General features: G+C 35.2%; 115 protein-coding genes and 1 pseudogene (2 of these 116 only partly in view). 29 read left to right on the top strand and 87 right to left on the bottom strand.

The features are described from left to right. A protein-coding gene (locus RBQ61_RS08190; RefSeq protein ID WP_308139996.1) for a peptidoglycan-binding protein crosses the window boundary here: on the top strand, positions 1-274 show its 3' portion. Its footprint begins 254 nt before the window's first position; 274 of the gene's 528 nt are visible here — the last part of the coding sequence; its start codon lies off the left edge, out of view; its stop codon occupies positions 272-274. 55 nt (positions 275-329) lie between these two features. Here the strand turns inward: RBQ61_RS08190 and RBQ61_RS08185 are convergent, their stop codons facing one another. The 7 genes from RBQ61_RS08185 to RBQ61_RS08155 all read right to left on the bottom strand — a co-directional run bounded on the left by RBQ61_RS08185 (position 330) and on the right by RBQ61_RS08155 (position 6,048). Beyond that, positions 330-458, bottom strand: coding sequence for a hypothetical protein (locus RBQ61_RS08185; protein ID WP_308139995.1), 129 nt, complete (start codon positions 456-458; stop codon positions 330-332). Between the two features lie 100 nt (positions 459-558). Next, a complete protein-coding gene (locus RBQ61_RS08180; RefSeq protein WP_308139994.1) occupies positions 559-1,134 on the bottom strand; it encodes a xanthine phosphoribosyltransferase in 576 nt (191 codons plus the stop codon). Between the two features lie 131 nt (positions 1,135-1,265). Beyond that, positions 1,266-2,129, bottom strand: a complete 864-nt coding sequence (locus tag RBQ61_RS08175; protein WP_308139993.1) for a DegV family protein — start codon at positions 2,127-2,129, stop codon at positions 1,266-1,268. Between the two features lie 421 nt (positions 2,130-2,550). Then, positions 2,551-4,413, bottom strand: coding sequence for an HD domain-containing phosphohydrolase (locus RBQ61_RS08170; RefSeq protein WP_308139992.1), 1,863 nt, complete (start codon positions 4,411-4,413; stop codon positions 2,551-2,553). A gap of 120 nt (positions 4,414-4,533) precedes the next feature. Then, positions 4,534-5,016: a flavodoxin gene (locus RBQ61_RS08165; RefSeq protein ID WP_308139991.1), complete on the bottom strand. Its 483-nt coding sequence runs from the start codon at positions 5,014-5,016 to the stop codon at positions 4,534-4,536. 141 nt (positions 5,017-5,157) lie between these two features. Next, positions 5,158-5,643, bottom strand: a complete 486-nt coding sequence (locus RBQ61_RS08160) for a universal stress protein (protein WP_308139990.1) — start codon at positions 5,641-5,643, stop codon at positions 5,158-5,160. Between the two features lie 75 nt (positions 5,644-5,718). Further along, positions 5,719-6,048 (bottom strand): tRNA-binding protein, encoded by a 330-nt coding sequence (locus RBQ61_RS08155; RefSeq protein ID WP_308139989.1) that lies wholly within the window; start codon positions 6,046-6,048, stop codon positions 5,719-5,721. 218 nt (positions 6,049-6,266) lie between these two features. On the opposite strand from RBQ61_RS08155, the gene RBQ61_RS08150 reads away from it, so the two are divergent. Next, positions 6,267-6,773 carry a hypothetical protein gene (locus RBQ61_RS08150; protein ID WP_308139988.1) on the top strand — a complete coding sequence of 169 codons (507 nt, stop codon included), beginning with the start codon at positions 6,267-6,269 and terminating at the stop codon, positions 6,771-6,773. A 93-nt stretch (positions 6,774-6,866) separates the two neighbouring features. Here RBQ61_RS08150 and RBQ61_RS08145 read toward each other — a convergent pair whose 3' ends face one another. After that, the gene (locus tag RBQ61_RS08145) at positions 6,867-7,412 is read right to left on the bottom strand and encodes a prolyl-tRNA synthetase associated domain-containing protein (RefSeq protein ID WP_308139987.1); all 546 of its coding nucleotides are present in this window, start codon (positions 7,410-7,412) and stop codon (positions 6,867-6,869) included. Positions 7,413-7,809: 397 nt separating this feature from the next. Between RBQ61_RS08145 and pruA the strand changes: the two genes are divergently transcribed. Beyond that, positions 7,810-9,399 carry an L-glutamate gamma-semialdehyde dehydrogenase gene (gene pruA, locus RBQ61_RS08140; RefSeq protein WP_308139986.1) on the top strand — a complete coding sequence of 530 codons (1,590 nt, stop codon included), beginning with the start codon at positions 7,810-7,812 and terminating at the stop codon, positions 9,397-9,399. A 68-nt stretch (positions 9,400-9,467) separates the two neighbouring features. On the opposite strand, the gene RBQ61_RS17635 is transcribed toward pruA, so the two are convergent. The 7 genes from RBQ61_RS17635 to RBQ61_RS08110 form a co-directional block, all read right to left on the bottom strand. Beyond that, entirely contained in the window at positions 9,468-9,590 is a 123-nt protein-coding gene (locus RBQ61_RS17635) for an IS3 family transposase (protein WP_374049903.1), read from the bottom strand. After that, a complete protein-coding gene (locus RBQ61_RS08135; RefSeq protein ID WP_308139985.1) occupies positions 9,563-9,808 on the bottom strand; it encodes a hypothetical protein in 246 nt (81 codons plus the stop codon). Before RBQ61_RS08135 ends, RBQ61_RS17635 begins: the two co-directional genes overlap by 28 nt. Next, the gene (locus RBQ61_RS08130; protein ID WP_308139984.1) at positions 9,769-10,065 is read right to left on the bottom strand and encodes a transposase; all 297 of its coding nucleotides are present in this window, start codon (positions 10,063-10,065) and stop codon (positions 9,769-9,771) included. Before RBQ61_RS08130 ends, RBQ61_RS08135 begins: the two co-directional genes overlap by 40 nt. Before the next feature lie 96 nt (positions 10,066-10,161). Then, positions 10,162-10,812 (bottom strand): SdpI family protein, encoded by a 651-nt coding sequence (locus tag RBQ61_RS08125; RefSeq protein ID WP_308139983.1) that lies wholly within the window; start codon positions 10,810-10,812, stop codon positions 10,162-10,164. Next, complete coding sequence (locus tag RBQ61_RS08120) at positions 10,805-11,080, bottom strand: autorepressor SdpR family transcription factor (RefSeq protein WP_213924265.1); 276 nt, start codon at positions 11,078-11,080, stop codon at positions 10,805-10,807. Before RBQ61_RS08120 ends, RBQ61_RS08125 begins: the two co-directional genes overlap by 8 nt. 129 nt (positions 11,081-11,209) lie before the next feature. Continuing rightward, positions 11,210-12,793 (bottom strand): HAMP domain-containing sensor histidine kinase, encoded by a 1,584-nt coding sequence (locus RBQ61_RS08115; protein WP_308139982.1) that lies wholly within the window; start codon positions 12,791-12,793, stop codon positions 11,210-11,212. A 109-nt stretch (positions 12,794-12,902) separates the two neighbouring features. Further along, a complete protein-coding gene (locus tag RBQ61_RS08110) occupies positions 12,903-13,964 on the bottom strand; it encodes a 4Fe-4S dicluster domain-containing protein (RefSeq protein WP_308139981.1) in 1,062 nt (353 codons plus the stop codon). Positions 13,965-14,211: 247 nt separating this feature from the next. Here RBQ61_RS08110 and RBQ61_RS08105 point away from each other — a divergent pair, with 247 nt between their 5' ends. After that, a complete protein-coding gene (locus RBQ61_RS08105) occupies positions 14,212-15,846 on the top strand; it encodes an amidohydrolase (RefSeq protein ID WP_308139980.1) in 1,635 nt (544 codons plus the stop codon). 156 nt (positions 15,847-16,002) lie between these two features. Here RBQ61_RS08105 and RBQ61_RS08100 read toward each other — a convergent pair whose 3' ends face one another. The 3 genes from RBQ61_RS08100 to RBQ61_RS08090 all read right to left on the bottom strand — a co-directional run bounded on the left by RBQ61_RS08100 (position 16,003) and on the right by RBQ61_RS08090 (position 20,181). Continuing rightward, entirely contained in the window at positions 16,003-16,458 is a 456-nt protein-coding gene (locus RBQ61_RS08100) for a hypothetical protein (protein WP_213924269.1), read from the bottom strand. A gap of 124 nt (positions 16,459-16,582) precedes the next feature. Then, on the bottom strand, positions 16,583-18,460 hold the full coding sequence (locus RBQ61_RS08095) for an ABC transporter ATP-binding protein (RefSeq protein ID WP_308139979.1): 1,878 nt from the start codon (positions 18,458-18,460) through the stop codon (positions 16,583-16,585). Then, entirely contained in the window at positions 18,457-20,181 is a 1,725-nt protein-coding gene (locus RBQ61_RS08090) for an ABC transporter ATP-binding protein (RefSeq protein ID WP_308139978.1), read from the bottom strand. Before RBQ61_RS08090 ends, RBQ61_RS08095 begins: the two co-directional genes overlap by 4 nt. Before the next feature lie 273 nt (positions 20,182-20,454). Between RBQ61_RS08090 and RBQ61_RS08085 the strand changes: the two genes are divergently transcribed. Beyond that, positions 20,455-20,802, top strand: a complete 348-nt coding sequence (locus RBQ61_RS08085) for a hypothetical protein (protein ID WP_308139977.1) — start codon at positions 20,455-20,457, stop codon at positions 20,800-20,802. A gap of 78 nt (positions 20,803-20,880) precedes the next feature. Here the strand turns inward: RBQ61_RS08085 and RBQ61_RS08080 are convergent, their stop codons facing one another. From RBQ61_RS08080 to RBQ61_RS08065, 4 genes are all read right to left on the bottom strand, one after another. After that, positions 20,881-21,369 (bottom strand): ferritin family protein, encoded by a 489-nt coding sequence (locus RBQ61_RS08080; protein WP_308139976.1) that lies wholly within the window; start codon positions 21,367-21,369, stop codon positions 20,881-20,883. A 64-nt stretch (positions 21,370-21,433) separates the two neighbouring features. Next, positions 21,434-22,702, bottom strand: coding sequence for an O-acetylhomoserine aminocarboxypropyltransferase/cysteine synthase family protein (locus tag RBQ61_RS08075; RefSeq protein WP_308139975.1), 1,269 nt, complete (start codon positions 22,700-22,702; stop codon positions 21,434-21,436). 50 nt (positions 22,703-22,752) lie between these two features. Next, positions 22,753-23,955, bottom strand: coding sequence for an FprA family A-type flavoprotein (locus tag RBQ61_RS08070; protein WP_308139974.1), 1,203 nt, complete (start codon positions 23,953-23,955; stop codon positions 22,753-22,755). Between the two features lie 345 nt (positions 23,956-24,300). Beyond that, the gene (locus tag RBQ61_RS08065; RefSeq protein ID WP_308139973.1) at positions 24,301-24,591 is read right to left on the bottom strand and encodes a hypothetical protein; all 291 of its coding nucleotides are present in this window, start codon (positions 24,589-24,591) and stop codon (positions 24,301-24,303) included. Positions 24,592-24,730: 139 nt separating this feature from the next. On the opposite strand from RBQ61_RS08065, the gene RBQ61_RS08060 reads away from it, so the two are divergent. Beyond that, complete coding sequence (locus RBQ61_RS08060) at positions 24,731-24,874, top strand: hypothetical protein (protein WP_308139972.1); 144 nt, start codon at positions 24,731-24,733, stop codon at positions 24,872-24,874. Between the two features lie 298 nt (positions 24,875-25,172). Here RBQ61_RS08060 and RBQ61_RS08055 read toward each other — a convergent pair whose 3' ends face one another. Further along, positions 25,173-26,033 (bottom strand): GGDEF domain-containing protein, encoded by an 861-nt coding sequence (locus tag RBQ61_RS08055; protein WP_308139971.1) that lies wholly within the window; start codon positions 26,031-26,033, stop codon positions 25,173-25,175. Positions 26,034-26,380: 347 nt separating this feature from the next. Between RBQ61_RS08055 and RBQ61_RS08050 the strand changes: the two genes are divergently transcribed. The 7 genes from RBQ61_RS08050 (at position 26,381) to RBQ61_RS08020 (ending at position 33,966) form a co-directional block, all read left to right on the top strand. Then, positions 26,381-26,797 (top strand): Fur family transcriptional regulator, encoded by a 417-nt coding sequence (locus RBQ61_RS08050; protein ID WP_308139970.1) that lies wholly within the window; start codon positions 26,381-26,383, stop codon positions 26,795-26,797. Positions 26,798-26,826: 29 nt separating this feature from the next. After that, a complete protein-coding gene (locus tag RBQ61_RS08045; RefSeq protein WP_308139969.1) occupies positions 26,827-27,318 on the top strand; it encodes a rubrerythrin family protein in 492 nt (163 codons plus the stop codon). A gap of 211 nt (positions 27,319-27,529) precedes the next feature. After that, positions 27,530-28,324, top strand: a complete 795-nt coding sequence (locus tag RBQ61_RS08040) for a xanthine dehydrogenase family protein subunit M (RefSeq protein WP_308139968.1) — start codon at positions 27,530-27,532, stop codon at positions 28,322-28,324. Further along, positions 28,314-28,793: a (2Fe-2S)-binding protein gene (locus tag RBQ61_RS08035; protein ID WP_308139967.1), complete on the top strand. Its 480-nt coding sequence runs from the start codon at positions 28,314-28,316 to the stop codon at positions 28,791-28,793. Before RBQ61_RS08040 ends, RBQ61_RS08035 begins: the two co-directional genes overlap by 11 nt. Then, positions 28,780-31,071, top strand: a complete 2,292-nt coding sequence (locus RBQ61_RS08030) for a xanthine dehydrogenase family protein molybdopterin-binding subunit (protein ID WP_308139966.1) — start codon at positions 28,780-28,782, stop codon at positions 31,069-31,071. Before RBQ61_RS08035 ends, RBQ61_RS08030 begins: the two co-directional genes overlap by 14 nt. A gap of 317 nt (positions 31,072-31,388) precedes the next feature. Next, complete coding sequence (locus RBQ61_RS08025) at positions 31,389-32,528, top strand: tetratricopeptide repeat protein (protein WP_308139965.1); 1,140 nt, start codon at positions 31,389-31,391, stop codon at positions 32,526-32,528. Further along, complete coding sequence (locus RBQ61_RS08020; RefSeq protein ID WP_308139964.1) at positions 32,455-33,966, top strand: DUF2971 domain-containing protein; 1,512 nt, start codon at positions 32,455-32,457, stop codon at positions 33,964-33,966. Before RBQ61_RS08025 ends, RBQ61_RS08020 begins: the two co-directional genes overlap by 74 nt. A gap of 216 nt (positions 33,967-34,182) precedes the next feature. Here the strand turns inward: RBQ61_RS08020 and RBQ61_RS08015 are convergent, their stop codons facing one another. Next, positions 34,183-34,323 carry a hypothetical protein gene (locus RBQ61_RS08015; RefSeq protein WP_308139963.1) on the bottom strand — a complete coding sequence of 47 codons (141 nt, stop codon included), beginning with the start codon at positions 34,321-34,323 and terminating at the stop codon, positions 34,183-34,185. A gap of 20 nt (positions 34,324-34,343) precedes the next feature. On the opposite strand from RBQ61_RS08015, the gene RBQ61_RS08010 reads away from it, so the two are divergent. Beyond that, positions 34,344-34,643, top strand: a complete 300-nt coding sequence (locus RBQ61_RS08010) for a DUF6550 family protein (protein WP_308140099.1) — start codon at positions 34,344-34,346, stop codon at positions 34,641-34,643. Positions 34,644-34,757: 114 nt separating this feature from the next. Here RBQ61_RS08010 and RBQ61_RS08005 read toward each other — a convergent pair whose 3' ends face one another. Further along, a complete protein-coding gene (locus tag RBQ61_RS08005) occupies positions 34,758-35,690 on the bottom strand; it encodes a hypothetical protein (RefSeq protein WP_308139962.1) in 933 nt (310 codons plus the stop codon). Between the two features lie 127 nt (positions 35,691-35,817). Beyond that, positions 35,818-36,507: a hypothetical protein gene (locus RBQ61_RS08000; RefSeq protein ID WP_308139961.1), complete on the bottom strand. Its 690-nt coding sequence runs from the start codon at positions 36,505-36,507 to the stop codon at positions 35,818-35,820. 554 nt (positions 36,508-37,061) lie between these two features. On the opposite strand from RBQ61_RS08000, the gene RBQ61_RS07995 reads away from it, so the two are divergent. Further along, the gene (locus RBQ61_RS07995) at positions 37,062-37,496 is read left to right on the top strand and encodes a recombinase family protein (RefSeq protein ID WP_308139960.1); all 435 of its coding nucleotides are present in this window, start codon (positions 37,062-37,064) and stop codon (positions 37,494-37,496) included. Positions 37,497-37,610: 114 nt separating this feature from the next. Here RBQ61_RS07995 and RBQ61_RS07990 read toward each other — a convergent pair whose 3' ends face one another. Both RBQ61_RS07990 and RBQ61_RS07985 read right to left on the bottom strand, forming a co-directional pair. After that, positions 37,611-38,348 (bottom strand): PrsW family intramembrane metalloprotease, encoded by a 738-nt coding sequence (locus RBQ61_RS07990; RefSeq protein WP_374049902.1) that lies wholly within the window; start codon positions 38,346-38,348, stop codon positions 37,611-37,613. A gap of 15 nt (positions 38,349-38,363) precedes the next feature. After that, complete coding sequence (locus RBQ61_RS07985) at positions 38,364-39,104, bottom strand: hypothetical protein (protein WP_308139959.1); 741 nt, start codon at positions 39,102-39,104, stop codon at positions 38,364-38,366. A 149-nt stretch (positions 39,105-39,253) separates the two neighbouring features. On the opposite strand from RBQ61_RS07985, the gene RBQ61_RS07980 reads away from it, so the two are divergent. Then, entirely contained in the window at positions 39,254-39,724 is a 471-nt protein-coding gene (locus RBQ61_RS07980) for a hypothetical protein (protein WP_308139958.1), read from the top strand. 67 nt (positions 39,725-39,791) lie between these two features. On the opposite strand, the gene RBQ61_RS07975 is transcribed toward RBQ61_RS07980, so the two are convergent. The 6 genes from RBQ61_RS07975 to RBQ61_RS07950 form a co-directional block, all read right to left on the bottom strand. Next, on the bottom strand, positions 39,792-40,700 hold the full coding sequence (locus RBQ61_RS07975) for a DarT ssDNA thymidine ADP-ribosyltransferase family protein (RefSeq protein WP_308139957.1): 909 nt from the start codon (positions 40,698-40,700) through the stop codon (positions 39,792-39,794). 176 nt (positions 40,701-40,876) lie between these two features. Beyond that, the gene (locus tag RBQ61_RS07970; RefSeq protein WP_308139956.1) at positions 40,877-41,782 is read right to left on the bottom strand and encodes a bifunctional enoyl-CoA hydratase/phosphate acetyltransferase; all 906 of its coding nucleotides are present in this window, start codon (positions 41,780-41,782) and stop codon (positions 40,877-40,879) included. A 190-nt stretch (positions 41,783-41,972) separates the two neighbouring features. Continuing rightward, complete coding sequence (locus RBQ61_RS07965; RefSeq protein WP_308139955.1) at positions 41,973-43,814, bottom strand: heavy metal translocating P-type ATPase; 1,842 nt, start codon at positions 43,812-43,814, stop codon at positions 41,973-41,975. Positions 43,815-43,823: 9 nt separating this feature from the next. Continuing rightward, a complete protein-coding gene (locus RBQ61_RS07960; RefSeq protein ID WP_308139954.1) occupies positions 43,824-44,045 on the bottom strand; it encodes a cation transporter in 222 nt (73 codons plus the stop codon). Between the two features lie 20 nt (positions 44,046-44,065). Further along, a complete protein-coding gene (locus tag RBQ61_RS07955) occupies positions 44,066-44,434 on the bottom strand; it encodes a helix-turn-helix transcriptional regulator (protein ID WP_308139953.1) in 369 nt (122 codons plus the stop codon). A gap of 192 nt (positions 44,435-44,626) precedes the next feature. Next, a complete protein-coding gene (locus RBQ61_RS07950) occupies positions 44,627-44,923 on the bottom strand; it encodes a hypothetical protein (RefSeq protein WP_308139952.1) in 297 nt (98 codons plus the stop codon). Between the two features lie 316 nt (positions 44,924-45,239). Between RBQ61_RS07950 and trxA the strand changes: the two genes are divergently transcribed. Further along, the gene (trxA, locus tag RBQ61_RS07945; protein ID WP_308139951.1) at positions 45,240-45,548 is read left to right on the top strand and encodes a thioredoxin; all 309 of its coding nucleotides are present in this window, start codon (positions 45,240-45,242) and stop codon (positions 45,546-45,548) included. 105 nt (positions 45,549-45,653) lie between these two features. On the opposite strand, the gene RBQ61_RS07940 is transcribed toward trxA, so the two are convergent. Next, positions 45,654-46,202, bottom strand: a complete 549-nt coding sequence (locus tag RBQ61_RS07940; RefSeq protein WP_308139950.1) for a gamma carbonic anhydrase family protein — start codon at positions 46,200-46,202, stop codon at positions 45,654-45,656. Between the two features lie 153 nt (positions 46,203-46,355). On the opposite strand from RBQ61_RS07940, the gene RBQ61_RS07935 reads away from it, so the two are divergent. Beyond that, positions 46,356-47,012: a TraX family protein gene (locus RBQ61_RS07935; RefSeq protein ID WP_308139949.1), complete on the top strand. Its 657-nt coding sequence runs from the start codon at positions 46,356-46,358 to the stop codon at positions 47,010-47,012. Between the two features lie 33 nt (positions 47,013-47,045). Here the strand turns inward: RBQ61_RS07935 and RBQ61_RS07930 are convergent, their stop codons facing one another. The 4 genes from RBQ61_RS07930 to RBQ61_RS07915 all read right to left on the bottom strand — a co-directional run bounded on the left by RBQ61_RS07930 (position 47,046) and on the right by RBQ61_RS07915 (position 50,680). Continuing rightward, positions 47,046-47,855: an RMD1 family protein gene (locus RBQ61_RS07930; protein ID WP_308139948.1), complete on the bottom strand. Its 810-nt coding sequence runs from the start codon at positions 47,853-47,855 to the stop codon at positions 47,046-47,048. Between the two features lie 10 nt (positions 47,856-47,865). Further along, complete coding sequence (locus RBQ61_RS07925) at positions 47,866-48,690, bottom strand: RMD1 family protein (RefSeq protein ID WP_308139947.1); 825 nt, start codon at positions 48,688-48,690, stop codon at positions 47,866-47,868. Positions 48,691-48,796: 106 nt separating this feature from the next. Beyond that, the gene (locus RBQ61_RS07920) at positions 48,797-49,057 is read right to left on the bottom strand and encodes a cysteine-rich small domain-containing protein (RefSeq protein WP_308139946.1); all 261 of its coding nucleotides are present in this window, start codon (positions 49,055-49,057) and stop codon (positions 48,797-48,799) included. Between the two features lie 78 nt (positions 49,058-49,135). Then, on the bottom strand, positions 49,136-50,680 hold the full coding sequence (locus RBQ61_RS07915) for a bifunctional diguanylate cyclase/phosphodiesterase (protein WP_308139945.1): 1,545 nt from the start codon (positions 50,678-50,680) through the stop codon (positions 49,136-49,138). 311 nt (positions 50,681-50,991) lie between these two features. Between RBQ61_RS07915 and rsgA the strand changes: the two genes are divergently transcribed. Continuing rightward, on the top strand, positions 50,992-52,059 hold the full coding sequence (gene rsgA, locus RBQ61_RS07910; RefSeq protein WP_308139944.1) for a ribosome small subunit-dependent GTPase A: 1,068 nt from the start codon (positions 50,992-50,994) through the stop codon (positions 52,057-52,059). A gap of 41 nt (positions 52,060-52,100) precedes the next feature. Here rsgA and RBQ61_RS07905 read toward each other — a convergent pair whose 3' ends face one another. From RBQ61_RS07905 to RBQ61_RS07875, 7 genes are all read right to left on the bottom strand, one after another. After that, positions 52,101-53,174, bottom strand: a complete 1,074-nt coding sequence (locus tag RBQ61_RS07905; RefSeq protein ID WP_308139943.1) for a stalk domain-containing protein — start codon at positions 53,172-53,174, stop codon at positions 52,101-52,103. A gap of 153 nt (positions 53,175-53,327) precedes the next feature. Continuing rightward, positions 53,328-55,331, bottom strand: a complete 2,004-nt coding sequence (locus tag RBQ61_RS07900; RefSeq protein ID WP_308139942.1) for a sigma-54-dependent Fis family transcriptional regulator — start codon at positions 55,329-55,331, stop codon at positions 53,328-53,330. A gap of 186 nt (positions 55,332-55,517) precedes the next feature. Continuing rightward, positions 55,518-56,417 (bottom strand): hydroxymethylglutaryl-CoA lyase, encoded by a 900-nt coding sequence (locus tag RBQ61_RS07895; protein ID WP_308139941.1) that lies wholly within the window; start codon positions 56,415-56,417, stop codon positions 55,518-55,520. A 17-nt stretch (positions 56,418-56,434) separates the two neighbouring features. Next, entirely contained in the window at positions 56,435-57,628 is a 1,194-nt protein-coding gene (locus tag RBQ61_RS07890) for a CaiB/BaiF CoA-transferase family protein (protein WP_308139940.1), read from the bottom strand. Positions 57,629-57,757: 129 nt separating this feature from the next. Beyond that, entirely contained in the window at positions 57,758-59,200 is a 1,443-nt protein-coding gene (locus tag RBQ61_RS07885; protein WP_308139939.1) for a DASS family sodium-coupled anion symporter, read from the bottom strand. A gap of 402 nt (positions 59,201-59,602) precedes the next feature. After that, positions 59,603-60,331: a TIGR03915 family putative DNA repair protein gene (locus RBQ61_RS07880; protein WP_308139938.1), complete on the bottom strand. Its 729-nt coding sequence runs from the start codon at positions 60,329-60,331 to the stop codon at positions 59,603-59,605. 7 nt (positions 60,332-60,338) lie between these two features. Beyond that, positions 60,339-61,586, bottom strand: coding sequence for a putative DNA modification/repair radical SAM protein (locus RBQ61_RS07875; RefSeq protein WP_308139937.1), 1,248 nt, complete (start codon positions 61,584-61,586; stop codon positions 60,339-60,341). 436 nt (positions 61,587-62,022) lie between these two features. Here RBQ61_RS07875 and RBQ61_RS07870 point away from each other — a divergent pair, with 436 nt between their 5' ends. Beyond that, positions 62,023-62,640, top strand: a complete 618-nt coding sequence (locus tag RBQ61_RS07870) for a CAP domain-containing protein (RefSeq protein WP_308139936.1) — start codon at positions 62,023-62,025, stop codon at positions 62,638-62,640. Between the two features lie 47 nt (positions 62,641-62,687). On the opposite strand, the gene RBQ61_RS07865 is transcribed toward RBQ61_RS07870, so the two are convergent. The 3 genes from RBQ61_RS07865 to RBQ61_RS07855 are packed head-to-tail and all read right to left on the bottom strand — an operon-like array spanning position 62,688 to position 66,037. Next, positions 62,688-63,863, bottom strand: coding sequence for an aldo/keto reductase (locus RBQ61_RS07865; protein WP_308139935.1), 1,176 nt, complete (start codon positions 63,861-63,863; stop codon positions 62,688-62,690). A gap of 15 nt (positions 63,864-63,878) precedes the next feature. Then, on the bottom strand, positions 63,879-65,354 hold the full coding sequence (locus tag RBQ61_RS07860; protein ID WP_308139934.1) for an ATP-binding protein: 1,476 nt from the start codon (positions 65,352-65,354) through the stop codon (positions 63,879-63,881). Next, the gene (locus RBQ61_RS07855; protein ID WP_308139933.1) at positions 65,354-66,037 is read right to left on the bottom strand and encodes a response regulator transcription factor; all 684 of its coding nucleotides are present in this window, start codon (positions 66,035-66,037) and stop codon (positions 65,354-65,356) included. The genes RBQ61_RS07860 and RBQ61_RS07855 overlap by 1 nt, the downstream gene beginning before the upstream one ends. Positions 66,038-66,211: 174 nt before the next feature. On the opposite strand from RBQ61_RS07855, the gene RBQ61_RS07850 reads away from it, so the two are divergent. Beyond that, the gene (locus RBQ61_RS07850) at positions 66,212-66,631 is read left to right on the top strand and encodes a hypothetical protein (protein ID WP_308139932.1); all 420 of its coding nucleotides are present in this window, start codon (positions 66,212-66,214) and stop codon (positions 66,629-66,631) included. Between the two features lie 120 nt (positions 66,632-66,751). Here the strand turns inward: RBQ61_RS07850 and RBQ61_RS07845 are convergent, their stop codons facing one another. The 29 genes from RBQ61_RS07845 to RBQ61_RS07705 all read right to left on the bottom strand — a co-directional run bounded on the left by RBQ61_RS07845 (position 66,752) and on the right by RBQ61_RS07705 (position 95,590). Next, the gene (locus RBQ61_RS07845) at positions 66,752-67,429 is read right to left on the bottom strand and encodes a Crp/Fnr family transcriptional regulator (protein ID WP_308139931.1); all 678 of its coding nucleotides are present in this window, start codon (positions 67,427-67,429) and stop codon (positions 66,752-66,754) included. Between the two features lie 175 nt (positions 67,430-67,604). Next, positions 67,605-68,549: an alpha/beta fold hydrolase gene (locus tag RBQ61_RS07840; RefSeq protein ID WP_308139930.1), complete on the bottom strand. Its 945-nt coding sequence runs from the start codon at positions 68,547-68,549 to the stop codon at positions 67,605-67,607. A gap of 211 nt (positions 68,550-68,760) precedes the next feature. After that, positions 68,761-69,786, bottom strand: coding sequence for an XdhC/CoxI family protein (locus RBQ61_RS07835; protein WP_308139929.1), 1,026 nt, complete (start codon positions 69,784-69,786; stop codon positions 68,761-68,763). A 190-nt stretch (positions 69,787-69,976) separates the two neighbouring features. Continuing rightward, positions 69,977-70,141 carry a CPC_1213 family protein gene (locus tag RBQ61_RS07830; protein ID WP_308139928.1) on the bottom strand — a complete coding sequence of 55 codons (165 nt, stop codon included), beginning with the start codon at positions 70,139-70,141 and terminating at the stop codon, positions 69,977-69,979. Between the two features lie 245 nt (positions 70,142-70,386). Further along, complete coding sequence (locus RBQ61_RS07825; protein ID WP_308139927.1) at positions 70,387-70,881, bottom strand: hypothetical protein; 495 nt, start codon at positions 70,879-70,881, stop codon at positions 70,387-70,389. Continuing rightward, entirely contained in the window at positions 70,869-71,207 is a 339-nt protein-coding gene (locus tag RBQ61_RS07820; RefSeq protein ID WP_213927048.1) for a YtrH family sporulation protein, read from the bottom strand. Before RBQ61_RS07820 ends, RBQ61_RS07825 begins: the two co-directional genes overlap by 13 nt. Positions 71,208-71,311: 104 nt before the next feature. Then, complete coding sequence (locus RBQ61_RS07815; protein WP_308139926.1) at positions 71,312-73,309, bottom strand: fructose-1,6-bisphosphatase; 1,998 nt, start codon at positions 73,307-73,309, stop codon at positions 71,312-71,314. 163 nt (positions 73,310-73,472) lie between these two features. Then, positions 73,473-74,861, bottom strand: coding sequence for a dihydrolipoyl dehydrogenase (gene lpdA, locus RBQ61_RS07810; protein ID WP_308139925.1), 1,389 nt, complete (start codon positions 74,859-74,861; stop codon positions 73,473-73,475). Positions 74,862-74,872: 11 nt separating this feature from the next. Beyond that, positions 74,873-76,186, bottom strand: coding sequence for a dihydrolipoamide acetyltransferase family protein (locus RBQ61_RS07805; RefSeq protein ID WP_308139924.1), 1,314 nt, complete (start codon positions 76,184-76,186; stop codon positions 74,873-74,875). Between the two features lie 44 nt (positions 76,187-76,230). Further along, a complete protein-coding gene (locus RBQ61_RS07800; protein WP_308139923.1) occupies positions 76,231-77,226 on the bottom strand; it encodes an ATP-NAD kinase family protein in 996 nt (331 codons plus the stop codon). 99 nt (positions 77,227-77,325) lie between these two features. Continuing rightward, a complete protein-coding gene (locus RBQ61_RS07795) occupies positions 77,326-78,297 on the bottom strand; it encodes an alpha-ketoacid dehydrogenase subunit beta (protein ID WP_308139922.1) in 972 nt (323 codons plus the stop codon). Beyond that, complete coding sequence (locus RBQ61_RS07790) at positions 78,294-79,295, bottom strand: thiamine pyrophosphate-dependent dehydrogenase E1 component subunit alpha (RefSeq protein ID WP_308139921.1); 1,002 nt, start codon at positions 79,293-79,295, stop codon at positions 78,294-78,296. The genes RBQ61_RS07795 and RBQ61_RS07790 overlap by 4 nt, the downstream gene beginning before the upstream one ends. Beyond that, positions 79,295-79,669: a Lin0512 family protein gene (locus tag RBQ61_RS07785; protein WP_308139920.1), complete on the bottom strand. Its 375-nt coding sequence runs from the start codon at positions 79,667-79,669 to the stop codon at positions 79,295-79,297. The genes RBQ61_RS07790 and RBQ61_RS07785 overlap by 1 nt, the downstream gene beginning before the upstream one ends. Positions 79,670-79,898: 229 nt before the next feature. Further along, entirely contained in the window at positions 79,899-81,836 is a 1,938-nt protein-coding gene (locus RBQ61_RS07780; protein ID WP_308139919.1) for a sigma-54-dependent Fis family transcriptional regulator, read from the bottom strand. A gap of 230 nt (positions 81,837-82,066) precedes the next feature. Continuing rightward, the gene (locus RBQ61_RS07775) at positions 82,067-82,474 is read right to left on the bottom strand and encodes a hypothetical protein (protein WP_308139918.1); all 408 of its coding nucleotides are present in this window, start codon (positions 82,472-82,474) and stop codon (positions 82,067-82,069) included. After that, positions 82,471-82,674, bottom strand: a complete 204-nt coding sequence (locus RBQ61_RS07770; RefSeq protein WP_213927058.1) for a helix-turn-helix transcriptional regulator — start codon at positions 82,672-82,674, stop codon at positions 82,471-82,473. Before RBQ61_RS07770 ends, RBQ61_RS07775 begins: the two co-directional genes overlap by 4 nt. A gap of 183 nt (positions 82,675-82,857) precedes the next feature. Next, the gene (locus tag RBQ61_RS07765; RefSeq protein ID WP_308139917.1) at positions 82,858-83,364 is read right to left on the bottom strand and encodes a GNAT family N-acetyltransferase; all 507 of its coding nucleotides are present in this window, start codon (positions 83,362-83,364) and stop codon (positions 82,858-82,860) included. A 185-nt stretch (positions 83,365-83,549) separates the two neighbouring features. Continuing rightward, the gene (locus RBQ61_RS07760; protein ID WP_308139916.1) at positions 83,550-84,317 is read right to left on the bottom strand and encodes a glucose 1-dehydrogenase; all 768 of its coding nucleotides are present in this window, start codon (positions 84,315-84,317) and stop codon (positions 83,550-83,552) included. A 119-nt stretch (positions 84,318-84,436) separates the two neighbouring features. Beyond that, positions 84,437-85,408: a DMT family transporter gene (locus RBQ61_RS07755; protein WP_308139915.1), complete on the bottom strand. Its 972-nt coding sequence runs from the start codon at positions 85,406-85,408 to the stop codon at positions 84,437-84,439. Positions 85,409-85,609: 201 nt separating this feature from the next. Continuing rightward, the gene (arsB, locus tag RBQ61_RS07750) at positions 85,610-86,659 is read right to left on the bottom strand and encodes an ACR3 family arsenite efflux transporter (protein WP_308139914.1); all 1,050 of its coding nucleotides are present in this window, start codon (positions 86,657-86,659) and stop codon (positions 85,610-85,612) included. A 13-nt stretch (positions 86,660-86,672) separates the two neighbouring features. Further along, positions 86,673-87,008 carry a helix-turn-helix transcriptional regulator gene (locus RBQ61_RS07745; RefSeq protein ID WP_308139913.1) on the bottom strand — a complete coding sequence of 112 codons (336 nt, stop codon included), beginning with the start codon at positions 87,006-87,008 and terminating at the stop codon, positions 86,673-86,675. Between the two features lie 63 nt (positions 87,009-87,071). Beyond that, on the bottom strand, positions 87,072-87,485 hold the full coding sequence (locus tag RBQ61_RS07740) for an arsenate reductase ArsC (RefSeq protein ID WP_308139912.1): 414 nt from the start codon (positions 87,483-87,485) through the stop codon (positions 87,072-87,074). A 222-nt stretch (positions 87,486-87,707) separates the two neighbouring features. Then, positions 87,708-89,078: a sodium:alanine symporter family protein gene (locus tag RBQ61_RS07735; protein ID WP_308139911.1), complete on the bottom strand. Its 1,371-nt coding sequence runs from the start codon at positions 89,076-89,078 to the stop codon at positions 87,708-87,710. 171 nt (positions 89,079-89,249) lie between these two features. Continuing rightward, positions 89,250-90,605: a sigma-54 dependent transcriptional regulator gene (locus tag RBQ61_RS07730; protein WP_308139910.1), complete on the bottom strand. Its 1,356-nt coding sequence runs from the start codon at positions 90,603-90,605 to the stop codon at positions 89,250-89,252. Then, on the bottom strand, positions 90,598-92,598 hold the full coding sequence (locus RBQ61_RS07725) for an ATP-binding protein (RefSeq protein ID WP_308139909.1): 2,001 nt from the start codon (positions 92,596-92,598) through the stop codon (positions 90,598-90,600). Before RBQ61_RS07725 ends, RBQ61_RS07730 begins: the two co-directional genes overlap by 8 nt. Before the next feature lie 172 nt (positions 92,599-92,770). Then, positions 92,771-93,418, bottom strand: a complete 648-nt coding sequence (locus RBQ61_RS07720) for a cyclase family protein (RefSeq protein ID WP_308139908.1) — start codon at positions 93,416-93,418, stop codon at positions 92,771-92,773. Between the two features lie 477 nt (positions 93,419-93,895). Next, complete coding sequence (locus tag RBQ61_RS07715; protein ID WP_308139907.1) at positions 93,896-94,474, bottom strand: DJ-1/PfpI family protein; 579 nt, start codon at positions 94,472-94,474, stop codon at positions 93,896-93,898. Between the two features lie 383 nt (positions 94,475-94,857). Beyond that, positions 94,858-95,133 (bottom strand): hypothetical protein, encoded by a 276-nt coding sequence (locus tag RBQ61_RS07710; protein ID WP_308139906.1) that lies wholly within the window; start codon positions 95,131-95,133, stop codon positions 94,858-94,860. A 223-nt stretch (positions 95,134-95,356) separates the two neighbouring features. Next, on the bottom strand, positions 95,357-95,590 hold the full coding sequence (locus RBQ61_RS07705) for an alpha/beta-type small acid-soluble spore protein (RefSeq protein ID WP_308139905.1): 234 nt from the start codon (positions 95,588-95,590) through the stop codon (positions 95,357-95,359). Between the two features lie 614 nt (positions 95,591-96,204). Here RBQ61_RS07705 and RBQ61_RS07700 point away from each other — a divergent pair. The 5 genes and pseudogenes from RBQ61_RS07700 (at position 96,205) to RBQ61_RS07680 (ending at position 100,969) form a co-directional block, all read left to right on the top strand. Further along, the gene (locus RBQ61_RS07700) at positions 96,205-97,113 is read left to right on the top strand and encodes a YIEGIA domain-containing protein (RefSeq protein ID WP_308139904.1); all 909 of its coding nucleotides are present in this window, start codon (positions 96,205-96,207) and stop codon (positions 97,111-97,113) included. 25 nt (positions 97,114-97,138) lie between these two features. Continuing rightward, complete coding sequence (locus RBQ61_RS07695; RefSeq protein WP_308139903.1) at positions 97,139-97,327, top strand: hypothetical protein; 189 nt, start codon at positions 97,139-97,141, stop codon at positions 97,325-97,327. 11 nt (positions 97,328-97,338) lie between these two features. After that, the gene (locus RBQ61_RS07690) at positions 97,339-99,675 is read left to right on the top strand and encodes a xanthine dehydrogenase family protein molybdopterin-binding subunit (protein WP_308139902.1); all 2,337 of its coding nucleotides are present in this window, start codon (positions 97,339-97,341) and stop codon (positions 99,673-99,675) included. Beyond that, positions 99,662-100,495 carry a xanthine dehydrogenase family protein subunit M gene (locus RBQ61_RS07685; RefSeq protein WP_308139901.1) on the top strand — a complete coding sequence of 278 codons (834 nt, stop codon included), beginning with the start codon at positions 99,662-99,664 and terminating at the stop codon, positions 100,493-100,495. Before RBQ61_RS07690 ends, RBQ61_RS07685 begins: the two co-directional genes overlap by 14 nt. A 1-nt stretch (position 100,496) precedes the next feature. Continuing rightward, positions 100,497-100,969 (top strand): annotated as a pseudogene (locus tag RBQ61_RS07680) ((2Fe-2S)-binding protein). Between the two features lie 117 nt (positions 100,970-101,086). On the opposite strand, the gene RBQ61_RS07675 reads toward RBQ61_RS07680, so the two are convergent. The 4 genes from RBQ61_RS07675 to RBQ61_RS07660 form a co-directional block, all read right to left on the bottom strand. Continuing rightward, positions 101,087-102,526 (bottom strand): S41 family peptidase, encoded by a 1,440-nt coding sequence (locus RBQ61_RS07675; protein WP_308139900.1) that lies wholly within the window; start codon positions 102,524-102,526, stop codon positions 101,087-101,089. A 580-nt stretch (positions 102,527-103,106) separates the two neighbouring features. Then, entirely contained in the window at positions 103,107-103,232 is a 126-nt protein-coding gene (locus RBQ61_RS07670; protein ID WP_308139899.1) for a hypothetical protein, read from the bottom strand. A gap of 488 nt (positions 103,233-103,720) precedes the next feature. Then, a complete protein-coding gene (gene glmS / locus RBQ61_RS07665; RefSeq protein WP_308139898.1) occupies positions 103,721-105,511 on the bottom strand; it encodes a glutamine--fructose-6-phosphate transaminase (isomerizing) in 1,791 nt (596 codons plus the stop codon). A 344-nt stretch (positions 105,512-105,855) separates the two neighbouring features. After that, the gene (locus RBQ61_RS07660; protein WP_308139897.1) at positions 105,856-106,056 is read right to left on the bottom strand and encodes a hypothetical protein; all 201 of its coding nucleotides are present in this window, start codon (positions 106,054-106,056) and stop codon (positions 105,856-105,858) included. Positions 106,057-106,378: 322 nt separating this feature from the next. On the opposite strand from RBQ61_RS07660, the gene RBQ61_RS07655 reads away from it, so the two are divergent. After that, positions 106,379-106,618, top strand: a complete 240-nt coding sequence (locus RBQ61_RS07655; RefSeq protein WP_213925301.1) for an alpha/beta-type small acid-soluble spore protein — start codon at positions 106,379-106,381, stop codon at positions 106,616-106,618. Positions 106,619-106,669: 51 nt separating this feature from the next. Here RBQ61_RS07655 and RBQ61_RS07650 read toward each other — a convergent pair whose 3' ends face one another. The 4 genes from RBQ61_RS07650 to RBQ61_RS07635 all read right to left on the bottom strand — a co-directional run bounded on the left by RBQ61_RS07650 (position 106,670) and on the right by RBQ61_RS07635 (position 110,627). Then, positions 106,670-107,701 (bottom strand): electron transfer flavoprotein subunit alpha/FixB family protein, encoded by a 1,032-nt coding sequence (locus tag RBQ61_RS07650; protein ID WP_308139896.1) that lies wholly within the window; start codon positions 107,699-107,701, stop codon positions 106,670-106,672. Positions 107,702-107,716: 15 nt separating this feature from the next. Continuing rightward, complete coding sequence (locus RBQ61_RS07645; RefSeq protein ID WP_308139895.1) at positions 107,717-108,499, bottom strand: electron transfer flavoprotein subunit beta/FixA family protein; 783 nt, start codon at positions 108,497-108,499, stop codon at positions 107,717-107,719. Positions 108,500-108,511: 12 nt separating this feature from the next. Beyond that, positions 108,512-109,651: an acyl-CoA dehydrogenase gene (locus RBQ61_RS07640; RefSeq protein WP_308139894.1), complete on the bottom strand. Its 1,140-nt coding sequence runs from the start codon at positions 109,649-109,651 to the stop codon at positions 108,512-108,514. Positions 109,652-109,853: 202 nt separating this feature from the next. Beyond that, positions 109,854-110,627, bottom strand: coding sequence for an enoyl-CoA hydratase-related protein (locus RBQ61_RS07635; RefSeq protein ID WP_308139893.1), 774 nt, complete (start codon positions 110,625-110,627; stop codon positions 109,854-109,856). 271 nt (positions 110,628-110,898) lie between these two features. Here RBQ61_RS07635 and RBQ61_RS07630 point away from each other — a divergent pair, with 271 nt between their 5' ends. After that, positions 110,899-111,204 (top strand): hypothetical protein, encoded by a 306-nt coding sequence (locus tag RBQ61_RS07630; protein ID WP_308139892.1) that lies wholly within the window; start codon positions 110,899-110,901, stop codon positions 111,202-111,204. Positions 111,205-112,506: 1,302 nt separating this feature from the next. Here RBQ61_RS07630 and RBQ61_RS07625 read toward each other — a convergent pair. After that, entirely contained in the window at positions 112,507-112,677 is a 171-nt protein-coding gene (locus RBQ61_RS07625; RefSeq protein ID WP_308139891.1) for a hypothetical protein, read from the bottom strand. Here RBQ61_RS07625 and RBQ61_RS07620 point away from each other — a divergent pair. Next, positions 112,676-115,343 carry the 5' portion of an S-layer homology domain-containing protein gene (locus RBQ61_RS07620; protein WP_308139890.1) on the top strand. Its footprint extends 833 nt past the window's final position, so the window shows 2,668 of its 3,501 coding nt (coding positions 1-2,668); it begins with the start codon at positions 112,676-112,678; its stop codon lies off the right edge, out of view. The two genes, RBQ61_RS07625 and RBQ61_RS07620, sit on opposite strands and share 2 nt — an antisense overlap.

The following is a 115,343-nucleotide window of genomic DNA, read 5'->3' as shown; positions in this document are numbered from 1 at the left end:
AAGCCCAGTATGTTGCTTTCCAAAAAATGTTGAGTCATACAAACGAGTCGACAGTTGCAATTTAATTTATATATTACAAATAATACTAAAAAACTATCATAAAAAATATAAAAATTATCCAGATATTGATTTGAACGGAGTATTTGATGAACGAACAGAAGAAGCTGTTAAAATGTTCCAAAGGTCAAGCTACTTGCTCGAAACCGGAAAATTAGACAGACAAACGTGGAATTTACTTAATAAAATACATGAAATATGCAATCTGTATGAATAGTATTAATGAATCATCGATAAATAAGACCGCTTACACGGTCTTATTTATTTACAACTTACTTATTTTTCTCCCAGGCAATTAAAACAATATCTCTGCCTAATTCCATTTTCATTTGTTCTTCCATGCGTTTGAAATATTCGCAGTCATTTTCCTTCATATTAGCTATGCAGTAATTTTTATCCATAGTTAAACCATTACCTCCATTGTAAGTAAGAGACTGATTATCAGTCTTTTTTTAGTTTAATCAATATGATATAAAATATTCAGCACAATGTTCATTTGGATTAATCTTCCCTGAAAACAATTTTTCCGTTCTTCATATCTTCTACAATTGCAAGACTTTTTAAATTAAAGCCTTCATTTCTTAAATAGCTCCCGCCTTTTTGAAATCCTTTTTCTATGGCAATGCCGATACCTTCAACAGACGCACCGCTTTCATTCACCAGTTTAATCAAGCTTTTCATAGCATTTCCTTCTGCAAGAAAGTCATCTATTATAAGCAATTTATCTTCGCTATTTAAGTATTTTTTGCTTATCATGATATTATATTCCTTATTCTTTGTGTAAGAAAAAACTTTTCCATTATATATATCCTTATCTAAATTAAGGCTTTCAGTTTTTTTTGCAAAAACAACCGGAACGTTAAAGCACAATGCAGCCATCGAAGCTATTGCAATACCACTTACTTCAATTGTCAATATTTTCGTTATATCCCTGTCTTTAAAAAGCCTGTGCAGCTCTTCTCCCATTTCGTATAAGAAGCCTATATCAAGCTGATGATTCAAGAAGCTGTCAACCTTCAGAACATTGCCTTCCCTTATTTCACCGCGGTCTATTATCATTTTCTTTAATTTATCCATAGCCATCCTCAAATTAAATTATGTATTACAAGCTGTTATAAATAGTTATATTATCAAAACTATGCACATAAATCAAGGCAAACCAAAAAATATAAATCATTTTCTTCCTTGTTTTGCGCAATTTACGAATTTTACCTTTTTTCTCCCATAAATACGAGGCATATCATCCCTGGCCCGGTGTGCGATCCAATTATAGGTCCTATATTATTAATAACCACATCTTTTACCTTAACCCTTTTCATAACCAATTCTTTCAGATGCTCCGCGTCTTCAGCACAATCGGCATGATTTATAAAAACCACTTGCTCTTCTGGGGTTTCAATCAATTGAAGTTTATCAAGCAATTCTTTCAGTGCTTTTTTTCTTCCTCTTATTTTTTTGATAATATTTAATTTTCCTTCGTCATCTACATTAAGCATAGGCTTGACATCAAGCATGCTTCCTACTGCAGCAGCGGCAGCAGATATCCTACCGCCCCTTTTTAAATGATCCAGACTGTCAATAATAAACCAATGGTTGGATCTAAGTTTATTGTTTTCAACCCACTCAATAATTTCGCCATATGATTTTCCATTCTTTAAAAGATTATTGGCATAAAAAATTATTGCGCCCAGGCCTATGGAAGCACTTTTCGAATCAATTACCGCAATATTCGCATCAGGAATTTCATCAAGTATATTGTTTCTGGCAAGTATGGAATTATTGAATGTTTGGCTCAGAGCCGAGGAAAACCCTATATAAATAACTGCTTTTCCTTCATCTATATATCTTCTAAATACTTTTTCAAAATTATACACAGATATTTGTGAAGTAGAAGGCATTGCTCCATGCCTCAGCTCGTCATAAAATCTATCGTAGCTGAGAGATTTTCCAAAATCATCAACATATCCCTTTTCTCCTATAGTATATGGGAAAGGTATAGCTTCCAAACCATTCTCATCTAAATATTCTCGCGACAAATCACAGCTTGAGTCTGTTAAAATAATAGTCTTCATCAATAATTTCCCCTTCTAGTCCTATCTTCATTTATGTAAATTTACTTTAGTAATATCTCTATTATAAAGTAAATTTCATAATTTGAAAACTATTTATTATTTTATATGAATTCCTGACATAAAAAAACAGCATAGTCTGTAGAATCAGATATACTGTATTAAGTCAAAACTGAAATTATTTTTATTTTTTATATTTAAGTATCTCATCCAGCAAATTTTCATTTTGCGCTATAACCAGCGTATTTGATAAAGGAACACATATGAAATTTTACGTTGCATAAGTAAACTAAAAACCCTTACGGAGTAAAACATATGTAAATATTGCAAACAAAAAAGAGCAAAATGCTCTTTTGTATAAAAAATTTACCATTTGTAAAACGAATGCCACTTATCACCGCATGCTAAACAAACCCAACATTCATCAGCATTTGGATGTCTGTGCTTCTTTAATCATACTAATAAATATTTCTGTAATATCAGCATCAAATTGCGTGCCCGAGCACCTTTTTAATTCCTTCAGTGCTTCCTCTGAACTCATACCCCTTCTGTAGGGCCTGTCACTTGTCATAGCATCATATGCATCTGCAATCGCTATAATTCTCGACTGTATAGATATTTCCTCTCCCTTAAAGCCTCCAGGATAGCCATTCCCATCCCATCTTTCATGATGCTTCAAAACGTATTCGGCAATTTCGGAAAAGTCATTTGACGAACTTAAGATTCTGTATCCGATTTCAGGATGCCTTTTTATCTCCCTCTGTTCATCATCGCTTAGCCTTAGAGTTTTATTAAGAATTTTTTCGTCTATGCCCATTTTGCCTATATCATGCATTAACCCTGCTATTTTTATCTGATTTATCTTATCCCTGTCAAATTTCATTTTTTCGGCCAAAGCTTCACATATTTCACTCACTCTTTTGGAATGCTGCATTTCTCTGCTGCTTTTTTCATACAATGTGCTCATTATTAGGTCAATTGTTTTGTTTCTTATGCTTGAGCTTTCGTACAGCTTATGTCTGTACATGTAATCCTCGGCATTTTTAAACACATCCTGAATATTTTCGTTTGCACTGTTTTTTGTCTCGTATCCAAATGAAATAGAGATATCTATAGCGCCGACCTTTTCTTTTGAAGCAATAGAATTAATTCGTTTAATTATTCTTTCAGCCTGCATTGAACATGCATTGGTTAATATAACCACAAACTCATCCCCTCCAAGCCTTGCTACAATATCTGTCTTTCTGCACCCCTTTTTTATAATATCAGAAGCTTTTTTGAGCAATTCATCCCCAAGGTTATGTCCAAAGGAATCATTTACAAGCTTCAGTCCGTTCACATCAGCCATAATCAGTGTAATAGGTAAATTTTTTGGCAAATCCATTTCGATAAGTTTGCTTTCAAAAAACCTTCTGTTGTATAAGCCTGTCAACTGGTCACAGTAGCTTAAATAAAGTATCTGCTCCTGCTCTTCTCTTTTTGATGTTATATCTGTATGTGTTCCGCTTATAATGTAAGGCTTTCCATCCTCAGTCCACGATATAACTTTTCCCTTATCTTGTATCCATACGATTCTTCCGTTTTTATGTATCATTCGATATTCTTCATCGTAATAATCTATTTCTTTATTGTACATTTTTTCATCTATCATAAATTGCTTTTTTAAATCGTCCGGGTGCACCAGTCTCTGCCATGTAGACTTGCTTATAGGAGACAATTCCTCCAAAGTATACCCCAAAATTTCAGCCCATCTATCATTGTAGAAATACTCGCCTGTAAGCATATTCTTTTCCCATGTCCCAACATTAGTAGCCTCAATAATGTTTTTCATTCTTCTCCTGCTTTGTTCAAGTTCTTCTAACTGCTTTTTTTCATTTGTTATTCCTGTGAAATACATTGCCAGATAACTTTCCCTGGGAGAATACATACTTACTCTGTACCATTTATTCACAATGCCGAAATAAAATTCAAACTCCTGCTTTCCTTCATACAGGGTCTTTTTCGCATAAAAATTTACTCTGTCAAGTTCACTTTTGTTCATGTGTTTAAAAACTTCAGAGAGCATTTCTCCAATGATATCTTTTCTGTTAAACCCTGTTCTTTTTTCAAAAATTGCATTGACTTCTATAAATTCATAGTCTGTTGGAATGCCTGTCTCATCAAAAAGTATTTTTAAAAATGCATAACCAATAGGCAGCTCTTCAAACAAATGTTTATAAAAGCCGTCTTCCTTCAAGCACATACTATGAGCAGAATACGTTTGCTCGTTAACCTCTTTGTCCATCATGATTTCCTCACTCGCTGGAACAGTTATAGTAGTGATATTATATTATATTAGAACAAATATTTCAATATATTAATGATATTATAAACCTCTGCAGCTCATTCTTCTATTAACCGCACTATCCTATTTTAACCGCAGTTTATTTATCCATTCTGTTGCAGCCTCCATTGCTTGTTGTGATGAAATCAGACTCTTCATGTTAGTTTGAACAAAAAACATGTCAGCCACATTACCTCCTTTATCAGCTACCCTCTTAGAAATAGATTCATATACTTTAACAGGTGTTTTAGAGTCAGCCTGCGTGATAAAAATAAATACGTTTTTGTTTGTAAAATCAAAATTATTTAAAAATGTATTCATCGGAGTCGCACTTTTTCCGGCCCAAACCGGACAGCCAATAAATATATTGTCATATTTCTTAGGATCGATATTTAAATGCTTTATCCTTGCTTTACACCCAATCAGTGACGTAAATGCCGCACGCACAGATCCTATATCGTTCAAAAATTCTATTTTCTCTAGTTCACATTCGATAATTTTTGATATCTCTTCTGCAACAATTTTTGTGTTTCCGCTTCTGGAGTAATACACTACTAAATTTTTCATAAAATCCTCCTTGTAAGTATTCCTTAGTAAATCAACTATATTTAAATTATATCAAATACATATTTGTTCAACAACAAACTTTCAAACAAAAAACTATCATTAAAGTATAATTATAATGATAGTTTTTATAGACATAAACCATTATGGCTCAAAGCTGCTTCTGATTACAAGTACCGGACATGGAGACTCAGAAATAACTTTTTGCGTTACAGATCCAACAAAGAAACGTTTAATTTTGGAAAAACCTCTGTTTCCCATTACAATAAGGTCGTAATATCCTTTTTGTGCAGTTTCAATAATTTTTTCAAAGGGATCTCCGGTCAGCACTTCTGTTTCAACCTTGGTTCCTCTGAAATCTAGTTTAGTTACTATCTGCTTCAAAAGCGTTTCAGAATTTTCGATATATTTGCTCTCCAGCTTATCTTCCAATTCAGCACTGTTTACTATTGCAGAGCCGTCAACTGCGCTCCACAAGTTCTCATTTTTGGCTGTTCCCCTATGCTCAGATGCTTTAACCACAGATAATAGTTTTATTTCTGAATTATATTGTCTTCCTAATTCAATAGCTTTTTTGACTGCGCTTATGGATGCATTTGAACCGTCAACCGGAACAAGTATCTTTTTCATAACATCCCCTCCTATTACTACTTATATCCGTTTTAAAAGCAGCTAAACAAGAAAATTAATCATAATAATGAATAATTACCCCAGTTTGTCACCTTTTTCAACAATTCTGTCAGGCTGTATCAAGACGACGCCATCCTTTGAATATGTTCCGAGAACAAGGACTTCAGACATAAAATCTGCAATCTGCCTCGGCGGGAAATTGACAACTGCAAGCACCTGTTTCCCTACAAGGTCATTAACTTCATATAAATCAGTTATTTGTGCGCTTGATTTTTTTACTCCTATTTCATTTCCAAAGTCAATAACCATTTTATATGCCGGTCTCCTTGCTTTTTCAAAAAACTCCGCCTTAATTATTTCACCTGCTCTTATATCTATTTTTGCAAAGTCGTCAAATGTAACCATAACTACCTCCATATATTTGATTTCTAGTATTTTAATTGCTAGATAATTTTGTACGGTGCCGACTACTTTTCATGTATATTTTACCATATTAAGGCAACTTTTAAAACTTATATTTTATATACGTTAAAAACTAAATCAAAGGAAGGTATCTTATTAGTTGTGCGTACATATAATAAACATAGTATTGTGATGTCTAATACGATAGAAGGAGGATAGTTTTGAATAGGAATCCAAAGCCTTACAGATGCAGAAACATAATTGCCAAAAAAAACAATGTACCTCCTGGCTCTGATAGTAAAGAAAATGCGAGCAGCCAAAAAGGAGAAACCGGTTATTTAGAAATAAGCGTTTATAATAACGTAGAAACTAATCCTGTTGAAAATGCAATGATACATGTTTACTTGCTGACTATAACCGGCCAATACCATGAAAAAGGCGAAGGCCAGTTAATGGCAACCGTAGGAACAGGAATTAACGGGCATTCTCCGATAATAGAACTGCCGACTTTAAATAAATTACAGCATCCTAATGATCCAAATTATATTAAAATGTACATGTTTTCGGTTCAAGCCGAAGGATACTTTGGAGCGTTTGTTTTTGATATCCAAATTTATCCAAATATAACTACTTCTTATCAAATTAACCTTCGCCATATAGAAAGAGAAGAAAGTCCCCTCTCACATTATGAGTTTTTTTACGAACCAACCGATAGCATACCTTTTTAAAATAGTAAAAATATAAGCTGATACACATGTTATCAGCTTTACATATATTTTGCACTTTGATGTACTTCATATGTTTTTACTTGTAGGCAGCAGCTATAATTCCACAAAGGATGCTTCATGCTTTACATATGGAAGAAATTTATCCAGCAAATCTGAGGTCTTTATCTTAAGCGTTGACGTATTAATGCAAGGATGACATCCAAAATATTCATCTTTCAACACATCCTTGTCAATTATAAGATTCACCTTATTTTCTTTGTCATACATAAGGCCAAAAATACTTAATGAGCCAGGAGTAATATTTAAATATTCCTCCATGTATTCCCCGCTTGCAAATGAAAGTCTGGGGCTATTTATCTGGCTTGAAAGTTTTTTAGTTAAAAATTTCTTATCTCCCGGCATTATCAACAGGTGAAATTTTGTTTTGGACGAATTGCAGAGAAATAAATTTTTGCTAACTTTTACATCAAGAAGTTCTTCTGCCGATTGAATACCCTCCATTGTCATTGCAGCTTCATGATCTGTTCCGGAAAATTCAATACCTAGTTTATCCAGCATTTCATATGTATCCAGTTCCTTTTGAAGTCTATTATCATCCGGCTTTGAATTAAATAAATTGTTACTTCTGATTTTTTCCATAGTTTTCCCCTTCTTAATAAGATTATAAAACATTTGTCGTTTATATTTTACTACAACCACAGCACCTTATGCAATAACCTTCGGTATATTATTTGACTTTCAGATATTTAATTGTCAAATTATCCGCCACACCAGCACAAAGCTATAATTTGCTATATTTTAAATAAATAAACAAATGCAATAAATATTTAAATTATTGCATTTTACATTATTGCCTCATTATTAATTCTTAAACATTCAAATTCAAAGTTTTTTACGTTTCGAAACGTTTTTAAATTTTGAAAAAAATTAATATTTTCGTTTTTTTATTGATGTTTTATGTTTATTAATGTACAATTATTATATATATTTAATATAAAAATATTTTTGTTTAAAAAATACCAATAAAGGAGTCTCTATGAACAGCATTCTAAAAGAAATAAAATTTAAAAATGAACCCATATTAAAATATCTTGCTGGCAGCAATGAACGTGCGGAGCTAGAAGCTGAGATAACTAAAATGAAAAATTCATCTTTAGATATACCTATAATTATCGGCGGTAAAGAAATCAGAACGTCTGATAAAGGGCAATGCAGACTTCCTCATGACCACAACAAAATAATCGGCGAATACTGCAAAGCCGGAAAAGAAGAGACCAAGCTGGCAATTAAAGAAGCTTTAGACGCTAAAAGCAAGTGGGAAAGCATCCCTTGGGAAAGCAGAGTTTCAATATTCCTTAAAGCGGCAGAATTAGCATCAGGCCCGTGGAGAGCAAAACTAAATGCAGCAACTATGCTTACTCAAAGTAAGACATATAAGCAAGCTGAAATAGACTCTGCCTGCGAATTAATTGACTTTTTAAATTTTAATGCGCATGCTTTACAGCAAATATACAGCGATCAGCCAATATCATCGAAAGGAGTTTGGAACAGAACAGAATACCGACCTTTGGAAGGCTTTGTATTCGCGGTGTCTCCATTTAACTTTACCTCGATTGCCGCAAATCTTCCGAGTGCTCCTGCTATGGCAGGGAATACAGTATTATGGAAGCCTGCATCAAACTCTGTGTACTCAGCTTATACCGTTTATAAATTGCTGCAGGAAGCAGGATTGCCAGAAGGCGTGATTAACTTCATTCCAGGAAATGCAGGGGTAATCAGCAGCACAGTATTGTCTAGCGAATATTTAAGCGGTATTCACTTCACAGGCTCAACACAAGTATTCTGCGATTTATGGGCAAGTGTCGGCAACAATCTTGCAAATTACAGGACATTCCCAAGACTTGTCGGTGAAACAGGTGGAAAGAACTTTGTTATAGCGCATCCGTCTACCAACAGAAAGAGCCTGATTAAAGGTCTTATTGACGGAGCATTTGAATATCAAGGACAAAAATGCTCTGCTGCTTCACGTGCCTACATTTCAAAGAGCGTGTGGGATGATATAAAGGACGATCTAATAAAAAAAGCTAATGATATAAAAGTCGGTAATATTGAAGAAATAGATACTTTTATGGGTGCGGTTATAGATAAAAAAGCTTTCAATACTATAGTTGAGTACATCGAATATGCAAGAGAATCTGCGGAAGCTGAAATTCTGGCCGGCGGTAAGTACGATGACAGCCAAGGATATTTTATTAAACCTACAATAATTCTTACTAATAACCCAAAATTTAAAACAATGGAAGAAGAAATATTTGGTCCTGTGCTGACAATTTATTTATATGAAGATGAAAAATATAGTGAAACCTTAAGGTTATGTGACAGCACTTCAAAATACGGGCTTACAGGTTCAATATTTTCTACCGACAGATATGCCATAGAAGAAGCGCAAAAGGTACTCACTCATTCAGCAGGCAACTTTTATATCAATGTAAGGCCTACCGGAGCAGTTGTGGGACAACAGCCATTTGGAGGTTCAAGGCTCTCAGGTACCAATGACAAAGCAGGCTCAAAGTTAAACATGATGCGCTGGATTAGCCCAAGAGTCATAAAAGAAAACTTATTATAACAATAATTTTAAAAGCAGACAACTTGAACTGACCTTCGTCAAGTAGACAGGTAATTTAATTAAAAATTTTATGCACATTTGGATGCATGGTTTCGATATTCTAAAGGAGCCATGCATCTTAGTCTTTTTTGAAATCTTTTTTCATTGTAACGATTAACTTTCTTTATTCTAATTCTAGCTGTAATACCCAAAACATTCGAGAGCGAAGTTGTCGTTCGATTTCCTCTTTTTTTTTAAGAACTTCAAGCTCAAATTCTCTTCTTTTTCTTAATGCTTTCTCTTTTTCTAGCTCTAATTTTAGTTTGTCTATTTCTGTTAAATTACTTTCATAAACTTCAGATTTTGCCTTTGGTCCACGCTTTTGATATCTTAGTGCTTCAAGTCCCTGTCTATATACGCCCTTGTCCATTTGTATACTAGTGCATAAGTACCTGAAGTATATTCTTCTACTACTGACAGCTTAAATTCCTTACTATATGGTTGGTTTCTACTTGATGAATCAAGAGCATTAGGCCCGTGTTCTTTATATCTTAGATACCATTGACGCACAACTTCTCTTGTAGTTCCAATTTCATCTGCAATTCCTTGAAGACTGGTATGACCTTTCTCATAATCTTTGCAAGCTTTAATTTTTACTTCTTTGCTATACTTCACTTTTCTTCCCATAAAAAATACCTCCAAGTAGATGATCTAATTTTAATTAATTGGACTGTCTACTTTGGAAGTATCATATCACTACTGTCTGTTTCAAATTTCCGTATTTTACTTAAATTTATTTTTGTATGCAATATATGAATATATAATTGGAATCAGTGTTATGATAATTACTATTCCCAGAAAAACCTTCATTTTCAAGTAAGACGGAAGTATTGCCGACACCATCATCGCTATCCCGCCCGCAAACCATATTTTACCTCCAAGCCTATGTGTTTTAAACCACACCTCTTCATCTGAAAGAGTCCAGCTTGTTCGTATACCTGCGTAGAAATTTTGCTTGAACTTAGGCATGTAGTTTCCGATTATAGCAAATAATAATCCTACAGCAAAAGGCATCAGTATACTTATGTTCATGATTTTAATATTTAAACTGAAAGCTATTGTATACAGCTGAATTATCATCATTAACAATGATACCAATAAGAAAATCATGTAATACTGCTTATTAAATTTATTATAAGCTTCTCTTTTTGGATCAACATTTTTGAATAATTCGGCAAATATATTCATTATAAGAATTACAAACGGGGCAAGAAAAATATATATTCTTCCCGCATATCGATCAACATTACCAGCTATATCAAAATGAACAGGTATCTGTTCTGGAAGATAACTATACGAGATCAAGGCTATCAAAAATGTTACCAAAAATAAAATCCACTGCTTATAATTTTCTTTCTTAAATATTTTATTCATGCTTCTTTTCCTCCTTTAATGAAGCAAGCCATGTCATTACTTCTTCAACCACCGATAAGTTTAGTTCATAATAAATATATTTCCCATGTTTTTCGTCTATAATCAAACCTGCATTTTTTAATATCGACAAGTGGTGCGAGATAGAAGCTCCTGTCATTTCAAAATGCTCAACTATTTCACCTGCTGTCATCTTGTTATTTTTTAATAATTCTATTATGCGGCGCCTGGTCGGGTCTGATAATGCCTTAAAACTTTCTTGAAATCCCATTTATAGCAAATCCTTTCATTTAGACATTTAGATAATTATCTAAATATATTTTATTATTAATTTTTAGATTTGTCAATATAATTTAAAAACTTACTAGTATTTGGATTTCCATATTATAGCTGTAAAATCCTAAATATCGTAAATATCAGAAAATTCGATCTTTATCATTTCAATTTTGTTATTTTCATTTTTTATAAGCTTCATATCTTTGCTGTCATCAATTTTTTTGTCAGGAAGTTCTACTATAAATGTACTTCCCACATCAACTTTGCTTATGGCATATATAGTTCCTCCATGTAATTCCACAAGCAGCTTTGTAAGTGACAGTCCTATACCGCTTCCTTCAGCATTTCTGTTTAAAGATTTATCTACCTGGTAATATCTTTGAAAAATATGCTTTAAATGTTCCGGCTCAATCCCTGTTCCCTGATCCTTAACCGATATTACTACCTTATTATCTTTACATTCTATGTTTACAAATATTTCACTGTTTATGTCAGAAAATTTTAGTGCATTTGATATAAGATTAAGCATAATTCTTTCAATCTGCATGGAATCGCACGCAATAATTTTTTCATTAATATCTGAGCTGAACACTATTCTTAATTGGCGTAATTTAACATATTCGGTTACAGAGCGAACAATATTTTCAACTATTGCAATTATGTTTTCATTTCTTATATTTAAACTAAAATTATTAGAATTTTTTTTAGCTATATCTACGATGCTGTTAATTAATTTTGTAAGCCTGTAGCAATTTTGTTTTATTATGTTATTGTATTCTATTAATTTACTGTTATTTTTAATATTGCTGCTCTTAATATACATATCCATCATCTGATTTGCTGAAAATATAACACTTAACGGAGTTTTAAGCTCGTGAGATACATTTGCATAAATCTCATCTTGAATCTTAAGAGCCTTTTTCATTTTTATCTGTGATTTAGTGTCTTTTGTTACATCAAGACCAATGGAAATAACCTCATTAATTGTTTTATTAATCCCATACAGCGGCTGGTATAGAAATTTATAATATACTTCCTGCCCCGAAATAACAAACTTATAGATATCCTGATAGCTTTCTTTTTCATCAAATGATTTTTCTATTAATTTAACTAAATCTTTTGAAGAAGTAAAGTTGTATATACTTAGTTTATCTAACGACAGATAATCTGACATATTGCCGTTTATTTGATACAGCAAGTTTAATGCTTTATTGTTAAGCTCTACAACTTCGTAGCCGGGGTATGCGAACCTTACAAAGCACAAATCAAGGTTTTCCACTATTTTGTTTAATGTTTCATCTTCCGATTTTTTTGATAACATTTCTTCAAATATTATTTTTTTTGATGTATCCCTATAAATTACCACTCCTGCTGTTACTTTACCATCAATTCCATATATCGGAATGCCGCTTACCTCTTTTCTCAAATAACCATCTTTGCTTTTTATCCCGTAGGTTTCATTAATTACTCGTTCTCCTTTTAATACCCTGTTGAATATTTTATTTTCATTTGATATTATCTTTCCATTTTTATCATAAATCTCAATCTCTTCAATAAGTGTGTAAACGTTATCATAATTATCGATTTTATTTGTCCTTATCTTTTCATTGAATTTAATTAAGGCTCCATTTTTTTCAAAAATAATTAACTCATCCGAAATATTATTCAAAACAGCATTATATAATTGTTTCTTTTCTTCTAAATCCACGCTAATCCCCCAATTTTTTCTAATAATATATATTTTACATTATACTTCAATTTTTACAATTAGCAAATAAAAATAAATATCAACATCCCCGCTTTAATTTTTTAATTACTTATTTCAGCCAATCAGCCTCTTCTCTGATTATTGGTCTTATTCCGTATTTTTTATCAAAATTCTCTAAAATAGTTTTTCTTGCCTTATTTGAAGTTTTAATATTAGAAACTAATTCATCAGATATCCCATACGTAAACGGACAATTTGCAATGCATATTGCACAATCTGTGCCTAAACTTCTCCATCTTCTGTAGCACTCTTCGGAATTTATTTTCCACCTTAGTATCCCGTCCTTTTCCTCCATATCTGTTTTTGAAATTGCCTTCCCCGGGCACGTTCTTGCACATCTTCCGCAATCTCTGCATAGTTCTCTAACTCCAAAACTCTTTCTTTCGTCAGGTATAAGCGGCATGTCTGTGGACACAACACCAAGTCTGATGCATGGCCCGTACTCTTTGGTTATAATGAGCCCATTTCTTCCGAACTCTCCCAAACCTGCATCCATTGCAACCAACGGTGCAATTATCAGGTAATTTCCATCCATGTGATTTCTAGCATCATATCCAAGCTCTCTTATATAGTAAGACAAAATCATTCCGATAGTTGCAGCTTCCACATAGCCCTTTACAACTCCAATAGCTTCAGATAGCTTTGGGGCTCTCATAATCATTTCCAAGTCCATTGGCACTGCAAATACAATTCCAAACCTATGCTTTTTTTCAATTTTATCCCCGTAGTTTTCTTCATGCCTTCCTCTATGAGAATAATAATGGTAATCCTTTAATTCCGTTATACCAACCAATTTTGCATTGTAAAGCTCGGCCAATCCCTTGATCTTTTTTGTTATTAAAGCCGGATTTACTTCTGATTTGTTTTCAGACACTTTTCCTTCACTAAATTTTCTTATATCACTTAAGTATTTAAAAGCAGCATCAACCATAGGCGAATTTATACTGTTGTACATTGCGGAGCCTTCGGTTCCCATATCAGGAAGGCTTCTCAATAAATCATCCTTTTCTTTCATAGAAGGATTCTTATTATAATAGTATTTATAGCATTCACTACCCTCTTTAAGATTCATCCTTGAAAACATAGTATCTCTTTCATCATATTTATTCATAATTCCTCTCCTCTGTTTCAACTTCTTAGTTATATGCTTCTCTCATTGCTGCGCAATAAACTTCAAAATTATAATTATAATTATATCAAAACCTAAGCAAATAAATAAGCTTATTTAGAAAATTTAATATAATAATTTATTTAAAATTATAATCGAAAATTTGTTAAATAAGAATAATAAACTTTTTTGCCGAAATATGGTATTATAATTATTGATAAATTAAACGGATCATAAACGGAGGTAAAACATGGTATCAATGTTTAAAAACGGAAACATCCACACAGTTGAAAGTTTAAATTCCAAAGCAGATTCATTTGTAGTTGACGGTAATAGATTCGAATATGTCGGAACCGAGAAAGGTGCCAGGGAATATTTAAACAAAAGAAACTGCAGCTATTCGGAATTTGATTTGTGCGGTCACTTAGTTCTTCCAGGATTCAATGATTCCCACATGCACTTTGTGCATTTTGCCAAAAGTTTGAGCAGTGTCAGCTTGGTTGGCACAAAAAGCCTGCAGGATGTCAGAAGCCGACTGAAAAAAAGGCTTGAGGAAAGAACGCCCGAAGATAATTTCTGGCTGGTAGGCGAAGGTTGGAATCATGATTATTTCACAGAAAAAAGATTTCCTACAAAATTTGATCTGGATGATATAACAGGTGAAGTTCCTACGCTGATACTCCGTACATGTTTTCACATAGGTGTTCTTAACTCTGCTGCAATGAAAATAATAAACCTTGATAAGTCCACTGCTCCTCAATACGGCAGCCTTGTTGAATTAATGCCTGACGGTGAACCAAACGGAGTAATAAAGGAAAATTTACTTGAACAAGTTAAGGCCAATACTTCTGTACTAGACTTAATTTCCTTAAAAAAAATAATATGCGAGGCTCAGGATAAAGCCTTGGCTCAGGGACTTACATCTGTTCAAACAGACGATTTCGGGTATGTACAAGGCAATAATTATGATCTGCTGTTTAGAGCATATAACGAGCTGGAGCAGGAAACTAAACTAAATATAAGAATAGGAGAGCAGTGCCTGCTGCAAACTACAGATGAGATTCAAAACTTTTTTGATAAGGGATACAGATTTGGATACGGCAGCGAAAAATACCGTGTAAACTGCATAAAACTTTTAAGTGATGGTTCATTGGGAGCTAGGACTGCAGCAATGAGAACCCCCTACAACGATGATCCTTCGACAAATGGTATAGAATTGTTCAGCCAGGACGAATTAAACAGCGCAGTTCTTCTTGCCCATGAAAATGATTGTCCCGTAGCAATACACGGAATAGGAGACAGAGCTATCGAAATGTCTCTTAATGCAATAGAGTATGCTAAAATAAAAGCCCCTGAACATAATCCAAGGCACGGCATCGTACATTGTCAGATAACAGATAATGCACTCCTGGACAGATTTAAAAAACTTGACGTAACTGCCTTTGTACAACCAATATTTATTGATTATGACATGGATATAGTTCGAAACAGAGTAGGAAATAAAATTGCCGAAACATCCTATGCATGGAAAACAATGATTGATAAAGGTATCCATACCCCGTTCGGAACCGATTGCCCTGTTGAAGCTCTCAACACGATGCCGAATATATACTCTGCTGTTACAAGAAAAAACATTACAGAAAACGAGAAAAAAACTTATCTTCCAAATGAAAAAATGAGTATGTACGAAGCAATAAAATCTTATACGCTTGAAGGAGCCTATGCATCTGGAGAAGAAAAAATAAAGGGATCAATATCGAAGGGCAAGCTTGCAGATTTTATCATTTTGGATAAAGATCTGTTCAATTTAAACGACGATGAAGAAATACTTGAAACACATATTATCAAAACATATGTAGACGGAAAAATGGTATACAGTGCATAGAATTCCAGTAGGACAAAAACGACATTAATTTTAGTAAATTACTGTGCTAAAATTACTTGATTAATACGAGAGCATGGGCAACCTTGCCATTTTACAGCTTGGTTGCCCTCTTTTACGAGTATTTAATATTTGATACTAGATATGATATATTAATCCTTACTCTGATACAGGCCTGAAATGTGAAAATACAATTTTAACAATGTTGTAAATTGCCATTGTAATTATAATCCACTCAACCACAAATATCCATGCAGCCCCCAAATCCGCCATATACAGCTTTACAGCAGTATAAATTGACCCTAATGAGGTAAACGCAATAACAGATTCATTGTTAAAATGTTTTTTTCTGGCAGCAAGAATGTACAGCAGTGCCAAAACAAACCATAATACATAATCCCTTATTAATAACAGCGTATTTTTTATTTCAGCAAAATTTATTGAGTCGCTTAACAGTCCAAATACCATGTCTATGAGCCAAAATGTTGTTATTATTATAAAAACAAATAATCCTATAGTCAGAATATTGTTTTTAAGCTCTTCTCTGTTTATGTCAATTGGTTTTGAAAATTTTGTTGATAACTTATTTGACAACTTGCTTTTAAACCTTCTCATAGCTCCTCCTCTAATATATAATACTCCCTATAAACAATATATATTTATCCATATGTATATATGACTACTTTTAATAATTTATTAATATAAAAAAAAGAAGGCAGTTATATGCCTTCCTTATTTGCTATTCCAGTTCTGTAACTCCCATGTTAAGTTCGTAGTATCGCCCTTTTTGTTTCATTAAGTCTTCATGATCTCCACGTTCAATAATTTTACCATTTTCAAGAACCATTATTGCATTTGAATCACGAACCGTTGACAACCTATGAGCTATAACAAAAGTAGTTCTTCCATTCATAAGCTTATCCATACCCTCAGATATCAGCTTTTCCGTTCTTGTATCAACTGAAGATGTGGCTTCATCCAGTATGAGGATTGCAGGATCTGCTATAGCAGCTCTTGCTATTGAAAGAAGCTGTCTCTCTCCCTGTGAAAGGTTTTGGCCGTCCGCTGTCAGTAGAGTTTCATACCCATTAGGCAAATGCTTTATAAAGTAATGTGCATTTGCCAGCTTAGCTGCTGCAATTACATCTTCATCGGAAGCATCAAGTCTTCCGTATCTTATATTCTCCGCAACAGTTCCTTCAAATAAATGTACGTCCTGCAACACTATGCTCATGGTACTCCTGAGATCAAATTTATTAATTCGTTTAATATCGATTCCGTCAAATAAAATTTTACCATTATCTATTTCATAAAATCGGTTTATGAGATTTGTTATGGTAGTCTTGCCTGCTCCGGTTGAACCTACAAATGCTATTTTCTGACCCGGTTTAGCATAAAGATTAATTTTATTCAAGACCTGTTTTTCAGGCACATACCCAAAGTCCACATCTTTAAAGGTTACATTTCCTTTCAGTGAAACCAGTTCATATTCTCCGTTTTTCGCTGGCACTTTCCAGCACAAATCTTTTTTTCCATCACATTTTTCAACTAATTTTACATCGCCGTCATTTAATTCTATTTCTTCATCCAGCACATTAAATATTCTTTCAGCACCTGCCAATGCAGCAAATAATGTATTCAGCTGATTTGAAACTTGGGTTATAGGACGTGATATAGTCCTCGTATACTGCAAGAAAGAAGCCATATTGCCTATACTGAATCTGCTGACCATTACCAAGTATGCACCAAGTATTGATACAACCGCATACATAGCATAAGACAGGTTGCCCATTATAGGCATTATCATTACACCGAACGTTGATGCACGAGTGCTTGCGGTTCTTAAATTCTCGTTTCTTTCATTGAAATCATTTATTGCTCTTTCTTCATAGTTAAATACCTTAACAACTTTTTGTCCCGACATCATTTCTTCGATATACCCGTTCATCTCTGCCAAAGCAGCCTGCTGACTGCGAAAGTTCTTTGAAGATATTTTCCCTATATTTTTTATAACGACCAGCATTATCCCAAGAATAATTACTACTGTCAACGCCATAACAGGGCTCAAAACCATCATCATAATAAATGTTCCTATAACTGTTATAATTGAAATCAAAACTTGAGATGCACTTTGTTCCAGAGATTGGTTCAGCATGTCAACATCATTTGTAAATGTAGACATCATTTCTCCGTGTGTGTGGCCGTCAAAATATGATATAGGAAGCTTTTCCATATGCTCAAACATGTTCTCACGAATTTTATGCACTGTTTTCTGCGCCAAGCGTGCCATAAACAAATTCCCAACATATTGTGAAAAAGCAACAACTAAAACCATTACAATCATTATTGCAATATATGTTATGAACTTTTCTCTGTTGAAATCTCCCACCAGTGTATCAATTACAGGGCTAAGCATTCCGTTAATTCCTATCTCCGCAATTGATCCCAGCACTATAAAAAATATCCCGCTGAAAAACAACAGTTTGTTGAATTTGAAATAGCTGAACAGTCTTATTAGTGTCTTTTTTGGATCTCTTGGACGAAGCTGTCTCGGAGCTTTCATACCCGCACTTTTTCCATTAGGATAATTTTGATCCTCATTCTTCACTTTTTTCATTGTCCAACCACCCCTTTCTGCTGAGATTCATAAATTTCTTTGTATATAGGAGAGTTTTTCATCAATTCTTCATGGCTTCCCACAGACTCTAATTTCCCTTCATTCATTACGAGTATTCTATCGGCACGCTGTATTGAAGAAATCCTCTGTGCTATAATTATTGTTGTAACATTGCTGAGATTTTCCTTAAATGCCTTTTGAATCTTTGCATCTGTTGTCATATCAACTGCACTTGTTGAATCATCAAGTATTATGATTTTCGGGGACTTAATCAGTGCCCTGGCAATTGTAAGCCTTTGCTTCTGTCCACCCGAAAAATTGTCGCCTCCCTGCTCGACCTTGTGGTCTAACACATCTTCATAATTTGATACAAATTCCCATGCATGAGAGTGCTTCAATGCAGTGATAATCTGCTCATCATCAGCATTTTCATTTCCCCATTGCATGTTTTCTCGTATAGTTCCGGTAAACAGAACATTTTTTTGAAGCACAAATGCAACCTTATCTCTCAGTGTATTAAGGCTGTAATTCTTTACATTAACCCCACTTACCTTTACAACTCCTTCGGTTGCATCATACAGCCTTGGAATCAACTGAACAAGTGTTGATTTTGCCGAACCAGTTGAGCCTATTATTCCTATAATTTCTCCGGAGTTAATCTCAAGGTTTATATTCTTTAATGCTTTGTCTGAACTTAATGGATATGCAAAGCTTAAATTTTCAAAGCTTATGGAACCATCTTTAACTTCCGTAACAGGATCAGGTTCTTCTTTTATTTCTGATTCCGTCTCTAGAACCTCAACAATTCTGGAAGCAGAAGCCGCGCCTCGCAAGAACTGCATAAAAAAGAACGAAAGCATCATCAAAGACATTAATATTTGAGTGATGTACGTAATAAAAGAAACCAATTCTCCGCTTCCCATGGTTCCTGCAACCACTTGCTTGCCGCCAAACCACAAAACTGCTATAATTGTTGCATATGTTACAACTGTCAACACAGGCATAAGGAAAATAACGATGGATATTGCTTTTAATGCGGTATCTCTGAGCAAATCATTCCTTTCCTCAAACCTTTGTTCTTCATGCTTTTGCCTGTTAAATGATTTAACTACCCTTATACCTATTAAATTTTCCTGAATTATTGCATTAACCTTGTCAACACGTGACTGCATTTTTATAAACAGCGGTCTTGCCTTAGTCATAATTATACCCAGCAAAATAACCGTCAGCGGTATGGAAACCATAAATACACTTGCCAGCCGCGCATTGATTCTAAAAGCCATAATAAGTGCAAATATCATCAAAAACGGCGCTCTTACGGCCATTCGAAGACTCATCATAGCTACCTGCCCAAGTGTATTGCAGTCATTTGTCAATCTTGTAATCAAGGACGAAACAGAAAAGTTGTCAAGATTAGTAAACGAAAAGTCCTGAACTTTTTTAAATACAGCTTTTCTTATCTCGGCAGCAAACCCGTATCCGGCTGTCGCCCCGAAATATGAACTTATAACTCCCAATATCATCCCAATCAAAGCAGCCAAAATCATAATGCCGCCTATTTTTACCACATAGCCTACATCCCGGTTGGCAATTCCCACATCAACTATCAGTGACATTAGATACGGTATTAAAATATCAGCAACTACTTCTGTTATCATCAAAATAGGGCATAACACTGCATAACTCGTATATTTTTTCATAAAAGGAACTAATTTTTTCAAAATATCACTCCCGTCATTTATCATATTGTTAGGTTTAAGAAACCAATTACCGTAAAATATATGCGCAACGTACTATGTTACCATAAACTACCTTAATCTAACCTTAATTTTTATAAAATATATAAAAAATATCTAGTGAAGTTTTCATATTATCATAACACTTTAAATAATCATTATCAATTTAGTTTTACTGCAAAATAATTATTTGCATTTTTACAATTTTTAATAGTATAATTAGCCAATAAACAAAACTTTAAGGAGACTTTTAAATAAATGAAAGAAATAAGCGGTTCAGAAAAGCAAAAGAAATTAGTAAGAATTGTTCTTGAAGAAAAGGAAGTTCCATTACTTATTAAAGATATTGAAGACTTGGATTTCAGCGATACAAAATATAAAAATGCCGAAAAATTTGAATATGATAAAAGGATGCTTCTGGAAACACCATGGCATATAAGCACTGTTCTTCAGAATAAGAACAGCGAAATAAGTAAAATCGCAGAATTAAATTTAGTTGCAAACAAAATTACAGATGCAGATTGTAAGAAAATTTTCTCTGCGTTAAGGGCAAAATATAAATATTCCAATATGCCGTATAAAAATGACCTTGCAGAAAAAATATAATACAAATAAATAAGTTAACAACCAGAAAGCACCTTAAAAGATGCTTTCTGATTAATTGCATATTCATACTTTAACTTGCTACATTCCTCTGCCAAACATAGGCTGGCTTTCCTTTTTTCTTTCTAAAACTTTTTTCAGATGCTTTCTTTCTTCATTTAAAATTATTGCTACTTCATCTGAAGCCATATCAGGATACAGCCTCTGCAACTCACTTACAAATAAAACGGCATCTCTTTCAGCCTTTTCGGCAATATCGAATATCTGACTCTTAGTATATATTTTTCTCGCATTTTCAATAAGTTCTTCATCAAACAAGGAATTGCTTTCAATAAGCATATCAACATACTCTGCATCACTTTGTTCAATCTCGATTTCAATATTTTCCTGAAATTTATTTAATAATGCATTATATATTTTTTCATGTCTTTCTTCATCACTTGCTAATTGCTCGAAAAATTTCTCCCCAATCCTTGCTTCATTAGCTATAGCTCTATATAGATTTGCAGCTGATTTTTCATTCTCAGCGATAGTTTTTAATAAATTAGTTCCATTCCATTTAACAGTCATTGTGACCCTCCATATAATAATTTCATATAAATTATTACCCAGGAAAAACTAGTCTAAACATTTTTTAATCTACCTGCCCAAGAGCTTGCTCAATATCTTCAATGATATCATCAATATTTTCTATACCTACAGAAAGCCTTACAAGACCCGGCGTTATTCCTGCCGCCTTAAGCTGAGCATCTGTAAGCTGTCTGTGTGTAGAGCTTGCAGGGTGAAGTACGCATGTTCGTATGTCTGCAACGTGAACTTCATTTGAAGCAAGCTTCAATGAATCAATAAATTTTACAGCATTTTCTCTCGTTCCTTTTATTGATAATGAAATTACTCCTGAACTTCCTTTTGGAACATATTTTTGTGCTAGATGATAATATTTGTCGTTTTTCAAACCAGGGTAACATACAAACTCAATTTTATTAGACTTGCTTAAATATTCAGCTACTTTTAATGCATTGCTGCAATGCCTATCCATTCTCACGGCAAGAGTCTCAAGCCCTAAATTTAATAAAAATGCTGCATTTGCGGACGGGTATGCGCCGATATCTCTCATCAACTGAACTCTTGCTTTAGTTATATAAGCAGCTTTTCCGAAGCTCTCAGTATATACTACTCCATGATAAGATTCGTCAGGTTCTGTAAATTCAGGAAACTTACCGTTTGACCAATTAAAGTTTCCGCTATCAACGATTACACCGCCCATTTGAACCGCGTGACCATCCATGTACTTTGTAGTTGAATGAATTACTATATCCGCACCGAAATCTATCGGTCTGCAAAGATATGGCGTTGCAAACGTGTTATCAACTATAAGCGGTACATTATTTTTATGTGCAATATTTGCAAATCTTTCAATATCAAAAACCACAAGTGAAGGATTTGCAATAGTTTCTCCAAAAACAGCCTTTGTATTTTCTCTGAATTGTTTCTGAATTTCTTCATCATCAGAATCCTGGCTTACAAACGTGCATTCAATTCCAAACTTCTTCAGCGTCACCGCAAATAAATTTATAGTTCCGCCATATATTGACGAAATGCTTATAAAATGATCCCCTGCTTTTAAAATATTTAACAGACTTAGGAGAGACGCTGCCTGCCCAGATGTTGTGCATAGTGCTCCAATACCTCCTTCAAGTGTTGCAATTTTAGCCTCTACAGCAGCAACCGTCGGGTTGGATATGCGTGAATACATATGTCCTTCTGCTGTCAAATCAAATAGTTTACCTATGTGTTCGGAAGAATCATATGTATATGTAGTACTTTGGCAAATAGGCAGAACCCTTGGTTCACCGTTTCTTGGATGATATCCTTCATGAAGGCACTGAGTTTCAATTTTCATTTTTCCCTCCTGTTCAATTTTAATTCAATTTTTTCAAGATATTGTGTTTTTTATATTAAAGTTTCGTAAATATCTTCAACAAATTTATCAAGTTCCGGCTCCTGATCTTTTTTCATTGAAGATGTTATTTCGAAAGGTATTCCTGCAATTTCAACGTTTTTCATGCATCCCAAAATCTCCCGCATAACCTTAACGGCAGCAGGTGACCACGTACCGCTTCCTGCAAGACTCACTGTTCTGTTCTGCATGTTCAGAGCCTTAAGTTCATGCAGCAGCGATTCCATACCATAATATAATCCCATATTATATGTAACTGAAGCAAAAATTACATGACTGTACTTCCAAATATCAGATACGATGTACGACGGGTGAGTTTTAGAAACGTCATATACCCTGATATCCTGAACACCCTTTTGTGCAAGCTTATTAGCAATGACATTTGCAGTGTTTTCCATGTTTCCATACATTGAAGCGTAAACAATTACAACACCTTTTTTCTCAGGTTCGTACTTGCTCCATTTATTGTACTTGTCCAGTATATATTCGATATTTTTTCTCCAAACCGGTCCGTGCAACGAACAAATCATATTTATGGGACTTGATGATACCTTCTTTAATATGCTTTGAACCTGCGCACCATACTTCCCTACTATATTTGCATAATATCTCCTTGCTTCCTCCAAATAGTAATGATCAAAATCCGTCTCATCGCTGAAAATATTACCTGCCAAAGCTCCAAATGTTCCAAAGGCATCAGCTGAAAACAAAATACCTTCTGTTTCTTCATAGGTAAACATTACTTCCGGCCAGTGAACCATGGGTGCTGTAAAAAACTTTAGTTTATGTGATCCTACGTTAAGCGTATCACAATCTTTAACCTCATATGTATTATTGCTGTAATCAAAATTATAAAACTGTCCCAGAAATTGAAAAGTTTTTTTATTTCCGACAATTTTTAAGTTTGGATATATTCTGACTAATTCTTCAATACTTGCGCAGTGATCAGGCTCCATATGATTTATCACTAAGTAATCTAGGTCTCTTCCGTCAAGAACATGAGTTATATTTTCGATAAATAATCTGCTTATTGCAAAGTCAACTGTATCCATTAACACTGTTTTTTCATCTAATATTAAATATGAGTTATAGGATACTCCTTTCGGTATCGGAAACATATTTTCAAAGCGCTCAAGTCTCCTATCGTTTCCTCCCACCCAATATATACTTTCACTGATTTTTTGCACACAATGCATTCTATCACTCCTTGTTATTTATTTGATCTGTTGTATTTATTATACCACAAAAGCAAAACATGTACATTTTTTGGAAAGCTCAGTATGCATACTGTATTTCCTATTCCGCCCATTCTAAACGCAGATGTTTACATTTTTTATTATGCACGTCCGTGTAAGCCTGCATACTTCACTAATGCAATAGTCCGCTTTCTCTATTTATTTCAACACACTGACTCGCTTAATGATGCGTTAATGTATTATATCACTTATAAATAAATTTTTAAACACTTTTAAGTATTAATTTTAAATATTATGAAATTAAGGGAATTTAAGGATTAACCAAAAAAAAGAATTCTAGATATTTTAGAATTCAACAAATTTAGGTATAACACCGTCAACTTCCTTAATCTTTTCAAACAGCTCTTCAAAGCTTTTTCTGTCTCCAAATAAATGAAGCAATATAATTCCGCTCATGGAGCATTTTTCTTGATCCGTTTCATGAAACCCTACTCTTGTTTTTATTATACATCCGTATTCTGTAAGGATTTTTTGAAGATGAGGTGCTTTAGCCGCACGTTCTTCAACCTTAACTGCCAAAATTGCATACATGTAAATCACCAGCCTTTTAATATAATTTATTAATATTATTGCCATTATTCGTCAAGGCTAAACATAGATTTTTTAAAAACTTATTAAAGTAAAATCCTGTTTGATTTAATATAAATATGGAAGTCTTATTATCGTATATAAAAAAACTTTCTGCAGAAAATATAGTTGAGGTGAGAATATGAAAATGAGAAAAACACCCGGAAAATTAATGCTTGGAGTGGGTTTAACCGCAGCAGCGGTAGCAATGACTACTCCAATTGTCAGAAACATGGTGATGAATAGAAGCAGTCGAATGTCTTCTGACAAAAATTATAATTCATTACAATAAAATTCAAAATAACTGCTGGAATTGAGTGCTGAAAAATTTTAATTCAAAAAACTCAATGGCGTAACAAAAAGTCTGGCCTTGTAATAGCCAGACTTTTTGTTGTAGCAAAAATTACCATATATACATTTATAATTTAATTAATTCTATCGTAAGATGTATACTTTTTATAAATATTCCTTTTTTATTTAAGTTCTTTAAATATAAAAAAGTACCGCAAAATTGCAACTTTTACAGTACTCTTACAATAGTACCATATTTTTTAGTTTGCCCAGAAATCTGGATATTTCATATTATAAAATTAGAAGTAATATTGATTTCTTCCTTTTTTCTTTGCTTTGTACAATGCTTGATCCGCATCATTGATTAAACTTCCACCCTCGTAAATTCTTGATTCATCACATACAGCTATTCCCATACTTATTGTCAATATTCCTTCTTTAGTTGCTCCATGGGTAATTTTCAAGTCTCTTACAGATCTTAATATTCTTTCGCACACTACTGCTGCACCGTCTAAGGTTGTGTTTGGCAATACAACCGCAAACTCATCTCCTCCATACCTGGCTGCAAAGTCACCGGTTCTCTGAACCTGCTTCATAATAGCCTGCGCAACTGCTATCAAACTGTTATCTCCAGCAATATGCCCATAAACATCATTGTATTCTTTAAAAAAATCTATATCTATTATTGCCAAAGATATTGGAATATTTAACCTTTCAGATCTTCTCAGTTCATCGGTAAGCACTTCGTCAAAATAACGCCTGTTGTATATGGATGTAAGCGAATCTGTTATAGATAATTTTCTTAAATTCTCATTTGCCTTTTCTAATTCTTTATTTTTATCCAATAAATCCTTTTTCATATACCCAACTATCAATATCATTAATGGTATGAAAATAACTGACACAATTATTCTTTTTAAATTATCATCAGAGTACGAAAATAATTGATTAGGTTCCATAAACTTATAAATTGTAAACAAAATAGTCACAATTCCGCTTAACGTACCGGATAAATAACCTCCAAGAAATGTGAAATACACAAGAACAGTAAGAAGCACCACGTTTGGACTGGGGATATTAAGGATATAAACTAATACCGAAGTAGCAAGGGTTACTGTTAGGCTCATAAGCGGAATTCGTTTTTCATAATTATTTTTCATATGTTACCTCCTGAAGTTAGTTTAACTTGCTCCATTCATCCCCCTTAAATCCAACCAAGCCTGGTATTGTTACATATTGTTCATTAGTTTTTGCGGTATATTAACTAATATTTCATAATTACCCCTTTATGACAAATTTTTTTATAGTTATACCCTATTAATAAATTTTTAAAACAATAACAATAATAAATCAAGTCAAAATTTTTATCAAGGAATTTTTTGGATAGGATGTTTATTTTTATTTTAGAAATTACCTATTGACTTTTATAAAATTTAACTGTATTATTATATTGTAATCATTGCAAATTTGAAATGATTTTACGGTATAGAAAGAGGGTATTATTAAGATGGAATTTAAAGATTTACTAAATGAATTAAAAGATAATAAAATTCGTCTCTCACATCAAAGATTGAAGATCTTGGAATACCTAACGCAAAATCACAATCATCCGACTGCGGACCAAATTTATAACGGGCTTCATGATGAAGTTCCTACGTTATCTAAAACAACTGTGTACAACACTTTAAATTCATTGACAGAGGCAGGTATCGTAAGAGTCATTACAATAGAAGATAATGAAACCAGGTATGATATAACTACCGGAAATCACGGTCATTTTAAATGTGAATCATGCGGAAATATTTATGATTTCAATATTGACATTGATTCATTAGAATCAAATGAACTTAAAGGTTTCAAAATTGACAACAAAAATGTATATTTTAAAGGTCTATGCCCTCAATGTCTTTTAAGTGTAAAATAATTAATGAAATATCATGGAGGATTTAAAGAATGGAAAACAAAACATTACAAAATTTAATGGACGGATTTGCAGGAGAATCTCAGGCTAACAGAAAATATTTAGCATATGCTAAGAAAGCAGAAAAAGAAGGTAAAACAAACGCAGCTAAACTTTTCAGAGCAGCTTCAGATGCAGAAGCACTGCATGCGCAAAAGCACTTGGAAGTTGCAGGCAAAATCAAAACAACTACTGAAAACCTGCAAGACGCAGTTGCAGGCGAAACTTATGAATACGAAAGCATGTATCCCGAATTTATAAAGGCTGCAGAAGCAGAAGGAAACAAGGCAGCTATAGGAACGTTTAAATTAGCAATGGAAGCAGAAAAAGTTCATGCTAAATTATATAAGGAAGCTCTGGAAAAGATTGATGAGGCAGAAGAAGTTTTTTACTATCTATGTCCTGTCTGTGGAAACATTGAAAAGTCTATTCCTGATAAATGCAGCATTTGTGGAGTTCCGGGATCGAAGTTTATTAAGTATTAATATTGTTAACCTTACCGCTCAAATGAGCGGTTTTTTTTCGCCTATTTCTCGTGTATTTTAATCATTATTATTCGTAATAATACGAATAATTTTCGCAAATAATTCTTGATTGTTATTATATTTTAAGGTAAAATGTATTAAAATTATATACTAAATATGAAAATTTGACAGGACTATATAAAAATATTTAAGCTATTGAAAGGGGCACCACATGTTTACAATTGATAAATATATTGTAGCTGAAAGTCTGGAACAGGCTTTCGAGTTAAATAAAAACAGGAGAAACACAATTATCGGCGGTATGCTTTGGCTTAAGATGGGCAGAAAGAGAATTGGTACTGCAATAGATCTATCAGCTTTGGGTCTTAATTCAATCGTTGAAGATGAAGATAGTTTTAGAATCGGATGCATGTGCACTCTTAGGGAAATAGAAACTCACGAAGGCCTAAATAATTATTTCGGCGGTTCTCTTACTAAATCAGTAGAAAATATCGTAGGAGTTCAAATGAGGAACCTAGCAACAATCGGAGGAAGCATCTATTCAAGATTCGGCTTTTCAGATATATTGACGGCTTTATTGGTATTAGATACCTATGTTGAGTTATTTAGCGGCGGTGTTGTTTCTCTGGAAAAATATTTAGGTATGCCTCTGGATAATGATATATTGGTAAGCATAATTATAAAAAAAGACAAAAGAAAAATTTCGTATTCTAGCTACAGATTAAGTGCAACTGATTTTCCTGTTCTCACCTGTGCAGTTTCAAAAAAAGGAAATAAATGGTTTACGGCGCACGGTGCAAGACCTATGAAAGCTTCTCTAAATATATTTGAACTCAGCAGCTCACCTGACAGTGATGAAATTAATAAAATAATTTCTAACATTAAGGACAGAACTATTTTTGGGACAAACATGCGTGCAAGCAGTGAATACAGAAAAATTCTTGCAGGTGTGCTTACAAAAAGAGGCATTGAAGCAATATTGAACGGAGGAAATTATGCAGATTAAATTATGGATAAATGATAAAGAATATATAGATGATGTTTTACCTGATACTCTGCTTTTAGATTTTTTAAGATCTAAAGGTCAGCTCAGTGTAAAGAGAGGATGCGAAACTTCCAACTGTGGATTGTGCACCGTAATACTTGAAAGCAAGCCAATACTTTCATGTTCATTTTTAGCCGTTCGTGCTAATGGGCTACATGTTACCACTATGGAAGGATTGCAGGAAGAAGCTGCTGAGTTTGGTAATTTTCTCGCAGATGAAGGTGCAGAGCAGTGCGGTTTTTGCAGCCCGGGGTTTATAATGAACGTATTATCAATGGTTAAGGAATTGAATAACCCTACTGAAGATGAAATCAAAAAATATCTGGAAGGAAATCTGTGCAGGTGCACGGGCTATATGGGACAGCTGAGAGCTGTCAGAAAATTTCTGTTGCTAAAGAATAACAGGGAGGTCTCTCATGAAGTTTGTTAATAAAGGTGTCAGAAAAAAAGATTCCATTGCATTGGTAACAGGCAAACCGGTATACACAGATGATGTTACTCAAGGTTGCAATCTTGTTGTAAAACTTCTGAGGAGCCCTCATTCACATGCAATTATCAATGAAATAAATACTGAAAAAGCGAAAAAAGTACCTGGAATCGAGTGCATACTAACCTATGAGGATGTTCCTAAATCAAGATTTACCACAGCTGGACAGACTTATCCCGAGCCAAGCCCGTATGACAGACTTATTCTCGATAAAAGGCTGAGATGTGTCGGAGATCCTGTGGCAATAGTAGCAGGTTTGGATGAAAAATCAGTGGACAAGGCTCTTGGATTAATCAAAGTTAAATATGAAGTTTTAGAAGCATTGCTGGATTACAGAACAGCAATTGACAACAAGATCATTGTTCATCCTGAAGACGACTTTAAAACTCTATGCGACGTTGGTGCTGACAATAAGAGAAACATCTGCTCATCTGATGCAATGGAAGTGGGAGATGTTGAAAAAGATTTTAAAAACTGTGCTCACATAATTGAAGAGACATACACTACAAAAGCAAACAATCAGTCTATGATGGAAACCTTTAGAACTCAAACAAGCATTGACACCTACGGAAGACTTACTGTTATAACTTCAACACAGGTACCGTTCCACGTAAGACGTATACTGTCAAACGCTCTTCAGATTCCAAAATCTAAAATTCGAGTTATTAAACCGAGAATCGGCGGAGGGTTCGGTGCAAAGCAGACGATTGTAAGCGAAATTTTCCCTGCAATTGTAACTTGGAAAACAGGTAAACCGGCTAAAATGGTTTATTCACGAAAAGAGAGCTTTACCAACGGAAGCCCACGTCACGAAGCAGAGATGAAGATTAGGCTCGGAGCTGACGAAAATGGAATAATCAAAGCTATTCACATGTTTTCATTATGGAATGCAGGTGCTTACGGAGATCACGGCCCGACAACTGTCGGATTATCCGGTCACAAGGCAATGACCATATACAATGCAGCATCGTATAAATTTGAAAATGAGGTTGTTTACTCAAACACCATGGGAGCGGGTGCATTCAGAGGATACGGCGCAACTCAAGGCTTCTTTGCTTTGGAATCTGCTGTTAATGAATTGGCCGCCAAACTTAATATGGACCCTACCGTCTTGAGAATGAACAACATGCTTACTCAGAAAAATGTAGGCAAAATTATGCCCACTTACTATAATGAAGAGTTAAAAAGCTGCACTCTTGACAAGTGTATGTTAAAAGCTAAAGAAATGATAAACTGGGACGAAAAATTTCCCTCTAAAGATATAGGAAATGATAAAGTACGTTCTGTCGGCTGTGCTGTTGCAATGCAGGGATCGGGAATTTCATCATGTGATGTGGGAGCTGTTGAGATCCGATTGAATGATGAAGGCTTCTATACGCTTTTAATAGGGGCCACCGATATGGGAACAGGGTGTGATACAATTCTGGCACAAATTGCCGCCGATTGCCTAGACACAGATTATGACAATATTGTCGTTCACGGCGTTGACACTGATTTATCTCCATACGACACAGGCTCCTATGCTTCAAGCACAACTTATATTACGGGAATGGCTGTTGTTAAAACATGCGAGGTGCTAAGAGACAAAATACTATCTGAAGGTGCAAGACTTCTCGGATGCAAGCCTGAGGATGCGGAGTTTGACGGGAAACAAGTAGTGTGCGCAGGCACCGGAAAGACTATATCTCTCGCTGAAATAGGATATGCCAGCTACGTGGGCACAAACGCCTACCTTACTGCTACAAGATCTCATTTTTCACCTACATCACCTCCTCCATTTATGGCAGGTCTGGTTGAAATCGAGCTGGATAAGCTTACAGGTAAAATAGACATAATTGACTATGTGGGAGTAGTTGACTGCGGAACTGTTATAAACCCAAACCTTGCTAGAATTCAGGCTGAAGGCGGAATAGTCCAAGGAATGGGAATGACATTGTATGAAGATGTTAAGTATGACGAAAATGGAAGAATGCTAAATGACTCATTTATGCAGTATAAAATTCCTTCAAGGATGGATGTGGGAAAAATAAGAGTTGATTTTGAATCCAGCTATGAACCTACGGGACCATTTGGTGCAAAGTCAATAGGTGAACTTGTAATTAACACCCCGGCACCTGCAATCGCAAATGCCGTATACAATGCAACTAACATAAATATGCGAAGTCTACCTATAACAGGCGAGAAAATACTAACGAAAATGATTAATAACGGACAAAATTAAGTTAAAAAAGGTAATCCTTTAAAGAGGAAGTACCATAGAGATAAAATAGAAAACGCAAACTGAGTACGGAAAACAACCTTGAGGTCAACATACAGACTTCAAGGTTGTTTCCTTTTTGTGCACTGTATCGAATATTTAGTTGTACAATGCTAAATTGAAAAGTTTTCAATTTCTTTTATATATGCTGCTCTAACATAGTTTGTAAATACCAATTTAAAATGCTTTATTGAAATTTTCATTAACTCAGATAGAAAAAATATGGTCTATAGATGTATAATTATATTTAGATGAATTTCAAGTGCTAGGAGGAAGAGGTTATGGACGGTAGTGATGTAGATAAAACGGATATAAAAGGCGTATTTGAATTAGCAATGCAACTGTACAATTCAGGAGAAATTGATAAAGCAAGAGATATATGTAGAAGAATAACGGAAATACAAATCAATTTTGATAATGTTGATGAACTGTATTATAAAGGTATGAGTCATATCTATTCGATGTGGGAAACAGCCAAAGCAATTCGATGCTTTAAAAAGATATTGGAAATAGGAACAACAAATGTAAATATTATATTTGATATTGGGATATATTTATGTAATAATGGCTACCAATCAAAGGCAATTGACTGCTTTAATAAAGTATTAAATCTAACAGAAGATATAATCAAATTACATGGTATGGCATTTAAACTAGAAAAGATAAGTAAAAAAAATATTGCCTCTGAATATTATAATAAAATTTTGGACTTACAAGATAACAATGTTGAAGATAAGTATTGTAAAGGTAATGCTGCCTATTGCTTGTTTATAGACTCATTAGCAATAAAGTATTTCAAAGAAATAGTAGAAACAGATAAAAATATCCAACGTCTATATAATGCAGCAAATAAGCTTTCAATTTTACATGATTATGAAGCGACATATAAATGTCTGTCGCAAATATTAAAATTTAATCCTACTGATATTGTAATTTTATGCGGTATTACAAAGTTATTTTATATATTGCGTAAACCTAATGAAACTGTAGAATGCATTGAAAAAATACTTAAATTGCAAACAAATGATTTAATAAACTTATATGATTTAGCCGACTTTTTAGACTGTAACAAAATATTATATTCAACAAAATTGTATCAAAAAATTGTATCCATCCAAAAACCTAAATATAGCCCTCAAGAACTATATATAAAAGCAACATGTTCAATGATTTTAGGAAAGCCTAAAGATGGTATGGATAATTTTAATAAAGCTATTAAGGAAAATATAAAAGACATAAATAACATTTTTTCGCTAAATATTATCGCTTGTCGACTATTATCACTTAATAAACATGATTTTGCTATTTGTTGTTTTCAAAAAATAATAAATTTAAGTGATACAAGCAATGGCAAGAATGAGAATTCTTATTATAAAAGCATTTGCATTAAAAGTTTTAGGAAAAAAGAAAGACGCAATTGAATGCTACGAAAATATCTTAAAATTAAATGTAAGTAATATTAATCTTTTATATAATGCAGGGCTGCAATTAAATGGACTGGATAATAAAACTGCACAAAAATTCTTTGAAGAAATATCTAAACTCGATATTTCAAATTTTGATACTAACAAACTTTACATAAAAGGTATGAGTGAATATTTTTTGCACCATGAACATAAAGCAAAAGAACATTTAGAAAAAATAGATGTACAAAATTTAGATGATTCAAATATATTATTGCAAGTTGGAATAGTTCTTTCGAATTTAGATGAATGTGATTTTGCAAAAAGTTGTTTTAATAAAGTAGTTAAAATAACTCCCACATCGGAATCTGATTATATTTATATTGGCACGGCATATAAATATTTGATAGACTTAGAATCTGAAAACATTGAAGAATTAAAAAAGGATGCTGAGAAAAATTATTGGGAAGCTGTAACAAAATTTAACGAATCTATTTTTCAATTTAATCACTTTTCGCCTTTCTTATATAACTTTTTTAAAAACATTTCTGACAATGATAATAATAAGACTGATGAAGATAAGAACAAAATGTATCATTATACGAGTATAGCAGGTCTAAAAGGAATTTTAGACAAGAAAGAGTTTTGGGTCACCAAAAGTGATTTTTTAAATGATCCAAGTGAAACATCATATATTTTTAAGGTATTGGAAAAGCTTAATTATAAAGAATCTTTCATAAATAGTTTAAAAGAACAAATAAACAACGAAAAGAAAGATGTATATATTCTTTCTATGACTACTGAAAAAGATTCTCTTCCTATGTGGAAAAATTATTCTAATGATGACGGATATAATATAAAAGTAGATAAAGATAAGTTTAAAAATAGTTTTGTGAACCCGGGTACGTACATAATGGGCAAAGTTATTTATATCGACAATGAAGAAAAAAATAATAAAAAGCAGTATAAACCAATAAAACACTTGATTTCTTCTATATATAAAAGTGGTAAAACCTATCTAAAAGTAAATAATAAACTAAAAGATGAAATTATTAAGAAAACTGTATTTACGCATATTAGACTTATTTCATTATTTGTAAAACATACAGGATTTGAGTATGAACATGAATATAGATATGCGTTTATCCCTCAATTTTGGGCAAATAATAAAATATATGAAAGCGATGATAGAATCACCGATCAAAGGATTTGCAATTATAATGGAATCGTAAATTATTATCCGAATTTTAGAACTAATGGCAAGGTAGTAATACCTTATATTACAATACCAATCTATGGTCTGACTGATTCCGATAATCGAGTCATAGAGGAAATACGTTTTAGCCCTACTTTGGATGAAAATGTTGCAAAACAAGGGCTTGACGATTATTTAAAATTAAATGGTATTGCAAAGATAGATGTAAAACCATCGAGTATCCCATTCAGAAATATTTAGTTGTGATAGGTTGTAAAATGAAGTGCGCACCTTGTTAATGCAAAAAATTTTATTCAAGGATTTAAACTTGGTGTGGAACTTTCAAACGAATTACATTTCAAGAATGGCCACAGTTTTGAGAAAGAAAATCTCAATGACTGTGGTAAATTTTTTGTGCCGAAAGGAGAATACGGTGACGGAGAAAGACTAAAATTACTGGATTAGCAATCGTATTGCTTACTTCTTCTCTGCTGATACAGCAAGGTGTACCAAAATAAGAACAATCGACACCAACGCCCACATTCGTCCTGTATCGCAGGTTGCAGTATCATATAGGGATAACACCCCATCTCTACTAACAATCGAACCAATTAGCAAAAACCTCTCCACCTCAGCCAATAGAAAAAGAAGAATCGACCAACACCCCAACTCCTCCCACACAAACGGCTACAAAGCCACCTCCACCTACCCCATCTAAAACCTGTACACTGAAAATGGGCGATACACGGATTGTTAACGGTCAAAAGCAAGTTTACTTTCTCGGATTTGGTTGGATTGAAGATAATGATGAACCAAACCATGGTAGCTACGTTGAGGGTATGTATGAGAACGGCAATAAAATTGGTATTATAGGCGGCGGTGCAATCACTGGCGAAAGCGATGGTGATATTAACAAAATTGTGGGTAGCTTGGATTGAGGGTGTAACGAATAGTTCTATCCTTTTGTATGGCACAAATTATCAACAACTAAAGGGTGTTCCCAAAATGGACGCCCTTAGCATTTTCAAAGTTTCTTTATGCTAACACCAACGTTACCCTAAATTATGCGTTTTATATTCTTCGATAATGCTTTCGGCAGCCTCTTCACCAGATTTCGCAACAGCCCTAAAATGGTTTCTATCTCCATCTAATATTTTTCTTTCTTCTTGAGTGGGATGCGAGAACTGCATAGGGACTAAATCAATATTAAATAACGCTAATTGATCATTTATGTGTCGAAACCATTGAAACATGTGCTGAAAATTAAAATCATCAAATTTTTGCGGATTTTTTTCCTGTAAATCATTAGACATATTATAATAATAAACCGCATCCTCATATCTTTCTAAATACATCAACTCGTCTTCAGAGAAAATGGGGTAATCGTATTTTTCATTTTCAATCTTTGCAATACTAACAACTTTATTGGATTCTTCACAAAGTTCATAATAATAATGTAAGTAATAATGTGTATGTGTCACCATGCATAAATCTTTTAATTTCTCCACAATCCATTCAGCTTGACTGGATGGCCATCCTTTAGCTTTTGGCACATTGTCTTTTATATGCTGTAATGCTGCAAAATTATAGATGAGTGCATCAACATCTATCCGATTACCACTTTGAATATCTCTAAAAAGAAGATATTCATTTCTAGGCTTAAAAGCATTTACATAATACATAGCATAATTTTTCAAAGCTTGACGGAAATCCTTTAAATAATAGTCATGTAAATTTATCACAAAGCTTTTTTGAGCGTTATCATATCGTTTATCGTCGCTACATTTTATTAAAAAAGCAGTTAAAATGCTGAAGCATAGTCCCCACAATATGCCCACAAGCACACTTAGCCAGTTTTGTGAATTAGAATTGATTACTAAAGCATTAATATAAAATCCTGTTGTCAAAAAAGAAAATAAACCAATAATACTAAGTGCCCAACAGTAACCGGTGTACTTATATTTTTTTACTTTTTTATTATTCACTAAACGACCTCCTTGAATATCTTTTTAGCAAGCAATATTAAGTGTTTACTCTGTAAAACATTTGGGAAATAGAGAATTTAGTTTTTCTTTATTTGTAAGTTCAAGGTTTAAGGAGAGACCGTCAAGTTTATTGTTCATTGGTTGGTTTCTCTACTGAAACCTTTTTATCAATATATTCTTCATATTCTTTATATGAAAAAATATCTTTTCTTAAGTCAAATTTGCAATATTTGCTTTCACTTTTTGTTGTAATGGCAAATATCATTGATATTAAAATATCTTTTTTGTTGCTACAATACCGCATACTTAAATTGTTACTTAGCGCTTTTTTAACTGAAAGTCTACGATTTAAATCTTGAATTATTTCAAGTGAAAAGGATAAAAATGGTACAGAATATTCTTCATCTAATTGAATATTATAAAGATATTTTCTATCAAAACGTTCACATCTTGCTATTTCTTCCTGATGCCCAGAATACCCAACAGTTAAATTCTTAAAAATATCAATAATGTATAAAGAGTTATATAATAGCGTTAAAATAAATTTCTTTTTTAATGAAAGAAAAGTAAATGGTCTAATATTTTCACGTATTTCTTTTAATAGATCTATAATTCTATCCGCTTGAGTTAAAGCTATTTGATACTCATTGTATTTAATAGCATATTCAAATTGTCGTGAACAATTTATAGCCATTTCAAGTAAATAATCTATATTTTTTCTACTTTCGAAATCATATAATTTTGTAAATATTACCCATATTATTGTAGCTACAAGACTTGTTAAAATGCTTAATAAAACTGTTACAGTTATATTCATCGTCTACCTCCACTACAAACTGCCATATCAGCTTGGCAATTGTTTTTGAATCCTAATATTACCATTATATCAAACTAAAATATAAAAGTATATTGTAACGCTAAGTTTCATTGAATTTAAGCCTTTAGTTTTTGAAAAAGGAAATACCGTTACAATAATTTACAGGGATACAGCGGTTACTCGAAATGAAAATGAATTTTTTACAGAACGAAGAATGATGATTGACGGCAAAATCTTTTATGTGAAATCCATCTTCCAAGCAGAGCCATCATCAACGCCGAGCAAAGAGTTAATCAGATTAATTGATGACGAAAAAGATATTAAAAAGAAATAACGGCTTTCGATAGACTTGTACAAACTGTTACGGTATGATGTGTTTACCGTATTCAGTTTGTCGGAAAGGAGTAAAAAATGAAACAGACCACTGAAAAATATACAATTCTTTACGCAAGATTAAGCCAAGATGATGGCAGTCAAGGTGAGTCCAACAGCATAGGAAATCAGAGGTTAATTTTAGAAAAATAAAGGACAACGGTTTTGAAAACCTTAAATTCATGGCTGATGATGGCTACTCTGGTACGAATTTCAACAGACCAGCCTTTAAAGAACTGATGGAGCTTGTGGAAAACGATGAGGTTGAAACCATAATAGTCAAAGACATGAGCCAATTTGGCAGAGAATATTTAGAGGTAGGTCGATACACCGAAATCGTATTTCCAAACTATAATGTGAGGTTTATTTCAATATCTGATGGCATCGATAGCCTGTATGGCAACGATGATTTTACCCCGTTCAAAAATATAATCAACGAGCTATATGCCAAAGATTGCAGCCGTAAAATTAGAGCAGCCAACAGAGCAAAAGCAGAAACAGGTGCAAGAGTAGGTACTAATGAACCGTATGGGTATATGAAAGACCCAAATGATCCAAAGCGAAAAATCATTCCTGACCCTGAATCGGCAGAAGAAGAAAAACAATCGGTAGCCTAAAACGGCAAAAGGCAGACAGTGAAAATCACTGTCTGCCAATATACCGCCCGATTAACCGCAGTTTATAAAATGTCCCTATGGGACTGCGGTTAAAGGGTTACCTTCTTTATTAATTCATTGAAATTCGTCGTGATGAAAACTGTTTGATGTTCCAGACTCCTTGTTTTTCGAATCATTGTAATACACATTCAGCTTTCGGAGATTTGTTACCCACATATATATTACGAACGGAATAAATAGCAACATCAAAAGATCTATCCCTGACATCAAAATAAAATCAAAAATTCCATGAAGCACAACAGGAACCGTAAGAGATTTCTTAAAATAATATCTGCTGTTCTCCGGTGTTGCAGAAAACTTGGCAAGAGACAGGTAGTACCCCATAGTTATGGCGAAAAGCATATGAGCCGGCACAGATAAAACAGCTCTATATAACCCTATGGACTCAATATCTGAAAACCTAAATACAACATACATTATGTTTTCTATTGTTGCAAACCCAAGAGCAGACATTACACAATAAACTATTCCGTCCAACTTCTCATCAAATACGGGGTTATAATAAACATACTTAAGTACAACTTTCCTTTTCATAAATTCTTCGGTTAATCCAGCAATTATAAAAGCAGTATATGCAGCACCTAAAATACCGGGGAAAAAATTGAATGAGGAAAGCAGATTTTCTATGAGTACAGTTGGAACAACCGAAACAACTCCCATAAAAAACACTTTCATCAGCACCCTCAAAGGTTCCCTGTCATGCCTGTCAAACCAGTAAATTATAAGGCCCAGGGCAAGCCCTGGTGTTATAGCCGTTATTAATAAATTTAATCTCATGTAATTTCCTTTCATTTTATCGTATTTAATTTAATCGTCTTTCATCAAACTCTCCAGAGGTACATAAAATTTTGTCAGACGTCTTCCAAATTCATCAATATATCTTCCACGTTCATCAAAACACATAACAGTCGCCCTTGTGTTTATTTTTTGAATAAAGCCATTATAGGTCCTGCCTTCTGCCATGAATTTTACATTATCTCCCGGTCTCATACCAAAAATACTCATATTAGCCTCTTTAACGCCTATTAATTTATGTGTGGATTCAACATGACCAAATATATTAAATATTAAATTTTTAAAGGTTTTTTTACTGCAACTTGATTTGTGATAAATTAAGAATTCAATAACATGGCAAATTTCATGTTCAAAAACAAGCATCAACCCATCAAGCACACTTGCAGCTTCTATACCTCCTACATACTTGATCCTGTCAACTTTATTGAAATTAGCCAAATGGTTTAAGGATATTTTTATCTCAAACTTAATATCCTCCGGCTTCATCTCTGCTATACACTTACTTGTCTTTGTATTTCCTGCGGCACGTGACAGCTGTTTTGACAGTTTAAGTATAATCTTTCCCTTAAAATTATCTTTGAACCATGAACACAAAAATATTTCATCATATAATTCAAACAATATATACAAATCATTATCTTCTATTTTTGAAAAATTATCTGTTTTTATATTTATTGAGCGCTCAAACAATTGCTTCTTAATAGTTTCTCTTTTATTTTTTATAATTTCCGAATCGTATTTTATATCTATCATATGTTGTCCTTAATTAATATGTCTTTCTTTGCATGCAGCTACATTCATTTATACCATAATTTGCACTAAATAAAAAGTATAATTAATGACTGTCTCAGATTTTTTATATTTGCATATATTAAATAATATATATAGAATGGAGAGTAGATATGACTACGAAAAATAACCCACAAGCACCGGAAAGTACCGATGGTATCGTCGTGAGCGATGCGTCTGCAAACAATATAAATATTAATGACGGAGAAAACGGATATATAAAGATAAGAGCTGTAACAGAACTTGGCAAATACCCATTAAGCGGCGCACGTGTAACTGTATATGCCTCGCTTGAAGAACTGGTACCGGTTGAAATCACAACTACTGATTCAATGGGATATGCTCCGGTTATTTCACTTCCAGTATCGTACAATCCAGGAATAAGCACAATGGATCCGGTATATTATTATACTACCTATCACTTGAGTGTCAGTTTTGATTTTTATTACCCCACGGCAATCCACAATATTCAGGTATTTCCGGGGATAACTACTGAATTTAACGTAAACATGACTCCTGTACCGTCCATTGAACCTAATCCTTACAAGAAAGTAGAAATTTTAATTCCTGATATCGAGTTATAGCTGATTGACGTGTTTATAGTTCCTGAATTTTCATTTTCAATGTGATTATTTGGGAACTGTCTCTTACTTATCCTATTATTTCCTCTATGCACAACACCCCGTAAAACCAGAACTTGAATTTTACCGGAAGACATGGCAAGCAGTCTACCTCTACATGAAAATCCGTTTTATCTGTTCCCAGATAATTCACTTTTACTGCACGAAGCGGCCTGTCGTTTATATCATACAGTCTGTATTCATGCCTGTCATCATTCTTCACCGGATTACACGTACAGAAATGAAATATGAACACATTTCTGTCGCTTTGGCTGTTATACACAATATTGTAGTCTTTTACATAATTGCTGTCATGAAAAAACATATCAGGTTCAACGCGATACATATTATTCTTTCCGAAAAGATTGCATGCCCTTCTGTATTCTGTCGGACTTCTAAATATAACATTTTTCAGCCTTCTCAACGATACAGGCTCATCAATAAGAAGCTCAGCCTGCTTTCTGATGCTAAACAATTCATTAACTTTTCCTTTTAAGAATTTATCTACGCATCTTTTATCAAAAACGGTTTCCCAGTCAATATCATAATTAAAAAAATTATAATCTGTTCCATAAGAAGTATTTTTGTAGTCGGCATTTCCATCTGTATAAATTGCCAGGTCATGGCATATAATTTCTTCATCAAACAAAAGATACACGGGAATATCTAATTTTTGCATAACCTCATAGTTAGCTTTCTCCGTATAATAAAATCTTGCACATCCCCTTACTTTTCCCGGCACATCTTTGATTTTTTCTTCATGTGCAGCATCGTAAAATTCTATGTGATTTGCATGGCACAAATCCCTTCCGCACAAATACCCAATGCTTATAATTGAACTTAAGTTTGAAAAATCTGTAAAATGAAGCGGCCCTCTGAAACTGTACAGTTTTTTCAAATTTGTAACTGCCTCTCTGATTTTTTGACAGTCATCTCCCAAATGAATCCCTCCAATAGCAATCTATTGCTTATTAATATTTATATTAGAGCAGTCTTGCTTTATATGACTAAATATTAGTAAAAAATTGCTAAACAATCTTGTTTTAATAGTATATTAAAAACTGCCGTCATGTTGACGGCAGTAATCAGTAAAATTTTATTCATATTGAAGTTTAGTTATCTGACTGATGATGCAGACAGCACTAAGGACAAGTACTTTTCCTCGGAAGAAGATCCTCTTGATGTCAGTACAACAGGCACCTTAGCCCCCACGATCATACCTGCCATTTTTCCGCCTGCAAACTCAAGCAATACCTTACTCATAATATTTCCCGAAGTAATATCTGGCGATACAATAATATCAGCTTCTCCCGTTACCGGACTTTCATATCCTTTTATTCTGGCAGATTCTTTGTTGAAGGTTAAATCCACAGATATAGGCCCTTCAATTATGCAATTCTTAATTTCTCCGTTAAGGTTCATTTTTTTAAGTATATCCGCATCAACTGTCTCAGGCATTTTAGGGTTTACACTTTCAATGGCTGTTAATATTGCTACCTTAGGGCACTCATATCCCATAGCCAAAAATACATCAACTGCATTTTCTATAATCTGTTTCTTTTCCTCAGCATTAGGATACATCATCATTCCGCCGTCAGTTATTGCTATCAGCTTGTGATATGAAGGTACTTCTATTATAGCCACATGGGTCATAGCGTTACCTGTTCTTATCCCTTTCTCTTTATTAACAACCGCCTTCAGTAAATCTGCAGTTTGTAATTTGCCCTTCATAATGAAATCCGCTTTATTTTCATTAATTAATTCAACCGCTTTTTCTGCAGCTTCTGCATCACTCTCAGTATTGATTATTATTTTCTCATCGAATTCAACAGAAATATCCTTAAGTATCTTTATTATTTCATCTTTCTTACCTACAAGTACAGGTTCAACCAATTTATCGCTCACAGCTCTAAATACAGCCTCCAATGTATGCTTGTCATGGGCTGCTGCCACTGCAACTTTCTTTATTGAATTGCTGTTTCGAACCTTTTCAACCAGTTCCTTAAAATTTTTCAACTCCATGGTACCCTCCTAATAATTGGTTTATCATTAATAGTGTCATTATATCTAAGTGCAAGCTGCGAATAGGCTTAATTTACACTGATACAATAATTCGTTTTATTTATTATACCATAATATCAGTTTGCTTCATAACGTTTTCTAAGCAACATAATAAAAAACATGCATGATTCATATACATGCATGTTTTTTATTAATAAATGTTTCTGACATTCAGTGCTCTAAAGGAATTCAGTATCGCAATAAAAGCGACTCCAACATCTGCGAATACAGCAGCCCACATTGTTGCAAAACCTACAGCACTTAATAAAAGTATCAATACTTTCACACCTATGGCAAAGATAATATTCTGATAGGCTATTGCCAAAGTTTTGCGTGAAATTTTAATTGCAGATACTATCTTTGATGGTTCATCGGTCATTATTACTATATCTGCAGCTTCAATAGCTGCATCTGATCCCAGACCTCCCATAGCTATTCCTATATCTGCCCTTGCAAGAACAGGAGCATCATTTATTCCATCTCCCACAAAAGCCAGCTTTCCTCTCGGTGATTTTTGGTTTATAAGCTCTTCCACCTTATCTACCTTATCTCCAGGAAGAAGCTCTGAATAAACTTTACCCACACCTATCCGACCGGCAACACTATCACCTGCAGCCTTGCTGTCACCAGTAAGCATAACTATGTTATTAATGCCCTCTTTCCTCAGCATGTTGACAGCCTTTGCCGAATCATCTTTTTCCTCATCTGCGATGAGTATATATCCTGCATAGTTCCCGTCAACAGCTACATGAACTACAGTGCCAATTAACTCTCCTTCGTAATAAGAAATGCCATTTTCTTTCATCAGCCTTCCGTTTCCGGCGAGAATGTTTCTTCCCTCGACATTTGCAAATACACCTTGTCCTAAAACCTCCACAACATCGGATATTTTATCGCTATCGATTTCATCTCCAAAGGCACGTTTTATGGATGAAGAAATCGGGTGGTTTGAATAGTCCTCAGCATACGCTGCGAACTTCAGCAGTTCCCGCTCAGAGATATTCTCAGCATAAACTTCCTGTACCTCAAACACTCCCTTGGTCAATGTACCTGTTTTATCAAATACTACTATTTCAGTTTTTGCCAATGCCTCCAGGTAGTTGCTACCCTTTATTAAAATTCCCTTTTTAGATGCCCCGCCAATTCCGCCGAAAAAGCTAAGCGGTACCGAAATAACCAATGCACACGGGCAGGATACAACCAAAAATGATAATGCCCTATATATCCATGTACTGAACAAAGCCCCTTTAATTATCAAAGGCGGCACAACAGCAAGGAGCGCGGCTATTATAACAACTGAAGGTGTATAATATCTGGCAAACTTGGTGATAAACCTTTCAGATTTTGACTTTTTACTCCCGGCATTTTCAACAAGGTCAAGTATCTTACTCACTGTTGATTCCTCAAATTCCTTCGTGACCTTAGCTGTAATAACTCCGTTAATATTAATGCATCCACTTAAAAGATTGCTGCCGACTGTAACCTCTCTAGGAACAGACTCACCTGTCAATGCTGAAGTATCTAACATAGAACTACCCTCTGTCACTATACCGTCAAGCGGAACCTTTTCTCCTGCTTTCACAACAATTACATCTCCAACTTTAACATCATCCGGGTTTTTCTTTATCAGTTCATCATTTATCTTCACATTTGCATAATCGGGGCGGATATCCATTAAACTTGCAATGGATTTTCTAGATTGTCCCACAGCATAACTCTGAAACGCTTCTCCCACTTGGTAGAACAGCATAACTGCCACTCCTTCGGGGGCCTCTCCTATAAGAAATGCTCCAATTGAAGCTATTGACATCAGGAAGTTTTCATCAAATACATCTCCTCTGATAATATTTCTTACAGCTCTCTCGACAACATCACCACCGGCTAAAATAAAACTCAAAACAAACAATGACATTTTTAGAATTTCATGTTGCACAGCCAACGCTGCTATAAACAAAGCAAAAGCTATTATCAGTCTCCAAATCCTTTTTTTCATACTTACTCCTTATGCTGTTTTAAATCTAACTTCAGGTTCATATTTATTTACTATTTTTTCAGCCATAATTGCTATTTGCGACATCATATCCTCAGCGCCCTCTACTATGAGTTTTTCTGTCATTAAATTTATAGATGCGCTTTCAACTCCTTCAAGTTTTGTAATATCTCTTTCAATTTTTGCTGCACAGTTTGCACAATTCAATCCTTCAAGCATAAACTTCTTCCTCATTATCTTCCTCCAAAAAATTATTACTGCATATATTTTTCGTTAATATGTTCCATACCAGTTTCAAATATTTCTCTTACGTGATCATCTTTGAGTGAATAATATATAACCTTTCCTTCTCTTCTGAACTTTACAAGATCTGCCTGTCTCAGTGTTTTAAGCTGGTGTGATATAGCGGATTTCGTCATATTTAGAAGTACAGCTATATCGCATACACACATTTCATCTTGATCCAAAGCCCATATAATTTTAACTCTGGTGGAATCGCCCAAGACCTTGAAAAAATCTGATAAGTCATACAAATCATTTTCATTAGGCATTTTCTTCCTTACTTTTTCAACTACATCTGCATGTATAACATCACAATCACTGCTTAACTCTTCTATGTTCAATTTGCTCCTCCTTTAGTTGTTTAATTGTTCAACCGTTTAATCAATTATAGTTGTTCAATCATTCAATTGTCAATATATATTTTATTACAAATAATTAATAGTGACTCATATTAAATCAAAACCCGGCAAACATACGATGGTCTTACCATCATAATGTAATGCCGGGTTTACTAGTTCTAATGCTAAGCTATGTTATTCCGAATCCGTTCCGTGGGAAAAATCTATTATCTCCGACTGCGAAAGAATTGCACCGGTATCAGAAAATTCCACAATTTCATCATCTTCTGCACCTTCTCCCGCCGGCATTTCATCCGGACTCGGACTTGAAGTATCGTCAGATGGATCATCAATTCCCATGCTGCCATTTTTATCTACTATCCAGTACCTGCTGAACGGCGCAATTTTTCCTTCAACCAGATCGTACTTTTCTATAAGTTTTTCATCAATAGACTGAAGCCCATGCTCCGTCTTCAAAAATAATTCCTTCATTTATTCCTCCGCAATAGAATATATAACTAGTATTGCCAAAAAATTTAAAAAAATTAATTTTAATGTGTTGACCAAATCACTGTTCAGCTCAACAGTAAATTTATAATCCTATCAGATTTTAAAAAGCATTTAATTAGTAATGCGTGAAAAGCAGTCAGCACCTGCATATTCCACCACAAGTTAATATATTATCTATATAATTGAAAGCTCTATTTACTGACTTTTTTCAGACAGCTTGGACAGTGACTAAGTTACTGTTATATTGTTAATACCTGCTATAATAAAACCATAATAAATATTTAAGGAGATTAATAATATGAGCACAGTTAAAATAACTAAATCAAATTTTGAGCAAGAAGTTATAAAATCAGATAAACCGGTACTATTGGACTTTTGGGCGAGCTGGTGCATGCCTTGTAAAATGATTTCCCCCGTAGTGGATGAGATAGCAAATGAAGTGCCAAATGTAAAGGTTGGAAAAGTCAACATAGATGAACAGCCCGAGCTTGCTACAGCTTTCAACGTAATGAGCATACCTACTCTGGCTGTTATGAAAGATGGTAAGATTGTAAAAACTATGGTAGGTGTAAGGCCTAAGGCGTCAATAATGAAAATGCTGGCATAAATTTTCGGCACATGTAGAGATTATAAAAAATAGCATAACTCCTATAGTTAACTACCCCTAAAGTTAAAGAACGTAAAAAAAAGGCAGTCTCCTAACTGCCTTTTTTTATACTATTTGTTCACCATTATATATTTCGCCGCCAGCTTCCGGCATGACCCCGTATCTTATTGACCATAGAGTTTTATATTTTACCGCCTGTGCATGCAAGCGGTCCGTGTTTTCAGGGAGTTTCTTAATAATTTTTCCCGGCACGCCCGCAACCATTGAAAATGGAGGTATAATCTCGTGTTCTTTAACTACTGCTCCTGCAGCAATAATGCTGCCTCTTCCTATTACGGCACCGTTTAAAATAATTGCCCCCATCCCTATGAGACAGTGATCTTCAATAGTGCAGCCATGGACATTTGCTCCATGCCCAACTGTTACAAAATCTCCTATGACAGTTGGTTCTGTATCATCAACATGCACTATTGCATTATCCTGAATATTCGTATATCTTCCTATAGTAATTGTATTAATATCGCCTCTTGCAACTGCATTATACCATACACTACTATATTCCTTCATTATTACATTGCCAATAAGTTGTGCACCTTCCGCTACGTATGTCTTTTCATCAATAATCGGAAGTATTCCTTCAAATTCTTTAATCATATGTACCTCTCAGATAAAATATTATGCGCTATTATTATATCACAAATTAAAATAGTTTTGTTATTATTATTGAATTATTACATTATCGTTTAAACTCTTGTATTAATTGAATATCCCTTATATAATTAGTTATATTTATTTTCGGAGAATGATATGAATGTATTTGCATTAAAAATAATTGCCCTTGTTACTATGATTATAGATCATTACGGAGCAATCTTTCAAGAAGATATGATGATTTTTAGAATGATAGGTAGAATTGCTTTTCCTATTTATTGCTTTCTGTTAGTAGAAGGCTATTTTCACACAAGCAATTTCAAAAAATATGCACAGAGACTTTTATTATTTGCACTGATTTCTGAAATACCTTTTGATTTGGCTTTTTTTAATCAGGTAGGATTTGTTCATCAAAATATATTTTTCACTTTGTTCATAGGTTTAATTACCATTTACATATTGGATAATAAGGTGGAAAGATTTAAATTCAACAACACTGCGGTAATTATATCTGCCTGTATTCTGGCGGTGTTGCTAAAAGTCGATTACGATGCAATGGGTATTGTATATATTCTCACTTTCTATTTCACCAGAAATCAAGAAAAACCAAAAAAATTTATTATTACCTCAATAGTGATGATAATAGTAAATTTTTCTTCCGTTTTTATTCAACAACTGTCTCTTCTGGCGTTACCTTTTATCTATAAATATAATGGATCTCTCGGGGCGAAAAATAAATTTTTACAAATATCGTTTTATGCGGTGTACCCTCTCCATTTGCTGATTTACTATGCTGCAAAGTTGTACCTATGATCCTTTATGGCACGGTAATAACATTAAATAAAGCTATCCTATAAAATACATAATTGGAAACAATGCCAAAAGTATTATTTCAAATATCAGTAATCTCTTTTCCGACTGGTTATGCTTAAAGTTGAAATATTCCTCAGTTATAGAGTCCAATACTTCCATCCTGTTAAGCATATCCAAATATCTGTCATCAAGTTCAAAAGATTTACTTACAATGTTAAACAGATTTCGAGTTTCTATTGTTTTAGAAAATTCAGGCGGTCTGTCAAGAAGTCTTACGCTTTCAATAGTTCTGTATTTAAACCGGGTGCATTGAGCAATAGTAGATATAACATTTCTCGAATTTGCTATCAGCCTTCCTTTATTTAAGTAATTTATCAGCTTTTCTGCATCATCCAGGACCTTATTAAGTTCAGCTTCGATTTTATGTATTTCTGTTGATTTAGCCTGCACTGTTGAGATTATATCAAGCATAATACCGCTAAATTCGTAGTTTTCCTCCACTCCATCCAAATTTACCATACTGTTATCAGATACGTTCAACACATATGTATCAGTAAATTTTGAAAGCATCGTATTATCAATATCTACATATATTTTAGACAGATACTCAAAAAAATAAAATATTTCATGATGCTTAAAATTAACAAATGTTATGCATCCATATTTGTACAAATAAACATATTTGTCCTTGATACTGTACATAAATACTTTCTCAAGTTCACTGCTCCCAATTTTAATAAATTCTTTCCATCCGGCATCCTGCTTAAAATTAAAATGTGAAGCAACCTGAATAAGCGAAATTCTTGCGGCAACTTTAAATGTGTTAAGTATTTTTACATTCATAAGCCTCACCTTACCTGAACAAATCAAGAAACATCAGGATAACTTCTATAACTATTAAAATAATTATAATCCATTCTAAAAAGAGTCCGCGTATAGAACTGCTTATATCAGCGAGCCCATCAACAATGCTTTTAAGAATTTCCGTCTTGTTTTTAATTACTTCATATCTGTCGTTCAATTCAAAAAAATCAGACATCTGTTCGTAAAACAGCGCTGCATTGCTGTTAATCCAAGTAATGTCAGGCTTATCAAGTATCATTATATATGCAATTGTATTGTATTCATGTCTTACTATTCGAGATATAGTCTTAGCAAGCTCTTTATTCCCTATATTCAGCTTTCCCTTTTCCAGATTATCAATTTTAATTTCGATATTGTCAAGAATTTTCCCCAGCTGCTCTTCAATTCTTTCCAAGGCTACTGATTTTGCAATTACAATGGCAATAAGCTCAGGATAAAACAGCTCATTATGCGGAACCTGAACATATTCATCTGTGCATTCTAATTCTTCTCCCTCAGTTAAATGCAGAGCATAGTCATCCTTAAATTTTTCATAATGCTCAATGTCTATATCAGTCTTAATTTTTTTAATATATTTCATAAAAATTTCGGTGTGCTTTTTATCGGAGTTAATAAATACTATGCTACCGAATGAAAAAACTAAAATCATTTCATTTTCATAGGCTTGCTCGCCTATTACCATTTCCAGAACTGAGTCCTGAAGCATAAGCGGTTCTTCCCATGTATATTTTTTCTTTATATTACATTCAACAGCTATCTTATTAAGTTCTATTTCATTAGTTACTGCATAAGTTTTAAAGCTCAAATCATTCATAATAACCACCGCTCATTTTTTATATCATATGTAATTTTAGCCTTATTAATCATATATTTAATTATTGCCAATCAGTTTCTATCTTTTCTAACAGTGTTAATAACAATTAAAAATCACTTCCTCTTTTAATAACCTCCTTCATCTTTGCCATAATCCTTTCATAGCTTCCTTTCGAATGTGGGACAAGGCAGTTTGTGCAGTCCTTTATGCCATGATTCACAACATAATTTCCTCCACATTCATCTTTAAGCATGTACAATGGACAATAGCAAAAAAGACAGTTAAAGCTTTCCTCATCGGAAGTTTTATGGCACGGAAAATATTCGCATTTGGTGTTTTGGAAAAATTTATAATTTTCTGTTTTCAATTTAATCTCCTAATTTAGTTTTACTACATTGTATCATAATTGCAAATTTTTTTAAATATTACATAAAATCAAACCACTTTATTTTTGCTCGAATTTCTCCGTCAACAGCTCATTTAGTTCATCAATATACATCGGGCGCCCTAAATAGTACCCTTGCCCGCATTCACATTCTATAGTTCTAAGATAATCATACTGTTCAATTGTTTCTATCCCTTCTGCTATAACTCTGATACCCAAGTCATGCGCAAGAGATACTATAAATTTAATTATTGATATGTCTTTTTTATCACCGTTTCCTATATAACTCTTATCAAGCTTAACAATATCAATCGGAAGCCTCCTTAAATATGTCAGGGAAGAATATCCTGTTCCAAAATCGTCCAATGCAATTTTTAAACCTTTTGCTTTTAATATATTTAATCTTTCTATTGCTGTATCAATATGTGTAATTGCCGCTGTTTCGGTTATTTCTATAACAATATTTGAATAGTCCACATCGTAGTCAGAAAATATTTCTTCTATTTGTCTGAAACTTGAATTACTTATAAGTGATTTTCCGGACAGGTTTAGTGATAATTCTAAATCATTCAGGCCCTGTTCTTCCCATTTTTTCTTCTGAATTAATACATTCTTTATTATGCGCCTCTCCAACTCATATATCTGTCCTGTTATTTCTGCTACTGGAATAAAATCCGCCGGAGAAATATAACCTTCCTGAGGGTGATTCCACCTTACAAGTGCTTCTGTGCCTATTATATCTCCTGTGCTCAGCTGTACCTGAGGTTGGTAATTCAGTTCAAATTCATTGCAATCCAAGCCCTTTTGCAATTTATTTGCCATCTGTATATGCCATATCGTCTCGTAATGAATATCTTCCTCATAAAAAAACATCTTGTTTTTTCCTTCTTTTTTTGCTGCATACATTGCTATGTCAGAATGCTTAAGCAACGTGTCAAAATCGTAGCCGTCATCTGGATATACCGCAATACCTATGCTCATGGATATATAAAATTCCCTGCTGCCTGAATTCCAAGTGTTTCCTATACTGTTTTTTATATTTTCCAATCTGTTAAGCAATATATCCTTGGTTTCAAAACTTCTTATTAATATTGCAAATTCATCTCCTCCAAGTCTTGCTACCATATCCGGTGCCTTTATTTCTTTTGACATTTTGTGTGCCATAAATTTTAGGAAATCATCTCCTATGTAATGTCCCAATGTATCATTTATGTATTTAAAGTTATCTATATCTAAAAATGCAATCGCAAACTTCTGCCTTGAACTACTGACAAGATTTTTAATTTTGCTTACAAACATAGCTCTGTTTGGCAATCCAGTCAAAGTGTCATAATACGCCATATGCCTCAATTCTCTTATCGCCTTGGATGATTCTCCTGTTGCATTTATTATTCTTTTCTCCCTTTTATTTATTAAAATATACACTATTATCATTGTAAGAAAGATAAAAATCCAGCCTTTATATGTCTGTAAATTTTTATATATTTCGAAATCACCAGCAAAAACTTCAAGAACAGAATCTGACAAAACAACCCAAAGCGATCCAAATATCCCATACTTCAGCACAATAGCAATTGATTGGTTGCGAAAAAAATAATTTATCATACGTTTGCACAAATGTCTTGAACAGCACTTAGTTTTCAAAATTCCAGCTCCCATCCTCTTTTTATGTTATAAGTACCCTGCAATTTTTATTTTAAACTGCTAAAGGAGTGTTTATAAACAATTTATGCTTTTTTCAAGGATTTTATTGAATTTAATTACGTTTTATTATAAAATATTCTTACAAATATCTCACAAGAAGGGAGTGTTGCATTATGATTTTTGCATTAATAGAAAATTCAACAGAAAACCCGGAGGTATATAAACTATAATCCTATGCCTCCGTATAATCACTTACATTTCAGGAGGATGCATTGAATAAAATTAATATGGAAGATTACGGACTCAACGAAAGGTTTGTTAATGAGTCTCGTATGCATGAGAACTTAACTGTTGGTAGAATTGCTTCTCAAGACAAGGGACTGTACAGAGTAATTACAGAAAAAGGAGAAAAAAAAGCACAAATTTCAGGAAAATTTCGTCATAATGCTTTTAGTATTTCTGATTATCCTGCCGTAGGAGATTTTGTTATGCTCGATGAAATTGATGACGGTAATTCAATCATACACCATGTTCTAACAAGGAAAAGTTCATTTACAAGAAAAGCTGCCGGCACGTCCTGCGACAGTCAGGTCGTTGCAGCAAATATCGATTTAGTCTTTATATGTATGAGTCTTAATAATGATTTCAATCTACGAAGACTCGAACGATATATAGGAGTTGCATGGGATGGAGGCGCAACGCCTGTAGTAGTCCTAACAAAATCAGACCTGTGCGATAATTTGGGAGATATATTACCCCAGCTGGAAACAGTGGCGCTGGGTGTGGATATAATAGTAACATCAAGTATGACCGAGGACGGATTAGCAGCAGTAAGAGCATGTATAAAAAATGGAATGACTGTTGCCTTTATAGGCTCTTCAGGCGTCGGAAAGTCTACACTTGTCAATAAACTTGCAGGGGAAAATCTATTTGCTACGCAAGGCATACGCGGAGATGATAAAGGCAGGCATACAACCACAAAAAGAGAGCTGATTGCTCTTAAGTCAGGCGGTGCCGTAATAGATACACCCGGAATGAGAGAACTGGGAATTGAAAGCACTGATTTGTCCAAAACATTTTCGGATATTGACGAACTTTCCACCGGCTGCAGGTTTAATGACTGCACACATACAAAGGAACCGGGATGTGCCGTAAAAGAAGCAATAAAAAACGGCACGCTTTCGGAAAGCAGACTTTTAAACTATTTCAAGTTAAAAAAAGAAGCAAACTATGAGGGCCTGACGTCAAAGCAAATAGAAGAAAAAAAGGTCAAGGAAATGTTTAAAGATTTCGGCGGAATAAAAAACGCCAAAAAATATATAAAAAACAAAAAAAAATGAAAAATTCCGGAACATGTTTCCGGAATTTTTATTTACTTATATTACTCTGCTATATAGTCTATTGTTGTATCTATTCCTATTGTCATGGTTTCACCGTCCCATGTTATGCCAATATTGAATGATTGTGCAATGTCTCTTAATTTAAAATAATTGTTATTATTAATATTATAAGCTGTAAGTTTAACTTCTTCACCATCTTTATAAATTTTTGCGGTATTGAGGGTTCCTGTCTTTTCCTGACTGTTTCCACTGGACATCTCTCCTCCGACTGTAGTATACGGTTTGTTCGAAACTAAATTAATTGCATTTTTTTCACTGTTCCATTCAACTTCAAATTGTTTTTCTGTACCGTTTATTGCTGTAGCAAGATCTCTGAGCTTGAAATAATTATTACCGTCTATATTATATGCTTCAAAGGAAACCTCTTCTCCGTTTACAAGAACCTTGGAACTTGTAGGCAGTGCAGATACACTGGCAGGAATTTCAGGTTCAGCAGTTTCAGTAGCTTCAGTAGCTTCTTCAGGTGCATTCTGAGTCTCAGACTCGCCAACAACTTTAATAAAAGCTGAGGCCTGTCCGGCAATTGCCTCTTCTCTGAAAAGAACAAAGTAATCACCTGGTTCTGTTAATTCAACACTGCACCCCGGAAGGTACATAGGAAACTCAGCATCATAGTTTTCAAGCTCTGATACGTCTACGGTTTTTTCATCTACTTCTCCAGATTCATCAGCAACAAAAATAACGGCTTTTCCAAATAGAGGGAGCTTGTCCTCATCATAATATTCATATGTATTTTCAGCCGTTGAAGTTAATTTATAAATATCAAATATAACTCCTCCTTCCGCCAGCAGAGTAACAGTTGAAGAAGGGTTAACTATAAGTCCTTCATCTATAAATTCGTCAATCTCTTTTACATCGAATGTGTTGATAACATTTGTTACAGAAAAATGAGCCGGCAAAACAGATATCTCTTCTTCTGTCATATAGCTCCAATCATCCCTGTAGCCTTTCACTTCAACTGTTTCAGTCTCAGCGGCAAATGCAGAGGCCCCCATCGCCAGTAACATGGCAGCTACTAACAATAATGTCGTACCTCTCTTAAAAAATGTTTTCATATTGTTTTTCTCCTCTTAAGCAAAAAATTTAATCTCCACAAAAAGTAAAATGAAGAATATATTATATATTATTACATATTTTTCATCATTTGTATACAAGATTTTACAATTATCGCTATTTCATAACATTTAATGCTTGGAGAGAATTTATAATTACACATTTATTTTGTATTTTTTCATTTTTCTCCACAATGTTGTCCTGCTTATACCCAGCTCATCTGCCGCCTTTTGTATTGACAGCTCATTACAAATAAGAGCATCCGTTATTTTTTCTATCTCCCATTTATTCAGATCATTTGCTACCAGCCCTTTTGGTGAATTGTCATCTTTTGAAGGGTAAACCTCACCACCGCCTCTTTGATCTATGGCAAGTACATCTATTATTAACTGATTAAAATTATATTGGCTTCCGTGATATTTCAACAAAACACAAACTCTCTCAATAAAGTTTTGCAATTCTCTTATATTGCCGTACCATTTATGCTCTTTAACCCTGTCCATTATCTGATAAAAAGCATCTACAAACTCGATTTGTTCTTTGCCCATATTTTTTTCAAAAAAGAATTTGCTCAAAAGGAGTATATCTCCATCTCTGTCTCTTAATGGAGGAATATTTAGGTTCAGCACTCCTATTCTGTAATATAAATCCTCCCTGAATGCATTAGCTTTTATTGAGTCAATTAAATCCCTATTTGTTGCCGTTATTACTCTTACATCCACAGGCATTTTTTTCAGTGATCCGACCTTTCTTATTTCTTTTTCCTGCAGCACTCTCAGAAGCTGTGCCTGAATCTCAATCGGAATTTCTCCAATTTCATCCAAGAATATGGTTCCCTTGTGAGCCAATTCAAAAAGCCCTATCTTCCCGCCCTTTACAGCCCCTGTAAATGCACCTTCTACATAACCGAACAGTTCCGACTCCAAAAGATTCGATGATAAAGATGCACAGTTTATTGCAACAAAAGGTCCATTCTTTCTTTTGCTTAAATTGTGAATACTTTGGGCAAAAAGCTCTTTTCCCGTACCTGTTTCTCCTCTTATTAGAACCGTGGAATCTGAAGATGCGTAGCTTTTTGCTATAGATATTGCACTCTTTAGTTTCTTAGATTCGCCCTTAATATCTTTAAAATTATATTTTGCAACCAGTCCTTTTTCATGAAGGCTTCTTCTTATCTTGTTTTCATTTTCCTGAATTACCTTCACATCCTGAAATGTGGCAACTACACCTTTAACATCGTCGTTTACTATTATCGGTATCCTGTTTGTAGAAACCATAGTTCCGTTAATATTCATAAGCTGATTTAGTTCTTTTTCTCTCGATTCAAGAGCCTGTATCATGTCAGTATTTCGTATAATTTGCTTTATGTTTTTGCCCACTGCATATCCCGGGCTTACGTTAATTATATTTTCTGCTATTGAGTTTATCACGTCTATTGTGCCTTTTTCATCCACGGCAATTATAGCATCATGGGTGAAATTAAGGACTGCCTTGTATCTTTCAAGCTGAATTTTCAACTCGTTTTGCTTTTTTAATTCTTCCTTTTGTATTTCTAAAATTTGTTTTGCTGTATCAATTGCATTGTTTATCGTAGCCTCTGAATTTTCTAGGGTAATATGCCTGAGTTTATACTTATCTGCATATTTTTGTGTCATAACACCACCGATCCCCAAAACGGACCCTTCTTCAATGGCTTGCTCTACAACTATTTTACAGTCACTGTCATTCTTAAAGGTATAAAATCTGGCGTCAATATGGAGCATTCTGCATATGCTCTTAACATCTTCTGCCATCTCATCATATGAAAAAAAAGCTATAATCCCTTTTTCCTTCTCAGCAATCTCTATAGCTTCAATGTAATCTGACAATAATACATTTATGGCGATTACGGGAATATTTAACTTAGTTTCTCTAAATGCTGCAGCCGTTCCTTTCCTGCTTATTAATACCATAGCCCCTTCGTTTACAAGATTTTTAGCCATTCTAACAGCATCATGAAGAACATCCTCCTTTGAAGCAGGCACAAATACATTAATGTCTTCATTTCTTTGCTTAATTATTTTCATAGTTCTCTGAGCAAGCTGCACAGTTGGTGCTATCATCGTAATTTCAGTAACCTTCTTGTTTTGTTTAGTCAGGTTCTTTTCCAATTGTATCAATCAAAAAACATCCTTTCATTTTTTGTAAAATATTTATCAGCATAAGCTGGTTCAGATTTTGTTAATCATAAAAATTATAATAATATTATACCATATGCACCAAAATATATAAGCCCTATCATTTTTTTCGTTTTTTACCAAAACAAGAAAATTGCGGATATTTATCTTTAATATCCGCAATTTATATTAGTTAATGCATTGTGTTCCTTTTTGTATATTTACAAGGTGTCCGCTAAAGTTTCCGGATATGATGCTTTTTTCATATTTTGCAGCTTCAATAAGTTTATCCACATCAATTCCAGTTTCATATCCCATGTCACTCAGCATGTATGCCAAATCTTCTGTTGCTGTATTTCCTGAAGCTCCCGGTGCAAAAGGGCAGCCTCCCAATCCGCCAAGAGTAGATTGAACCTTTGTTATCCCTGATTCAATAGCAGTCAATGTATTAACCATACCCATATTTCTTGTGTCATGAATATGCACTTGAAATTCTATTTCGGGAAATTTTTTTACTGCTGCTGTTACAATTTCTCTTACCTGCTTCGGATTGGCAATTCCAATTGTATCAGCCAAAGACATTTCCTTTACACCCATTTTTGCAATCCGGTCTAAAAACCTTAGAACCGTATCAGTTGAATACTTGCCTTCAAACGGGCATCCAAATGTTGTGGCAACATCTACGCAGACATCTAAATCCTTGTAGTTGTCCATGATTGTCTTTAACTCAGCAAATGATTCGTCATGAGTTCTATTTATGTTTGCTTTATTGTGACTTGCACTCAGCGATACCACATATGATACTTTTCTAAGCCCTAATTCATAAGCTTTTCTTGCACCATACAGATTTGGTACTAATGCAAAAAAATCATATGCCGGATATTTTTCCAACAGTATTTTTGATATTTCTCCCGCATCTCTAAGCTGAGGGATTGCTTTAGGACTTACAAAGGACGTATGCTGCATTGACTTAACACCCGCCTCAATCAAATCATCAATAACTTTAAGCTTCGTCTCCACAGGTATATAGTCCTTAAGATTTTGAAATCCATCTCTTGGCCCTACTTCTACAATTTGTACTTTATTCATAATATGCTCCTTTGTTGTTAGAATACACCTTTGTCTATATATTCTTTAATTATTTCTTCGCTTAAGCCTATAAAATCCTCGTACACATTAAAATTGTGCTGTCCAAGTGTTGGTGCAGGCGTTCTTATTTCAGCTTTTTTATCACTAAATTTTATATGCTCTCCAGTCAATGTGGTCTTCCCGGCTACAGGGTGTTCAACTTCGACGAACATTTCTCTGGCAACTGCTATGTGAGGGTCTTTAACAACTCTATCTATTGTATTTATCGGAGATGAAGGAACTCCTACATTTAATAACTTTTCAACTATTTCATCTACCTCAAATTTTTTTGTCCACTCTTCAATAATAGGCTTCAGTAACTCATGATTTTTAACTCTCAATGCATTTGTTGCAAATCTTTCGTCATTAACCAGTTCTTCTTGATTCATAGCTTCTACCAAAAGTTTGTAAAGCTTGTCATTTCCACAGCCTATTATTACATCACCGTCCTTAGCCTTAAATGAATCATAAGGATATGCAGATTCATATCTGTTTCCTATTCTTTCTGGAATTCTTCCAGTTGCAAGATATATTTGAGTAATTATTTCCAATGAAGATACAACTGAATCAACCAAAGCAACATCAACTTTTTGCCCTTCTCCGGTCTTTATTTTATTTACCACAGCAGCTAAAACACCTATTGTACATCCAAGTCCGCCTAATACATCTCCCATTGCTGTTCCTGTCCTTGTAGGCTGTCCTCCAGGCCATCCTGTTGTGCTCATCAGCCCACCCATTGCCTGTCCGATTATATCGTAACCTGCTCTTTGGCTGTAGGGTCCGTAATGTCCAAAACCACTGACACATCCATATACAATTCCGGGATTGATTTCTTTCAGTGTTTCATAACCCAAACCAAGTTTTTCCATTGTACCAGGTCGATAATTTTCAATTACCACATCAGCTTTTTTAACCATCTTCTTAAAAACTTCTTTTCCCTCAGGCGCTTTTAGATTTAAAGTCACTCCAAGTTTATTCCTGTTTAAATTCATGTAGTACGCGCTTTCACCATTGATAAACGGGCCAAAAGCTCTGCTGTCGTCCCCCTTCTTAGGCTGCTCTATTTTATACACGGTAGCACCCATGTCAGCAAGCATCATTCCGCAGTAAGGTCCTGCTAAAACTCTTGTCAGATCAAGTACTACTACACCGTCTAATATTCCTTTGCTCATCTTTATTTCTCCTTTACAAATAATCTTTCTGTCAATGTTTATTGTACAAATTTTATTTTTTATTGATATTAAATTTTCTCTCTAATCTCAAGGATATGGAGCAGGTACCCCTGCTCCATGATTTATTTATTACATTCCTACGCCCAATAAACCAAACGTTATAAAATACATTATAAGCGGGAATAAAACTAGTCCTATTATTTTTAATCCAAGGCCTGCCTTCATTAAATCTGATATTTCAAATGCACCTGTACTGTAAGCAATTGCATTTGGAGGTGTTGAAGGAGGAAGCATGAATGCAAAGTTTGATGCAATCATACAAGTCAGCATCAGCTGAAGCGGATCCATTCCTATTCCTTTTGCAATACCTGCCAAGACAGGAAGGAAAGACGCAACAACAACTGCGTTTGTTGTAACTTCCGTAAGTATTGCAGTTACTAAACCTACTGCAATAATAATCACTATAGGCGACATACTGCTGAGTGCTCCCAGGTTAGATGCAACCCATTTTGCAACACCGGCATCCGTAAAGGCATTTCCCATAACCATTGAACCGCCTAACAGCAGCATTGTCCCCCATGGTGCTTCTGATAATGCCTGCTTACCTTCAAGAAGATATACTCCTTTTTTGTAATCAACCGGAATAACCATTGTTGAAATTGCTATAGCTATTGCTATTGTTTCATCAGTAGCAAACGGTATATATGATTTCCAGAGAGAGCGGGTAACCCAGCAGAGAACTGAAACTGCAAAAACTACTGCTGTCAGCTTTTCTCCTTTGTTCATAGGTCCCAATGCTTCATATTCATTGTTTACAACATCTATGTTTATATCTTCCATTTTGTCTGTTTTATAAAATTTACGAAGATAAATCCATACTACCGGAAGCATAATAGCTGTAAACGGAAGCCCTATCTTCATCCATTCCAGGAAGCTGATCTCCAATCCAAGAGTTTCTTGAATTATGCCTATTCCTGTAGGGTTGGTAGTTGTACCTATTACAGTAGCAATACCTCCCAAAGTAGCCGCAAACGGTATAGCAAGAACTAATGCTTTTTTAAACCCTCCGGTTATTTGATCACCCATTGTTGCGATTATTGATATTGCAACCGGCAGCATCATAGCTGTAGCGGTAGTATTTGACATCCACATTGATATAAATGCCGTTGCAAGTATAAATCCTAAAATAATTCTGCTTGGCTTACTTCCCACTTTTTTTACAATTCCAAGTGCCATTCTTCTGTGCAATCCCCATTTCTGCATTGCAGAAGCTAAAAATCCAACTCCCAGCACCAGATATACTGTCGGGTAAGCATAATGCCTGAATAGTTCAATTTCGTTTTGACCCTTTGATCCTGTAATCCCCAGAAGCGGATACAGTAATATGGGTAATAACGCAGTCATTGGAATCGGTATTGCCTCCGTCATCCAAAAAACTATCATCAGCACTGATACCGCCAATACTTTTTGACCTAAAACTGTCAGACCTGCCGGAGCAGGCATTGCTAACAATATAGCACTTAAAATAACTCCCGCTATAAGACCTATTTTCCTAACTTTAAATTCACCCATTGAATCCTCCGTATTTTCTTAGTTATTAGTAATAAATTTTAATAAGTTTTTTATAAACGCGCATTTATAAAACTGTAGTACAAGCAAGTACAAAATATTATAAGCAAACCTCATGCCAACGTAAATAATTATTTTTTATATTTTAATATATCATTGATTTTTCAACAAATAAATATTTATAACTGCCATGTTTTAATTTTTATAAAAGATTTTTTTAAAATATAATAATAAAAAAAGCACGGCATTGTTTCATGTTGTTGCTACCGCGTTTCATTATGTTTCATGTTTTTAGCTTATTTGTTGCATGAACTTTATTGCATACTTATTTTCATTTCAAAATAAAAGCATATTCATCTAAAAGTCACAACTTTTTCTAAATAAAAAATTGAACTTTTCTTATGTTCATTTAAATTCAGACATGTTTTTTCTGTATCTGGCAGGAACAAATTGAAACTGCAAATTAAAATTCTTTCTCTCCTTAATTGCCATGTCTGTAAAATACTGCTTCCACAACCCTTGAATCATTGCTTCGTCTTCAGAATATTCAATACTTTCTATATTAATGTTTTCCTTGATTTCCCATGTTTCATCAGCATATATTGCAGCTTTTTTTCTTTTCTCATCATAAATTAAGAATTTCTCAAATCTATATCTATCTGCAAAATGATCAACAACTAATAATAATACATCATTGTCGGGAGAAAATTTTGCAAAAAGAATTCCATCAATATCTGAAAAGCGTAAAATTCCAAGAAATCTATGAACCTCTCTGGTAACCTTAAGAGAAGCCTCTTTTATAGGAAGAACCTTATCATGAGTATAGAAATTCATTGTGTTTTTACCATATTTAAAAGCAAATACTAAAAAATCAAGTATATAATTTTCTTTATTTTCCAAAAAAGACAAATAGCAATAATATATATCAACATATGCTTCTCTGGAAATTTTTTTCAATATCGATTCCGACACAATCGATGCCTTTAATATATCAGTTTCAATCACTTCGCTTTCATTCAGCATTGAATGCTGATATTTTGAAATTTCATATATTCCTGAGGCCGCCTCATTTTTATAATGATAATAGATACAGGTTAGCAATCCTTCAAAAGTCCCATCATATAAATAATCCATAGTACACCTATATTAAATCGTAAATTGAAAGCTGTTGTTGAACTTCCATTCTTCTCAGTTCCGTTTTTATAATCTCAGGATCAAATTTAACATTCCCATAGTATTTTCCTTTAACAGTTATAAAATATTTTGCTCTTTTTAAAACTGTGCGCATTTTTTTTAGCGAATCATAGGACAGTTGCGCATTTTTCCTTTCTCTAACAATTTTTTGGGCACTCTTTACTCCAAGTCCGGGAATTCTCAGAAGTTCTTCGTAAGGAGCCTTATTAATTTCTAAGGGAAACCTGTTCAAATTTCTAAGTGCATACATCATTTTAGGATCGAAATCCAAATCGAGATTTTGGTCGGTTTCCGTAAATAATTCCTCACAATTAAAATAATAAAAGCGCATGAGCCAATCTGCCTGATAAAGCCTGTGTTCTCTCAAAAGAGGTGGCATTGTGCTTATAGCCGGCAGATTGGGCGATGAAATCACAGGAATGTATGCAGAAAAGAAAACTCTCTTCATATTAAATCTATCATATAAATTCTGTGACAATCCAAGGATGGTTTTGTCGCTATCCGGAGTTGCCCCAATAATCATTTGTGTGGACTGCCCTCCCGGCACAAATCTAGGTGTGCTGCGAAAAAATTTTTCATCTTCAATTGTGCGGGTTATTTCATTATTTATTACTGACATAGGTTTAATAATATTTTCAATTTTTTTCTGAGGAGCAAGCGCTCTTAAACTTTTTTCTGTGGGAAGCTCTATATTAACACTCATTCTATCTGCCAGCATTCCTGCTTTTTGAACAAGCATTGGATCTGCTCCCGGAATAACCTTAACATGCACATAACCCCAAAAATTATATTTATATCTCAGTAGTTCCAAAACTTTATATATGTTTTCCATTGTATGGTCGGGACTTTTCTCCACAGCAGAACTTAAAAATAATCCTTCTATATAGTTTCTCCTGTAAAACTGAATTGTCAGCTCGGCAACCTCTTCGGGTGTGAAAGTTGCTCTTTCAGTATTATTCGTCACTCTGTTAAGACAGTAGCTGCAGTCATAGATGCAATCATTTGTAAGTAAAATCTTAAGCAGAGAAATACATCTGCCGTCTGACGACCAAGCATGGCATATACCGGCAGACGAAGCATTCCCTATTCCCCCTACTGTTTTATTCTTTCTTTCAACCCCGCTTGAAACACATGAAACATCATATTTTGCGGCATCTGACAATATTCTTAGTTTATTAAACAAGCTTTCATTCATATTTCACCACGCACCTATTAATCAGTAAAGTAATTTACTCAATAATACTACAATATGATTTGCTTGTCAAACATTTGTTCGAATATTATTTGCTTGGTTTTGTTGTATATGCTGATGTATATATCATTTGTTAAAATATTATTTTATATAAAAGTTATTTTATATTGTATTTTGCATTTCAAAATTATAATAAATGCTGAAATACAAACATTGTGCCTCTAGGTCAAACACTTAGAATTTTGTAATAAACTTGTAATATTTATTTTCAGTTGATAATTGTGTAATATATTTGTCATATTTTCCAACTGTTCAAGTATTTGAGGGTTACATTTCATAATTGTACATGCTATAATTTATTCACAACGAAAGGATAATATCAAAATAGATTACGTTCGTTAAGGTTAGGGGTAATTATATAAAACAAAAGGAGAATATAATGAGAAATAAAATTTTAGCATTAACTTTAGCAACAATTTTAGCACTATCATCAAATACTGCTTTCGCAGCTGATATGAACGCTTTTAACTTCAATTTCTATGACTTGTTTAATAATAATATTAATTATACGAATACAGATTATAATCAAGCGGAATCTAGCGCACAAAAGCAACCTGCTGAAAATTCACAGGCAGAAACTAAACAAACTGCAAATTCATCTACTAAATCTTCAAATTCGAGCTATGAGCAGAGAGTTGTACAATTAGTAAATGTTGAGAGAGAAAAAAACGGACTTAACCCTTTGGTATTGGATTCATCTATTTCTAATGTAGCAAGAGCTAAATCAAAGGACATGGCCGATAACAACTATTTTGCTCACCAGTCTCCCACATACGGAAGTGCCGGTGACATGTTAAGAAACTTTGGAATTAACTGGTCAGCATGGGGTGAAAATATAGCATCAGGCCAAAATACACCTGAACAGGTAGTTAACGCATGGATGAATTCCGAAGGTCATAGAGCAAACATACTTTCAACCAACTTTGGAAAAATAGGCGTTGGATATGTTACTGATTCAAACGGAACACCATATTGGACACAGATGTTCACAAATTAATCTACAATGTATTTAAAAACCACAAGTAGCATATGCTGCTTGTGGCTTTATTTAATTCTTAGCATTTTTCTTGCTATTTTTATGATTGGTCTGAACAATATTCCCTCCATTTCCTTAGAGACATTTTTCAATTCTTTTCTTATTTCTATTTTTTGAGGACAATGAACTTCACATTTTCCGCATTCAACACATTGTGATGCAAATGCCGACTTTGAAGAAAATCCACCAAGCGTCTGTACGTATTTCCATCTAAATCTTTTACCTGATAGCAAATATTTATCATTGTATGCAGAAAAACACCCTGGTATATTTACCCCGTGAGGACAAGGCATACAGTAGCCGCAGGCTGTGCATGGAATTTTAGTTTTTTCAGCCATTATTTTTTTAACCTCATCATACACCCTAAGCTCCTCAAAAGATAATGAACCAGCATGTGCTGATTGGGCCGTATCTATATTTTCCGCAAGCTGGCTTTCAGCATTCATACCTGACAGCACGACTGTAACCTCTTTGTGATTCCACACCCATCTAAGTGCCCATTCTGCAGGAGATCTTTTTTCATCAAAGTCATTAAACGCTGAAATAACTTCTTCCGGAAGATTTGTAACAAGCTTTCCGCCTCTCAGAGGTTCCATTATTATTACAGGTATATTCAGTGAATAAGCAAGCTCCAACCCTGATCTCTCGGCCTGGTTATACTCATCCATATAATTGTACTGTATCTGGCAAAAATCCCAGTCATATGACTTTACAATCATTTCAAAATCTATTTTGCTCCCATGGAAAGAAAAGCCCAGGTTTTTAATAGTTCCTTTTTTCTTTTCTTCCTCAAGCCATTCCATCACACCCAGTGATACCATCTTGTCAAACATTGCCTTGTCAGTTAACATGTGAAGCAGATAGTAATCTATGCATTCAGTTCTCAGACTGTCAAGCTGTGTTTCAAATATTTTTACTGCTCTGTTCAAACTATTTACCATGTAAGGAGGAAGTTTAGTCGCAATTTTCACCCTTTCTCTGTATCCGTCAGTCAGAGCCTTACCTAATAGCACTTCATTTTTCCCTGCCTGATATACGTAAGCAGTATCAAAATAATTTATACCTTGCTCAATTGCACTTCGAATCAGGCTGATTGCTTCAGTTTCATTCGATGGCAACCGAAGGCAGCCAAAGCCAAGTATTGAAAGTTCATCACCATTTTTTATGTTTGTTCTAGTAAGCATATACACCTTCACTTTTTACTTCACATCTGATAAGTCAAATATAAAGCTCGTTCCTTTATTTTGTTCGCTGGCTGCTGTTAAGCTAATGCCATGCCTTAATGCTATTTGCTTTGCAATTGTCAGCCCCAGTCCTGTTCCTGTCTTGTTGTTGTCTGATTCATCTTTAAAATAACGATCAAATATATGAGGAAGATTTTCTTTTGAAATACCGATACCTGTATCTTTTATAATTACTTTTTGTTTTTCCATATTAATGCTGACCGTTTCATTTTCCTTAGAAAATTTAATTGCATTATCTACTACAACCATGAACATCTGTCGAAGACGCCCGTAGTCACCGTTAATAATAAACAAATTCGTATCATGCACGTACTCTATTTTAATGTTTTTGCGCTGTGCAATTTTTGAAGCACTTCGTACAACATCTTCTAAAATATCAAATATATTAACATCTTCTGTTTCTATTTTAAAGTCTGTATTCTGAAGCCTTGACAACTCAAGCAGATCATTAACCAGCCTTTCCAACCCTTTGCTTTCACTGAGCATCTGCATGTAATACTCCGATATTTTTTCCGGATCCTTAATTATACCATCGCACAAAGCTTCAAGAGATCCCCTGATAACTGTTACTGGCGTCCTAAGTTCATGTGAGATGTTGGATATGAATTCCTGCCTCTGCTTTTGAAGATTTTCGCTCTCAAGACTTGCTAGATAAAGTTTATGGCTTAACCAGTCCAAAGTGTTTGCAAGCTCTCCAATTTCGTCGTTCTGATTTACTTCCGTCCTTGCGGAATACTGTCCTTGAGCAAGCTTAAATGCTGTATCCTTCATATTTTTTAAAGGCTTTGCAAATGTAACCGCAAGTACCGTTGACAGAATAATGGATAAAACAAGGGAGACAAGAATACTCAGCACTAATACTTTATATCCTTCCTTAACACCTTCATCAATCCCCTTTACAGGCGAATGTAAAAGTAAAGCTCCAATAATTTCATTCCCTGACTTAATAGGTGTTCCCACAGTAATAGTAGGCGAATCTAAAAGATCACTGAATCCCTCGCTGAACGTTGTAACTCCATTAAACACTTCTCTTACTACTGAATCCGCATCTTCAGGCAGGTCAGCATAACTGTAATTCATATGTGCCATAGTTCCAGTTGTGAGCAAGTTCAAATCTTCATCTACAATCCATGCATCAGCCATTGCAATATCATCTATATTTTTCAGATATGTTCCTATTCCGCCTCTCATGGTCATCATACCATTCATGCCCATTTTCCCATGCATACCCCCGAAATCTAACCCCGAGCCTTCAGTCAGTTCAGATATTGTATCCGCAATTGTCAGTGCCCTGTTTTCCATTTCCGTTTTATGCAAATCTACTGTATTATTTTTAAATAGACTGATAAAAATTATTCCTATTATGACAGCAAACACAATAAGGGCTGCAGAAAAATATATAGTCAGCTTAAACGCAATTTTATTTTTCATTATCTCACCTCAAATTTATATCCCACACCCCATATGGTTTTTATTTCCCAACCATCGTGTTCAAATTCATCAAGCTTTGAACGCAGCCTTTTTATATGGGAATCAACAGTTCTGTTATCTCCGTAATAATCATATCCCCATAAGCTGTTAAGCAGGTTTTCTCTGGTAAAAACCTTATTTTTACTTGAAGCAAGCGTCCAAAGTATTTCTATTTCTTTTTTTGTTAATGATACTTTCTCATCATTAATCGTTACATTGTAATCGTCCATATCAATTACCAGGTTTGAATATGTTATCAGTTGTTTGTTCACCTTATCATCAGAAAATATCCTGCGCATAATTGCCCTTACTCTTGCCATGACTTCACCAGGAGAAAACGGTTTAACTATATAATCATCCGCTCCTATATCAAGTCCCATAATTTTTTCAAAATCCTCTCCTCTGGCAGTTATCATAATAACAGGTACATTTGACTTTTTGCGTATTTCACGGCAGACCTCAAATCCGTCCTTTTGAGGCATCATTACATCAAGTAATACAATATCCGGAGCATATTTATCAAATGCTTCCACAGCTGAATTTCCGTCATAAGCTATTTTGACTTCAAATCCTTCGCTTAGAGCATACTCCTTTAAAATTGAAGTTATCTGTCTGTTGTCATCTGCAATCAGAATTGTTGGCATACAATCACCTCATTTTGTTTTGATAATTATACCATATTAAAATAAATGTGTGACTAATTTATGTCTTTTTAAAATTAATTTTCATAAAAAATAAATACTTTTGACAAAATTTCGCCATAATTATAGGTTATCTTAATTACATAGAACAAAACAAAATAAATGGAGGTACAAAAAATGAAAAAATCTAAAAAAATTATACTTGCAGGAGTAGCAGCATTCACTTTGGCTATAACTTCCGTAACTGCATTTGCATTCACAACTGGTTCACCGGCTGAAATTTTTGCGGGGTTAACAGAAAAAACCGTAGATGAAGCAATAGATCTAAGATACGAATCTGGCAAGACATTCGGTCAGCTGGCATCTGATGAGGGAGTGTGGGAAGAATTCAATACAGAAATGCTGGAAGGTAAAAAAAGTTTACTTGACGAAAGAGTTGCCAATGGTTATCTAACACAGGAAGAAGCTGATGAAATATATTCAGGTATTCTCGAAAGAACGGAATACTGTGATGGTTATGGCATCGGTGGCGGTCGTATGGGCTGCAATTATGGAAATGGATTTGGCCAAGGTAGAGGATACGGAAGGATTCGATAGAATAGAAAGTTTAAAGAAACACAATCAAATATTATAATATAACAAAGCCGTAAGAGCTATTTCTATCTTACGGCTTTGTTTTAGATATAAATAATCATATTGAAATAATTACTATTCTGCTTATATTACCATTTCTTTGAGTTTTTCTTTATCCGTAACACGTATCAATCCTCTGGACAACTTAAGTATTCCCTGGGACTCAAAAGTTTTGAGCATCCTTGAAACAACTTCTCTAGCACTGCCAAGATACTTTGCTATCTGCTCGTGTGTAAGGCTTATATCTGTTGTTCTATTTTTAGCAATTTCGTCTATAAGAAATGTAGCAAGCCTTTTGTCAAAGCTCATAAATAAAATTTGCTCAATAGCCCACATTACGTCCGAAAATCTTTCTACTGTATTCTTGTAAGCAAAATTCTCAACATATATGTTTTGATTGTTAAGCTGACTGAATGTTCCTACATTCAGCTGCAGAACTTCAGTTTTTGTCTCTGAGTTTATCATAACGTCAAATGTTATATTATTTAATATGCATGACGCCGACAAAACACAGGTATCTCCTTCTGAAAGCCTGTATAACGTAACTTCTCTTCCATCCTCAGACATTATATAGACGCGCAGGCCTCCCTTTTGAATAAGGAGCAGGCCAAGACATTCGTTTTCTGCGCTATGCAAAATTTCATCTTTATCATAAAATACTTTTGTAGTATTGTTTTTTATCAGAGCTTTTTCCGATTTGTCAAGATTGTTCCAAAATGGTAAGTTGTATTCTAAATATTCAAGATCAATTTCATTAAGCATAATATCACCCCAATTATTATTATATATAATATTATACTTACTGACACAATTAATCAACAATATATTAAAAATATAGAGTATTACCATGAAATGAACCATCTTGGCATATATATCTACTGCTTTCTAAACTCCTGCTGCGCTCCGGCTGTCAATACACATTTAGATGTATAGCTAATCAGTGCATAGACTCATTCTCTGCAAAAAGTTCATCCATCCACATCAAAACATCTTCGTAAACCTGCTCTCTGTCCAATTCGTTCAGGACTTCATGCCTGTCTCCACTATATATTTTTACCGAAATATTTTTCTTACCAAACTGTCTATATAATCCTGACACCCTTCTCACATCGTTGCCGAATTTGCCCACAGGATCATTATCTCCGGATATAAATATCAACGGAAGATTGTTGGGAATGGCTTCAATTCTTTCTTTTTCATTCATAGAAATCATAACTTCAAACATATTGTAAAATGCGTTCAGGGTAAATATAAAACTTATTCTCGGGTCTGAAACATATTCGTCAACCTTATCATCATCTCTTGTGAGCCAATCAAATTTTGTCCTGCTAGGTTTAAATTTCTTATTGTTACTGCCAACCGACAAATAGTTTACAAATCTGCTTCTATATCTCCAACTTTTAAATGAAGCTATAAATTTAGTAATAAAAATCCCAGACTTTATAACCCAATACGGAGGCTGACCTGTTCCTGAAATTACTGCTCCATCAATTTTGTTCCCGTACAAATTTATAAACTGTCTGGTGAGAAATGACCCCATGCTGTGACCCAATATGAAAAATGGTAAATCAGGATAGTCATTTTTCAAAATATTCATCAGTTTATGCATATCCTCAATAAGAAATCTGCTTCCGCCCTCTCCGAAATAACCTCTGTTATTTTCGCTTAAGACAGACTTTCCATGCCCCAGATGATCGTTGCCTGCTACAAGTACCCCATGTTCCGCCATATATCCGGCAAATTCGTCATATCTTTCTATATGTTCAAGCATTCCGTGGGAAATCTGCATTACAGCCTTAATTTCACCTTCGGGCACCCATTTAACCGCATGTATTTTAGTTTTTCCGTCTGATGAGCTGTAACAAAACTCTTCCGTTGACATATTTTTCTCCTCTTAATTTCCTCTTTTACAAGGAATTATATATTAAATCAATAAAATTTTCAATAAATATAATTATTATGCTGTCACTAGAAATTACGATTCGCCACATATCTACTAATTTCATCAACAAAAGTAAAAAATTGAGCTTTGGAAGTATAAAATAAAAATGCAAGCCGATTAAATTTTTAAACAGCTTGCATTACAATTGTTATTACATAATAGGGTCTATAAACACCTCGATTATGCCACCGCAGACCATTCCGTCATCCTCGGCTTCCTGACCTGTCATATCCACCTTGACCAACTCGCATCTTTGAGCGTCTAGAGCGTTAAACGCCTTTTGTCTTAGCTCAGCCTCAACGCAGCCTCCTCCGATAGTACCGATCATTGTGCCGTCCTTGCACACAATCATTTTAGTCCCTACGTCTCTCGGCGAAGAACCCTTTCTTGAAACAATTGTTACTACGGCTTTTGGGATGTTTTTTAACTTTTCACCGGATATTGCATCTACCAGCTCTTTATCAAATGAGCTCATTCCTGACTTCTTATTTTTTATTTCTATTATCTCAGCCATTATAGAAACAGCAATCTCAGCAGGTGTTTCTGCACCTATTTTCAATCCAATAGGAGTATGAACCATGTCAAGCTTTTCTCTGGGAACTCCTTTTTCTTCCAAATAATCAAGCACCTTGCCTACGCGAAGTCTGCTGCCAATCATTCCTATATATGCGTTTTCTTTGTTAATAATTTTTTCCAGACACATTTGATCATATCTGTGTCCTCTGGTAACGATTATGAAAAACGTTCCGCTGTCACCTTCAATCTTGTCCAATGCATCCTCAAATGGCTCATACATAACATTGTCAGCTCCAGCCGCCTTTGCATTGTTTGTAAAAATCATTCTGTCATCAATTACTGTAACTGGTAAATCCATGAGATTGCACATTTTAATTATCGCAATTGAAACATGACCAGCCCCACACACTACTGCACTGTAGCTCTTTCTTAAAAATTCAATGTATATTTTTTCACCATCCACTAAAACAGTCTGACTTTTTTTATTTACAGGCATGGACTCAGCCGCTTTTTTCCAATCTACGCTATCATTTGATTCAGAATATATTTTTTCACCATCTGATAAAATCAGCTTTGCTCCCTTATTTTTGCCTGTCAAATATGTAAAAACCACGTTGTCCTTGCTGCTGTCAAGATCCTGTAAAATTTTATAAAATTCCATAATTCACACCTGCCCTGTTTTTATTAATTCCGTACTTAGAAAGCCTTTGGCTTAAAATAGACTATTCTATTCTTAAATTATATATCTTCATTCATTACAAGTCAATGATATCATGCCGTTCATCACTAAGTTTTGCCATAAATTTCACAATAAAAAAAGGCTGTTACTCTTCGCAACAGCCTTTCTGCAGCTACCTTTCATTTTGATGATCAACTCTATCCTGATAATTATCATCTTTTAATCCAAATACTGCTCTGGCACTTTCCGCTTGAGGATTATGCGTAATATGCTTAGAGCGGAATTTACCATCATGCTTTTTGTTATTTCTTGTGCTTTTCATTTTGTTGTCTGTCATATAAGTCTCCTGAATAACGGTTAAAATAAAAGTGTGATATGTGTCTTTCTTATATACAATGTTCTATGTGGTGTTGCTTAAAAATTTATTAGCACTTTTATTTCTGTAGTCTTATTTTTACCTTAAACTTTAGTTTGATACATATATTATTTTTCCAATGAATTAATTTTTTAACTGCATTTTCATAAGCAAATTAAAAATATAAAAAAATATTTTTTTGCTTATATACAAATAACTATATTGAATTAGGATTCTACTTCTATTTTAGACACCTGAACCCATAATTTTAATATATCAGTCAGAACTAACTTGTTCACAGTCAATTGATACTCTGTCCCACCAAGCCTTAATATCCTTTTATTTATAACCTGAAAAAGTATCTCCGCATCCAGTCCTTTAATTTCCTTTCCCAGCAAAGATCTGTATTTTTCCTTGATGGATTTTTCAATTTCCATACTATTAATTTGGTGGATCTGCTCTTCGTTGAAGTCAGTAAACTCCAATACAATCTCAACGTCTTTCAGAACAGTCTCTTTATTATTTATAGACTTCTCCAGCTTTGCAAGCTTTTCATCTTTATCAGCTATTGTATTTTCAAGATACGCAATTTTCTCATAAAACGAATCCATCCTATAGCTTACAAGCAGGCTTATGGATATTGCTCCCAGTATTACTCCCCACAGCAGGCCTGTCATGAAGCATATTATAAAAGGATACCCCTTCTGCTTTATCTTCCCCATATTATACCACACCTTTGAAGCAGCCTGATAAATTCATACCCCACATTAGCGCCTGTCAGAGAAATCAATATGTAAAGCAGCTGCTTAATTAACGTGCGTATTTCGCCGTCAAATATCCCTTTTTCAATTACCGTAAATGATGCAAATGTTCCTCCCAAGGACGCTGCTATTGCCCATATTTTTATGGAGTTTGCCGTCTCAACCATAATTTTGTACGGCGGCTGGTTTGAAAGGACAGCTCCCAATCCTGAAAATAAACTTGCTCCTACAACCACACCAAATGCAGTCAAAAAATTGTGAATGGCACTTATATAAAAAGAAGACATTTAATCACCATACCTTTATATTTCTTTTTACAAGGTATGTATGATTAAATGTCTTTATGATACTATGGTTCTATTTATACAATTTATTTATCAATACAGAATTTCTAGCTCTGCTCTTTTATCATCCCTATCCTGTAAGCATCTAAAAGCATCTGCAGATCCTTTATTTGCTCCTTAAGCTCTTCACCGTTGTCTGTATCACCCACTCTTTTTCTTTCAACCTCTTTTTGCAAAACTATCGTTGTGGAATGTATGTCCTTTTCCTCTTCAATTGCTTTTTGAGTAGATTCAAATGGATCGTGAGATACAAGAATCAAACCGTATGAATTATATATAAGCGTATATCCTGCAATACCCGTTGTTCCCTGATATGCTTTTGAAAAACCTCCATCAATAACCAGCAGCTTTCCATTAGCCTTTAACGGACTTTCTCCGTTTTTAAATTTAACAGGCACATGACCGTTAATAATATGGGAAGAATCTGAATTCAATTCGAACTCTTTAAATATCAAGCTGCACATTTCTTCACTGTCTTCAAGCTTAAAGTATGCATTTTTCTTTTCCTTATGAGTTTTAACATCATCAATAAAATATCTTTCAAATGTAGTCATCTTATCCTTACCGAACAGCGGTGAGTCAGGACCGGTCCAAAGATACCATGTCATATCCATTCCGTAAAGTTTTCCTTCAAGATTGTTCTTATGAAAATATCCCTCTCTGACTAAGATTTCAAGTCTGTCAAAAAAAGCTTTGCCGCTGTATTCTTTTCCCGATGATCCTATTCTTACCTTTTTAAATGTTCCGTCTTCATTCACAGGAATGCATCCATGATATAGAAGATTTGAATTAACCTTCAGGTACATGCTTCCATTAGCCAGCAGAAACCTTATATGTTTTTGAAGTTTTTCACTATTTAAAAATGATGATTTTAATTTATCAATTATTTCTCTTTCTTCTTTTGTAATGAGATACGGATTTTTTGGATCTACCGTTGGGAAATTAGTATCATTTAATTTATACGTGCTGCCACACAAATCAATCGTTCCGTCCTCGAAATTTATTTTATTAAGCAGCAGCCTGTCTTCCATGCCAAAATGCGGACGTCTTCTTATTACTTCGCCTTCAAGCTTAAACTGTATAATTGAAATAGCTTTATGCATTTTTGCTATAAGTTTAAGCTGATTATCCTTAAAATCAGTATTTCCTTCCACTTTAGGTTTAAATTGTACGCAGTCATCGTCTCCGTAAAACTCAAGTGCAAATGTAGCAAGCGGAAGCAGATTAATTCCGTATCCATCTTCTACAGTATCAAGATTAGCATACCTGGTACATATTCTCAGAACTGTCGCTATACATGCCTCATGACCTGCTGCAGCGCCCATCCACAGCGCATCATGATTTCCCCACTGAATATCCACAGCATGATAGTTCAGCAGTGTATCCATAACCTTTTCTGCACCCGGACCTCTGTCAAAAATATCGCCTACAATATGTAGTCTGTCAATGACCAGCCTTTGAATCAGCTTAGACATAGCAACAATAAATTCATCGGCTCTTCCAACTTTTATTATGGAGTTTATTATTTCACAGTAGTATTCTTCCTTGTCATATTCTTCGGGGCCCTTGTGCATGAGTTCCTCGATTATATATGCAAACTCCTTTGGTAAAGCCTTCCTTACCTTCATTCTTGTGTACTTGAAGGCAGCCTTTCTGCTTACAACTATAAGCCTGTAAATAGTAAGTTTATACCATTCCTCTATGTTTTCTTCCTGCTTACGTATAATTTCAAGCTTCTGTTCAGGGTAATATATAAGTGTAGCCAGACTTTTTATATCCTTTTCACTCATTATTTCACCAAAAACCTCGGTAATTTTTCGTTTTATATTGCCTGATCCGTTCTTTAACACATGGTTAAACGATTCATACTCACCATGTATGTCTGATAAAAAATGTTCGGTTCCTTTAGGAAGATTTAATATTGCCTGCAAATTGATTATTTCCGTACAGCAAGAAGCAATAGTTGGAAATTGCTTTGATAAAAGCTTTAAATACCGCAATTCTTCATTCAAATCCTGAACCGCGTCTTCAATTGAATATTGCATGACACTCTCCTTAATAAGATATTTTATTTCTAGAGTATTCACATGATCTATATTTATATTATACCATACATATTATAAATGTCATACTATTTAGTAGCTTTTCTAAATAAAAAAGAGAAAATCATAAATGTCTGGTTTCCTCTTTTTCCTTCTCATAATTACTTTATCTCTTCGGAATGTGGATAGCATTTCCATGTACTGCATGAGCTGCTTCGTGAAGAATTTCTCCCACAGTTGGATGAGCATGTATTGTCGAAGTAATTTCATCCACTGTAGCTTCAAGCCTTATAGCAAGTGCTCCTTCAACAATTAAATCAGTTGCTCTCGGTCCTGCAATATGAAGTCCTAAAATTTCACCTGTATCTGCATCGGAAATATATTTTGCAATTCCTTCTGTTTCTCCCTCTATCATCGATTTGCCATTTATATACATGGGAACAGCACCTACTCTTACATCATATCCCTTTTTAATCGCCTGTTCTTCGGTCAGTCCGACTCCGGCCAGTTCTGGTCTTGTATAGACACAATAAGGAGTTGTTTTAAAATCAATTTGAGGTTTTTTGTTCATTATAGCTTCAACAGCCATTATTCCTTCAGCTGATGCCACATGAGCAAGCATTACTCCTCCTATACAATCTCCTACGGCATATATATTTTCTATGCTTGTCTGCATGTTTTTATTTACCGATATTCTTCCTCTGTCTGTTTTAATTCCTACACTGTCTAAAGAAAGATTATCTGTAACCGGTATTCTTCCTATTGATAAAAGCACTTTTTCAGCAGTAATAGATATGCTGCCATTAGCCGATTCTGCATTCAGCACAAGGCCATCCTGTGATTCTGTAATAGATGCTACCCTTGTATTTAGGAAAATATCCACCCCGCTGCTTATAAGTTTTTCCTTTAGAGGTTTTACAATATCCTTATCCATCGCTTCTACTATGTCAGGAAGCATCTCAATTATTGATACCTTGCAGCCCAACGCTGAATAAACACCGGCTATTTCTGTGCCGATAACTCCTCCGCCTATTATAGCCATGCTTTTTGGAACAGCATTTAAGGAAAGCACCTCATCACTTGTTATTACTCCTGGCAAATTTATTCCCGGCAACGGAATACGCGCAGGCTTTGAGCCTGTTGCAATCACTGCATAATCAAAATCGACAATTGTTTCCTCCGATCCATTTTTCACAATAATTTCTCTTGTGCTCTTAAACCTTCCTTCACCAGCTATTTTTATAATTTTATTGCTCTTTAATAGGCCTTCTACTCCACCTACTAACCTGCTTATTATTTTATCTTTTCTTTTTTGCAACTGTTTCCAGTTCACTTTGGCTCCCGCAATTTCAATTCCCATTTCCTTAAAATCATTGTTAGCTTTTTCTATTTCAACTGCCGTATGAAGCAAAACCTTAGTAGGAATGCACCCTCTGTTTAAACAGGTTCCTCCTACCTTTTTCTTTTCTATAAGCACTACCTCTGCCCCAAGCTGGGCAGCTCTTACAGCAGCTACATAACCTGCCGGACCCCCTCCTAATATCGCTATCTTCACTGTCACACCTCCTATAATAAAAGAAGTCCCGGCTTCTCTATGTATTCCTTTAGTTTGGCCATAAACCTGGCCGCTTCCGCTCCGTCAACAACTCTGTGATCTGCTGTCAGACTTAAATTCATCATGGGTTTTATTGTTATTTCACCATTAACCACCTTTACTTCTTCGTTAATAGCATTAACTCCCAGTATTGCAACCTCCGGCTGGTTGACTATAGGTGTGAATGATTCCATTCCATACATGCCAATATTGCTGATAGTGAATGTTCCTCCCGTAAGATCATCAGATGTCAACTCATTGCTTTTGGCTTTAGATGCAAGGGCCTTAACCTCTTCCGAAATCTCTTTAAGTCCTTTTACATTGGCATATTTTACTACAGGTACAAGCAAGCCTTCAGGCAAAGCCACAGCTACACCCATATTAACATAATTCCTCGTAACTACTTCATTTCCGTCCACAGAGCTGTTTAAAACAGGGAACTCAAGCAGTACTTTAGACAGCACTTTCACAAGTATATCATTATATGAAATCTTCATTTCATCCTTAATATCTTCTCTCAGCTTTTTCATAGCAGTAGTATCAACCTTTAGATTATATGTAACTGTCGGTGATACCTGCTTGCTTTCCAGCATTCTTTTGGCAATAACCTTTCTCATGCTGCTCATTGGTTTTCTGAACTCCTGAGGAGCTGCATACTTGGTCAATTCCTTGCTGAGCTTGTATTTTATAACGTCATCTTTCATTATTCTTGTATCTTTTTCTATTTCATTTGTATCGACACCAAGCTGTGATGCCACAACAGCAGCTGTGGGAGATGCTTTTTTCGATTCGTTCTTTAGTTTATCCGCATAATTTTTAACATCATTTTCTGTAACTGAACCATCAGGACCGGTAGATTTTACAAATGAAATGTCCACACCTAATTCCCTGGCAATTTTTTTTGCTCTCGGAGATGCTTTGACTCTTCCCCCTTTATTAGAATCAATTGAACCTGTAGAAATCTCAGGCTGCACTTCTGCTGACTGTTCCGTTTCAAGTGAAGGCTCAGCAGTTCCACTCGCCTGATTAAGTAAATCTGTTATATCCTCATTCTCGTTACCTATTATTGCAACAGGCGCCAAAACCGGAACCGTGCCTTCCTCAACCAGTATTTTCCTTAATACACCTTCCGCTTTAGAATCATATTCATTTGTTAATTTATCTGTTTCAACATCAAAAATGATGTCCCCCTTTTTAATCGTATCCCCCTCTTGCTTTCTCCAGTTTAAAATGACACCTTCCGTCATGGTCAGTCCCATTTTGGGCATTACTATAAAATTTGCCATATTTTCCTCCTGATTTAAACTTAAAATGAACTGCATTGTATATGCTATATGCTGAAAAAACCATTCAACTGTGCCGTTTCTAAAGCTTTTTTTACATTTACATGATATGGACCGTTTCTGGTAATCTTAAACACATACTTTTGATTTTCTGAAAACTGTATTTCTCTTTCCCCGTCCAGCGCTATAGTACCTCTGCAGCACGTTGTATATTCATACTCTTCGTCTATATCTAGTATGGTCGGCTCTGAAATTGAAATAGGAACTACAACTCCGGCAGCTACTGCAGCAGCAACCTTGCTGTTATCTACATTAATATCAATGCAGGCACCAAAATCATCATCAGGAAAAATTATTTTTTTACATCCTGCTATGGAAGAAAAACCTATAGATGCAGGATGGCATCTGGATACAAATATTTTTTCAATATTATCCATATTCCATATTGCCTTTGATCCTACGAATATATCTTTAGATATAACTGCATCAATAAGAGCAATGTCTTTCAAAGCATTATCCTTATAAATTTCTATCCGCTTATCCTTTCTTACAAATAAGCTTTTATTGAAACGGCCGGAAGCGACTGCAGCAGCAGCCATTCCTGCAACAGTCCCCTCCATCATGACCGGATAAGCATTATTGGTTCCTGTAGATATTGTTATAACAGGCGTATTTTTTATTACCTTTGCAACTGCGCGATTTGTGCCGTCTCCGCCTAAAGTAACAATACACCCCACCTTTGCATTTTCCATGTACTCTGCTGCTTTCAGAGTATCTTCTATTCCGTCATAGCGCATCATATTTATTACATTTATTTCACATTCTAATTCGCTGCATGTATTCAGCTTATCCTCGACTCTGTATCCCATATTGTAAGAGTCCGGCATCATATAGATTCTTTCCACACCAAGTGCCTGAGCACCCAATACAACTCTTTCCACTATATTTATTTTTTCATTGTTGTCAATTACTGTAGCATGAGAGACAAGCCTTCTTATATCCTTTCCCGAAGCGGGATTTGCTATTATTCCTATTGAAATCACGCCTGTTGCCTCCTTTACTATAATTAACGGAATAGTACACCGTTTAATACTGTTACAATGCAGAGTGTGACTTTAAAAGATTAAAGTCACACAATTTTGCTAAAGTAAAGATTTAACTGCCAAAACAATATCTTGATCATTAGGCAGGACATAACTTTCCAAATTTGTAGCAAATGGTACCGGTGTGTTCAAAGATCCTATTCTTTTTATTGGAGCATCTAATTCATAAAAGCATTCTTCAGCAATTAAGGATGCAATTTCTCCGGTGAATGCTCCCCGTTTAGCTTCCTCGCTCACAATTAAAACTTTATGCGTTTTTTCAAGGGATTTAAAAATTGATTCCTTGTCCAGCGGGAATAAACTCCTTATGTCAATCACTTCGGCATCAATCCCCTCTTTTGCCAGTGTGTCTGCTGCCTTCAAAGAATCCAGCACCTGTCTTCCGTAACTTATAATCGTTACATCTTTTCCTTCCTTTTTAACAGCAGCCTTGCCAAAAGGTATAGGCTTTACTTCGTCCTCTACATCGCTTTTTACGGAGTACAGTATTTTATTTTCTAAAAATATTACGGGATTATCGTCGTCTATTGCAGTTAGCATCAATCCGTATGCATCCTGAGCGTTTGACGGATATACAACTTTTAATCCAGGCACATGAGCAAGCCATGCTTCAAGAGACTGTGAATGCTGAGCCGCTGCGCTTGCACCGCCGCCACCTGGAAGTCTCACCACCATTGGAAGCGTAATTTTCCCTCCGAACATATATCTCATTTTAGCTGCCTGATTTACTAATTGATCCATTCCCACAGTAACAAAATCTACAAACATTAATTCTGCTATAGGCCTCAGGCCGCATGCAGCTGATCCTACAGCCGCGCCTATTATCGCACCTTCTGATATAGGTGTGTCTCTGACTCTCATTTCTCCGAACTCGTCAAACATTCCTGCTGAAACTCCAAAGCATCCTCCGAACTTTCCAACATCTTCTCCAAAAAGGAATACATCAGGATTTTCTCTCATCCTAACGCCCATACCTTCTCTTATACCCTCAGCATAAGTCATTTTTCTCATCTTATTCTGCCCTCCTCAACTATATCAGTATAAACATCCTCTAGCGCCGATTTTAGTGACGGCATACTGCTTTCATCCGCAAATTTTTCTGCTTCATTAATCATTTTGTCTACATCTTCATTTTTTTGGTCAATTTCTTCTTTCGTCATAATACTGTTCTCTACCATGTATTTTTCTATCTTTGGAATCGGATCCTTCTTAATCCACATATCTAATTCACCTTCAGGCCTGTAAACTGTAGGGTCTCCTTCGAAATGTCCTCGCCATCTATATGTTTTGCATTCAATGAGAGTAGGCCCTTGTCCCTTTCTGGCTCTTGATACAGCTTCACCTACAGCTTCATGAACCGCAAACACATCATTACCATCAACTGTTACTCCAGGCATGTTGTAAGCCGACGCTCTCACCGAAACATCGGTTATGGCCTGATGCCTTGCCTGACTAACCGAAATACCGTAGCCGTTATTTTCGCAGACGAATATTACCGGAAGCTTCCAAACACTGGCTAAATTTAAAGCCTCATGAAACGTACTTTGATTTGTCGACGCATCCCCAAAGAAGCACACGCAAACCTGGTCAGTTTTTTTGTATTGAATTGCAAGTCCTGCTCCAGCTGCAATATTGTGACCGGCACCAACAATACCATTAGCTCCCAGTATGCCCTTAGTTGCATCAGCTATATGCATCGAACCACCTTTGCCCTTGCAATAACCGGTCTCCTTTTGATACAACTCTGCCATCATATGTTTTAAATCTCCGCCTTTGGCAATTATATGACCATGCCCTCTATGAGTGCTGGTTATATAATCATCATCCTTCAGATTGGCACAGGCTCCTGTTGCCACCGCTTCTTCACCTATGTACAGATGAACAAATCCGCCTACCTTTCCTTCAGCAAATAAATCCTTTGCTCTTGTTTCAAACTTACGGATTTTTAACATTGTTTCATACATGTTTTTTACTTGCTCATTCGTAATTTTCAAAATACTACCTCCCATCAATTTTTGATTTCAACCTTTACACTTGCTACAGCGACTTCAATAGAATCATCTTTGTCTCCGAACTCTTCAAAATAAAGTCCTTCTGTTTTTAAGCCTCCTTTTACCGCCTTTACTGTCACTCTTCCCACAGGAAAGCACTTTGAAACCTCTCCAGTTTTTACTTCCTCCGGTCTTGTTACTCCAACCGTAACATCAATAAGTACTTTTTTATTAATGTCATCGTGAGAAAATCCGCAAACCTCTCTCAGTCCGACCAGACAGCTTTTAGATATGGCATCGCTTGCCGCCTTGACAGCAGCTTTTGTTACATCCTGTCCGTGAAAATCCATTCCCATACCAAATTCAATTATAAACCTGCTCGTCGCTATCACCTCCCATTATGAATACATATAAAGCAATTAACATGCCATAATTCAATTTAATTAAATATTGTTGAAATTTAAACCTTATGGCAAAATTAAAGAATTTTATAAATTTAGTTTTAAAGCAAAATAAGTATCAATTTGAGACTTTTTTCTCAAATTGATACTTACAAGCAAAATAGCCTGTATAAATAAAAAGAAGTCTCAAAATGAGTTTCATTTTGAGACTTAAAAATATTTACTGTGCCAATCTTTCAATATCATCTAAATCAATAGAATACGCTTTTATTTTTCTGTATATTGTAGCCTTGCTGATATTTAAGTCCTTTGCCGCCTTCAGAACATTTCTGTTATTAAATGACAATGCCTGCACTATACTGTCCCTTTCGATGTCCTTGAGATTCAAATTCGCTGTCTCTCTGACAGATTTGGCAGCTTTATTTAAAGGAAGTGAAACATTTTTTATTATTTCCCCTTCAGCCATGTAATAAGCCCTTTGAATTATATTTTTCAACTCTCTTACATTTCCGGTCCATTCATACTCTACCAGCTTATTTTCAAATCCTTTACTGAATGTTTTTTTGTTATTAACATCTCTATTCTCATAATTAAGACTTTTCAGAAAATATCTAGCCAATTCTAAAATATCTTCTTTCCTTTTTCTTAAAGGAGGTACTCTTAAATTTATAACGTTTAATCTAAAGTATAAATCCTGCCTGAAGGAACCCTTTGCTACTTCTTCAAATAAATTTCTGTTGGTAGCTGAAATAACCCTTACATCAAGCTCTCTTTCATAGGTTCCGCCTATTCTTACTATTTTATTGTTATCCAGCACTCTCAGAAGTTTTGGCTGAACCTCCTGCGGTATTTCACCGATTTCATCCAGAAAAATCGTACCTCCTCTTGCCAGCTCAAATTTTCCAGGTCTTCCGCCTTTCATAGCTCCGGTAAATGAACCGCTTTCGTAGCCGAACAACTCGCTTTCAAATAATTCTTTCGGAATTGCTGAACAGTTTATTGCTACAAACGGGCCTTTTCTCCTGTAACTCTCGTTGTGTATAGATTGAGCATATAATTCCTTCCCGACGCCGCTTTCTCCCTCTATTAAAACAGAACAATTTGTCTTGGAAATTTTCTTTGCACTATTAATTATTTCATTCATTCTATCATTTACAGTTATAATATTGTCGAAAGTAAAGTTAGCTTTAAATCCTGCCAGTTTACTTACTTCCTTTATAACCTGCTTAGCTTCTCTCATAAGGATAACCGCACCTGTAACTACTTTTCCTTCTGTCAAAGGCGAAATACTCAGTGAACATTCTATCTTTTTATTATCTATTGAAATAGTTAAATCAGAAAAGCTCAGCTTATTCTTACTTTCAAAAATATCTTTTTCAATCTCTACACCATTGAGCATTTTATTTACATTAATGTTAAAAATATCCTTTTCATCCATATGAAAAAGCTCAGGTATTTTATTATTTATTTTTACTATTTTCATATTACTGTCAATCACCATAACTCCATCAAGTATGGAATCGAAAGTTGTATCCATGAGGTTGTATGATTCTGAAATTACAAGCTGTTTTTCTATGCATTCTGCACTTGATGCGGCTATACCGAACGTATGTGTCTGCACATCCTCCGCACGTCCTGATATGTCAAATGAGCCTATTATTTCTCCCTTGCTATTATGTATAGGAGCCGCCGAGCATGTCCATTTATGATGATATTCGCAATAATGCTCTGCACCGATTACCTGAATAGGCTTATTTATAGCCAGGCAAGTTCCTATTGCATTGGTACCGACACTTTTTTCATCCCACAAGGAACCTTTGACAAAATTCAAGCTGCTGTGAAAATCCATAATGTCCTTGTTAATGATTAAATCAATAATTATTCCATTTTCATCTGTAAGTACAACACTGTAGCTAGTGTTTTTGACCATTTCAAACACATTTTCCATTATGGGCCTGGAAAGCTTAATAAGCTCCTGCCTTTTCAATACGCTTTCCTTAAGCTGAGATTCGCCTGCTTTTTTTCCATATCCGGCAAGATGATTTACTTTCATTTTCCTGCATCTTTCCCATGATTCAAATATATCTGCTCTTATATCTTTTGAATTTATTTCATTATTCATGTATCCCATCCATCTTTCCTTCATTCCAGCTAACATAACATCACCTCAAAATATCATATTATTCAGCTCAGTATTATGTATTTTATATTTTATCACAAAGTGCAAATGTTTGCACTACTATAATTATCTAAAATGCAAAAGGAGAAAATCATACTAATTCATAATTTTCTCCACCTACAATTTATTTAATTATTATAGACACCTCAAATTTTCTTACGCTGCTTCAATTTATAGTTGGCTCCAATACACTAAATAAATTTAAATAATCAATATTTTTTCTTAAGCCATATATAGCTTAACCAGTATATAACCAGCTGAATACAAATTAAAAAACCTATAAATGTACTTGCTTCAGAATGACCCAGAAATCTGAAAGCGACAACAGCAACCGCTTCGATTATAATGGAATAAACAAATGTCATACCTCTAGCTTTTTCGGCTAAAAATCTGTTTCTTTCATCACTGTTTTCTATATTTATCTTTTCAGCATAATCTTCATTGTTTTTATAGCGATACAATTGAACAAGCCTAACTGCAGATACGGCTGCTAATCCTGCACCCATCCCACTCCAGGCTGAATCTTCAAATCCAAGTATTGCCGCAATAACAAACAAAATTACACCGACGCTTCCAATCAAGATATATTCAATTATTCTTTTCCTTATTTGATTCATTTTATGTCCTCCTCATAAATAAAAATATCTTCAATTGCCATTGAAAAGTATTTTGCTATTTTAAAAGCAAGCAAAATTGAAGGATTGTAACGACCATTCTCCAATGAGCTTATTGTCTGGCGTGATACCGACAATGCTTTTGCCAGATCTTCCTGGTTTATTCCGCGCTCATTTCGTATTTTTTCCAATCGATTTTTCATTTATTACCTCCATGTAAAGTGCGCTTTACGTACAGTTTGAAAATATAACATGCTTATGCATGTTGTAAAGTTAACTTTACGTTAATAATAGCACATGATTTTGCTTTTGTCAAGCATACTTTACATTAAATCGGGATTTTTTTATACTTATTAAAAATCTCGTGATTTTAAATCACAATTTCTTTATTGATTTACACCTACAACTGAACTTCTACGTTCCATAAGCATTACATCATGCCAAATGCCATCATTCATTTTTGCTATTTTTTCTCTTATGCCTATTTCTCTGAAGCCGCATTTCTTATGCAAAGCTATACTGGCAGCATTTTCTCTTATGATCGCACAATACAATGTCCAAAAACCATTCGCTTCGGATTCTTTAACTAGTTTTGTCAGCAAAGATTTTCCGACACCCTGTCCCTTGAATTTTTCGCTTACATAAATGCTTACCTCCACAACTCCATTGTAGCATTCTCTACTTGATGTAGGGCTTAGCGCAGCCCATCCGGAAATATCATTGTTAGACGAGCGGGCAACAAGTCTGCAGGTACTTATATGGGATTTGTCCCACTCCTCCCAGCTAGGTGCATCTGACTGGAATGTTGCAATGCCTGTCTTTATTCCTTCTATGTAAATGTTTTTAACCTGCTTCCAATCAGATGGCTTCATATTTTCAACTATATGCTCCATTCACTACCTCTTTAATTTTTTATCCATATATTTACTTTCAATTTTATATTATTTGAATCACAAAATCAATTTCTAATATTAAAATACTTTAAAATACGAGACTGAATAACATTATGCTTTTGGGCACATCAAAAGCCTGCCCTTTAAAAAAGGGCAGGCTTAATAATTAACTTAAATTTCAATTATTAGATCGACGTCCACCCGCCGTCTACTGCAAGATATTGACCCGTTGTATAGCTTGATGCATCTGAAGCAAAATAAACTACCGCTCCGTCAAGCTCTCCTTTTTTGCCTATTCTTCCCATAGGGCAGTAAGCCTTAACCGCATCTGAAAATGATTTATCAGAAACAATCCCAGCAGTCATCTCACTTTCAAAATAAGCTGGCCCGATGGTATTAACCGTAATATTATACTTAGCCCATTCATTTGCTAATGCCTTGGACATCATCATAACTCCGCCCTTAGTAGTTGCATACGCTGAAATAGGAAGGCCGGTCATGGCAACTGTGCTGTGTATTGATCCTGTATTTATTATTTTTCCGTATTTTTGCTCTACCATTATTTTCCCGACTTCTCTTGCAAAATAATAAACTGCATTTAAATTAACCTTAATCATCTTTTCCCAAGTTTCGTCAGATTGAGACTCTGCAGGTTCAACAAGAGCTATGCCTGCGTTGTTTACAAGAATATCTATTCTGCCAAAATGTTCTTTAACCTTTGCCACTGCAGTCTTAATCTGTTCAACATCGCTTACATCGCATTGAACCGCAAAGCTTCTTACTCCCAGCTTTTCCAATTCTTCCTTTACTCTATTTAATTTTTCAACTCTTCTTGCCAGAACGGCAACATCTGCACCCTGTCTTGCCAACGCTGTTGCAAATTGCACGCCCAAACCTGAAGAAGCGCCTGTCACCAAAGCTATCTTACCTTTCAGACTAAATAAATCACTCATGTTTTCTCCTTTCTTTTTTCCGATAAAATGTGATATATTGTATTATACCCTTGATTTAAAAATTAAAGCAATTATTTATTATTAAATCCGAAAGAATCATAACATGAATACTTATTCTATTATTTTATCTTATCAACCTCGGTTATATTGCAATGTGCAATTTCTCTGTTTGTTTTTTTTGAATTTAGATTCATTATAGCAATAGACATGATAAGAATAATAATTCCAAACATATTAATTAGTCCTATTTTTTCCTTAAACACAATTACTCCTATAAGCGATGCAACCACCGTCTCCACAGAAGCAATTACCGGCACTTTGGAAAGCTCCAGTTTCCTGCACAAACCACCCATATAAAGCAGGTAAGAGCCCACTGTAGGTATAAAACCGTACCCAATTGAATAAACCAAAAATCTAAAGCTCCACGCATCCGCAATATCCTTCCACGGCGACGTAAAAATTCCAAGCACAATCCAGCCAAACAAGAAGCTGTAAAATACAACCGTAAACGGATTAATATTGCCGGATGTAATTTTCCCTATAATTGTTACAAGGCTGTACATAAAAGCCGCCGTAAGGCCGAAAATTATTCCTGCTGAAGATATTTTTAAATTTGACAAGTTTCCGCCGGTTACCATTAGAAAACATCCCGTAATATTTAATGCAAGTGCAAAAACCTTTTGTATTCCTATTAATTCTTTAAAGAAAATTTTTGACATAACGCACACAAATACGGGTGCGGTATATAAAAGTATGGAAGCCGTAGCAACCCCTACGCTTCCTATGCTTACAGTATAGCAATAGTTAAACAGCGCCTGAGACAGTGTTCCCAGTAAAAAACACTGAAACAACCCCTTCCCGTCTATTTTAAATAACTTTGTTCCGCCCTTGAAAAACATTATGGGAATTAAAATGCAAAACCCCATAAACAGCCTCATAAATGAAGTTAGTGAAGATGTGGCTCCAACACCATTCAATAATTTCACAAATAACCCTATTGTTCCCCACAATGTTCCGGCAGTCAAAATCATTAAATATCCAATAATTTCGCCTGAAAACATCTGGTTTGTAAATTTCAAAATTTTATTCATATTTATGTCAGAAAATGCTCCTGTTCCTTTCTAAAAAATAACTAATTGAATTAATTAGCTCATTATATATCAATTAGCTAATTATTGCTACCAAAATCTAATACTCTATGGTTGGCAAAAAAATAATTACACTGCTCTCAGCAGAGTAATTATTCTTCATTAGTGAATTAGCAATATTCCGTTGTTTATAAAAGTGAAAAATCAATATTTTGGAAACAAGTCAGCTGTTCTATTAGCAACATATACAAGAAGCAGCATTGTAGGCACCTCTGTCAGAACACCTACAGTTGTGGCTAGAGCAGCCGGTGAATCCATTCCAAATAATGCTATCGCTACTGCTACAGAAAGTTCAAAAAAATTTGATGCCCCAATCATACCGGCCGGTGCTGCTATATCATATGGAAGCTTAAGCAGTTTACAGGCAAAATATGCAATAAAAAATATGAAAAGTGTTTGTATTATAAGCGGTACCGCAATTAGTAAAATATGCAAAGGATTATTTAATATAGTTTCCCCTTGGAATGAAAATAGCAATACTAACATTAATAATAAACCGACTGTAGTAACTCCGTCAAACTTTTGCAAGAATTCACTTTCAAAGTATTCCAATCCCTTTTTCTTAACTATATTCAATCTGGTTAAAACACCGGCTGTCAATGGTATCACTACAAAAAGAACAACCGATAAAACCAATGTATCCCAAGGAACAGAAACGTTGCTTACCCCAAGCAAAAATTTTACTATTGGAATAAATGCCACCAATATAATTAAATCATTTGTGGCAACCTGAACCACCGTATATGCAGGATCCCCCTTTGTTAATGTACTCCACACAAAAACCATTGCTGTGCACGGAGCAGCCCCCAGCAATACAGCACCTGCCAGATAATTAGTTGCAAGTTCAGGGGTTATAAAATTTTTAAAAACAGCAAACAAGAAAAATGACACTATTGCATACATTGTAAACGGCTTCACAAGCCAGTTTATCACCCATACAACATATAAACCTTTCGGGTTCTTACCTACATTTTTTATGCTCTCAAAATCTACTTTCATCATCATTGGATAAATCATTATCCATATTAATATTGCAGTTGGTATCGACACATTGGCATATTCAAACATGCCTAAAATCTCAGGAATTATAGGGATAAATCTTCCTATAAGCACACCTGCAGCCATACACAGCGCAACCCATACTGTTAAATATTTTTGAAAAAATCCTATTCCGGATGCATTTTTTTTGCTCATAATATTCCTCTCTTTATTTATTGCACAAATCCTGCTGCTTGCAGCATTCAAATTTAGCACCATCATCTTCATAGCTGGAAAGTGTGCATATTTTTCTTTTTAGATAATCATATAGCTCTTTATTGTCATCTATAAATCCATCACTTATTTTGTAATATGTCCACTGCGCATTTTTATAGCTATCTAAAATACCCGCCTTTTTAAGTACCGTCAAATGTCTTGATGCGTTAGACTGAGTAAGTCCAAGACAATGCTCAATTTCACACACGCACATTTCACCTTTAAATACTTGTGATAAAATCCTTAACCTTGTTTCATCAGCTAACGCCTTTAAAATATCTATCATCATTTCCTCCAGAAATCTTCAAGCCGCAAGTGCTTGATTTCCTTATTTTTACCTTCGATTTGCTTATCAATACAAATTTCCATTTCTAATTTTCTCTGCGAGTTCAATCACTTTTTTATCTATTTCAGCTATAACCATTTCAAAATCCGCATCGCTTTTGCCTGTAGGGTCTTCCAATCCCCAGTCTTCTTCATATTTGCTTGGAAGAAACGGGCAGACTACATTGCACCCCATTTTAATTGTTATGTCAATGTCGGAAAGCTCAGTAACTAACTTAGAATACTGTGTTTTTTCCATATCTATACCATAAATCTTTTTCATTAACCTAACAGCATCTTGGTTAATCCTTGCTTTAGTCTCCGTTCCAGCTGAATAACTTTCAAAAACATCACTTGCCAGATGTTTGCCCAGTGCTTCTGCTATCTGACTTCTGCATGAATTGTGAACACATATAAATGCTACCTTTGGTTTATTGCTCATTATTTTACTCCTACTATTAAAATTTATAAACATTGTATATGAGTATATGCTCATACGTCAATATATAGCGTGTAAATAATTCGTAAAATTTATTATATGATTAATATTTCATAAAATTATCCCATGCACCATTGAATATCATAGCAAAAAATCTGATAATATGATATAAAATCAATTATCAGATTTCTACACACAGATTGTATTAATAAATTTTGACTTCAACTAATTAGTTGATAAATCATTTTCTTCATTGTTTTTTTGAAAATACTCTTTTTTAAGTTTTACTACTATCCCACTGAGGAATATAAGACCTATAAGGTTCGGTATTGCCATCAAACCATTTGCTGTATCCGCAAGAGACCATACAAACTCTAAGCCACCCATTGATCCTATAACTATGAAGATTATCCATAAATATCTTATAGGTTTAATACATTTTGGTCCAAAGATATACTCCCCTGCTCTTTCACAATAATAGTTAACAGATATAAGGCATGAGTACCCAAATAACAGCGCAGACCCAAGTACTATATAACTTCCTATGTTCCCAGGTAGAGCCACATTGAATGCTCTCATTGTTAGAGCAACGCCGGATACTCCGGTTGTCCATTCGCCGGAAATAATGATTGTAACCGCTGTTATAGTGCCAATGATAATTGTATCAATAAATACCTCCGCTACACCCCAAATAGCTTGTTCAACCGGGTGGTCAACTTGGGCACTACTGTGAATAATAGGGGAACTTCCCATTCCTGCTTCATTTGAAAAAAGCCCTCGAGCAAAACCAATTTTAATAATTTTTCCTAAAGTAGCTCCTGCAAAACCACCTGTTGCTGATATTGGGGTGAATGCATTTGAAAATATCGCTCCCAATGCTCCCGGGACTTCTTTGAAATTAAGAATTAGAACAAATATTCCAGCGAGTATATAAAGTCCTCCCATAAAAGGTGTAAGGAACTCACATACCTGCCCCATTCTCTTAATTCCTCCCAATATTACTATTCCAGTTGCAATAGACAACACTATACCAGTGATTAACGGTTTAATTCCCCATTGCTCTTGTACAGATAGTGCCACGGAGTTTGTATCTACCACTGCTCCCATTATAAAATATGTTATAATAACCATTATGCTGAAAAAATAAGATAAAAATTTATTATGAAGTCCTTTATCAAGATAGTACATTGCGCCTCCGGCTATTGAACCATCTTTCATCCTCTCACGGTATTTAATACCGAGGGCTATCTCAGAAAACTTAGTAGCCATTCCAAAAAATGCAGATACCCACATCCAAAATACAGCTCCAGGTCCGCCAATCGCTATAGCAGTAGCAATTCCTGCAATATTTCCTGTTCCAACCACAGCAGCTATTGCAGTAAGGCCTGCCTGGCCCGAAGTAATGTCTCCCTCTATTCCTGACTTCTTTTTGAACATTTTGCCAACAGTTTTGTTCATTATGTCTTTGAAATCAACAACCTGCGGAAAGCCTAAGCGAATACTCAAAAAAATTCCGGTTCCTACCAGCAGAGCAATCATGTACGGCCCCCACACAATGCTGTTCACAAAATCATTGATTTGCAAAATCTTTTCCATGCTAATTCCTCCTTAACATTGTTACAATTACATAGAGCAATTAGCATGCCAAGATGAGCATTATTTAACAATTGCCTTAATTTGAATGTATGAAGGTTCTAAACAAATATAAAACAGAGAAACGTTTTCGGAAAGTGTATAATTAATTTCACATTATGTATAATAAATTTCTCATAATTTAAGTTCAATATTATACTCATGTAATTTATTATACAGTTGCCTTCTACTAATATCTAAAATTCTTGAAGCCTCACTGATATTATTGCCGCACTTCATTAGCACATGCTTGATGTGTTTAATTTCTGCATCTTGTCTAACATCTCTCAAAGTTTTCAATCTTGAACCTGTTTCATCCATATTATCATTTCTTTCTCGAATAACAGGCAAATCTCTTTTTTCCAAAATTCCGTTATCACTTAGCACTACCAATCTCTCAATTATATTTTTTAACTCCCTTATATTACCCGGATAATTATAATTGATCAGTATTTCCATAAGACTGCTGTCAATACTTATTATTTTTTTCTTCATCTCATTTTCATAATATTTCAGAAAAAAATCTATAAAAGCAGGAATGTCTTCTCTTCTTTCCCTCAAGGGTGGAACATAAACAGTAATTGTATTTATCCTATAAAAAAGATCTTCCCTAAAACCACCTTGGCATATTTCTTTAAATAGATCTTTATTTGTGGCGCTGATCAGCTTTATGTCAATATCTATTTCCTTATTGCTTCCTATTCTTTCTATAATCTTATTTTCGATTACTCTCAAAAGCTTTACTTGTATACTTTGTGATATTTCTCCTATTTCATCAAGAAATAACATCCCTTTATCTGCCTCTTCAAATCTTCCTATTCTTTTTTCAGTTGCTCCTGTAAAAGCACCTTTTTCATGCCCAAAAAGCTCTGATTCAAGAAGATTTTCTGAAAATGCCTGACAATTCACAGCAACAAAATTCTTATCTCTTCTGCTGCTGCAACTGTGTATAAACTTGGCAATTACTTCTTTGCCTGTTCCGGATTCTCCAAGGATAAGGATATTAGAATTTCCCTCAGCAGCTTTTTTTGATATTCGAAGAACCTCTCGAAACTTTTCACTTTTAGTATCGAGAAGGTATTTAAAATTCGTCTGACTGTTTCTTGCATTTTCGTCTTTTAAACGTAAAATTGTTACAAGCTTTTCTATTTCTTTAAGCAATATTTGAGGATCCTGTCCTTTAATAAAATATCCAAAAGCTCCTAACTTCATTGCTGTAACCGCGTTTTCCACAGTGCTGAACGCAGTTACCAAAATCACTTCACACCCGTAGCCCAGCTCTTTTATTTTTTTTAAGAGCTCAACACCGTCTATCCCGTTCATCTTCAAATCTGTCAAAACCAAATCATATGACTCTGTTTTAAGAAAATCTAAACATTGTTCACCCGATTCAGCCGTCGAAACAGAATAGCCTTTATATTCAAGCATTAGCTTATATACCTTTCTGAAATCTTCTTCATCATCTACAATAAGCACTTTAAAATCATACATTTTCTCGCATCTCCTTAACAACTGGAAATTTCATCTTAAATACAGTTCCCTTTCCCATGTGGCTTTCAACCCTAATTTCTCCTCCCAGCTTCTGAACCTCGTTATATACTATATACAATCCCAACCCTGTTCCATGACCCGAACTCTTGGTAGTAAAAAATGGATTAAAGATTCGTTCAATGCTTTCATCGCTTATCCCACATCCTGCATCGCTAAAATCAACATACAAATAGTCCTCTTCCATTACACAGTCAATTATTATTTTCCCACCATCAGGCATGGCATCTGCAGCATTTGAAAAAAGGTTTAAAAATATGTGCTTCATACTCTCTTCAATTGTAAGAAATTTAATGTCTTTGCTACAGTTTATGCTTACTGTAATATTACTTTTTAGCCTGAACTTATTTTCCATTGAAGTAATATCATTAATAAATTTCTTAATATCAATACATGATAATTTACCGTTGCCTGATCGAGAAAAGTTTAGAAGATTATTTACAATTCCATCCATTCTCTCAACTGAAGATTCGATTACTTCTATTGAGTCCTTGGCAACAGGATTGCTGGTCATAACATATGTCTTTAAAATATAGCAGTAATTTTGGATAAGGCCTAAAGGGTTTCTTATCTCATGCGCCACGCCTGCTGCAAGTTGCCCCAAAGCTATCATTTTATTCTGTTGCAATACCTGCTGTTGACTTATTTTTTGATCTGTAATATCTTCAATGACTATAAGATAACTGCATTCTTTATAATTCATCTCTAACAATGAATACAAGTAGTATTTACCTAGAAATGAAAATTCGTTATTCTTCACCGAGCTTGTTTTAATTCCAATATTGCTTAAAAGAGGAATATTTTTATAATACTGCCCATGCATAGAGCTGCTACTAATGTTAACATACTCACAAAAAGATTTGTTTGCGCTTGTAATTCTATCTTCTGAATCAACGCATATTAAAAAACTTGAAAGAGCATCTACTGTCATTTGCAGATTGTTTCTGCTTTTATTTAATTCCTCTGTCCGCTTTATTACTTGCAATTTTAATGTGTAGCTCCATAAAAGCATTACAGAAAAAATCAATATAAGCCCGCTTATAACTGCAGTAAGTATCAGCATCAGTCTGGCAGGAACCCTGTGTTCCATTATAGGGGCTGAAATTCCAAACCATTTCTGCTGTATTTTTTGAACATAGTTTTTCTTCTTTAGACTCAATATCCCCTTATTAATTATCTTAGCCAGTAAAGGGTTAGACTTATTAACACCAATACTTACCTGGCTATCATACAAAACTGTGTCCAAAATATTAATACTGTCCTTCATATCCAGCTGATTCAAAAAATAAAGTAATACCGGTTCATCTCCTACTACGGCATCAACACTTCCCTTATCGAAAAGTTTTATAGACTCAAGCAGGTCTGCTACTTCTACTACTTCAACGCCAGGTATATTGTTTCTAATATATTCAACTGCATAGTCGCCAGATGGAACTGCCACCCTGCATCCCGACAAATCAGCCGGTACTGATATATTGCTTGAATCTCCAGTCATAACAACAGCTCTCAGCCTGTAAATAGGCTCAGAAAATATAAAGTTTTTCTTTCTCTCGTCGCTGGGAAATATATCACACATATCCGAACTGCCTTCAATCACGCTGGGAGCTACATCTCCCCATGTTTTGGGCAAAAATTCTATATCTGCTTCAAGTTCTATTGAAAGTGCATTAACATAATCAAGAACAAGTCCTTTGTACTGTCCGCTATTATTATCTATATATGCAAAAGGCGGAGCATTCTTGTCAGATGAAAAATATAGGGTCTCTTTTTCAGACAAAAAATTGACTTCCCTTTCAGTTAAAGGAAGTGAATACTCTATGTACTCATACACACTCAAGTCATAATTGTTTATTATAATCTGATTTACGGCAATAAGGATTACTAGAACTGTAAAAGCCATAATAGAGTACACTATTTTTTTATTTATCTTTGTCATATTCTCAGTTCCTTTCACAAAGAAAGAATTATATTTTACAAGAAAGCAATCAAATCATCTCTAAACCATTATACATCAATTCAGAAAACATTTCCATTGAAAAAGCCACACCCTCCTTGAAGGGTGTGGCTAACATTCATAAAGTTTTATTCAATATAAAATACGCTCACTTCTACTCACTTAGAATAGCAACTGCCCTAATAGGCGCTCCATCTGCATTTTCGTATTTAAGCGGAAGAGCGCAGAATGTGAAGATTTCATTTCCCACATCACCTAAGCGAGCAAGATTTTCTATAACGACTATATCAGTTTCAGAGAAAAGTTTTCGATGGAGTGTCAAATTCTCATCTGAGATAGGGTCTAATCCTATTACATCTAATCCGATTCCTTTTTTATTATTATGTATTAAATATTCTGCTACTTCTTCTGTTATATATGGATATTCTCCAAAATAAGAACTTGTCCCCCAATACTTATCCCAACCTGTATGGAATAAAATATATTCTGCCTGATCTGCTTTTTCTTTTACATCATTAATGTAACTCATAGTAATTCTTTGGCCTTCTCTCAAATCACTGCAATCAATAACTATTCCTTTGCCGACAAATTGTTCTATGGGAAAAGTGTCCAACGTAGTTCTGTGGGAAAATAAATGCACTGGTGCATCCATGTGAGTTCCTGTATGTGAAAACATTGTAATTAAAGTTTCTTTAAAACCGTCTTTTTCATAAGTGTTTGCAATTTTTAATTTTGGTCCTTCTGTTCCCGGATAAACCGGCATACTTTCAGAAATTGTGCGTGTTAAATCAATAACTTTCATAACATACTCTCGCTTTCTCAATATAGTGTTTTCTAAATAAGCCTAAATGAATTTAAATATAGCAATTAGTTCAGTTATTTACCACAACTCCTTACTTCCTCAAGAACAGTTTGATACAAGCTTATGCTTGTATATATTATATTATATCACGTTTATAAAAATTTGAAATGGTCCTATGTCAAGAATTAGTACAAATTAAAACGAGAAAAAAATCCTCATAATTATTAAAGCGATTCTTGTTCGCTTTTTTCTACAATTGTGTCGTAATATTTGAATATTGTGAATCAATAGATGTGAAATGTCTATTTTGTCTTTCCTAATTATTTATCATCCTTGTTAGGGCATATCTCATTTACATAGTCCCAATATTCTCCTGAAGTTAACATGTATTCTGGGGACGGAGCTTAAAACGACTTAAAAAATTCATACAAAAGTTAATTGGAATTCAAAGGTCAGTCCACGTAATATTTAATTCTTTTATGTTCCCTTGATATGCTTAGCAAAGTTATTTTTTTCTTCTTTATTTTTAAATAAATTAAACCAATCGCATATTTCTATTGCAAAGTCGATAAAAGCTATTCCTTGAGCAGTTATAATGTTTTTATCTTTTACAACCCTTTCCCAAACAAAATTTTCTCTTGGGAAGGGGTCTTCTTCTCCAAATGCCTCAATATGTTTTTGCGTCCATTCTACAACGGGCGAAGTATATTTAACATTTTTCAGGATACCTGACTTTGCTAAAAATACTGTTCCAGCACCACAAATGCCACCTATTAATTTCCCTTTTGAATTCAGGTTATTTATTAGTTCTATTAATTCAGGTTTAGAATCTCCATACCACCCACCTGGAATTATCAAACCTTCTACATCCTCATATTTTACATCTGTTATTAATTTTAACGGCTTATATAAAAAACCAGAGCTGCCTTTAATAATTTTATTTTCATACGAAATTGTAATTATTTTTTTACCAGCATCTGCACTCAATAAGTGGGTAATAAATGTTATTTCATAATCTGTCATTCCGTCAAAAATAAACACTAATATTTTATTCATAACTATTCTGTATCTCCTGTTTTATTGGCTTAGTTAATTTTAAATCTAGGTTGAACCTTACCATTAGTGGATACCTATCAAATATAGTTTTTCAGTAATACCAATATCTAACTTATCCAAATAATTTATGCTCATTAGAGCTGATTTAGATGACCTTATTATGTTTATCCAGTTTATTATAGTCAGTTCACTTTATTGTACCATGTTATTGAATTAGTGTAAATATATGGATTTTTTTCGTGCTAGTGTTATAATAATGTTGTTTAATAATATTATTATAATACGTGTAACCGCAATATTAAAATTAAATAGGGGTAATTCTAAATATGGTAAGAGGGCCGCCCCTTATCGAGACAGCCCATTCTTTAATTTGCTAAAACATACTAATAAACGTTGTTATTATTACCACTTTCTTGCAGTTTATTTTTTACACTTTGTATTTTTTCAGATCCTACAGATGTAGAACTATTTAAGCTAGGAACAGAATTGGTCATGTTCCCTAGGCTTGCTGTATTTGAAATATTTGAAGTTAATTCAGCACCTAAAATCATATTTTTACTTGCAGGAGAGTTCATATTTTGCATAGCATTTTGAATTTCTGCCTGTTCTATTGATTTTGAATTTTTAATACTAGGAATATTTCCATTTATATTTGTCATGTATTGCCTCCATTAATATTCTTTAAATTTGTAAGTCCTACTTACATCAATTAGTATTTGTAAAAAAAGCATGAGTATTCTATCAGTATATTTTAGCGAAATTATTAAAGTTAACCAAATTAAGATTTTTAATGTAAAAAGTTAATATTTAAAAGTGCTAAAAAGACTTTAAATACAAAATATTTCCTATGACTAAAATACTCATAGGAAATATTATATTTAATTATTTAATTTGTGTACCGTTTTGACCTGCCATCTGTTTTTGGGCCAATTCTACTAAATTTCTTACCATGTATCCACCAACATAGCCATTCTGTCTAGATGTCAAGTTTCCTTTGTCAATCTTATCATAATCACTTAAGCCTAATTCATTAGCTATTTCTAACTTCATTTGATTTAAAGCCTGTTTCGCTTCTGGAACTTTCACTCTGTTGTTACCATTATTATTTGATGACATAATTTTATTTCTCCTTTCATTCTAGAAAAAAATTTAATTGTCAGCGGAGAACAATTATCTCTTTTTATTGAGATTAAAGTTTATTGTACCCTTTTTTTTAAAAAATATATTTGATAAATTTTATAATAAATCTATACATTATCCATTTTTTATTTTTTTTAAATTTTCATCAGAAACTTTTCCATCTTTAATAACAATAACTGGTAATCCAGTGTATTGTGTTTTAATATTCATTAAATATGGGGTAACAGGTTGCTAGTTAGCTTTAGGCATTATCATCTCTCCTTATACCGAGATTCTCGTCAAACAAGTTTATTAGTTATAAAAATAGTTTCTTAATCTTATTTTGCCTAAAGAATAATTTATTTATAATGAGGCCTTTAGTTATCAGCCAAAACAATTCCCACTCTTTTTCATTATACTCACCTTTTTCATCCAAATAGATTACCTTTATTTTAACAAGTTTTTGTGAATAATTAAAATTATAAATAGAATAATAATTTTTATAGGTCAATCCTTGTACATAAAAACCGAGATACTACTATGTTTATCCCTATATAGGTATTGCTGAAGTAATATCCCATTACAAACGAATAATTTAATTGGAGGTCATAATGAAAGAAGAAATTATATCTCAGCAGCAACTTATTTTTATAGGTACTGCTGTCATTATGGGGAGTTTAGCAAGGATATTAACCATAATACAAGATTATAGGCAATACCCAAGTTATCCTAATGGTTATTTATTAAATTTAGTTTCAGGAATAGTTGCTGCAGGTTTAGGAGCTGTTGTCGTTCCTGCTTTTCTAACTAAGAATTATTCAGCTATTACTTTTTTAACATTGGGTATCCAGCATTTTAGGGACATTAGGAAATTAGAAAAAGAGAGTTTAAAAGATGTTGATAGCTCTGAATATGCTAAAAGAGGTGATGCTTACATAGATGGTATTTCGAAAACATATGAAGCAAGAAATTATTTTGCTCTATTAGTATCTTTAATTACTGGAATAACCATGCATGTCGTTAACAGCAAAGTAATATGGGTGAATATTGTAATTGGTGTAATAGCCGGTGCAATAACATTCTTAATTTTAAGAAGATTTTCAAAAGGACATAATGTTGGTGATCTCGCAGATGTTAAAATCGGTAAAATTGAAGTTAGAAATTCTGAACTTTACGTGGATAATATATTTGTTACTAATTTATTAGGAACTGATAATTCAAGAAAATTAGTACAATCTGAAGGTATTGGTGCTGTAATAACTCCAAAAAAAGAACATTTCCGAATCACTTTAGATAATTATGGCCAAAGGCAGGCAATACTTTTTGAAGTTTGTAGAAGACTTGGTGTTAAAAGATATAACTTCATAAGGAAACAATTTAGTACAGGTAAAATTGCTTTAGCCATAGTGCCAATTATAAGAGATAAAGGTGCTTTTGTTGATACAATAAAACAAACGCCAATTTTAGAAAATGTCAAAAAGAATCCTGAACTAATAAAAGATCCGCTTGAAGATAAATAATTAGAAAATTAAAGGAGAAATTATAATGGCAAAAGAAAAAGCTGAAATAATTGCTTATATTACATTAAATAAAGAAAGAGTTTTTGGAGGAAATCCATTAATACTAATAGCAAATAACGTTGAAGAACAAAAAATATTGTGCAGAGATATTGGAAAAGCCATGAGGGCCAATGTTTCACAACTAAGTTGTGGTGATTATATCATAATAAAATAGGAGGAAATGAATTGACGGTTTTAGGCAATAGCATTCTTAAAAAAGAAGCCTGGGATAAAGTAACCGGGGCAGCGAAATATAACGTGGATGAAGTTGTTAAAAATATTTTTCATGCGAAGATGTTATGTAGTACATGTGCACATGCTAAAATTAAATCCATTGATATTTCTCAGGCATTAATAGAGCCTGGTGTCAAATCTATTTTAACAGGAAATGATTGCGAAATTTTATTTGGTGAACTCATCGATGACAGACCTCCTATTGCAAAAGATAAAGTTAGATACTACGGGGAACCGGTTGCTTTAGTAGTGGCAGATTGTGATCAAACTGCAATGCGAGCAGCAAACTTAATAAAAATTGAATATGAACAACTACCTGTTGTGAATTCAGTTTCTGAAGCAACAAAAGAAAACGCTACATTAATTCATGAAAATTTAACAGATTATACATTTGAATCTAAATATGTATATCCACAAAAAAACACCAATATTTCACACATTGTAAAAATTAGAAAAGGTGATGTAAATAAGGGATGGCTGGAGAGCAAAGTCGTTGTGGAAGGAAGCTTTACAGAGTCGCAAGCGGATCATGCTGCCATGGAAGTAAGAAATGCAAGAGCTGAAATATTGCCAGATGGAACAGTTCTAATCAATACTTCGACACAAACTCCTTTTACTGTAAAAAAATACATAAGCAAATATTTTAAGCTAGAAGAAAGCAAAGTGGTTGTACACACCCCCCTTGTAGGTGGCGCTTTTGGAGGAAAAGCATGTGTTCAATTAGAAATTTTAGCATATCTTGCTTCACGGTCAGTTGATGGAAGACCAGTAAAAATTTCAAACAGCCGTGAAGAAGATATTGCTACTTCACCATGTAAAATGGGAGCTGAAGTTAAAATTAGGCTTGGAGCTGACAATAATGGAAAGTTAAAGGCTGCAGAAATGACTTATTTAGTTGATGGCGGAGCCTATTCCAACATATCTCCACGTTTAGCAAAGGCTATTGCAGTTGATTGTTCTGGACCTTACGCAATAGAAAATTTATCATGTGATGCCATGAGCATTTATACAAATCATAGTTATTCCACATCATTTAGAGGTTTTAGCCACGCGAGCCACGCTTTTTGTTTAGAAAGATTGATGGATAAATTAGCACTCAAACTAGGCATGGACCCTATTCAGTTAAGAATAAATAATGCTATAACTGTAGGCAAGACTTCACCAACACAGGTAAAAATAACTAAAAGCAATTCCGGCGACCTTGTTTCGTGTTTAGAAAAACTTAAACAGATTATGAATTGGCAGGAAGGAAACAAAATTGAATTAGACAATGGAAAAGTTAGAACTAAGGGCATCAGTTGCTTTTGGAAAACATCTGATTCACCCACTGATGCATCCTCAGGCGTTTTGCTCACCTTTAATTCTGATGGAAGTATCAATTTGAACTGTGGTGTTGTTGAAATAGGCCCCGGTTCAAAAACAACATTAGCTCAAATTCTAGCAGAAAAAATGAAAATGCCTATAAATAAAATTAATGTAGTTATGAATATAAATACTCAAACAAGTCCTACACATTGGAAAACAGTGGCGAGCATGAGCACCTATATGGCAGGAAGCGCAGTATTAAGAGCTGCTGAAGACTTAATCATGCAGTTAAAAAAAGCTGCTGCAGTTGCACTCAAATGTTCTTCGGAGGATTTAGATGTTGGCAATATGAGAGTATTTTTAAACGAAGATCCTACAACATATATATCATTCAAAGATTTAGTTTATGGATTTCAATATGACAACGGAAATACAGTTGGTGGTCATATATTTGGAAGAGGAAGTTTTGTTATGAGCAGACTTACACATCTTGATCCTGCTACCGGGATAGGTAAAGCAGCTCCTTCTTGGACACTTGGCGCTCAAGCAGTTGAAATTGAATATGATAAAACAGAATGCACATATAGATTTGTTAAAGCTGCAACTGTAATTGATGTAGGTAAACTTATAAATCCAAAATCAGCTATGGGTCTTTTAATGGGCGGTATGAACATGGGACTTGGAATAGGAAGCAGAGAAGAGTTTTTATACGATAAAAATGGTATCATGCAAAGTACAAGTTTTAGAACATATAAGATGATGAGATACGGAGAGAATCCTGAATATGTTGTTGATTTTGTAGAAACACCTGATTTATCAGCGCCATATGGTGCAAGAGGAGTAGCTGAACATGGCATCATTGGAATTCCTGGTGCATTAGGAAATGCCATATCCTTAGCAGCTGATATCGATGTTGACAAACTACCTATAACACCGGAATACATTTGGAGAAAAAAAACAGGAGGCAAAAATGATACCTACTAAATTTGAATATTATATGGTGGACTCATTAGAAGAAGCCTTCCAAGTATTTAATGAACTAAATTCACAGGGTAAAAACCCCATGTATTATAGTGGTGGAACTGAAATTATAACGATGGCAAGAGCAAATAACATTCACATAGGTGCAGTCATAGATATAAAAGGAATTCCAGAATGCTGTACTATGGAAATAAATGATACTACATTAAACATTGGTAGTGCAATAACACTTAGCCAAATATCAGAATCAAAAATATTTCCACTCCTTGGCCAAACTGCTGCCCGAATAGCTGACCACACTATTCAGTGTAAATTGACAATTGGGGGCAATTTATGTGGAACTATAATATATAGAGAAACATCACTTCCCTTAATGCTTTGTGACAGCCATGTTGTCATTTTTGGAAAAAATGGCAGACGAGAAGTTCAATTTAATCAAATATTTAATGAGAAACTAAACCTTTTACCTGGTGAAATATTAGTTAGTTTAAAAATAGATGAAAGATATTTTTCACTTCCATATGTCCACGTTAAAAAAACTAAAAGCGATAAAATTGCTTATCCGCTTATGACAGTAGCAGCACTTAAAAAGGATAATAAAGTCAGAATTGCTTTTAGCGGGTTATATTCTTATCCTTTTAGAAATAAAGAAATAGAAAATTATATTAACGATGAGGGAATAAGTCATAAAAATAAAATAAGCCAAATTATTAATCAAGTATCATCTTCAATATTAAATGACACTGAAGGATCATCCGAGTATAGAAAATTTGTGCTTAAAAATACCCTTGAAAATACTTTTAAAATGTTAAATGAGGTGTGATATGTTTAAAATTTTAGATACCAGTATAATAGAGCTTGATGTAAATGATGAAAAAAGGAAAGTTGTAGTAAACCCTTCTGATACATTGCTTTATACTCTTAGAAATGAATTAAATCTTACGGGTGCAAAACCTGGCTGTGAAAATGGTGATTGTGGTGCATGCACTGTTATTGTAGACGGATGGCCTATAAAATCCTGTTTAACTCTAACTGTAGAAAAATGATAGGTCATAAAATAACAACAATTGAAGGTCTTAAAAATGCTCCTATTCAAAAAGCATTTGTAGAAAAATGGGGATTTCAATGTGGATTTTGCACATCAGGATTTTTAATGGTATGTCATTCTTTAGCTACACAGCACAAAAATGCAGATGATTATATAACAGAACAGTGGCTCCAATCTAATTTATGCAGGTGCACGAGTTATCAGGAAATAAAGGAAGCCATAAATTCAATTTTAACAGAAAGTATTTAAGAAACATTACAAAATAACCCTTGATAGCCTAAACAGCTTCTCAAGGGTTTCTAATCTTATTATATTCATTCTTTATAATATCAATAAATTAGTCTTTCACACATCATACATCTTTCTCTATAACCCGTAGTACGAAATCATATTCAGTGTATGCATCATTGCGTCATCATTTACCCAAATATCCGGTGAAAATCCGGTTTCTTCAGTAAACACTGCTTCATCATAATAAAAGCCTAATCCGGAGCCACACTCGATATTGATTCTCGAATTGGGAAGCACAATCTTAACAGAGCTGTCACTCATCAAGCCTCCGCCGCTGTTGGTTCCCACAAAAATCACGTTGTCCTTATTACGCAGAGCCGCAATAAGCCATTCGCCGGCGGAAAATGTATAATTGTCAACAAGAACAAATAATAAATTACTGTTTTTACTGCGCACAAAAGCCGATGCTTCTTTTATTTCCCAACCGTTGCTTCCCGAACTGTAGTTATTCAGCAACTGTTCTGATTCCTGATCTGATAAATATTGCCCAAGATTTTTGTATTTCAGATAATCCGCTGCCCTGCTTATTCGATATGCGTACACATTGCCTGTAGCATATTTTGACAGCACCGGATCATATATATCCAGCCAGTCTATAACATATTTGGACATTCCCCCGCAGTTTCCACGCATATCTAAAACTGAAACCTTACTATTTTTCACAGTATCTGCCGACCTGACAAATCTTCTTCCGTCCTGTTCATACATGAATGAACGTACAGAAATAACCGGAATACCATTTACTTCATAGTCAGAATAATATGTACCGTTATCTGTATGATTTTCAAATTTTGGAGGCACCAATACAAATTTTTCGGTCCTGTTATCAAACACAACCTCTGCCACTCCTATTACATCCGCAGAAAGCATGCCTATCTTATAGACAAGCATTCCTTTATCATTTATGGAACGCTTCATGTATTTTTCAATCTCATGGCTGCCATCTACCATGGAAACATAGCTTCTCTTTCCGCCTTCCTCAACATAATATCCCTTTTTATCCTTAAGGAATACCGTTTCTTCGTTAGAATAATATACTGCTTTTTCTAAAACGGGCTCATTGCCAATCCGAAAATGACCATCCTTTACAAAGCTGAGATTCCTTTTAAGTGATTCACGCAAAATACTGACAGACAACTTCTCTCCCGCAGCCTTACAATCTGAGAGCACATCTTCCTTTGCTCTTTCAAAGGTCTTATCTCCTCCGAAATAGAAGTATGCCCCATAGCAATTTTTCAAGACTCGGAATATAATGTCTGCATCACCCTCTGCTTCTTCATATGTTAGACGGCTTGCACTTCCCTTGAACTTGCTATATTCCGTAATACCTTCAAGCTCTTCGGCTGTAAACCCTACTTCAAATGCTTTCATATCAGGTGTATAAGCCTTAATATCTACGCCAGGTACACACATAGTTTCAAGTGCATGCTGCTCGTTAATCACTTTTACCTCACTGTAAAAGTCATCCTGACCATTATATCCATATACAGGAAGAACCAACATTAATAAACTCATCACAGCACACAATACCTTTATCATTACTATGTATTTCCTTTCATTACAAAATATTTTTCTTAATCAATTTTTACCTGTTTGTAAATTATAACACAAATTACACTAAATTCCAATACGTAAAAAATGCTCACAAAAAAATACCTAATGAAATTATAATTTCCTTAAGTGATTTTTCGAGTGTACTGGGGGACTTATCCACCATTTTATTTAGAATAATTTATTGGTAATCCCGTATTTCCATAGTTTCTCCGTTTCTAAGGTAAAATATCGATTTTGTTTTTTTGTTTATAAATAAATTTGATATCTTCGTGCAGGATCAGACGGGAAGTTTTTGCGTTTTTTGCGGCATAGACACCGTAGGTATTTTACGCTCCGTGCACTGCCGTACAACAGTATTTTCAGCATGAACATAACTCCTGTATAGTATTGCTATCATTGTATTCTTCAATGCATAAGTTGTTACAGCTTGTTCTATTATAAATATAGTTTGGCGCAAAAGTTTCTTCGGACGTTTAATTGCAAAAAAATAAACACGGATTTTTTATCCGTGTTGACTTTTTATCATTATTTTTAAAATTTTCTACACATTATCCCAATGTTTCTTTGCGTTGTCATATATCTTTTCCAAAGACATTTCATCAAATATTTCATCATCTATCTTTAAATAATCTTCTTTGCTTATGCTCACACATATCCTATTACCCATGTATCAAATTCTTCTTGCCCAAATACAGGTTATATTAACTTTTCATAGTTGCCTACTGCGTATATTACCAATAATAATGCAACAAGATGCTAATGCTGCAAAAATATAGGGTATATCTGTAAGAACATTTAACCACAAAAATGCTACAGACCAACCGTGCCAGATTGCCCTTATCCCTTTATTTTCCATAGCAGCTTTCCTCCGTTATCGTTTTAGTTCGCCGAATTTCATAAATGCGTAATCGTTTCCATTAAATTATACCATACCTTTTATATAAATTATACAAATATTGGTTTCCTACCTTTAAAATTATTAATTTTACTTAATAAAAAAATTCTGTAGCGGTTTATCTTCTACAGAATTTTCTATTATAAGAATATCTTTTATGCATTTTTGTATTTTATGCTAATTCAATTTTTTCACAACATAGTTGTTTTTTTCATAACTTAATTGTGGCTGAACACATATCGCAAAACAGCAAAACCGCTTTACTCAACCGTTACCGATTTTGCCAGGTTCCTCGGCTTATCTATGTCGCAGCCTTTAATGAGTGCTGCGTAGTAAGCTAGGTACTGTGCCGGTATTATGGCTGCAAGAGGTGATAATAGTTCGTTGATATCGTCAATTACTATATCATCTGTTTCCTGGCTTAATTTTCTCATAGATATTACCATTGTAGCAGCTCCTCTTGCCTTAACTTCCTTGATGTTACTTCTTGTGTTAAGGTTTATATTTTCCTGTGTAATGACTGCAATAACAGGAGTGTTCTGCTCAATTAATGCAATTGTTCCGTGTTTTAACTCGCCTGCAGCGAAGCCCTCTGTCTGTATATATGAAATTTCCTTTAGCTTGAGTGCCGCTTCTAAGCATACAAAGTAGTCCATGCTTCTTCCTATATAGAAGCAGCTCCTGCTGTCTGCAAGATATTTTTCCGCAAGTTCTTTATATTTATCTTTATCATCGCATAGGGTTTCCATTGTGTATGCAATTTTGCTCAATTCTTTAAAAATGTTTATGTCAATTTTATTATCAACCAATGCAGCAACAATTGATAATACAGCTATTTGTGCAGTGTATGCCTTTGTTGAAGCAACGGCAATTTCAGGACCTGCATATAGGAGGAGAGTATTGTCTGCCTCTCTTGACAGTGTTGATCCCTTTACATTTGTCACTGTAAGCGTTTTGAAGCCCATCTCTTTAACCTTTACAAGCACCGCTCTGCAGTCTGCAGTTTCTCCGCTTTGGGAAATAAACATAAACAGGGGCTTGTTGGATAAAAGCGGCATATTGTATATGAATTCACTGGCAATTATAACTTCCGTAGGCTTTCCGGCTATTTTTTCAAAAAATTGTTTCCCTATAAGGCCGGCATGGTAGCTGGTTCCGCAGGCGATAATGTATAGTTTGTCGCATTCTCTAATATTTTCAATAATTTCCGGAGCAATGTACATATTTCCGTTTTCATCTACATATTGAGACATTATTTTTCTGATTACAAAAGGTTGTTCTTCTATCTCTTTCATCATGTAATGAGGGTATGTTCCTTTTTCAGTGTCAGACGCATCAATATCCGTTTTATATGGCTCTCTTGATACTCTGTTCCCGTAAATTGTATATATTTCTATGTCATCTTTTGTAATTTTAAGAAATTCCTTATCTTCTATTTCATAAAACTGGTTTGTATAGTTAATCATTGCCATTGCATCACTGCCGAGCATGTTAAAGCCTTCTCCCTTTCCGGCCAGCAAAGGCGTCTTATTTTTAGCCGCATACAGCGTATTCATATCTTCCTTATCAAGAATGGCAAGAGCATATGACCCATCCAATTCACTCATGGTGTGTCTGATTGCCAAAGGGACATCTTCTCCGTCATTAACGAACTTTTCAATAAGCTGCACTATAACTTCTGAATCTGTATCGCTTGTAAATTTACTTCCATTTAAGTATTTATGTCTCAATTCATCCTCATTTTCTATTATACCGTTATGAACCAGTGTAAATCTTGTAGAGCTGCTTTGGTGGGGATGAGAATTAATTTTATTCGGCACACCGTGTGTCGCCCATCTGGTATGACCTATTCCAAGATTTCCTGAAATACTGTTGTCAAAACATTCTCTTAAATTGGATATTCTTCCTTTTTCCTTACATATATATACGTTATTGTTATATGCAACCGCTATACCTGCCGAATCGTAACCTCTGTATTCCAGCTTTTCCAATCCACCTAAAATAATTTCCTTAACATCTTCAAATCCTATATAACCAACTATTCCGCACATAATATTTCTCCATTCTTATATTATAATATTTTCCGCCTGCTTTTTGCAGACACATGAAATTTTACGCAGGATATTCCTGCTTTTCTAATAAAGCAACGATATTAAATTAATATTCTTTAGGGCATAAAATCATAACCATTAGCATTGCATTTTTATTTTTAGCAATAATATAAAATATGCATAAAAACAAGAAGTTCTTGGGAAATAAGAACCACAGCAAAATGGTACAAAACCTAAATACTATTAATAAAAAATTATTTTTCTAATTTGATTAAATTGGGAATTTTCAGGAAAGATAATATTATTTCAGTAATGGATATGTTGGCTAACGGTTTTATTTTGTCTCAACAGTCACCTGCCGGATTTGTAAAAACCATATCGATGAAGCCGCACCGCAGAGCATCCGCCGAATTTTCGATAACTCTGTCCTCGTCAACTAATTTAGTTCTGGCGCTATAATACTTTTTTGTCCTGACTCCCTGAATACCTCCTTTTCTATTTATTAAATTATGAAAAAAAATAAAAAAAGTTACTTCACTTTTCACATTTTACCATAAAAAATGGAAAACGTCTATACTTTTTTATTTATTGTTGTATGAAGCAATTTTTTCTTGCCAATTCTCATCCTTTTGTTCAATTATTTGCCATGTATTATTAAAAAATCGCTGTTAATAATAATGTTAGAAAGTCATTCAAAAAGGCTTTCTTGAAATTTAATCTTGTAAATTAAGATTGACCTGAACTTTACATAGTTATTCAGGTTGATTGGGCCCAATAGTATAATTTACCACCGTAACATTATCTTACATGATTAAATTAGAAATCAAGGACAATACTAATAATACATCTATGAAAGGAGAAAACAAAATGGCATCAAACAATAACAGCGGAAGCAACAATATAGTTGTTCCTGAAGCAAAACAAGCTTTGAATCAAATGAAGACTGAAATAGCTAATGAATTGGGATTAACAAATTATGAGCAGGTTGACAAAGGTAATTTGACAGCTAGACAAAATGGATATGTTGGCGGTTACATGACAAAAAGATTAGTTGAAATGGCTCAGAGACAAATGAGCGGATCCAGCGGAACTGGCGGAATGAAATAAACCAAGTTAAAATAAAAAATGGTGAGCGGCTATGCTGCTCACCATTTTGTTTTATTTGTTTTCGCTTGCTCTTTCTTTTTTAAGTTCATCAATCAGCAGAGGAACTATCTTGAAAACATCTCCCACTATTCCCACATCTGCAACATCAAATATAGGAGCTGTTTCATCCTTGTTTATTGCAATTATAAATTCGGATTCCTCCATACCTGCCAAGTGCTGTATTGCTCCGGAAATACCGCATGCTATATAAAGATTTGGTCTTACGGTTTTCCCTGTCTGACCTACTTGTCTGTCTTTTGGAACCCAGCCTGCATCAACAGCAGCTCTTGAAGCCGAAATTGTGCCGCCTAACAGATCTGCCAGTTCTTCAAGCATCGGATAGTTTTCCGGACCATGCATTCCTCTTCCGCCCGATACCAACACTTTTGCATCTTCGATATTCATTCTCTGCTGAATTATCGGAATCACATCCAATATTTCAACATTTTTGCATTTTTTAGGTATGTCAATTTTGTATTCTTCTATGTTAACAGGATTCTGCTCTGAGAATTTAGCAGTCTTCATAACGCCAGGTCTTACAGTAGCCATTTGAGGTCTGTGATTCGGGCATGCAATTGTAGCCATAATATTGCCTCCGAATGCTGGTCTTGTCATCATCAGATTTAATTTATCCGAATCTGTGTCATCCTTTTCTATTGCCAAACCTGTACAATCAGCAGTCAATCCTGTGTGGACTCTGGCTGATACTCTCGGAGCCATGTCTCTTCCTATTGCTGTTGCTCCGAACAACACAACTTCGGGCTTTTTGTCCGTTATAATTTTATTCAAAGCATAAACATACGGCTCTGTCATATATAAGTCCAAAAGCTCATCATCTGCATATATGCAAGCATCTGCTCCGGCATAGCAAAGTTTTTTTGCTTCATCCTTCATATCTTTACCCAGTAATACTGCCGTTACAGTTGTGTTTAATTCTTTTGCTAGTTCCCTTCCCTTGCCTATAAGCTCAAAGGCAACTTTCTGTACTTTGCAGTCTCTTTGTTCTGCAAAAACAAATACACCTTTATATTCTGAAATATTCATTCGTCTGCCCTCCTACTATAATATAAATTTCTCTTTTAATTTATCAACTATCAATTCAGCTGATTCCTGTGGTTCCAAGCTAAATACCTTACCTGCAGATTTTGCACCCTTGGTAAATGATTTTTTAACCTTCGTAGGAGAACCCTTAAGACCAATGTTATCTGTATCTACATCTATATCTTTCAAATTCCAAACCGTTGGATTATTGGCTCTGAATGCGTCAAATATTCCTCCCGGAGTCATATATCTTGGTTTGTTCAACTCTGACAGTGCCGTAATCAATACAGGCATTTCAGCCTTAATTGTGTGGTATCTGTCTTCATATTGCCTTTTTATAATTACATAATTGCCTTCTATTTTAATGTCTTCGACATAGCTTATATTAGCAAGTCCAAGATGTTCAGCAATTTGCGGGCCTACTTGAGCTGTATCTCCGTCTATTGCCTGTCTTCCTGTTATGATTAAATCATATTTCAAATTTTTAATTGCGGCTGCGATTGTGGATGATGTTGCCCATGTATCAGCTCCGCCAAATGCTCTGTCAGTTAATAGGATTGCTTCATCTGCACCCATTGCCAGTGCTTCTCGAAGTGCCAGATCTGCCTGCGGCGGTCCCATTGATAACACTGTTACATGCGCGCCTGTTTCATCTTTTAATCTCAATGCTGCCTCAAGCCCTGCCTTATCGTCAGGATTTATTATGCTTGGAACACCTTCTCTTATTAATGTGCCCGTTTTTGGATCAAGCCTTACTTCTGTTGTGTCAGGCACTTGTTTTATGCATACTACTATATTCATTATTCTGCCTCCCTACTTCAACATATTCGCACTGATAACCATCCTCTGAACCTCTGAAGTTCCTTCATAGATTTCTGTTATCTTTGCATCTCTCATCATTCTTTCAACAGGATAGTCTCTTGTGTATCCATATCCTCCATGGAGCTGAACAGCCTTTGTTGTAACCTCCATTGCAGTTTCCGCAGCAAATAGCTTTGCCATTGCAGCATCTACGCTATAAGGCTGACCTGCGTCCTTGCTGGCCGCAGCCCTGTACACCAACAGTCTTGATGCATCCACTCTTGTTTGCATATCTGCCAGTTGAAATTGCGTATTCTGGAACTTGGAGATAGATCTTCCGAACTGTTTTCTTTCTTTCACATACTTAACAGTTTCATCTATAGCTCCCTGAGCAATTCCAAGCGCCTGAGAAGCTATTCCTATTCTTCCTCCGTCCAGAGTTTTCATTGCAATTTTAAAGCCCTGTCCTTCTTTCCCTAAAAGGTTTTCCTTCGGTACTATGCAATCTTCAAAAATAAGCTCACATGTAGCCGATCCTCTGATACCCATTTTTAACTCTTTTTTTCCTATTGAAAATCCTGGGAAGCCTTTTTCAACTATAAATGCTGAGATTCCTCTTGTTCCCTTCGATTTATCGGTCATAGCCATAATTATATATGCGTCAGCATATGAACCGTTTGTTATAAATATTTTAGTTCCGTTCAAAATATAATTCTCACCGTCCAGAACAGCCTTAGTCTGCTGCCCTGCAGCATCTGTACCTGCTCCTGGCTCTGTAAGTCCGAATGCGCCTAGCCATTCTCCCGACGCCAGTTTAGTCAAATATTTCTTTTTTTGCTCTTCTGTACCAAATTCATAAATCGGAGATGCGCATAATGATGTGTGTGCAGACAAAATAACACCTGTAGTCGCACAAACCTTTGATAATTCTTCAACTGCCATAACATATGTTAAGTTATCACAGCCCTGGCCGCCGTATTCTTTTGGAAACGGTATCCCCATAAAGCCAAACTTATGCATTTTCTCAACAGTCTCAGCAGGAAATTTTTCTTCCTCATCAACTTCCTGGGCCAACGGTTCCACCTCAGTGACAGCAAATTCTCTGAACAGCTGCCTAGCCATTTCATGTTCCTTGCTTAATTGAAAATTCATGTCTTCACTCCTTAATTTTTTGTCTCTACCCTTTTTACCCAATTGTTAATAATTTAACCGTTAATGCTATAAATTTTCATAGCATTAACGGTTAAATTATACTCCTTTGTTTATTAAATATCAAGCACAATTTTTTCCAAACAATGACAGAGACCAATTGGTCTCTGTCGTGTTTGTGACACTAATATTTATTTTTGTACAACTATTTGAAATTAGGCTTTCTTTTCTCCATAAATGCAGCTATTCCTTCCTCTCGGTCATCCGCAGCAAAGCATAAGCTGAAAATATTTGTTTCGTAGGCTATTCCTGTTTCAATATCCGTCTCTACTCCTCTATTTATGGACTCTTTTGCATATTTAACTGCAATTCCGGAATTCGACTTAATTTTATTGGCTAGTTTATATGTTTCTTCCATCAAATTGTCTTTCTCTGTCACTTTATTAACAAGACCTATTCTGTACGCTTCTTCAGCATCAATGTGCTCTCCGGCATAAATCAGTTCTTTTGCCCTTCCCATTCCTACCATCCTAGAGAGTCTTTGAGTTCCCGAAAATCCTGGAATAATTCCTAGTCCAACCTCGGGCTGCCCAAATTTTGCCTTTCGTGATGCAATTCTAATGTCACAGGCCATTGCAAGCTCACAGCCTCCGCCCAAAGCATAACCGTTAACCGCTGCAATTACTACTTTGCTTAGCACTTCAATTTTCCTGAACAATCTAGAACCGTCCTCTGAAAACTTTTTTGCCTGTGCAGGAGTCATTGTACTCATGTATGCTATATCAGCTCCAGCAACAAACGCCTTTCCTTCCCCAGTTATCACAATAACTCTAGTATCATCATCTTCATTTAATTGGTTGAAAATATACTCAAGCTCTGCAAGCATTTCAGAATTTAATGCATTCATTGTTTTAGGGCTGCTAATCCTTACTGTGCTTACACCTTCATTTTTTTCAACCAATAGATTTTCAATCTTCATAAATATCTTCCTTCTCTTAAATTTTTTGCACTTTAATCATTATACCACTCAAAAGTTTAATTTCCATTAATTTTTATTAATTATCAAAAAAAACTCCTTAAGTTGTCAGAAAATTTCATAATGACTCCTCCCTTAATTTTTAGGATATAAAAGGTTACATAATGCTTTAAGAAAAAGTGGCATGACTTATGCCACTTTTGTCATTGTCAATTATCCAAGCATCATTGTTCTGTTTGGAATTTGCAAATATACTTATTATGAGGTGATGTATATGAAACTCATTCTTTGGATGAAGACGGGATTTTTTAAGAAAACACCATATAGTCTTGGAGCCAGGGGAAACAATCTGCTCCTGATTCCCACTAAGGCAGAGGATGCAGAACAGATCATCCTCAAACAGGAGGGTCTCCTCTCCGTCACGCTGACACAGCGAAAATATCCGGAACTGGAAATTCAGGCTCAGGATGCGGTATATGTCGGAGTGTTCGAGGAGGGCGTTGACTTCGAGGAAGTTGCAAGTTATTTAAAAGAGCATTTGAAAACAAAAATCATCTGCGAATATAAAGGAGGAGAGTAAAATGAGTAAAAAACTAACAATTTGGCTGACATCAGCCTTCATGGTCCTATTGTTATTTGCGGTACTCCCGATCATGGCGTCTGCATATACCGGTATTTATGATACCTTTGATTCAGGGACTCATGGAAGCGCGCCCGAGGGCTGGAGCACATCTAGTTCTGTGGTTATATCAACGGATGTCAGTGTAAGTCCCGGCAATTCCGTTAAACTGCAGGGGTGGAGCGGCAATGCCGGCAGTAGGCTGATTTATTTTGATAATGTTCGCCTGTATTCCGCTACCGACACAACCGCTCCGGAACTAACCGGCTCTTCAGTATGGCGAAGCGGCAGCGAAACAGCCACGGTTCGCTTTATGTCAAATGAATCGGGTACCTGTTATTATAAGATTACCGACAGCAAAACACCGCCTGCAGACGTAATATCCGGCGGCACTAACGGCGGTTCGGTAACAGAGGATACCACTACGGTGTCGCTTAGCGGTCTGATGGAAGGGATAAAGTATGTCCATCTTGCTGTAAAGGACGGAGCGGGCAACGTCAGTGCACCACTTACAATTTCTCTGCCCTGCGATTACTATTATTTTGAGGATTTCGAGGCCTATCCGCTGAATACTTATATTGCGTCGAACTCCATGTCACCGCTGGCACAGAGAAACGGCGGCACAGGCAGCGGAAATCAGAAGGTTGTGGCAAACGTGAGCGATTCTTCCTCAAATATGCTTGTGCTGGCTTCAAACAGTGGTGCGGCTTCGGACCAACAAATTCTACTGAATTCGTTAGTTCTTGCTTCCGCAGGTGCTTATGTCTTTGAGGGCGATGTCTATCCCTTGCTTGACACAGGTTTCCAGCTGCGCCTTTCTTTTGCCGACAGCAACTATGAGGGCAATCATGAAGCCGGACTATTTTTCAACGGCGGTAAAATAACCACCGCAACTAAATCTGGATCAGTCACGCTTAAGGATGACTACACCGCAAATGTGTGGCACCATGTCAAAATCGTGGCAACCCCCGCCGCAAGCACATATGCGGTCTATTTGGACGGAGAATTGCTCAACGGTGCGTTACCGCTGCCCTCCGGGATTAACCGTCTTGCCATAAGCGCCGGCAATTTGGCCAACAATACACAGGCTTATTACGACAATCTTGAATTTTATCTGACTGACGACACCCCTGAGCCACCTGAACCGGAGGATTATGTGTTCGATATTTCCAAAGGACATGTCACCATAGCCGATGGAACTGATGCAGGAACATACAAGGTAACTTGCGGAGCTTCATCAGTTCTGGATAACATTCCGCAGTCTCAGATCATCACTATCACCGGCAGCGGAAGCAATAACGTTACTATTTCTGCAACAGATGGAACGGTAAAAATTCTTTTGGATAATGCCAGCATCAGTAGCGCCGTCAATTCTGCATTTGCACTGACAGGCTCCTCTGAAGTCGAGCTCACCATTTCGGGAGTTAACAGCATGACAAGCGGAAACAACAGGGCAGGTCTTGAGGTTCCCACAGGTACAGAACTTATAATTTTGGGGACGGACAACGATGAGCTTACCGCACAGGGCGGATACTATGCTGCCGGTATCGGCGGTGGCTACAGCAGTACGCCGGCACAGGCAGGCGTTATTACAATCAAAGGCGGTGTCATCAATGCAATAGGAGGAGATGCCGATGGAGGAACCGGTTCTGGAGCCGGCATAGGCGGCGGCAGAGGAGGAGACGGAGGCTCTATTACCATTGAAGGCGGAGTCGTAACGGCTACAGGCGGATATCGGGCGTCCGGTATCGGCGGCGGAACTTCCGGAACAGGCGGCGCTATTCTCATTAAGGGCGGCGACATTACAGCCACCGGCGGACAATACAGTGCTGGTATCGGCGGCGGTTATGGCCGACCCATGGGCAGTATTACCATTGAGGGCGGAACTGTAATTGCTGCCGGAATAAACGGCGGCGCAGGCATTGGTGGCGGCTATATTACAAGCAATATCACTACCACTTATACAGGCGGCTCTGTCCTGATATCCGGCGGCGACATTACGGCAACATCCACAGGAGGCTCCGGCATCGGTAGCGGGTCTTACCAATATGTTAGCCAAAGAATGCCGGTTTCTGTAACAATTACAGGCGGAACCGTTAATGCCACCAGTACAAACGGAGCTGGAATCGGCAGCACACACGGATCTATTACGATTACAGACGGAACTGTCATCGCTAACGGAGGAGACCGTTCAGCCGGCATCGGCGGCCGCTACTGGGAAAACAGCGGCACCATTGAAATCTCAGGCGGCGACATTACAGCCACCGGTGGCGCTTCCGGCGGAGGTGCAGGCATCGGCGGCGGCTACGCAAATGATGAAAACCCCCTTGACGGCGGCACAATTGAGATTTCCGGCGGAACAATCATTGCCACAGGAGGAGAATACGGCGCGGGCATCGGCGGCGGATACAAAGTCGGTACCGGCACAATTATTATCACAGGCGGGGATATTACTGCCACAGGAGGAGGTGGTGCAGGCATCGGTGTCGGTCTTGCCGGCAGCAGCGGAACAATAGTTATTTCTCAGGCTGAGCTTAGTATTTCACGCAACAGCCCATATACAAACCATGCCATAGACGCAGGTACGTCCGGCACAATCCACATCGGCTTTACCGGCGATTCGGTTACGCCTTCCTATGACCCTGAGTCAAGCCGTGCTCAGGTCACGATTGACAATGACGGTATCAACGAATCTGATCTGGTATTGGGAACCTGCCTGATCGCAGGCGACGGCTCTGGTGACCTTGCAGGCTCCTACATTGAGGGGGTTAAGCAGGTTGTCACATACGGCATCAAATCTATTGATAATCAGACATTTTTACCTCTGACCGAGGGGTACGGGGCGGACGACCTACAGACAATTTCCGTCACTATTGAGAATGCCGGCAACGGAACGCTTTCCAATCTTGCTGTAGCCCTGAGTGGAAATAATTCCGACAGCTTCACGACGACGCATCCACTGACCACAGAGCTTTCCAATCAAGGTGATGCAACTACGTTCATGTTAGTTCCCAATATGGGTCTGACTGCTGAAACCTACACGGCTGTGGTGACAATTTCTGCTGATAATATGAGCGATACCGGATTCACGGTTACGCAGGTGGTAAACGAGGCAGTCTCCACAGATAAGACCCTAATCAGTATCACAACCCAGACGGCAATCACGGGTGTGGTAAACGGTACGGAGAAAACAGCTTCCTCATTGGGGCTGCCCTCAACAGTGACTCTTATAACAGATGACGGCAGTGTTCAGGCAAGTGTAACCTGGGATGTGGATTCGTGCTCTTATGACACGTCCGTCACAACAGGGCAAACTTTTGTAGTAGACGGAACCGTGGTTCTGCCGGATGGAGTGGTAAATTCAAACAACATTTCTCTGGATATAAGCATAAGCGTTACAGTGAATGAGGCTGCCGCAACAGATAAAACACTTGTCAGCATAACGACACCGGCAGCAATCACAGGCATAGCCAACAGAACGGAAAAAACAGCTTCCGCGTTGGGACTGCCATCCACAGTGGCGCTTGTCACCGATGACGGCAGTATTCAGGCAAGCGTAACCTGGGATGTGGATTCGTGCTCTTATGAACCATCTGTCACAAAAGCGCAGGCCTTTGCGGTAAAAGGAACCGTGACACTTCCCAACGGAGTAATTAACCCGAGCAACGTACCGTTAACTACCGAAATCAACGTGTCAGTAAGGGCAAGGTCAAGCGGAGGCGGTAACAACGCCAGCTCTCCATCAAAACCCTCAACTCCGGAATATAAGGCGGTCGTGGAATCCGGCAATAGTTCTAATACGACTTTACCGGTTACGGTCGATAAAAATAGCGGCAGTGCAGCCGTAAACATTAGCACGGACGGCAATCTCATACCCGTTGGTCAAACTGCAGTTGTTACGGTACCGTCAGTACCCGGCGCCGATACTTATTTGCTGGGAGTACCTGTTCCGAATCTGAATACACCGGAAGAGCAGAGTGAAATATTGTTCAAGACCGATTACGGAAACGTAACTGTTCCTTCAAATATGCTTACAGGCATAACGGCCATAGGCGGAAGACGTGCGGAAATCTCTGTTGGTCATGGAGATAAGAGCAATC

The sequence above is a fragment of the Sedimentibacter sp. MB35-C1 genome (assembly GCF_030913635.1).
GTDB lineage: Bacteria > Bacillota > Clostridia > Tissierellales > Sedimentibacteraceae > Sedimentibacter.
Note: the sequence above shows the minus strand (reverse complement) of the source record. Positions and strands in the feature narration are given on the sequence as shown.

What these genes read in the sequence shown, in the direction of transcription:
- RBQ61_RS08185 (WP_308139995.1), bottom strand. Translation starts at nt 458, where the DNA reads ATGGATAAAAATTACTGCATAGCTAATATGAAGGAAAATGACTGCGAA.
- RBQ61_RS08180 (WP_308139994.1), bottom strand. Translation starts at nt 1,134, where the DNA reads ATGGATAAATTAAAGAAAATGATAATAGACCGCGGTGAAATAAGGGAA.
- RBQ61_RS08175 (WP_308139993.1), bottom strand. Translation starts at nt 2,129, where the DNA reads ATGAAGACTATTATTTTAACAGACTCAAGCTGTGATTTGTCGCGAGAA.
- RBQ61_RS08170 (WP_308139992.1), bottom strand. Translation starts at nt 4,413, where the DNA reads ATGATGGACAAAGAGGTTAACGAGCAAACGTATTCTGCTCATAGTATG.
- RBQ61_RS08165 (WP_308139991.1), bottom strand. Translation starts at nt 5,016, where the DNA reads ATGAAAAATTTAGTAGTGTATTACTCCAGAAGCGGAAACACAAAAATT.
- RBQ61_RS08160 (WP_308139990.1), bottom strand. Translation starts at nt 5,643, where the DNA reads ATGAAAAAGATACTTGTTCCGGTTGACGGTTCAAATGCATCCATAAGC.
- RBQ61_RS08155 (WP_308139989.1), bottom strand. Translation starts at nt 6,048, where the DNA reads ATGGTTACATTTGACGACTTTGCAAAAATAGATATAAGAGCAGGTGAA.
- RBQ61_RS08145 (WP_308139987.1), bottom strand. Translation starts at nt 7,412, where the DNA reads ATGGAAAAAATCAGAAGTAACAATTTATTTAATTCAAAGCCGGATGAT.
- pruA (WP_308139986.1), top strand. Translation starts at nt 7,810, where the DNA reads ATGAACAGCATTCTAAAAGAAATAAAATTTAAAAATGAACCCATATTA.
- RBQ61_RS08135 (WP_308139985.1), bottom strand. Translation starts at nt 9,808, where the DNA reads ATGGACAAGGGCGTATATAGACAGGGACTTGAAGCACTAAGATATCAA.
- RBQ61_RS08130 (WP_308139984.1), bottom strand. Translation starts at nt 10,065, where the DNA reads ATGGGAAGAAAAGTGAAGTATAGCAAAGAAGTAAAAATTAAAGCTTGC.
- RBQ61_RS08125 (WP_308139983.1), bottom strand. Translation starts at nt 10,812, where the DNA reads ATGAATAAAATATTTAAGAAAGAAAATTATAAGCAGTGGATTTTATTT.
- RBQ61_RS08120 (WP_213924265.1), bottom strand. Translation starts at nt 11,080, where the DNA reads ATGGGATTTCAAGAAAGTTTTAAGGCATTATCAGACCCGACCAGGCGC.
- RBQ61_RS08110 (WP_308139981.1), bottom strand. Translation starts at nt 13,964, where the DNA reads ATGAATAAATATGATGAAAGAGATACTATGTTTTCAAGGATGAATCTT.
- RBQ61_RS08105 (WP_308139980.1), top strand. Translation starts at nt 14,212, where the DNA reads ATGGTATCAATGTTTAAAAACGGAAACATCCACACAGTTGAAAGTTTA.
- RBQ61_RS08100 (WP_213924269.1), bottom strand. Translation starts at nt 16,458, where the DNA reads ATGAGAAGGTTTAAAAGCAAGTTGTCAAATAAGTTATCAACAAAATTT.
- RBQ61_RS08095 (WP_308139979.1), bottom strand. Translation starts at nt 18,460, where the DNA reads ATGAAAAAAGTGAAGAATGAGGATCAAAATTATCCTAATGGAAAAAGT.
- RBQ61_RS08085 (WP_308139977.1), top strand. Translation starts at nt 20,455, where the DNA reads ATGAAAGAAATAAGCGGTTCAGAAAAGCAAAAGAAATTAGTAAGAATT.
- RBQ61_RS08080 (WP_308139976.1), bottom strand. Translation starts at nt 21,369, where the DNA reads ATGACTGTTAAATGGAATGGAACTAATTTATTAAAAACTATCGCTGAG.
- RBQ61_RS08075 (WP_308139975.1), bottom strand. Translation starts at nt 22,702, where the DNA reads ATGAAAATTGAAACTCAGTGCCTTCATGAAGGATATCATCCAAGAAAC.
- RBQ61_RS08070 (WP_308139974.1), bottom strand. Translation starts at nt 23,955, where the DNA reads ATGCATTGTGTGCAAAAAATCAGTGAAAGTATATATTGGGTGGGAGGA.
- RBQ61_RS08065 (WP_308139973.1), bottom strand. Translation starts at nt 24,591, where the DNA reads ATGGCAATAATATTAATAAATTATATTAAAAGGCTGGTGATTTACATG.
- RBQ61_RS08060 (WP_308139972.1), top strand. Translation starts at nt 24,731, where the DNA reads ATGAGAAAAACACCCGGAAAATTAATGCTTGGAGTGGGTTTAACCGCA.
- RBQ61_RS08055 (WP_308139971.1), bottom strand. Translation starts at nt 26,033, where the DNA reads ATGAAAAATAATTATGAAAAACGAATTCCGCTTATGAGCCTAACAGTA.
- RBQ61_RS08050 (WP_308139970.1), top strand. Translation starts at nt 26,381, where the DNA reads ATGGAATTTAAAGATTTACTAAATGAATTAAAAGATAATAAAATTCGT.
- RBQ61_RS08045 (WP_308139969.1), top strand. Translation starts at nt 26,827, where the DNA reads ATGGAAAACAAAACATTACAAAATTTAATGGACGGATTTGCAGGAGAA.
- RBQ61_RS08040 (WP_308139968.1), top strand. Translation starts at nt 27,530, where the DNA reads ATGTTTACAATTGATAAATATATTGTAGCTGAAAGTCTGGAACAGGCT.
- RBQ61_RS08035 (WP_308139967.1), top strand. Translation starts at nt 28,314, where the DNA reads ATGCAGATTAAATTATGGATAAATGATAAAGAATATATAGATGATGTT.
- RBQ61_RS08030 (WP_308139966.1), top strand. Translation starts at nt 28,780, where the DNA reads ATGAAGTTTGTTAATAAAGGTGTCAGAAAAAAAGATTCCATTGCATTG.
- RBQ61_RS08025 (WP_308139965.1), top strand. Translation starts at nt 31,389, where the DNA reads ATGGACGGTAGTGATGTAGATAAAACGGATATAAAAGGCGTATTTGAA.
- RBQ61_RS08020 (WP_308139964.1), top strand. Translation starts at nt 32,455, where the DNA reads ATGGCAAGAATGAGAATTCTTATTATAAAAGCATTTGCATTAAAAGTT.
- RBQ61_RS08000 (WP_308139961.1), bottom strand. Translation starts at nt 36,507, where the DNA reads ATGAATATAACTGTAACAGTTTTATTAAGCATTTTAACAAGTCTTGTA.
- RBQ61_RS07995 (WP_308139960.1), top strand. Translation starts at nt 37,062, where the DNA reads ATGGCTGATGATGGCTACTCTGGTACGAATTTCAACAGACCAGCCTTT.
- RBQ61_RS07990 (WP_374049902.1), bottom strand. Translation starts at nt 38,348, where the DNA reads ATGAAAGGAAATTACATGAGATTAAATTTATTAATAACGGCTATAACA.
- RBQ61_RS07985 (WP_308139959.1), bottom strand. Translation starts at nt 39,104, where the DNA reads ATGATAGATATAAAATACGATTCGGAAATTATAAAAAATAAAAGAGAA.
- RBQ61_RS07980 (WP_308139958.1), top strand. Translation starts at nt 39,254, where the DNA reads ATGACTACGAAAAATAACCCACAAGCACCGGAAAGTACCGATGGTATC.
- RBQ61_RS07970 (WP_308139956.1), bottom strand. Translation starts at nt 41,782, where the DNA reads ATGGAGTTGAAAAATTTTAAGGAACTGGTTGAAAAGGTTCGAAACAGC.
- RBQ61_RS07965 (WP_308139955.1), bottom strand. Translation starts at nt 43,814, where the DNA reads ATGAAAAAAAGGATTTGGAGACTGATAATAGCTTTTGCTTTGTTTATA.
- RBQ61_RS07960 (WP_308139954.1), bottom strand. Translation starts at nt 44,045, where the DNA reads ATGAGGAAGAAGTTTATGCTTGAAGGATTGAATTGTGCAAACTGTGCA.
- RBQ61_RS07950 (WP_308139952.1), bottom strand. Translation starts at nt 44,923, where the DNA reads ATGAAGGAATTATTTTTGAAGACGGAGCATGGGCTTCAGTCTATTGAT.
- trxA (WP_308139951.1), top strand. Translation starts at nt 45,240, where the DNA reads ATGAGCACAGTTAAAATAACTAAATCAAATTTTGAGCAAGAAGTTATA.
- RBQ61_RS07940 (WP_308139950.1), bottom strand. Translation starts at nt 46,202, where the DNA reads ATGATTAAAGAATTTGAAGGAATACTTCCGATTATTGATGAAAAGACA.
- RBQ61_RS07935 (WP_308139949.1), top strand. Translation starts at nt 46,356, where the DNA reads ATGAATGTATTTGCATTAAAAATAATTGCCCTTGTTACTATGATTATA.
- RBQ61_RS07930 (WP_308139948.1), bottom strand. Translation starts at nt 47,855, where the DNA reads ATGAATGTAAAAATACTTAACACATTTAAAGTTGCCGCAAGAATTTCG.
- RBQ61_RS07925 (WP_308139947.1), bottom strand. Translation starts at nt 48,690, where the DNA reads ATGAATGATTTGAGCTTTAAAACTTATGCAGTAACTAATGAAATAGAA.
- RBQ61_RS07915 (WP_308139945.1), bottom strand. Translation starts at nt 50,680, where the DNA reads ATGATAAATTATTTTTTTCGCAACCAATCAATTGCTATTGTGCTGAAG.
- RBQ61_RS07905 (WP_308139943.1), bottom strand. Translation starts at nt 53,174, where the DNA reads ATGAAAACATTTTTTAAGAGAGGTACGACATTATTGTTAGTAGCTGCC.
- RBQ61_RS07895 (WP_308139941.1), bottom strand. Translation starts at nt 56,417, where the DNA reads ATGAATAAAGTACAAATTGTAGAAGTAGGGCCAAGAGATGGATTTCAA.
- RBQ61_RS07890 (WP_308139940.1), bottom strand. Translation starts at nt 57,628, where the DNA reads ATGAGCAAAGGAATATTAGACGGTGTAGTAGTACTTGATCTGACAAGA.
- RBQ61_RS07885 (WP_308139939.1), bottom strand. Translation starts at nt 59,200, where the DNA reads ATGGGTGAATTTAAAGTTAGGAAAATAGGTCTTATAGCGGGAGTTATT.
- RBQ61_RS07880 (WP_308139938.1), bottom strand. Translation starts at nt 60,331, where the DNA reads ATGGATTATTTATATGATGGGACTTTTGAAGGATTGCTAACCTGTATC.
- RBQ61_RS07875 (WP_308139937.1), bottom strand. Translation starts at nt 61,586, where the DNA reads ATGAATGAAAGCTTGTTTAATAAACTAAGAATATTGTCAGATGCCGCA.
- RBQ61_RS07870 (WP_308139936.1), top strand. Translation starts at nt 62,023, where the DNA reads ATGAGAAATAAAATTTTAGCATTAACTTTAGCAACAATTTTAGCACTA.
- RBQ61_RS07865 (WP_308139935.1), bottom strand. Translation starts at nt 63,863, where the DNA reads ATGCTTACTAGAACAAACATAAAAAATGGTGATGAACTTTCAATACTT.
- RBQ61_RS07860 (WP_308139934.1), bottom strand. Translation starts at nt 65,354, where the DNA reads ATGAAAAATAAAATTGCGTTTAAGCTGACTATATATTTTTCTGCAGCC.
- RBQ61_RS07855 (WP_308139933.1), bottom strand. Translation starts at nt 66,037, where the DNA reads ATGCCAACAATTCTGATTGCAGATGACAACAGACAGATAACTTCAATT.
- RBQ61_RS07850 (WP_308139932.1), top strand. Translation starts at nt 66,212, where the DNA reads ATGAAAAAATCTAAAAAAATTATACTTGCAGGAGTAGCAGCATTCACT.
- RBQ61_RS07845 (WP_308139931.1), bottom strand. Translation starts at nt 67,429, where the DNA reads ATGCTTAATGAAATTGATCTTGAATATTTAGAATACAACTTACCATTT.
- RBQ61_RS07840 (WP_308139930.1), bottom strand. Translation starts at nt 68,549, where the DNA reads ATGTCAACGGAAGAGTTTTGTTACAGCTCATCAGACGGAAAAACTAAA.
- RBQ61_RS07835 (WP_308139929.1), bottom strand. Translation starts at nt 69,786, where the DNA reads ATGGAATTTTATAAAATTTTACAGGATCTTGACAGCAGCAAGGACAAC.
- RBQ61_RS07830 (WP_308139928.1), bottom strand. Translation starts at nt 70,141, where the DNA reads ATGACAGACAACAAAATGAAAAGCACAAGAAATAACAAAAAGCATGAT.
- RBQ61_RS07825 (WP_308139927.1), bottom strand. Translation starts at nt 70,881, where the DNA reads ATGGGGAAGATAAAGCAGAAGGGGTATCCTTTTATAATATGCTTCATG.
- RBQ61_RS07820 (WP_213927048.1), bottom strand. Translation starts at nt 71,207, where the DNA reads ATGTCTTCTTTTTATATAAGTGCCATTCACAATTTTTTGACTGCATTT.
- RBQ61_RS07815 (WP_308139926.1), bottom strand. Translation starts at nt 73,309, where the DNA reads ATGCAATATTCAATTGAAGACGCGGTTCAGGATTTGAATGAAGAATTG.
- RBQ61_RS07805 (WP_308139924.1), bottom strand. Translation starts at nt 76,186, where the DNA reads ATGGCAAATTTTATAGTAATGCCCAAAATGGGACTGACCATGACGGAA.
- RBQ61_RS07795 (WP_308139922.1), bottom strand. Translation starts at nt 78,297, where the DNA reads ATGAGAAAAATGACTTATGCTGAGGGTATAAGAGAAGGTATGGGCGTT.
- RBQ61_RS07790 (WP_308139921.1), bottom strand. Translation starts at nt 79,295, where the DNA reads ATGGGAGGTAGTATTTTGAAAATTACGAATGAGCAAGTAAAAAACATG.
- RBQ61_RS07780 (WP_308139919.1), bottom strand. Translation starts at nt 81,836, where the DNA reads ATGTTAGCTGGAATGAAGGAAAGATGGATGGGATACATGAATAATGAA.
- RBQ61_RS07775 (WP_308139918.1), bottom strand. Translation starts at nt 82,474, where the DNA reads ATGAATCAAATAAGGAAAAGAATAATTGAATATATCTTGATTGGAAGC.
- RBQ61_RS07770 (WP_213927058.1), bottom strand. Translation starts at nt 82,674, where the DNA reads ATGAAAAATCGATTGGAAAAAATACGAAATGAGCGCGGAATAAACCAG.
- RBQ61_RS07765 (WP_308139917.1), bottom strand. Translation starts at nt 83,364, where the DNA reads ATGGAGCATATAGTTGAAAATATGAAGCCATCTGATTGGAAGCAGGTT.
- RBQ61_RS07760 (WP_308139916.1), bottom strand. Translation starts at nt 84,317, where the DNA reads ATGAGTGATTTATTTAGTCTGAAAGGTAAGATAGCTTTGGTGACAGGC.
- RBQ61_RS07755 (WP_308139915.1), bottom strand. Translation starts at nt 85,408, where the DNA reads ATGAATAAAATTTTGAAATTTACAAACCAGATGTTTTCAGGCGAAATT.
- arsB (WP_308139914.1), bottom strand. Translation starts at nt 86,659, where the DNA reads ATGAGCAAAAAAAATGCATCCGGAATAGGATTTTTTCAAAAATATTTA.
- RBQ61_RS07745 (WP_308139913.1), bottom strand. Translation starts at nt 87,008, where the DNA reads ATGATGATAGATATTTTAAAGGCGTTAGCTGATGAAACAAGGTTAAGG.
- RBQ61_RS07740 (WP_308139912.1), bottom strand. Translation starts at nt 87,485, where the DNA reads ATGAGCAATAAACCAAAGGTAGCATTTATATGTGTTCACAATTCATGC.
- RBQ61_RS07735 (WP_308139911.1), bottom strand. Translation starts at nt 89,078, where the DNA reads ATGGAAAAGATTTTGCAAATCAATGATTTTGTGAACAGCATTGTGTGG.
- RBQ61_RS07730 (WP_308139910.1), bottom strand. Translation starts at nt 90,605, where the DNA reads ATGTATGATTTTAAAGTGCTTATTGTAGATGATGAAGAAGATTTCAGA.
- RBQ61_RS07725 (WP_308139909.1), bottom strand. Translation starts at nt 92,598, where the DNA reads ATGACAAAGATAAATAAAAAAATAGTGTACTCTATTATGGCTTTTACA.
- RBQ61_RS07720 (WP_308139908.1), bottom strand. Translation starts at nt 93,418, where the DNA reads ATGAAAGTTATTGATTTAACACGCACAATTTCTGAAAGTATGCCGGTT.
- RBQ61_RS07715 (WP_308139907.1), bottom strand. Translation starts at nt 94,474, where the DNA reads ATGAATAAAATATTAGTGTTTATTTTTGACGGAATGACAGATTATGAA.
- RBQ61_RS07710 (WP_308139906.1), bottom strand. Translation starts at nt 95,133, where the DNA reads ATGACAAATATAAATGGAAATATTCCTAGTATTAAAAATTCAAAATCA.
- RBQ61_RS07705 (WP_308139905.1), bottom strand. Translation starts at nt 95,590, where the DNA reads ATGTCATCAAATAATAATGGTAACAACAGAGTGAAAGTTCCAGAAGCG.
- RBQ61_RS07700 (WP_308139904.1), top strand. Translation starts at nt 96,205, where the DNA reads ATGAAAGAAGAAATTATATCTCAGCAGCAACTTATTTTTATAGGTACT.
- RBQ61_RS07695 (WP_308139903.1), top strand. Translation starts at nt 97,139, where the DNA reads ATGGCAAAAGAAAAAGCTGAAATAATTGCTTATATTACATTAAATAAA.
- RBQ61_RS07685 (WP_308139901.1), top strand. Translation starts at nt 99,662, where the DNA reads ATGATACCTACTAAATTTGAATATTATATGGTGGACTCATTAGAAGAA.
- RBQ61_RS07675 (WP_308139900.1), bottom strand. Translation starts at nt 102,526, where the DNA reads ATGAGTTTATTAATGTTGGTTCTTCCTGTATATGGATATAATGGTCAG.
- RBQ61_RS07670 (WP_308139899.1), bottom strand. Translation starts at nt 103,232, where the DNA reads ATGGGTAATAGGATATGTGTGAGCATAAGCAAAGAAGATTATTTAAAG.
- glmS (WP_308139898.1), bottom strand. Translation starts at nt 105,511, where the DNA reads ATGTGCGGAATAGTTGGTTATATAGGATTTGAAGATGTTAAGGAAATT.
- RBQ61_RS07655 (WP_213925301.1), top strand. Translation starts at nt 106,379, where the DNA reads ATGGCATCAAACAATAACAGCGGAAGCAACAATATAGTTGTTCCTGAA.
- RBQ61_RS07650 (WP_308139896.1), bottom strand. Translation starts at nt 107,701, where the DNA reads ATGAATATTTCAGAATATAAAGGTGTATTTGTTTTTGCAGAACAAAGA.
- RBQ61_RS07645 (WP_308139895.1), bottom strand. Translation starts at nt 108,499, where the DNA reads ATGAATATAGTAGTATGCATAAAACAAGTGCCTGACACAACAGAAGTA.
- RBQ61_RS07640 (WP_308139894.1), bottom strand. Translation starts at nt 109,651, where the DNA reads ATGAATTTTCAATTAAGCAAGGAACATGAAATGGCTAGGCAGCTGTTC.
- RBQ61_RS07635 (WP_308139893.1), bottom strand. Translation starts at nt 110,627, where the DNA reads ATGAAGATTGAAAATCTATTGGTTGAAAAAAATGAAGGTGTAAGCACA.
- RBQ61_RS07630 (WP_308139892.1), top strand. Translation starts at nt 110,899, where the DNA reads ATGAAACTCATTCTTTGGATGAAGACGGGATTTTTTAAGAAAACACCA.
- RBQ61_RS07625 (WP_308139891.1), bottom strand. Translation starts at nt 112,677, where the DNA reads ATGCTGTTAACTCCCGAAATGGTGAGCTCGACTTCAGAGGAGCCTGTC.